Here is a 114,892-nt window from a genome sequence, read left to right as displayed (position 1 = left end):
GTGGGGTCTGGACAGCGCGCTGGGCACGGGCTGCTCGGGGCCGCTGGTGTTTCAGACGAAGGCGCGGATTCAGCCGTGGGAGGACGGGATGTTGGCGCTGGGTGTGGCCGGTGTGGCGCTGACGGACACGCGGCGTGCGGGGGATCCCTTTACTTACGCGATGCTGTGGCATGATTTTCATCTGCTGCGTGTGCATGCGGGCTACGGCTTGCAGACGCATGGGGACAGCTGCCTCTTTGGCGTGGACCGCACGTGGAAGGTCTTTGAGCGGAGTTTGAATCTGAACGCGGACCTGGTGCAGTCGCGCAATCAGCATGGGGTCATCGCGGCGGTGGGGGCGAAGTATGACCTGAGCCGGCACATCGTGCTGGAAACATGGGCGAACTTTCCGGACCGGGACCGTGTGAGTGTGATCGCGAAGATCAACTTTGTGTTCACGTTTTAGTCCGTGAGGCAGCTGATTCACCGAGCGGCTTAAGGCTGCGGGAGGGATGGCTGCACCATTGTGTTTTGAACCGGGACAGGAGGCTCCATGCTGCTCACTTTGACCGGGGTGGAAGCGGGCCGTCTGGCAGAAGGCAGCGGAGGCAAGCGCCGCCCATTGGCGGCGGGTGCGGACAAGTTTTTCGAAGAGGCCATGCGGCTGGCTTCATTAGCAGCCAGCTGGCCGAGATAATTCGTGTCATAGCTGAGCACGGCGGACACCGAACCGCACATGACCTGCACCTGGCATTCACGGCGAGCGCTGGAGAGGTGTACGGACTGGAGGCGAATGCCGCCGGGAGAGGGCTTGTCTTTGCGCAGGAGAATGCGTTCGTTGGTCTTGGTATTGACGACCACGATGGTGGGATTGTCCGCCGCGCCGTAGTGGGCACCGATGGCGAGATCCCTGGCAAAAGAATCCTGGGCGGCGATGGGCGCGACCGTTTTCAGGGTGAAGGGATTTTTGCTCCACCCGGCCTCATACCGAGTCGCGGGATAGGCCTGCGGCGGGGTGAACACGGCTGGCTCCTCTACGAATCGCTCCGAGGTGACTCAGCAGGAGCAGGAGGTGAATTCCGTGTCCGGGCGGCATTGTAGCAAAAGTGACAGATACACCGGCATCAGAGCCTTCCCGACCAAGACTTCAATGTGACATCTTTGTTCCCGAGCGGATTTTGACAGGTCTGCCGGGGCTGTGATGGAGGTAGGTTTCTCTCATGAACCGCCCCTCCCTTCTTCTATTTGCCGCCCTGATGCTGACTGTGTGCGCTGTCTTTGCGGTGGAGGATGTGGATCAGGCGATCCAGGCGGCGACTCTGGTGCAGAAGGGCGGGCCTGCGGCTGATTTCACGTGCGTGGACACCACGGGCAGGGAGCACGCGCTTTCGAAGCTCAAGGGCAAGGTGGTGCTGTTGTACTTTTTTTCGGCAAGCAACCCTGCCTCGCTTGCGGACCTGGGGTATTTGGAGAGCGAGGTTTTTCAGAAGCTGCGTGACAAGGAAGGATTTCAAATGCTTGCCATCGGGCGTGACTATGAGCGTGAGGAACTGGTGAGGCTGAGCGGTGAGCGCAAACTGACGTTTCCGCTGGTGGCTGATCCGGAGCAGAGCCTGTACCGCCGCTACTTCACGAAGTATGTGCCACGCACCGTGGTGGTGCGCGCGGACGGGACGATCGCCTACCAAACGAGCGGGGCGGAGTATGAAAAGATCCTGCAACTGCAGAAGGTGCTGGCGCATGAACTGACGTTCAAGACGCCCTAGTTCTGGCTTGGCTTGTGAAAAGTGCGGGAGGAAGCCGAAAGCTGCTGACCTGACGACGATGAGGATCAAGGGCACGCCGTGGACTGGCACCCACGGATCTTTTTATGCCAGTCCTCCGGGGTCTCGTGAATGGTGCTGCGGGACATGAGGGCTCTGCCATACTCGGCATCCATCTGTACTGCGCCTTCCGAGGGTTTGCAAATGCGGCCAAGGGCGGGGCCTGCCAATGTTACAGAATGTTAACAGCAAAGTTCCACCCTGCGGAGTGGAACTGGCTAAAGCGAGCAGGGTCTTTCCTATGCCTGACTGGTGCGGGGAAGCCTTCACGCTTTGACTTTTTCCTTCTCCATTTTTTGCCGCACCGAGAAATCATTCCTTCGAAGGAGTGAGGGGAGCAGCAGCGGAGGGAGAGCGTGTCCAAATCGTAACCCTACACACATAGATTTCACTCGGCTGTCTGGCTACTGCTCGTCCGCCGGTCAATGGCGATGAGGAGATCCATCCTGGTTCGCTTCATCCACAGTCAACCGACAACAACCCACATCATGCAGATAAAATCCAAACACCTCCTCACCATGTTCGTCATGGTTGGACTCTCGGCTGCGGCGCTTCCCGCCAGTGCAGCCACGTTCGCTCAGGGTGATCTCCTCCTCGCCTTCCGAGCCGACACTGGTAGCAATACCATTCTTACAGTCGATCTTGGACAGGCGCGCAACTTCACCACGACTCAGACCAATTTCCTCGACATTGGTACGATTCTGGACACGACCTACGGCAGCGGCTGGCGGACTGGCGATGCCACGCTGAACTGGGCGATCGCGGGTGACAACAACAGCGCAGCCGTCGGCGGAGACCCTCTCAAAACGACTTACCTGAGCGTGGCCCAGTCCAGCGTCAATCTTGGCACTCAGTCCAGCACTGCCTGGGGTGATCCTTCCGCCATCGGGCCAACCACGCGTGCCACCATTGCCTCCCAGATCGGCAGCGCCCAAACAACCTACGGCAGTGCCACACTGACCTCCGGAGTTGCCCTGATCAGCAACAGCAGCACCACCTGGGACGATAACGTTGTCGGTGGTTTCGGTGCAGGTTCGACGGCAGAAGGCAACTTCGCCAGCGGGGCCGCAGGCACCGCGCTGGACCTCTACCGCATCCTTAACACCAATACTGGTGCGAACCCAACCGGCACCGTCGGTGTGGGCGCCTATCAAGGCACCTTCAGCATCAACAACTCCGGTCAGGTCAGTTTCACCGCCAATACGGCGGCTGTGCCTGAGCCCGGCAAGGCGCTGCTCGGCGGCCTCGGACTGGCCAGCCTGTTCATGCGTCGTCGTCGTCAGGCCAAAGCTGCCTGAGTGACTGACTGATTCACGACTCCAACATTCTCCACTCGTTTCTCCATCCAATTCTATTCCATGAAATCTTTGTATAAAATCGTTTTGGGCGTCTGCGCCCTTTCCTTGGCCCAGCAGGCTTCTGCTGCGAACATCCGCATCACGGGTTCCACGGCTTTCCGTGGTGCTGTGCATGACACCATCGTCGCCATGATGGGCGGCAATCCTGCCTCCAGCATTGCGACCTGCAAGATCGCCGCCACCGTGGCGGCTCCTACGACGGTTAATGACGCCAACAACCGCAGCACGATCAATGGTGCCTCGATTGTGACGTTTGTGGGTGACCTGAGCAGCATCGGCATCAGCGGCACCAGCACGGTGCAGTGCAACTGGACTGGCTCTGCAACCGGCCTGATCGACATTTTCTCTGGTGTCACCTCCCTCACCTACGTGCCGTCCGCCACGGCCGCCGGTGCCACCGCCGGCTATGCTGGCACGGTCTTCTCCGCCTCCGCTTCGGATTCTGGAGCAGCGCTGTTCGCGTTTTCGGACGTGTATCAGTCCTCGGTGACTTCCACTCCTGTGAGCGGTCTGACCAACACCAACGTGGCCATCGTGCCATTCGTGTTCGTTGCCAACAAAGGCTCCAACCTCGGCGGCGGCTTCAGCGGCCCTGTCAATCCTGCCACAGGGATGACTGCGCAGCGCTATCGTGCGCTCTACGCACTCGGAGTGCAGAAGAAGTCCCTCTTCACGGGCAATCCCGCAGACACCTCACTGGTGTTTGCGACAGGACGTGACGGCGGTTCCGGCACACGTATCACGATGCAGGCAGAAACGAAGTATGGCATTGCCAATCTGGTAACGCAGTTCCTGGCCACCACCAGCGGCAGCATCGGCAGCGGCACCGTCACCCAGCTGAAAGTCTGGCCCCTGACCGGCACCGGCGCTGACGCCGCCAATGCCGGCAACGGCGGCTACACCAGCGGTGGCAGCATTCGTGACCTGTGCGGATACACCAGCAGCAGCGGCTTGAGCGTGGTTGACCAAGATGGCAACGAGTACTTGAACCCGTTCACAGGTGCGTCCATCACCGGCGGCGACATCATCGGCTACCTCGGCGCCGGCGACGCATCCACCGCCACCGGAGCCACCAACCAGGGCGTGCGCCTCACCTACGAAGGCGTTTCCTATGACGGCACCGCCACTGACAAAGACAAGGTGTACAACGGCGCCTACACCATGTGGTGCTATGAGCATCTCAACCACAAGGGCGCGCTGGTGAACGGCACGGACGACAAGAAGTTCAACGACGGCATGAAAACCAACATCGTTGCCAACCTTGGCGTCAACGGACTGGATCCAGCCCTCATGAATGTTCAGCGCACCAGCGACGGCGCTGTGGTCGGTCCTTGATCGTGATTTAACGCCCAGTTTCAATCTACACCCTGCTGGTGCTGGCGCGCGTCGTCAGCACCAGCTTTTTCATCTGGACCATGCGATTTCAACTTTTGCTTCGACACACCTCCTGGCCGCTGGCGGGCTCCTTGTTTTTGAATGTGATGCTGGTGGGCGCGCTAAGTGTGGTCTGGCAAAATCACCCGGCGAAGCCGGTGCTGCCGCCCGCAGCGCCGAAGACGGTGACTGCAACGACGAAGGCCCAGCCGGAGGCCTCCAAGAGCGCAGTGGCGACAGCCAAGCCTGAGCCTTTTCACTGGCGGCAGATTGAGGTGCCGGACTTCCCTACCTTTGTGAAGAACCTGCGCGGGATCGGCTGTCCGGAGACAACGATCCGGGACATCATCCAATGCGAGATGAATGAAATTTATGCGATCAAGCGGCAGGAGATCGAGCGAGAAATCGCGGCGGCGCCGCTGCTAGCCAGGAGTGCTTTGCAGGAGCGCCTGCAACAGCTGGGAGCGGAAGAGACCACGATGCTGAGCGCATCACTGAACGGCGACGCGAGTCCGGGAGCAGCAACTGCTGCAGAGCAGACACCTGCGAGCGAGCAGGGAGCGGGCCCAGCACCTGGCGGTGCAACCGGTGCGGCGCAAGCAACCGCAAGCACGATGACACCTGCGGCATTTTTGGTGGGCAATGACCCGAACCAGCCGACTGTGGCCGGCACACTGACAGCGACGCCGACGGACCCGAACATGAATGCTGCCACGAGTGCGGTGATCAGCCAGATTCGCACGGACTTTGCGAGTGCGATGCAAGATGTGAGCGCGGATCCTTCCAGCGCGATGTATCGCCAGCGCTGGCTTTCAGCGCAGCGCGCGAGCGATGAACAATTTTCCTCCCTGTTTGGTGGAGACAATTTTATCCAGACGCAGGCGGAGGCCGTGCGTGCTGCCAATGCAGCGAATGCGAAGCACTGAGGCGTCTTGTGTTTCGAAACTGTCACCTAAACTCGTGATGCCCCACGTGAGAGGGCATAAACGAATGTGGACTGTGACGCATTCGTAACAGCGGCAAGCTTGAGCGAGGGCTGGGTCGAACGAAAAGGGAGGCGTCTTGAATACTGCGTCAATGCCGCCTCCAATCTTTCAACCCAGCTTCAAACTCAGCACCCCACGCCTGAATCTGCGGGGTGCCACGCGTGGGATTTGTGCGCTGGTGTGCGGGGCGGGGCTGAGCTGCCTTGAAGGCCCCAGCGGGGCGGCGACAACGACGGAAGCGGCTGCGGCGCAGGTGCCGCCGACGGCGCTTTCGCAGATCGGTAATCTGTATGTGCGGGAGTACCGCGTGCGGGGGAACAAGATCCTGAAGGCGATCGAGATCGAGGAGGCGGTGTATCCGTTCATGGGTCCGGGGCGCGGGGAGCAGGACATCGAGGGCGCGCGCATGGCGCTGGAGAAGATTTACAAGACGAAGGGCTTCCAGAGCGTGAGCGTGCAGGTGCCGCAGCAGACGGGCGCGCGTGGTGTGATCTATTTGGAAGTGCTGGAAACTCCTGTGGGCCGCCTGCGGGTGAAGGGCGCGCGGTATTTCCTGCCGAGCAAGATCAAGGAGATGGCCCCCTCCATGAAGGAGGGCACGGTGCCGAACTTCAATGAGATCAGCAAGGACATCGTGGCGCTGAACCGCTGGCGTGACCGCAAGATCACACCCGAGCTGCGCGCGGGCGTGGTGCCGGGGACGGTGGACATCGACCTGAATGTGGAGGACAAGCTGCCGCTGCATGGGAGCTGGGAGATCAACAACCAGCACAATGCGAACACGGTGCCGCTGCGGCTGAGCGGGTCGCTGAGCTACAGCAACCTGTGGCAGATGGGACACACGCTGGGAGCGAGCTTTCAAATCGCCCCGGAAAAGATGACGGACAGCGCGGTGTACTCGGCGTTTTACCAGGCGCCGATCCACAGCGTGGAAGGTTTGAGCACGATGCTGACGGGCACGATTCAGGACAGCAACATCGCGGCGCTGGGCGGAACGACGGTGATCGGCAAGGGGCAGATCGTGGGCTTTCGCCTGATGAAGACGCTGCCGGCAAAGCAGGGCTACTTTCACTCCATCAGCTTTGGGATGGACTACAAAAACTTTGTGCAGGATGTGAACGCGGGCGGCGCGCTGATTTCCTCCCCCATCGCGTATTACCCCTTCAACCTGGCCTACAGCGCGAGCCGCGTGACGGACAACACGTTCACGGAATTCAACGCGGCGCTGACGTGGCATGTCAGCGGGATGGGCGGATCGCAGACGCAGTTTGCGGCGCGGCGCTTTGCGGCGACGGACAGCTTCTTCTACTTCCGCGGGGATCTTTCCCACACGCATGATGTGGCGCAGGGCTTCCAGATTTACACCCGCGTGCAGGGGCAGGCGACGCCGGATGCGCTGATCAACACGGAGCAGACTTCGGGCGGCGGATACAACACGGCGCGCGGGTATCTGATCGCGACGCGGCTGGGTGACTCGGGGATCTTTGGCTCGCTGGAGTTTCGCAGTCCGAACTTCCTGGGCACGGCGAAGGACCGTGAGAACCAGTGGCGCGTGTATGCCTTCCTGGAAGGCGGCAAGCTTTACACGAACAAGACGCTGCCTGCGGAAAAGCGCAGCTATGACCTGGCCAGCGCGGGCTTTGGCACACGCGTCCGCTATTTGAACCACATCACCGGATCGGTGGATCTGGCGATGCCGCTGGTCTCGCAGCCGAACGCGCTGGCGCATGACCTCTTCCTCCTCTTCCGCCTCGGAATGGATTTCTAGGCCGACCCCATTTTTCACTCTCAATGCACAGCCCCTCCACACGCTTCATGTCCCGCACTCCACGCATCCTGAACTCTCTGTTGCTTGCCCTGGCGCTCTCGACTTCATTTGTTTCCGCCGCTGAAAACTGGTGGGATGCGAAGTGGCCCACGCGCAAAAAGATCGACATCGACACGACCGGCAAGGGCGTGGCGATTGCGGAACCCATCGGCACCACCGCGGTGCTGGTGCGCCTGCATGAGGGTGTGTTCAGCTTCATGTCCGCGAAGGAGGACGGGAGCGATCTGCGCTTTGTGGCGGAAGATGGCAAGACGGAGCTGAAGCATCACATTGAAAAGTGGGACTCGCTGCTGAATGAGGCCTACGTTTGGGTGCAGGTGCCGGACCTGAAGCCTGCGAGCGCGACGAGCATCTGGCTCTACTACGGCAACACCGAGGCACCCGCGCCTGAGGCGGCGAAGGAAACGTATGATGCGAACACGACGCTGGTGTACCACTTTGCGGATGCGTCGAAGGCGGGCACGGATTCTTCGGCCACGGGTGCGAATGCGGAAGGTGCGCCACCACCGGCAGCGGGATCGCTGATCGGCGGCGGGCTGCGTGTGTTTGGACAGACGGCGATCAAGGCCCCTTCCCCGCCGCTGGGTGAATGGGCTCCGGGTGCGCCGCTGACGGTGTCTGCGTGGGTCAAGCCATCTGCGCTGCAGCCGAATGCGGTGATCCTGAGCCGCCGTGAGGGTGCGAACGCTTTCATCCTGGGTCTGGACAATGGCATTCCCTTTGTGGAGCTGAACAAGCAGCGCAGCAGCGTGGGGGCACCGATTGCAGCGGGTGCATGGCATCATGTGGCGGCGGTGGCGGATGCGGGTACGATCACGGTGTATGTGGATGGCAAATCGTATGGCGCGCTGACGGCGGCGATGCCGCTGCTGAAGGGTCCGGTGGAGATCGACAAGGACACGTCTCCTGCAGCGGCGAGCTTTGTGGGTTACACAGGTGAGATTGATGAAGTGCAGATTTCGAAGACGGCGCGGCCTGCGGGCTTCATCCGCTTTGCGGCGGTGAACCAGGGAACGACGGCGGATGCGGCCAAGCTGATCACCGTGGGTGAGGACGAGGCCTCCGACCATGAGGAGGAGGGCGAGATCATGAAGCATCTCTCGCTGATCACGGACATCTCAAAGGACCTGACGTTTGACGGCTGGGTGGTGATCTTTCTCTGCACGCTGCTGGCCATCGTGGGCTGGATCATTGCAGCGGGCAAGGTGATGTACCTGAACACGATTGAGAAGGCTTCGAAGGAGTTCATGAAGCGCTGGGAGACGATCTCGTCAGACCTGACCGCCATCGACACGGAGGATGATGAGAGCATCAAGAACATCGGCGGGAGCGTGAGCGGCAAGATGCAGAAGCTGATGAAGCAGTCGCCGCTGTATCAGCTCTACCATCTGGGCTCGCAGGAGATCAGCCACCGCATGAAGTCCTTCCGCCAGGTGACCTTCAATCCGCAGGAGAACAAGCAGGCGAAGGTGATGGGACTTTCCGGGCGCTCGATCCAGGCGATCAAGGCGACGCTGCATGGCGGGATGGTGCGCGAGGTGCAGAAACTGAACGGGAAGCTGGTGTTCCTGACGATCGGCATCGCGGGCGGTCCTTACCTGGGGCTGCTGGGAACGGTGATCGGGGTGATGATCACGTTCGCCGTCATTGCGAAATCCGGCGAGGTGGAGGTGAACTCCATCGCACCGGGTATCGCGGGCGCGCTGCTGGCGACGGTGGCGGGTCTGGCGGTGGCGATTCCGGCGCTGTTTATCTACAGCTACCTGAGCTCACGGATCAAGGATGTGGTCTCGAACATGGAGACCTTCATCGACGAGTTCGTCACGAAGATGGCCGAACACTACAAGGAGTAACCGCACACTCTCATGGACGCCGACAACAAATCCTACGATGACATCAACGTCACGCCGATGGTGGACCTCTACCTGGTGCTGCTGCTGATCTTCATCATCATGACGACCGCCGGGGTGCAAGGGGTGAAGGTGAACCTGCCACGCGGCGGGCCTTCCACCTCCAAGCCGATCGAAGGACCGAAGATGCAGGCGGTGACGGTGGACAACCAGGGGAACATCAAGCTGAACGCAACGGCGGTGACGATTGACGAGCTTTCCAGCAAGCTGGAGTCGATCAAGGCATCCATGCCCGACGCACCCATCGTGGTCCGCGGGGACAGCGGCACGCAGTACCAGACCATCATGGATGTGCTGACAGCGGTGGGCCGCGCTGGATTCACGAACATCGGCCTGGCAACGCAGGCGAAGAAGTAAGCAACGTTTTACCTACCATACCATGGCATCCAATCACATCGACGACGACGAGCCCGGATTTTTCCGGCGGTATCTCGTGCTGCTGATTCTGGGCGGGCTGGGGCTCGCAGGCGGCGGCTACCTGTACATGAACCACACGCCTTCGAAGGCGTCGCCGAAGAAGAAGATGGAGATGATTTCGATCTCCATGCCGCCGCCTCCGCCGCCACCCCCACCGCCGCCTCCTAAAAAGGAAGAGCCGCCGCCGGAGGAGAAGGAAGAGGAAAAGATGATCGAGCAGGCGCCCGAAGAGGTCGTGGACAAGCCGGATGACAAACCCAAGGACAAGCCAGCGGATGAGCCGCTGGGCACGGCCATCGGCGGAGGCAACGGCAGCGGGCTGGGCCTTGGCGGCGGTGGTGGTGGCGGCGGCGGGATGATCGGCGGCGGCGGCAGAGGCGGCAGCAAGTGGGGCTCCTATGCCGGGCAGGTGCAGAACCGCCTGGCGGATGCGCTGCGCAACAACGCTGTGACGAAGCGCGCGGGATTTACCAACGTGATCAAAATCTGGGCTGACAACACCGGGCGCATCGTGCGGGTGAAGCTCACGGGCAGCACCGGCGACAGCAAGGTGGACGCCGCGATCGAGAACGAAGTTTTCAACGGACTGGTGCTCAACGAGCCACCGCCGGACGACATGCCGATGCCCATCAACCTGCGACTCACCGCACGCAAACCGAACTGAAGTCCCCTTTCCTTTTTTCTCCCTGCTCCATGCTCACTCCAAAACAAGTCTGGCGAAGAACGTACGCCTGTTTCACCGCATCCCTCCTCGCCGCATTGCAGCCATCGTTGATGTTTGCCGCGGAACCGGCGCTGCCTGCGCCGCTGCCGCTGCTGGCTGAGAATGCGCCGCCTGCGACGGCGGCTTCCACCAGCACGCCTGCGCCGATCCCGGCCAATCCTGCCGAAGCGGTGGCGGTGCTGCCGGATCCGAATGCTGCGGCACCTCAGACGATGACACCGACGCAGAATGTGACGCTGAACCTGATCAACCGGCTGGTACAAAAGGGCATCCTCACGCATGGTGAGGCGTCTGATTTGATCAAGGGTGCTGAAGAAGATGCGGCCTTTGCGAAGGCGCAGGCCCAGGCCCTGGCGGAGACGCAGGCGGCGGTGGCCGCGCAAACCGCGATGCCGCCGGTGCAGCCGGACGCCGAGGAGGTGCGTGTGACTTACATCCCTGAATCTGTGAAGGCGCAGATCCGCGACCAGTTGCGCACGGAAGTGTTTGAGCAGGCGCGGGCGCAGCATTGGGCGGCGCCGGGCTCCGTGCCGGAGTGGACGCAGCGCATCAAGCTGTTTGGGGACATCCGCACGATGTACCAGGGCTTCAGCTTTCCTGACGGCAACAACAACACGGGTGTGTTTCCAAACTTCAACATGATCAACACGGGGCAGCCGTTTGATGTGGCGGGAACGATCTTCTCCCCGCAGCTCAATGTGGACAAACATCGTGACACCTACCTGATGCGGATGCGTCTGGGTTTTGACATTGATCTGGAAGACGGCTTCACAGCGGGCATCCGTTTTGCAACGGGCAGCACGAACACACCGGTGTCCACCAACCAGGCGCTGGCAGCGGCCGGACCTGGAGGACAGGGCGGGAACTTTGCGAAGTATCAGCTGTGGCTGGACCGCGCGTTTGTGAAATACGACGCGTCGCTGTCGCAGGACTCGCACATCGCCTTCTGGCTGGGGCGGTTTGACAACCTGTTCATGACCTCCAGTGAGATCATGTGGGATGAGGACGTGGCGCTGGACGGTGTGGCGTTCAAACTGGACCAGACTTGGAACCCGAACTTCAAAACGTGGGTGAGCGGTGGTGCGTTCACAGTGTTCAACTCCGCGCTTAACTTCCCGGACAACAGCCCGACGAAAGCCGCGAGCTATGACAAGTATCTGTTTGCGGCGCAGTTTGGCGTGCAGTTCAAGCCGGTGGAAGACATCGAGGTGAAGATGGGCTTTGCCTACTATGACTGGAAGAACATCGAAGGCCGCCTGTCGTCCCCGTTTGTGCCGCTGAACAACGTCGACGCGGGCGACACGGACAACAGCCGCCCGCTGTTTGCGCAGAAGGGCAACACGTACCGCCCGATCCGCAACATCACGCCGACGGCGCTGAACGGATTTGGCACGACGAACCAGTTTCAATACTTCGGACTTGCGACGCCGTTCCGGCAGATCGCGTGGAGCGGGCGGATGGATCTGAACTACTGGGAGCCGGTGCAGGTGTCGCTGCTGGGAGAGTTTGTGAAGAACATGGCCTTCAACCGTGCGGCGATCAATTCCGTGGCGGTGAACAACCGCACTGGCGGCGGCAGCGGCAGCTTTACAGGCGGCGACACGGCGTGGTACATGGGCGTGAACGTGGGCAAGCCCTACACGCTTTTCAATGAACGCGGCGACTGGAACATGGGCGTGGGCTACCGCTACGTGGAATCTGACTCCGTGGTGGATGGATTCACTGACTCCAACTTCGGCGGCGGCGGCACGAACATGAAGGGCTACACGCTGAGTGCGGCGATGGCGCTGTCCAAAGCGACGGCTATCCGCCTTTCCTACATGGCCGCCTCCCAGATCGCCGGGCCGACGCTGCGCTCTGACGTCGTGATGTTTGACCTTACCGCGAAATTTTAATTTATGAAGCAACGCATTGCATCCCTCATCGCCTTTGCCGGCCTCATGACCGGCGCCACTCATGCCGCCGAGGAGGCGGACCCCGCCATGGCCGTGCTGAAACGCATGCGCGACCAGCTGCGCAACGTGATGATCCAGCAGCAGAAAACGGAGGCTGAGCGCGCGACGCTGCAGGCTGCGAACGTGGAGCTGGAAGAGAAGGTCAAGAAGCAGGACGCGGAGTTCAAGAAGCTGGCCAAGGACAGCAACGCGCAGAAGGACACCGATGCGAAGACCATCGCGGAACTGAAGGCGAAGGTGATGGCGGATGAGCGCGAGAAGGCGGAGCTGCAGGAGGCGCTGGCCAGCTGGAAGGCCGGGCACGAGAAGCTCAAGCAGGCGGCGATGAAAGTGGATGCGCAGCGTGCGGAGCTGGCGGCGCGGGTGATTTTGCAGGACCGCAAGGTGGCGGACTACCAGCGCAAGAATGACGAGCTGTTCAAGGTGGGCAGCGAGATCCTTTCGAAGTATGAAGGCTTTGGACTGGGCACGGCCATCGCCGCGCGCGAGCCGTTCACACGCAACATGCGGGTGAAGCTGGAGACGCTGGTGCAGGACTACGGCGACAAGCTGGTGGACAACAAAATCAAGCCTGATGAGGCGCCGAAGAGCACGGCGAAGCCGACGCCGAACAATGACCCTGCCCAGGTGCAGTCACCCGCCAAACGCTGAGATGATAATGATGACGATGCGCCCCGACCAATGGTTTTGCGTGCTGCTTTTCTGCGGCTGGAGCAGCCTTGTGATGGCAGCGGAAGGCGACCCGGTGGTGGGGAGCATCGGAGAGATCGAGCTGCACCAGAGCGAGGTGCTGGCAGCACTGGGGACGATGAGCCCGGTGGACAAGGAAGCGCTGGCGCGAGATCCCGGCTCTCTCAATCAACTGGTGCGCTCCCTGCTGGTGCAGCGGGTGGTGCTGCAGGAGGCGCTGGGCAAAAAGTGGGACGAGGAGCCGAGCATCCAGGTGCTGCTGAAAAGTGCGCGGGAGGCGGCGATCAGCGACAGCTATTTGAAAGCGATGAGCCGCCCGCCGGACTCCTACCCGAGCGAGGGTGAGCTGAAGCTGGCGTATGAAAACGGACGTGCGGCGCTGACGGTGCCGCGCTCATTCCGGCTGGCGCAGATTTTTGTGGCTGAAGAAGCAGGGGCTGAGAAGAAGCTGAAGGCGGTGCAGCAGCGGCTGAAGGAGAAGCCGGGCAGTTTTGGACAGGTGGCGCGTGAGATGAGCGAGGAGAAGGAGAGCGCCTCACGCGATGGTGAGATCGGCTGGCTCAAGGAGCAGCAGATCCAGCCTGAAATTTTGGCGCAACTGCCGAAGCTGAACGTAAACACAGTGTCTGCACCGGTGAAGCTGAAGGACGGCTGGCACATACTGAAGGTGCTGGATGTGCGTGAGGCGTTCACGCCGATCTTTGAACAGGTGCGTGTGCAGCTGGCGCAGCGCCTGCGGGCCGAGAAGGCGCGCGCGAACATGCAGTCTCAAGTGTCGGAACTGTTACACGATCGCCCTGTGGCTGTGAACGAGGTCGCACTGTCTAAGCTGCTGCTGGAAGTGCCGACTCAGGCCGCCCCAGCCCAACCCTGAACTCCCTTTTTTTTCATGAAACTCCCCTTCTGCCAAAGGCATTCTTTTTTCCACGTCCTGGTGGTGCATGTGATGGTGCTGCTGCTGCTGACGATGCCCTGCACCCAGGCGGGCGACATCTTGCGCGTGGGCGGCGGCACGGGCGGCGCCACGGGCGGGACCGCCGCACCTTCCGTGGATGCGACCGCCGCGAATGCTGCTGCGGCGACGGCGCAGGCGCATGCGAACGCGCAGGACATGCTGGCGCGCAACACGATGGCGCTGCAGGCGGTGGATGCGATGCAGCAGGCGGCCCAGGCGGCTGCGGCAAATGCGACGAATGCGGGAGCGAACCCGAACTTCCCGGGGCAGACGCTGCCGGATGTACCGAATGGTCTGGGCGTGGGCGGGCTGGACATCCATGGTGCGCCCACGGGTGCGAATGCGCCGACGCAGTCGCTGGAAAATGCGCGCACGATCGTGACGATCCAGCAGACGCAGCAGCAGGCGCTGCTGTACTGGAACACTTTCAACGTGGGCAGCAACACGACGGTGAAGTTTGACCAGAGCGCCGGGGGTGCGGATGCGGGGACGTGGATCGCCTTCAACAAAATCACGGACCCGTCGGGGAATCCGACGCAGATCCTCGGCTCCATCCAGGCGCAGGGCCAGGTGTACCTCATCAACCAGAACGGCATCATCTTTGGCGGAGCGAGCGAGGTGAACACGCATGCGATGGTGGCCTCCGCGCTGCCGATCAATGACAACCTGGTGACGCGGGGATTGCTGAACAATCCGGATTCTGAATTCCTGTTTTCAGCGACGGATTCCTCCGGGGCCTATTCTCCGGGAGGCGCGGCGGTGCTGGCGGGCAAAATCGGCAACGTGACGGTGCAGGCGGGGGCGAGGATCACAGCGCCGACCTCATCCGCGAATGTGGGCGGACGTGTGGCGTTGATCGGGCCGAATGTGACGAACAACGGAACGATCAGCACGCCCGATGGACAGACGATCCTGGCGGCAGGGATGCAGGTGGGCTTTAATGCGCACAGCTCCAATGATCCTTCCCTGCGCGGGCTGGATGTGTATGTGGGCTCGGTGGGAACGTATGGCGGGACAGCGACGAATGCGGGCCTCATCGAGGCGGCGCGCGGGAGCGTGCTAATCACCGGCAGCAACGTGAATCAAAACGGATTCATCAACAGCACGACCTCTGCGGCGCTGAACGGACGGGTGGATCTGCTGGCGAACTACAACGCGATCCCGAACACGAATTACGATTCGTCGAACTCCGCCTTTGGTCCTCCGTTTGTGTACCAGTCCGGGAATTCGACGGGCATCGTGCAGACGGGTGCGGGATCGGTGATCCAAATCCTGCCGGAGTATGCCAGCGACCTGAAGGTGGTGGGCACGGAACTGGCGCTGAAATCCCAGATCAACATGGAAGGACTGGGCGTGCATCTGGGGATGAATTCGGTGGTGTTTGCGCCGAACGCGAATGTGGCGCTGAGCGCGGGCGTGTGGGATTTGATCCTGCGCTCCGGCATCACGACACAGGATTTTGTGGAGGCGGGCGGGCAGGTGTACCTGGATCAAGGCGCGGTGGTGAACGTGGCGGGATCGACCGCAGTCTCCGCGTCGGTTTCGGATTACATTCTCACGGTGGATCTGCGTGCGGCGGAACTGGCGGACTCTGCGCTGCAGCGCAACGGCAGCCTGCGCGGCCAGTCTGTGACGGTGGACCTGCGTGAGCATGGGGTGCGTGCGGATGGGACGACGTGGGTGGGCACGCCGCTGGCGAATCTGACGAGCTACCTGGGAGTGATCCAGCGCAACGTGGGACAGCTCACGGTGGCAGGCGGGACGGTGACGATCAAGGCGGGTGAATCCGTGGTGATGCAACCGGGTGCGGTGGTGGATGTGTCCGGTGGCTACCAGAACTACCCCGAAGCTGACGTGCAAACAACGAGGCTGGTGTACAACGGCACTTTGATCAACATCGCGGATGCGGACCCGGACGTGCTGTATCAGGGGATTTTCAATCCAACGATTTCAAGCACCGATCCGCGCTGGGGATCGACCACGGGTTCGACCTCGCAGTTTGCGGCCGGGGCGCACCTCGAGGATGCCCACAGTTCCGGAGCCAACGGGGGTGCGCTGGCCATTTATGCACCGGCGATGGCGCTGGACGGCAGCTTCAAGGGCAGCACGATCACGGGACCGCAGCAGCTGGAGACAGCGCCGCAGCTGAGCAGCCTGTCACTGGTCTTCCGTGCGCAGCAAACTCTGCGGACGCCGGTGAACCTGCCTTTCAACTCGCCCACGCCGCCAGCGATCACTTTCAGCACGGGTGCGTCTGGACTGCCTGCGGCGAATGCTTTCGCCCTGAATGGCAGCGGTGCGCCGCAGACGCTGCGGCAGGAGCGGCGTGATGCGGTGGTGCTGTCCCCTGACCTGCTGAGCGCGCAGGGATTTGGCTCGCTGCTGGTGGACAACAAGGACGGCGACATCACGGTGCCGCTGGGAATCACGCTGAACGCGGCACCGACGGGAACGATCTCGCTGCTGGGAGCGAATGTGAACATTCAAGGAACACTGCGGGCACCGGGCGGCAGCATCATTCTAACGGCGTATGACATCTCGCCGTATGCGGCGGTGATTCTGGCGAGCCAGGGCAATGCGGCGGTGGTGCCACCGGTGAACCCGAACCGAGGCAAGGTGACGGTGGGAGCCAGCGCCCGCGTGAGCACGGCGGGACTGATCATCAACGACCGTGCGGATGCGCCCGCGCCGCTTTCGCTGGCGCATCAAGTGAGCGTCAAGAATGCGAACGGACAGGTCAGTTACGTGAGCACGATGCAAGGCGGCAGCATCAGCATCAAAGGCTACTCCGCAGATCTGGCGCCGGGCAGTGTGCTGGATGTTTCGGGCGGCTTCTCGGTCTTTGACACGGTGACGTATGACAAGGGCGGTGCGATCAGCATCATCACGGGGCAGGATCTTTCGATCGGTTCGCTGGTGGGCGGGCAGCTCACGCTGGGCAGCACACTGCTGGGATACTCGGGTGTGACCGGAGGCTCTCTGGCGCTGCAAGCCACGACCATCCAGGTGGGAGGAAGCAGCGCGCTGCATGCCGGGGCGCTGGTGCTGCAGCCTGAGTTTTTCAGCACGGGCGGATTTGCCAGCTTCACGCTGACGGGACTGGGGTCAGTCATTGACCCGCAGACCTATGCGCCGGCGGTGGTGATCGCCCCGGGAGCCATCATCCAGCCGGTGGTCAGCTCCCTGCAGGCAAACATCAACGTGCAAAGCGGAACGAGCAGCGTGGAAGTGACAACGCTGGTGAGGCCGGAAGCGTACCGCAGTGCGGCATCGCTCGACTTTGAAGGTCATGGCGTGAACAACTTCACGGACGGGACGCTGCTTATTCGCAGCGAAATCGTGATGGGCGCAGGAGCGCAGATCATCACGGATGCGCTGGGCAATGTGACAATGAACGGCCAGACGGTGGAAATTCTCGGCAGCATCGTGGCGCCGGGAGGCAGCATCACGGTCACAGGAGCGAGCAAGTATGCTGACCAAAACAGCGCTCCGACGCAGGCGTTTGCGACGGTGCATCTGGGCGCGGGCAGCGTGCTTTCGACGGCCGGCAAAACGGTGCTGCTGCAAGACCCCTACGGTCTGCGCACCGGCCATGTGTATGCGGGCGGCACCCTCAGCGTGAGCGGCAACATCGTGGCCGAAGCGGGTGCGGTGCTGGATGTTTCCGGCACAAGCGCGATCCTGGATCTGCAGACTTTGCAAACGGGTGACACGACGGTGTTTACCGCAGGCCTGAACATGGCGGTGCTGTTTCCGGGAACGAGTGTGACCAAGCCTGTGCAGCAGGCGCAGGTGGTGGCGACGCGGGTGGACAGCAACGGCGGCAGCCTGGTGCTCAAGGGCGGTGAATTTCTTTACTCTGCCGCGATACTGCACGGCCAGTCCGGCGGCAGCACGGCGCAAGGCGGCAGCCTGACGGTTGCGTCGAATCGTTTCCGGACCATCACCACGTCGGTCGATGACAAAGACATCACGCTGTTTGTGGCGCAGGACATCACGACGCTGGCGATGCCGGTGTTCAGCGGCGGGCAGGTGATCGGGAAGACACTGGCGGGCGCGGGTGGTGCAGCGATCACGGCGCAGGGATATTTCGGCATCAACTCGTTTCAAAACGGCGGCTTTGATTCACTGACGCTCGCGGGCAATGTGCAGTTCAAAGGAGCGGTGGATGTGACGGCCCATGGCGCGCTGCACATCGCCGATGGCGGTGTGCTGGCGGCGGATGCGCTGGTGAAGCTCACGGCGACGTATGTGGCGCTGGGGCGTCCGCTGCTGGCCCCGATTCGTGATGAGGAACTGCTGAACCCGTACAAGATTTTGAATCCTGGCGTAGACAATCCCCCGAGCTACTTCAGCCCGACGTATGGCACGGGCAAACTGGAGGTGACGGCGGATCTGATCGAGACGGGCTTCCTCTCGCTGCAAAACATCGGAGCGGCGAGTCTGACTGCGAGGCAGGATCTGCGTGGCAACAGCTACTTTGACATCGCGGGAGATCTCACGATCACGGCGGGCCAGGTGTATCCGACGACGGCCTCAACCTTCACGATCACGGCGTACAATTACAGCGTGGGTGGTGTGGCGAAGAACGGCTCGGTGACGATTCTTTCGAGCGGGACGACGCCGGAGTTTCCCTTGTCTGGCGGCGGGCGGCTGAACATCTATGCCTCCACGATCACGCAGGGCGGCACTTTGCGTGCGCCGTTTGGGACCATCACGCTGGGGTGGGACGGCACGGGCACAGCCCCCATTGGACTGGTGACGAATGTCAGCGTGCCGGTGACGCAGCAGATCACGCTGAAAACGGGGAGCGTGACTTCGGTGAGCGCGATCGATCCGCAGACGGGCACGGGCGTGCTGATTCCGTATGGGATCATCAAAGATGGCACGAACTGGATCGACCCGACGGGCTTTGACATCACAGGCGTGGGTGTGCCGGACAAGACGATCAAGGTTTCGGGAGCGAACGTGACGACGGAGACGGGATCGAGCCTGGACATCCGCGGCGGTGGTGAATTGTACGGCTACCGCTGGGTGGAAGGCAACGGAGGGACCAATGACATCCTGGACACGAACGGGAGCTACGCGATTCTGCCGGGCTATGCATCATTCTTTGCGCCGATGGGAGGGTATGCCACCTCGGGTCTGAACCTGGCGAATCTGGGCGGTGACAAGGGCTACACGAACAGCACGCTGAAGGTGGGGGACAGCATCTACCTGAAGGCGGCACCCGGTCTGGCTGAAGGTGTGTATACCCTGCTGCCAGCGCGCTATGCACTGCTGCCGGGCGCGATGCTGGTGACGCCGGACACCACGGGCACGCTGACCTCTGCGCAGGTGAAGCCGACGGGATCCCTGCTGACGAGCGGCTACATGTTCAACAGCCTGAACTCCGGTGTGACGGGAACGATCTACCAGCAGTTTGAGGTTTCTCCGCTGAGCGTGGTGAAGGCGAACGCCGACTACACCGACTACAAGGCCAGCACCTTCATCCCTGCGGCCCAGCAGCGGCTGAACCTGACGGTGACGCCGGACACCTATGACGCCGGCTATGCGCTGCTGAGCGCCTTGCAATCCATGCAGCTGAACGGCGCGCTGGCGGCGGAAGGCTACCAGACGGGACGCGGCGGGCGGGTGGACATCAGCAGTCCGCTGGACATCGTGCTGGCGGCACCGGGTGCTGCGGCGCAACCTGGCAAGCTGGTGCTGAACACCACGCTGCTGAGCGGGTGGAATGCGGAGAGTCTGCTGATCGGTGGTGTGCGCACGGCAGGCACCGGCGTCACCAACGTGACGGTGCGCACGGGCAATCTGACACTGGACAATGCGGGGGCACCGCTGACGGCGAAAGAAATCATCCTGGTGGCGAGTCAAACCATGACTCTGGCAGCCAATGCCAGGATCACGCAGAGCGGGACGCAAAGCACGGCCGACTCACTGGTGGTGAACGGCAACGGGGCGCTGGTGCGTGTGAGCGGTGTGACCACGGCGCAGACTTCACGCACGGGCGTGACGAGTTCAGCCACTCCCGCGCTGAATGTGGGAGCGGGTGTGCAGATCAGCGGACCAAGCATCACACTGGACTCCACGAACGCGACGTCTCTGGACAACAGCACGATCCTGAGCGGGCAGTCGATCAATCTGAACAGCGGACGGGTGAGCCTGCTGCTGGACAATCCGGGCAGCCTGCAGCCGGGCAGTGGTCTGGTGCTTGGCGGCACGGCGCTGGCCAGCCTGCAAAACACGGCGGCGCTGTCTCTGCTGAGCTACTCCTCGCTGGATCTGTACGGCACGGGGACGTTTTCCAACACGGGAACGCTGGCGCTGCATGCCGGTGAGATTCGTGGATTCAACCAAGACGCGGCGGGAGTCGTCAACATCGTGGCGCAATCCATCCTGCTGGACAACAGCGCGAATGGCACGGTGGTGGGCATTGTTCCGGGCACGTATGGCAGTCTGAACCTGACATCGGCGACGATCACAATCGGTCAGAATGCGCTGGTGGTGGATCAGTTTGCGACGGTGACGCTGAATGCGGCGAACGGGCTGCGGATGCAGGGCACGGGATCATTCAGTGCCCAAAATGACCTGAACGCAGTGACGCCGTTCATCAGCGCGGCCAGCAGCGCCACGCAGGCGTTTGCAGCAGGCGGTGTGCTGAGTCTGACACAACCTGCGGGACCGCTGGCCCTGCCAACGAGCCTGGGGCTGGGCGCGCAGATTTCCTTCTCGGGCGCATCCGTTTCAGCGAACACGAACATCCTGCTGCCGAGCGGCCTGATTTCCATGACGGCACTCACGGGCAACCTCACGGTGGGAGGCACGCTGAATGCGGGCGGCACGGCGCAGACCTTTTTTGACACGGTGCGCTACACGAACGCCGGGCAGGTGTCTTTGTCTGCGACACTGGGGAATGTGATCCTCTCCTCCACGAGCGTGGTGAGTGTGGCGGCGGCTTCGGCCGGCGGGGACGCGGGGCAGCTCAATATCTTTGCGGGGTCTGGCGCGCTGAGCTTGAGCGGCACGCTGCTGGGCCAGGCAGGCGCGGGGGGCAAGGGGGGATCGCTGACGATGGATGTGGGCAGCCTTGCTTCTTTCGACACGCTGAACGCGGCGCTGGCGAGCGGTGGCTTCACCAACAGCCTGGGCCTGCGGGTGCGCAGCGGCAGCGTGACGATCGACGGCATGGTGAAGGCAAGCCAGTTTACGCTGGGGGTGGACCAAGGGTCCATCACGGTGAACGGGACGATTGATGCGTCAGGCACCACAGGCGGGAGCATTTTCCTGACGGCCAATGGCAACGTGACGCTGGCGGCGATCAGCGGCACGGGAGAGAGCGTGGCCGGCAGCAGCCGGGTGATCACGGTGGGCAGCACTGCGGGCGTGTCCGTGGGGCAGACGGTGAGCGGAGCGAACTTCGCGGCGGGAACGTATGTGACGGCGATCAACGGGAACCAGATCACGCTGAGCAAGGATGTGACAGCAACGCTGACGAGCGGCACGGCGGTTTCCTTTGGCGCGCATCTGACGGTGGCGGGCAGCAAGTTTGACAACGCAGGCAAAGGCGGCGCCATCTGGCTGGAATCCGGCGCGCAGTATCAGGGTACGGTGGGCACGGGGTATGTGGACATCCAGTCTGGAACGACGCTGGACCTCTCCGTGGCGGCCAAGGTGGCGGGCAATGCGACGACGGTGGGAACGAGCGCCTTCTACGGCCAGTACAGCGGCACGCTGCACATCCGCGCGCCGCAGACGACTTCGCCTGACTTCATCCAGGTGAAGGTGATCAACGGCACGCTCATTGATCCTTCCAGCATCGTGATCGAAGGGTACAAGCTGTATGACAAGTCACAGGCGAACGTGGTGATCCAGGCGGGCACGGGAGCCCTCGCCGGAGGAGCGACGTACACGACGGCGACCTTTGCGACGGATGCCAGCAACTGGTATGGAGCAGGCAATGCGAACTACAACGCCATGTTCAGCCGGCTGGTGTCCGGGAACACGAGCATCATGACGCTGGAGAACACGCTGACGGGCGGCGTGGTGGTGATCGCTCCGGGGATCGAGATCAGCAACCGTGGCGGTAACATCACCCTGGGCTCCGCGACTTCCTCGGCGTATCTGAACGACTGGGATCTCTCGCTGGCGAGCTTTCATCTGGGGCCGAAAGGTGCGGCGGGAATCCTGACGATGCGTGCGTCTGGAAACCTGGTGCTGTACAACACGATCAGCGATGGATTCCAGGTGCCGACGACGGGCAACGCCGCAGAGCGCATGTGGCTGGCGCCGCTGACGGCGCAGAGCAACCTGCGGCCGGTGAATGCGCAATCGTGGTCTTTCCGCCTGGTGGCGGGTGCTGACTTCAGCGCGGCGAACTACGGCGCGGTGAAGTCGCTCACAGCGCTGGCGGCGAACTCGGGATCTGTGCTGCTGGGCAAGAACGCGGTGGATGCGCTGGGTGGCAACACGAACGGAGATCCTTCGACTTACCTGACGCGGCTGGCGATCAATCCCACGGGCGGAGCCGCGACCAGTCTTTCCAACTACTTCCAGGTGATCCGCACCGGCTCCGGAGACATCAACGTTGTGGCCGGGCGTGATGTGCAACTGCTCAACCAGTTTGCGACGATCTACACGGCAGGTGTGCAGGTGGCGAGCAACACGACGGTGTTCAGCACGGGGGACTTCGTGCTGCCGAATGTGACGCTGGCGGCCTCCAGCTCGCCTGACCAGGGCGGCCTGGGAGCGGTGCAGCAGCTCTACCCTGCGCAGTACAGCCGCGCGGGCGGCAATGTGTCGGTGCTGGCGGGCAACGACATCGTGCACTACACGCGTGATCCTTCGGGCAATCTGCTGATGGATTCGCAGCGTGAGCTGCCGAGCAACTGGCTGATGCGGCGCGACTATGTGGATGCCAACGGCAACTACGGCGCGCTGGCGGTGAGGACGGCGACGGACGCGGCGGCGAGCGCCACGTGGTGGGTGAACTTCAGCAACTTCTTTGATGGTGTGGCCACGCTGGGCGGCGGCAATGTGACGATGAAGGCCGGGCATGACGTGCAGAACGTGAGCGCACACGCGGTGACCAATGCACGCGCGGCGCGGGGCGCGGCCACGGCGGCGAACCTGCTGGAACTGGGCGGTGGTGATGTGACGGTGATCGCGGGCCGCAACATCGACGGCGGGATTTACTATGTGGAGCGCGGCATGGGCACGCTGCAGGCGTCCGGGGCGATCACGACGAACTACACGCGGGCGCCCAGCACGGGCAGGCTTTCCGGCGGAACGCTGTCGGATGACGAGGCGCTGACGAACAGCGTCTACCAGAACACGTGGCTTCCCACCACGCTGTTTGTGGGCAAGAGCAGCTTCAACGTGAGCGCACGCGGGGATGTGCTGCTGGGCCCGGTGGCGAACACGATGCTGATGCCGCAGAGCATCACCAACCGGCATTGGTACAAAACGTATTTCTCCACGTACAATGACGCGAGCGCCGTGAACGTGAGCTCCCTGAGCGGCAACATCACCTTCCGCACGGTGGCAACCCTGCCCCAGGCGTTTGCGCCCGAAACGCTGCTGACGCTGTGGATGAACAAGGAGCTGCGGTATGGAGACGGATCTTCCGCCGCGTACCAGCCGTGGCTGCGCCTGGTGGAGACGCAGGTGGCTCCGTTTGGCACCATGAGTTCGGTGATGCCGGGAACCTTGAAGGCGGTGGCCTACTCAGGCGACATCAACCTGGTGGGCAACCTCAACCTTTCGCCATCGCCCACCGGGACGCTGGAACTGCTGGCGGCAGGCGCGGTGAACGGCCTGAGCGCGACGGGGGTTTCCAGCTCACTGATCATCAACAGGATCACGAACTTGTGGGCGTCCTCCACGATCAATCTGTCTGACGCAAGTCCGCTGTCGCTGCCGAGCTATCAGTCTCCCCTTTCCTACTATGCGGTGGTGCTGAGCGACCCGACAAACTCCACGCCGGTGGCGGTGAACAACGCGATGCGTGAAACCAACGACACCTTCCTGAACACGGTCAGCTCGCTCTTTGTGGAGACAGGGTCCACCACGGGCGAGCATGCCTCCACGCAGAGCAAGCAGGCGCTGCATGCCAAGGGCCTGCTGCATGCGAATGACACGAAGCCGGCGCTGATCTATGCCAAAGGCGGCAATCTTTCGGGACTGACCTTTTACTCTGCCAAAGCGGCGGTGGTGCTGGCGCAGCAGGACATCACGGACATCGCGCTCTACATTCAAAACGTGAGGAACAGCGATGTGAGCATCGTTTCCAGCGGACGTGACATCGTGGCGTACAATGCGAACTCGGCACTGAGATCCCAGGCGGTCAGCACGGGCAACTTCACGGCCCTGGGAGAAGTGCCGCTGGCGGGAGACATTCAAATCAGCGGCCCGGGCAGCCTGCAGGTGATCTCCGGCCGGGACATCAATCTGGGCACGGGCTCCAACAACGCCGATGGCACGGGCGTGGGGATCACGAGCATCGGCAACGGACGCAATCCGTATCTGCCGTTTGCAGGGGCGGACATTGTGATGGCGGCGGGAATGGGCAAGGCGATGGCGGGCCTGTCTGGATCGAATGCTGACTTCGCGACGTTCATCACGCAGTTTGCCACCAGCCCCACGGGCAGCCGCTACCTGAATGAGCTGGCGACAGCGCTGGGCGTGCCTTCGATTGATCTGAATGATCCTTCTCTGACGCCAGAGCAGCAGAAAGAGCTGGCGCTGGCGATCTTTTACCTGGTGCTGCGTGATGCGGGCCGAGACCACAACGACCCGAACAGCCCGAACGCCGGCACGTATACGGATGGGTATGCGGCCATCGCCGCGCTTTTTCCGACAACGGGCACCGGCAGCATCCAGACGCAGGCGCGTGATGTGCGCACGAAGAGCGGCGGGAACATCAGCATCCTGGCGCCGGGAGGTGGTCTGCAACTCGCGGCTTCACTCATTGGCGACACCTTGACGCCGCCTGGGATCATCACGGAAGCAGGGGGCGGCATTTCGATCTTCGCGAAAGAGAGCATCAACATCGGCATCTCGCGTATCTTCACGCTGCGTGGGGGGGATATTATGATCTGGTCTTCCACGGGGGACATCGCGGCGGGGACTTCATCGAAGACGGTGCAGTCGGCGCCGCCGACGCGTGTGCTGATTGATCCGCAGAGCGCGAACGTGGCGACGGACCTTGCGGGTCTGGCGACGGGTGGTGGCATCGGCGTGCTGGCGACGGTGGCGGGGATCCGCCCGGGGAACGTGGACTTGATCGCGCCGATCGGTGCGGTGGATGCGGGTGACGCGGGCATCCGTGCGTCTGGGAATCTGAACATCGCGGCGACGATCGTGCTGAACTCGGCGAACATCGCGGTGGGTGGGACGAGCGCGGGGACGCCTGCGGCGCCCGCAGTGGCGGCACCGAGCCTGGGCGGGCTGGCGGCGGCTTCTTCGAGCGCGGCGGCGGGCACTTCGGCGGCGAACAACCAGGTGCCGAAGCAGGACAAGGAGGAGCAGGCGATGGGTCAGGACCAGCCTTCGTTCATCACAGTGCAGGTCATTGGCTACGGTGGCGGTGATGGCGGCGAGGATGAACGCAAGCGCCGCAGTGAACAGCCGGGCGAGTAACGAGAACCGATATAACTTCAACACCATGGCTTTCCGATTTGACTCCGATTCGCAGAAGAAGATCCCTGACCAGATGCCGCCGAGGGAGCGGATCGGGAAGTTTTCGCTGCTGGTGATCGGGGCGTTTGTACTGCTGGTGGTGTGCTTGTTTGCGTGGCACCCGCTGGCGACGGCGGTGCGCGGGGTGCTGGCGCGGCGGAATGCGAAGGAGGCGCTGCAGGCGACGGCGGCGAAGGACTGGGTGAAGGCGCACCAGGCGGTGACGCTGGCGCGGCAGCGCGCGCCGGAGGATGAGGAGGTGATGCTGGCGATGGTGGCGTTTTTGAAGGCGACGAACTCTGACCCTGGCGGACTGGCGCAGTATCTGCAGCGGCTGAAGACGAAGCGACCGCTGACGGCGGAGGAGGAGCTGACGCTGGGGCGCGCGCTGATCAGCAGCGGGAAGACGAAGGATGCGCGTGAGGTTTATGAGAAGCTGCCGCTGAAGCAGAGCACGCAGCAGCCGGGGCTGGAGCTGCTTTCGAGCATTCTGAACGCGGAGGGGCACACGAAGGAGGCGGCGGAGATCGAGCAACGTGCGCTGGTGCTGAGCAAGGCCGAGGCGACGCCTGAGACGCAGATGAAGGCGGCGGTGTCTGACATGGGCAGCCACTATGCGGAGGTGCAAAACCAGGCGCAAAAGCAGCTGTGGCAGCTGGCGGAACTGAGCACGCAGACGGGGATGGATGCGATCCTGCAACTGGCTGGGAGCCGGGGGCTGACGCTGCTGCAGGCAAAGCACCTGCTGGAGATGGAGGAGAAGCACCCGCTGCGGGCGATGGGGACGCGGCTGATGGTGGTGTCTGCGCTGATGCGGCTGCAGCCGGAAAAACGTGCGGAGCTGGCGGAGGCGGAGGTGCGGCGCTTCACGGAGACCAAAAGCGGCCGGCTGGAAGACATGGCGTACTGGCTGATGCGGGAGAAGTTTAATGACCAGGTGCTGAAGCTGGTGCCGAAGGATCTGGCGGCGCAGTCGCGTGAGCTGTACCCGATCCTGGTGCAGACGCTGTCTCAGGCGGAGCGCTGGGAGGAGCTGCAGGGGGTGCTGAAGATGCCGAATCCGCCGGTGCCTGCGACGCTGCTGGATCTGGCGATGGCGGAGGTGCTGAGCCATGTGCAGCCGGACATGCGGGAGTCCCGCCGCATTTTGCAGGGGACGGTGATCAATGCGGCGCAGGCGGGTGATGTGGGGACGCTGCAGGCGGCAGCGCAGCTGGCGGAGAAGCTGAATTTTGCGGATGTGGCGTGCCAGGCGTACAAGGCGGCGGGGATGAGATCTGCGGAGAACAATGCGAGCGAGGCGGCGCTGCAGAACCTGCAAAAGAGCGTGGAGCTGGCGCTGCGTGCGAAGGACACGGAGACGCTGCTGGAGGTGTCACGCCGGCTGCATGTGATGAGCCCGAGCAGCGCGGTGTTTGCGGACCGGTTTGTGTACCTGCGGCTGGTGCTGGGGGTTGAGATGGAGACGGTGGATGTGAAGGAGCTGATGACGGAGACGGAGGCGAAGGCGGCGGTGAGTGTGACGCTGGACCGGATCCCGCCACAGCTGCTGCTGGCGCTTTCGGCGTACCGGCTGGGAGATCGTGAGGGGATGGTGAAGCATCTGGCTTCCCTGCCCCGCGCTGAGAGTCTGAGCCCTGGCCCCCGTGCGGTGGCTGCGGGGCTGCTGTCTCTGGTGGGCAAGGCGGACCGCGCGTTTGTGATGGCGGAGAAGATCCCGGGGGCGCTGCTGCTGGAGGAGGAGAAGGTGTTTTTGATGCGGGCGCTGTGAGGGGCGGGACGCGGAAGCCTTAAGCCTGGCTCAAGGGAGCGGGAAAATGAGTGCGCAGCGGTGGCGGTGCATTGATGATACCCTCAGCAGTTGAAAAGGAGTCTTGATGCTCCCTCAAGCGGAGAGGTTGGGCTGTTTCCAACGATGGTGGCATAATATCACACTTGGAAACCGTCGCGGCAAACGCCCTGCCCTCCTGCCTTGCCAAAGTGCAAGGACGGCGCACTTTTTTGAGCGCCAGCGAAGCTGCAGACCCGAAGCTTCGGACCCGCACAGCGGTTCCCTACCGGCCCTGCGGCACGCGCTGCTCTGGAGGGTGGGGATGAGGTGTGCGCGGCCCTGGACGACTTCGTCCCAGCGTGGGCTTTCTGTCACCTGTCATCTGGATCTGAAAGGATCTGAAAAGTGCCGTAAGCGGTTTCGAGTGCTCCGGCTTCACCGGTTGGGAGACAGACCGGTTTTCAGAGGATCGTGAGATGATTGGTGGCTTGAAAAAGAGTTGGCGCACGCAACCCTTTCGATCTTCACTGCTGAGAGAAGCACGCGCCCTCAAGCGCCTCCAAGACTATGAAATCCTCTTTTGTCATTCTGAGTCTGTTCATCTGCGCCGTCGTTGCAGCGCCGCTGGTTTTGGGTGCGGAGAAAACGGAGGAGAAGCGGCCGACTGCGGATGAGCAGACGGAGGCTGGCTTCAAGCTCATGAAGACGGAACTGCTGGGGAAGCTGGGCTTTGAGATGGAGGCGAGCGAGGTGGTGAAGGCTTATGGGAAGGCCCCCAGCAAAGGTAAGATGGAAAACTGGGAGGGCGTGGGCCTCTATGTGCAGCAGTGGGACTATCCGGAGCTGGGAGTGGAGCTGCAGATGGCGTCTGAGAAGAAGGACGGGGTGCAGACGGTTTACATGATCAAGGCCACGAAGCGGTGCAAGCTGAGCACGACCCATGGGGTCCGCATCGGCAGCAGTGAAGCGGAGGTGGCGAAGGCTTATGGGAAGCTGAGGGGTGATGAGAGCGAGGCGGGGAAAACGTTTATCGCGGGGTCGACCGTGGGTGGGGTGATCTTTGGTTTTGAAGAGGGCAAGGTGGTGTCGATTTTTATTGGCGCGGCGTCGGAGTGAGGGGAACCGTTCATGCCTGACATTCACAGCCATCATTTGCTGAGCAGATAAATGCATTGCGGCTCCAGTGTGGACAGAATATTATTCTGTTAACGTTGGAAAAAATTCCAACCTATTAAAGCCATGATCAAACCAATGGTGACAGCAGTCATGCTCATGTGCGGAATCCTTTGCCGAGCGGATGACCCTCAGGTTTCAGAGATTACGGATCTCATCTTGAAGAACCAGAAGAACCTCCTGAGCGATGAACATTGGCGGGACCACGGACAGAGGTTTGATGAACTGATGGAGGCCATTGGCGAGAAGGAGTTCAAACGGAATGAGAGCGGCCGATTGAATACCGCGGTTTGCGAAGACAGGATCCGGCTGATTGCGCTTTACCGCTTTCAGCACCGCAATCTGTTTGAGGAGATTTACAAAACTTATGTCAAGCATCCCAGCGGAGCGGAGATTGAAAAGATGCGCCAGGCCTTCATCGCTGAGAATCCGCAGACTGAGGAAGCCAAGAAGTTAAACCAGAAGATTTATCCGGCTGGTGTACGTCTCGTTCGGGTGGATCCCAGATTCCCGGCGCCGCATTCCATTAGGGAGGCGCATCTGGCCCCCACATACCGTTTTTGTTTTGAGTACTTTTGGATGGCTCCTGTGCATGAGCAGCCAATGAGTCACTTTGAAAATGCTCTGGAGATGGCTTTGGATCATTTCAAAAAGGAGCCTGGCGGCACTGACATCAGGGAGCTAATCAAACCTAAGACCGAAGACTCCAAGTCACATCCCCCGGCAAAACCGGAACCGGCTAAAGCCGGTACTACAATACGAAGAGAGGGGTGAGCGGAGCGTCTGGGAAACAACGGTCAGCTACCGTCAACCACTGCAAACTCCGGGTGCAGGGCGGCTGAGTGTTGCGGAGCTGAATGATCGAGGACGAACCTGAGACGGGGCAGGAATGCCCCCGATACTTTAGCCGGGCAAGGGTACGCGGATGGTGAACTGCGTGCTGCGGCCGGGGTGGCTTTCGAGGTCGATGGTGCCGCCGTGGACTTCGACGGCGCGTTTGACGATGGAGAGGCCGAGGCCGGTGCCTTTGGACTCCTGGACGCCGCGGTAGAAGCGCTTGAAGGCGTAGGGGACATCTTCGGGGCGGATGCCGATGCCGTCGTCGGTGACGGTAATGATGCACTCGTGCTGGGTCCAGCGGCCGGTGATGGCGATGCGGAGGCCGGTGCGGGGATTTTCTTTGAGGGCGTTTTCGATGAGATTGGAGAAGATCTGATCCCAGTAGAAGCGATCGCCGCTGAGGAGGCCGCCGTCAGGGGGGAAGTCGAGGGTGATGACGGGCTGGCGGATTTCGATGAGGGGGGTGAGATGCTCGATGGCATCGTGCACGCAGGCGCGGACGAGGAAGGTTTCGGTCTTGAGGGGCTCCTCCAAGCCTTCGAGACGGGAGATGGTGAGCATGTCGTCGATGATGCGCATCATGCGGCGGGAGTGCTTTTCCATGACATCGAGGCAGCGCACCAAGGAGGCGGTGTTTTTGATCATGCCGCTTTTGAGCGTCTCGATGTAACCGTGGATGAGGGAGAGCGGGGTGCGGAGCTCGTGCCCGGCGCTGGTGACGAAGTCCTGGCGGGTCTGGGCGATGGTGTCGTGCTCGGTGCGGTCTTCGACCATGACCCAGATGCCGGTGCGGGGGCCTTCGCTCCAGGGGGAGGCGGAGAGGTGGTAGTGGCGCTCATGGCTCCACTCGGCGGCGTAGGAGTGGGGAAGCGGGAGGCGGAGCTCTCCTTCCACGCGGGTGTGGCGGCTGCGGGCGTCTTTGATGATGCGGGTGATGGCCTCCAGGCTGGGGGCGGTGCCGAGGGGGCGGCCTTCCTCCAGGGAATGGGGGAGGAGCATGACGCTCATGGCGAGATTGGCGAAGACGATGGTGTCTGCGTCATCGACGACGAGGATGCCCTGGGGGGCTTCATTGAGGAGGGTGCCGAAGAGGCGGCAGTCATCCTGCATGCACATGGGGGAGGCGGTGTCCGCGCGCGGTGCATTCATTCCTGGCTGAGCCGGGGCGGTCATCACCTCACTGGTCATGCGTCTGCGTCTGCGAGCTCTTGGACGACGCTTTGGAAGAGATAACCCTGGCGGCGCAGGGTGCCGATGTGGCGGCCGTGGTCTCCGAGTTTGTCGCGGAGGCGTTTGATGTGGGTGTCGAGGGTGCGGGAGTGGGTGTCGTCTGCGTAACCCCAGACGGCGCTGAGGAGCTCGCTGCGGGAGTGGATCACGTCCGGATTGGCCATGAGGGTGGTGATGAGCTTGAGCTCGGTGATGGTGAGCTCGACGAGCTTGCCGCTGATGGACAGGGACATGTTCTTGCGGTCGAGCAGGAACTCGCCGATGCGCTGCTCTGCGAGCATGACGACCTTTTGCGAACGGCGGAGGACGGCGCCGATGCGGAGCATGAGCTCGCGGGGGCTGAAGGGCTTGGTGAGGTAGTCGTCTGCGCCGCTCTCAAGTCCGGCGATGCGGTCATTCGTCTGCGCACGGGCGGTGAGCATGATGACGGGGATGTGGCGTGTGCGGGTGTCTGCACGGAGGCGGCGGTGGACCTGGACGCCATCGATGCCTGGGAGCATGATGTCGAGGACGATGAGGTCGGGGGCGGTCTTGACGGCCATGGGGAGAACGGCGAGGCCGTTGCCCACGGAGACGACCTCGTGGCCTTCTCGTTGTAGGTGAAGGCTTACGAGTTCGACAATATCCTTCTCATCATCGACTACCAGGATTCTGCTCATGTTCGGGTGACGAGACTGTGACGGCAGGAATGGAGTGCTGCCAAAGACAAGCATGTTACGATCTCGTCGCAGAGTGTGAGGGTGTGATGATTGTGACGGATTTGTTGCGGAAGGTGGTGAAGGAAAACGTGTGCGTGGAGCGTGGGTGGTGAGGTGTGGGAGTTTGATGGGTGTGGTGGGTTTATGGGGTGGTGGCTTTGGGCGCTACTTTGAATAGGCGTAGAGCTTAATGATGTGCTGGCGGGGACGGATGGTTGTTGGTGGATGGTGGTTGCGCTGGGGTGAGTCATCAGAGGCGGGGCGTTTGGAATGGGGGAGAGCTTGGTGTCGGCAGGTGGTGATGGGAGGAAGGAATCTTTGGACGCGATTCAGCGGGTGCCTGCCAAGCTTGTTTGAGCTGATTGATCACTGCTGATGGCAGGGTGGTAACAGTATTGTGACGAGGTAGTGTTTGAGGCAGAGGGAGCTCGTCTCAATGATGGGGGCATGTTCAAGCCACGACATAACGAACTTCAGTGCTTCCTCCAATGGCGCCGGCAGACGCGCTTTATCCGGCATCATGGCGGGCCGATCATGGCGGTGGGGCTGTTTGTGACGTGCCTGTGGTCGGTGTGGCGGGCGGTTGAGAGCCGGCAGGCGCAGCTGGAGAGTGCGCCGACGGTGGAGACGAAGCGGATGCAGGAGCTGGACCGCACGCTGCAGGCGTCTAAAACGCCGAAGATGTGAGGTGGTGAGGCGGGGGCGGACCTCGTGACGAAAACGTTTTACTTGGTGTGTTTCGCAGCGGGCGGTGAAGGGCGATGTCTGGTGACAAGGTCGTTACTATTCACAGTGGGTCCGCGTGTCTGGCGGAGGTGGATGGTGGCGGCGAAAAACTGACCTCTCCCCTTCCCTTCTTTGCTTTCTATGAAAACGAAACTTCGTATCAAGACGCTGTTCATGTCGGATGTGCATCTGGGCATGGCGGACTCGAAGGCGGTGCAGGCGGCGCATCTGATCCGGCACTGCAAGTGCGAGAAGCTGGTGCTCAATGGGGACATCATCGATGCATGGGCGCTGAGCGGATCGGGGCGCTGGACGCAGGAGCACACGCACTTTGTGCGGACGGTGCTGAAAAAGATGGAGAAGGAGGACACGGAGGTGATCTACCTGCGCGGGAACCATGATGACATCCTGGAGAAGTTTCTGCCGTTCAAGCTGGCGGGTCTGTCTCTGGTGGAGGAGCACATCCATGAGTCGCCGCACGGGCGCTACCTGGTGGTGCACGGGGATGGGTTTGACCATGTGACGACGAACCATGTGTGGCTGGCGAAGGTGGGGGCGGTGGGCTATGAGCTGCTGCTGCGCCTGAACCGGATGTACAACGCGTGGCTGCGGTGGCGGAACAAGGAGGCCTTCTCTCTGAGCCGCTGGGTGAAGATGAAGGTGAAGGGCGCGGTGAGCTTTGTGGGGCGCTACGAGGAGCAGCTGCAGAAGCTGGCGAAGTGGAAGGGCTGCCATGGGATCATCTGCGGGCACATCCATACGCCGGCGGACAAGATGATCGAGGATGTGCACTACCTGAACTCGGGCGACTGGGTGGAGAGCATGACGGTGGTGGTGGAGCATCTGGACCGGACGTTTGAGGTGCTGAGTTATCATGACTTCTGCCGCCTGACGGGACGCGAGCCGAAGGGCGGCGACCTGAGCATGGACGTGAGCGCGATCAGCAACCGGCCGCTGGGGCTGCCTGCGCCGGTGGTGGCGTCTGAGGCGGGTGAGGAGGAGGAAGCGGAGGAGATGGTGGGGGTGTAGGGCTGGATGCTGGATGGCGGATGGGCGGGGGCTGCGTTTGTTTCTCGCTGTGTTATCGCAGTCCAAAGGGGATGTGAGTAGCTGCTGCTTTCGAGCGGCTGGTGGTGGGCGTGGGGTGACGGGGCTCAGAGGGATTGTCGGCTGCCGCATTCGGGTGGTTTGTGGCATGTGGGAGTCACCGAGGACGGCGAAAGCGGTAGCTGCGTTTCCTTCTTCGCTAAAGCTACGAAGGACAGGCTGTTCCTCACTTCGCGACCGCAGTCCATATCTGAGGTGCGGGCTGGCGCGATTCGAAAATGTGTGTTGTGAGGCAGTTGATTTTGTGAGCAAAGGTTTGCTGGAGTTAGTGGGATTGGCTGGCGTAGCTTATGATCGCTTCAGTAAGTACGATTGCTTATCAGCAGATAGGCCACGAGCCTATTTACACCATCCTATTTGCATAACTTTGCTGGTTTTCAGAGGTGTTTCATGCAGTCTAGGACATATACCCATTTAGCTTGGCTTTACTTTAAAAATGGGGTGTCTAGCATCGTGCTCTTATGAGATTTGGGTCCTACTCCGCGGTTGTGAGATTGTTTGAATTCACGGGCACTTGTGAAGATCAGAGGGTGCGGACGGCCATGCGGTTTTTGCAGATGGGAGCGTGCTTGATGGCGGCTTTCACACTGGGCGCGTGCCATTCCAAAAAGAGCGGAAATGCGGCGGTGATGGTGCTGACGCACCCGCTGCAGCAGGACACCACGATCTCGCGTGAGTACGCCTGCCAGATCAACTCGCGCAGGTACGTCAAGGTGCTGGCGCCGGAGCGGGGCTATCTGAAGCTGGGGAACGTGAAGGAAGGCCAGCATGTGAACGCGGGCGATGTGATGTTCAAGATTGTACCGGGGAGCAAGCGGATGGCGATGAACCGTGCGGAGGCTGTGGCGGAGGTGGCGAAGGGGGTCTTTGAAAACACGGAGCGGCGGCTGAAGAACCAGCAGGCCACCGATCAGGAACTGAGCGAGGCGAAGGCCCAATGGGATGAGAAGCTGGAACTGGTGAAGGTGGCACAGGGTGATGAGGGCGTGAACACGATCAAAGCGCCGTTTTCAGGTCTGATGGGCCGCCTGCCGCTGGCGGAAGGGAGCCTGGTGGATCAGGGCGCTGTGCTGACGACGCTGTCTGACAACACCGAGATGCAGGTGGTTTTTAATGTGCCTGAGGCGGAGTCCCGGGAGTATGCGGCGCAGGCGCAGACGGGAGAAAACAAGCAGGTGACGCTGGTGCTGGCGAATGGCAAGATTTTCGACCAGCCCGGGAGGCTGAACGTGACGGAGGGGAAGATCGACGAGAAGAGCGGCCTGACGCCGATGCACGCGGATTTTGCGAATCCAACGGGCCTGCTGAGGAATGGTGAGAGCGGGGTCCTGCGCGTGTGGAAAATGATCAAGCAGGCGGTGCTGGTGCCGCAGAATGCGACGTTTGAAATACGTGACCACCACTATGTGTATGTGGTGGGGAAGGATCAGGTGATGAAGCATCGGGAGATCAAGGTTTCTGCGGAGCTGGAGAATCTGTTTGTGGTGAGCGAGGGTGTGGGCGCGGATGACACGATCGTGTTTGCGGGACTGGGCCTGGCGAAGGACGGGGCGAAGGCGGAGGGGGCGGAGTTTGAGGCGCCGGAGAAGGCGTTCGCGCATTTGAGGATCAAGGGGGAGTAGGGGCGGTGTGTGGGATGGTGAGGATTGTGTGCGGGGCGGTGAGGAGTCGCGGAATGGGTGGGATGTGCGGGGTGTGGATGGACAGGATTCACAGGATGGCGGGATTTCAGGATGGTTGGCGTGGCGGAGCGTTGGATGGTGGTTTGTGCTAGGGTGTGGTATTTGGAGACAGGCGGGGTGGCGGGCATGTTTTTGCTGGCATCGCCACGCGATGCGAGCCGGTGGAATCGGGGATGGCTGCGCCATCGGGAGATGGCGGGGATTTGAGCCCAGGGAAGTGTGCGGAGTGTGAGGCCCCCATCAGGGAGAGACGGTCGTGGAGCGGCTTACTCGGAGTGCACGCCCCCCTTCGGATGGAGGTGGCAGTGTGAGGTGGCGACTTGATGACGCGAGATGTGACTGCGCGGCGGGGTGGCGCGATGATGCGGGATGTGATGACCGCGGGGCGGGGGCCTAGTCTTCGGCGATGAGGGGCACGTCTTTGCTGTCGCGGGCGGACTTGGCTTCGTCGAGTTTTCCTTCTTTGATGAGGCGGGCGATGAGGAGCTCGGCTTTCTGATTGTAGTCCTGCATGAGCGGGAGGGAGGCTTTGGCGCGGGAGGATTTGAGGGCGGTGATGGCGGTGGTGTAGGTGGTGCGCAGGGCGGCCAGGGCGGGGGCTGCGGCGGGAGCGGCGGCGGCGGGGACCCGGCCGGTTTTGGTGACGGTGTCTTTCTCGTTGCGCAGGGCGAGGGCTTCATCGAGCTGGCCTTCGGTCTGGGCGGTTTTGAGGGCTTTGTCGATGGCGGTGAGGTAGCGGGTGTTGAGTGAGGCGACGCCCTGCTCATAGGTTTTCCAGATCTGGGCGCGGAGGGTGCGCTCTGTGGCGATGCGGAGGGCTTTGAACTCGCCGGTGGAGGTGTCGGTGGTTTTGCCGGATTCGACGGTGGCGACGGGTGTGCCCTGCCCCTGCCCTCCTTTCAGCGGGCCTGTTTGCAGCCACCAGTCGGGGGGCAGGCGGCTGGCTTTGGAGGGCTCGCTTTCGAAGATCTTCACGCCGTCGTAGCGGATGATGGTGATGGAGTCTTCGACCTTGGCTTTTTTGTCGCCGGTGATTTTTTCGATCTGTGAGTTGGTCTCGCCAAAGCTGATGTAGAGCTCGGAGGAGCCTTTGCTGTTGAGGACGATGTCCTGGCGGCATCTGAGGACGGTCCATTCTTTGTCGGGGGTGCGGAAGAGCATGCGTGCCTCGGCGCTGAGCTTGCCGACAATGGTGGGTTTGGAGCTGGCGTTGACGACGGGAAGCCGGCCTTTGATGAAGGTGGCGGTGCGGGTGTCTGCGGGGGCGGCGTCCATGGCTCTGAAGCGGAGGCCTTTGACGATGGCCTGGTCTTCGGCGGAGAGGGTGGTCACGTCTGGCTCTGGCTGCTGGGCAAGGGCTGAGGAAAACAACAGACCGACGGACAGGAGGAGCCGAAGGAGGCTGGTGATGGAATTGCTGAGACGCGGCATGGTGGGGCATTTGAATCTTGGGGGGATTTGATTGCAAGCCTTTCTTATGGGGGTGACCGGGGAACGGAGTGGGTGGGATGTGCGGGGTGGATGGACAGGATGGTGGGATTTCAGGATTGTTGGTGGGGCATGCGTGTGTGGTGGAGGTGTGCGGTTATGGTGTGTTGTGGTGGGCGGATGGATGGATGGACAGGATTCACAAGATGGCAGAATTTCAGGATTACTGGTTGGCGTTGTTGCGGGGTGGGTAAATGCGGAGACGCGAATGCGTGGCTGCAATGCGATGAAGTGGAGTGAGTGGTGGGTGCCTTGGAGTGAGATGAGATCCAGCATCTCTGTGGTGCCTGAGTGGCGGGGCATTGGGGGCGTGCGTCCAGAACCGCCTAAAGGCGGGACTAATACATGCGCAGGGTTTGCTACGTCTTGGAGCGATGATACGAGATTGCGGGTGTGTGCTGACATGATGTGGTGCCCGGCACGGCGGGCGGCGGTGGTGAAAAATGAGAGGCGGATTGAGGGGATGGAAGGCATGGTTTTAGGGGGCTATCCATGGTAATAAACTTACTTACTCTTGATTTTTCGAGCATGGGCCTGCCGTGACTTCTCAAAGGCATGCGTGAAGGTGGATTGGAGGCACGTTCACTGGGGAAAGGCTGTTTTACACTATAGGCTTCCAGCCTATTTTTTGCAGCAGGTTATCCTACTTAAAACCGGACTTATCTTTGCCGAAAAGACGGACGTATTGTTTTCGTTTCCATGCATTGCGATGCTTTACTTTGGAGCCTCTGCACCTAGTATCTTCACACCCCCTTATGAGTTACAGAGACCACCCTTTCGTGTTCAGTTCGTTTCACTCTCCTGAGATCAGCAAGGCCCGTGAACTGCGGCCTGGGAGGTGGGCGGCGCTAGTGTGTGCGGGGCTGGCGGCGATGACGCTGAGCAGCTGTGACCATACCGAGGCGCACCATGAGGCTGAGGAAGAAGAGGAGTCTCAGCTGGTGCTGACGAAGCCGATCATCCGGGACACGGTGATCTCGCGTGACTATGTGTGCCAGATCCGGTCCTGCCGGAACATCGAGATCCGTGCGCTGGAGCGCGGCTACCTGGAGGTGGTGAATGTGAAGGAGGGGCAGATGGTGAAGGAGGGTGACCTGATGTTTTCGATCCTGCCGCGGGTGTACAGTGCTGTGGTGAAACGTACGGAGGCGGAGGCGCAGGTGGCGCGGGTGGAGTATGAAAACACGAAGCGGCTGCTGGACACCAACGTGGTGTCTGACAAGGAGCTGACGATGGCGAAGGCGAAGCTGGACCAGAAGCTGGCGGAGGTGAACCTTTCCCAGACGCATCTGGGATTCACGACGATCAAGGCGCCGTTCACAGGACTGATGGACCGCCTGCGGCTGCGAAACGGGAGCCTGGTGGAGGTGGGCGACCTGCTGACGACGCTGTCTGACAACAGCGAGATGTGGATCTACTTCAATGTGCCTGAGGCGGACTACCTGGAGTATGCCTCCACGGTGCAGTCTGAGGAGAGCAAAAAGGTGAGCCTGATCATGGCGAACGGGAAGGTCTTTGACCAGAAGGGGCGGGTGAATGTGATCGAGGCTGAATTCAACAACAAGACGGGCACGATTCCCTTCCGCGCGGACTTCCCGAATCCGAAGGGTCTGCTGCGGCATGGTGAGACGGGGAACATCCGCATGCAGCGGACGGTGAAAGCGGCGCTGCTGGTGCCGCAGAAGTCGACGTTTGAACTGGGGGGGGACTTCTACATCTACACGGTGGGCAAGGACGACGTGATCAAGCAGGTGAAGATCGACGTGGCTGAGGAGCTGGAGGATCTGTTCGTGGTGAACGGCGGACTGACGACCGAGGACAGGATCATTTTTGAGGGTCAGCGGCAGGCTCATGATGGTGAGAAAGCGCATGACTACCGGTTTGAGGAGACGAAGGATGCGTATGCAAACCTGAAGCTCCAGGCGCAGTAACATCCCCCACCAACCATGTTCTCGAAGATCTTACAGCGGCCAGCGCTGGCCATTGTGATCTCGTTGCTGATCCTCTTTCTGGGGACGTTGTCGATCTTCCGGCTGCCGATCTCGCAGTTTCCGAATGTGGCGCCGGTGGTGGTGATGGTGAACATCACCTTCCCCGGGGCGAGCGCGAAGGTGCTGGAGGAGAGCGTGCTGGTGATGCTGGACCAGTCGATCAACGGCGTACAGGACATGAAGTACATGATGTCTGACGCGACGAGCGCGGGCGAGGCGACGATCCAGGTGGTGTTCCATCTGGGAACGGACCCGAACGTGGCGACGGTGAACGTGCTGAACCGGGTGAACCAGGTGAAGAACCAGCTGCCGCCGCTGGTGCAGCGGGAGGGGATCATCGTGAACAACGTGAGCCCGAACATGCTGATGTACGTGAACTTGTACAGCAAGGACAAGAACGCGGACATGCAGTTCCTGTTCAACTATGCGTTTGTGCAGCTGCAGCCTGAGCTGGCGCGGACGCGCGGGGTGGGGCAGGTGCGCATCCTGGGCACGCGCAACTATGCGATGAGGATCTGGCTGAAGCCGGACCGGATGCGGGCCTACAATGTGTCCACGGATGATGTGATGAAGGCGCTCTCTGAGCAGAGCGTGATCGGCACGCCGGGGAGGCTGGGGCGGGCAGATGCACAGCGATCCCAGGCGCTGGAGTATGTGCTGACGTACAAGGGGCGCTACAACAAGCAGGAGGAGTATGAGAAGGTGATCCTGCGGGCGACGGAGAACGGGGAGATCCTGCACCTGGGGGACGTGGCGCGGGTGGAGCTGGGGAGTGAGTTTTACGATTTGTACTCGGACCTGGACGGCAACCCGTCTGCGGCGATCGTGATCAAGCAGAGCTACAACAGCAACGCGAACGAGGTGATCAAGCTGCTGAAGGAACGGCTGGAGCTGATGAAGCGCAAGAGCTTCCCGGCGGGGATGGACTACGAGATCAGCTATGATGTGTCGAAGTTTCTGGATGCCTCGATCGAGAAGGTGCTGCACACGCTGATGGAGGCCTTCATTCTGGTGTCGCTGGTGGTGTTTGTGTTTCTGGGGGACTGGCGCAGCACGCTGATCCCGACGCTGGCGGTGCCGGTGTCTCTGGTGGGGGCGTTTTTCCTGATGCAGATGTGCGGGGTGAGCATCAACCTGATCACGCTGTTTGCGCTGGTGCTGGCGATCGGGATCGTGGTGGACGACCCCATCGTGGTGGTGGAGGCGGTGCATGCGAAGATGCATGGGACGGATCTGACGCCGTTTGAGGCGGTGCAGCGGGTGCTGGTGGAGATCGCGGGGGCGGTGATCGCGATCACGCTGGTGATGACGGCGGTGTTTGTGCCGGTGACGTTCATGTCCGGGCCGGTGGGGGTGTTTTACCGGGAGTTTTCCATCACGATGGCGTCTGCGATCATTCTTTCCGGGATCATGGCGCTGACGCTGACGCCGGTGCTGTGCGCGATGATTTTGCGCAGGCCGGAGGTGCAGCACCAGCACAAGCACAAACACCGCGGGCCGGTGGAGTGGGCGCTGGAGCACTTTAACAGCGCCTTTGAAAAACTGACGAATGTGTACGTGGGGCTGCTGAAGAAGATCGTGCACCGCAAGGCCGTCACGCTGGGGATTCTGGTGCTGGCGGGCGTGGCGATCTATGGGGTGAACCAGACTCTCTCGCCGGGATTCATCCCGGCGGAGGACCAGGGGATGATCTACGCGATCCTGCAGACGCCGCCGGGCTCCACGCTGGAGCGCACGTTTGCGAAGTCGATCGAGCTGGAGAAGATCGCGAAGGAGATCCCGGGCGTGCAGTCCATCTCATCGCTGGCGGGATATGAGGTGCTGACGGAGGGGCGCGGATCGAATGCGGGGACGTGTTTGATCAATCTGAAAAACTGGTCTGAGCGGAAGATGAACTCGCACCAGATCATCGCGGAACTGGAGAAGCGGTGCCATGTGATCTCGGGGGTGAAGCTGGAGTTTTACGAACCGCCGGCGGTGCCGGGGTATGGGGCGGCGGGCGGCTTCTCCCTGCGGCTGCTGGACAAGACGAGCAGCGGGAACTACGAGCGGCTGCAGGTGGTGAATGATGAATTCATGGAGGCGCTGAAAAAGCGCAAGGAGCTGCATGGGCTGTTCAGCTTTTTCAGCGCGAACTATCCGCAGCTGGACATCGAGATCGACAACCAGATGGCGATGCAGAAGGGGGTGTCCATCAAGACGGCGATGGAGAGCCTGGCCATCCTGGTGGCGAGCACGTATGAGCAGGGGTTTGTGAGGTTTGGCCGGTTCTGGAAGCTGTATGTGCAGGCGGACCCGAAGTACCGCGAGATGCCGAAGGACCTGCAGGACCTGTATGTGGGGAATGACAAGGGGGAGATGGTGCCGTTCTCGGAGTTTGTGGTGCTGAAGCGGAAGCAGGGGCTCAATGAGATCACGCGGTACAACGCCTACCCTGCCCCGTCCATCCAGGGTGCGCCGGCGGATGGCTACAGCAGCGGGGATGCGATCCGGGCGGTGCAGGAGGTGGCGGAGAAGGTGCTGCCGCGCGGGTATGACATCGGCTGGGCGGGGCTGGCGTTTGATGAGGTGGGCCGGGGGAATGAGGCGATCTACATTTTCGTGGTGGTGCTGCTGTTTGTGTACCTGGTGCTGGTGGGGCAGTATGAGAGCTTTCTGCTGCCGCTGGCGGTGATCCTTTCCCTGCCGATCGGGGTGATGGGCTCGTTTGTGATGCTGCACACCTTTGGCCTGGACAACGACATCTACGCGCAGGTGGGGCTGATCATGCTGGTGGGGCTGCTGGGGAAGAACGCGATTTTGATCGTTGAATTTGCGACGCAGAAACATCAGCAGGGGCTGCCGATTTTGGATGCGGCCATTGAGGGTGCGCGGGTGCGCTTCCGGCCGATCTTGATGACGTCGTTTGCGTTCATCGCGGGGATGATTCCCCTGCTCCGCGCCTCGGGTGCGGGCGCGATCGCGAACAAGACGATCGGTGCTTCTGCGGCGGGCGGGATGCTGCTGGGGACGGTGGTGGGGCTGCTGGTGATCCCGGGGCTGTACTACCTCTTTGCGACGCTGTCTGACAAACGGAAGCTGCTGCCAGGCGAGCGGAACATGCCGCTGACGGAGGTGAAGAACCAGGGTGGCGATGGTGGGAGCGGGATGGTGGAGCTGTAGGGTTGGCGGAGTTCTTGGTGGAGTGGTGTGGTTTTGCGGGAGTTGTGTGGTGGTCGGGGTAGATAGACAGGATTAACAGGATGGCAGAATTTCAGGATTTGTGGTGTGGTGGGCGTGTGTGGTGGGAGGAATGCGGTAGTGGTGGAGTGGCAGGACCGGGGAGGCATTGAAGACCAACGGCCTTCGCCGGAGGCGGAGCGGGGGGCGGAGCGGGAGGCGTGGAAGAGGAGCGTGTGGCGAGCGGCCATGGTGATGGGGCTTGGGAGATGAGCGGTGCGCTGGAGGGGGGGGGCGACGTGCTGCGGGCTCGGAGGCCGACCTTTTTGGGTGGGGGCGTGTTTGCGACGATTTGTGAGAGCGGTTTGGGTGACTTTTCGTGATTGATAGTGAATGCTGCGCGAGCCGAGTGAATGAACATCCAACCCCTGCTTTCTGCCGTACGTTAAGGCCATGCCGCGAGTGATCATGCATATGGACATGGATGCGTTTTTTGCATCGGTGGAGCAGCGGGACAATCCGGAGTACCGGGGGAAGCCGGTGATCGTGGGATCGCCGCCGGATCAGCGTGGGGTGGTGTGTGCGGCGAGCTATGAGGCGCGGAAGTTCAAGGTGCGGTCGGCGATGCCTTCACGGACGGCGGGGCGGCTGTGCCCGGCGGGGATCTTTGTGCGGCCGCGCATGGAGGTGTATCGGGCGGAGTCGGCGCGGATCATGGAGATTTTGCAGGAGTTTACGCCGCTGATCGAGCAGGTGTCTGTGGATGAGGCGTACCTGGATGTGAGCGCGCATGCGGACCCGGCTTTGGAGGTGGATGCGGCGATCGAGGCGGCACGGCCGATGGCGGCGGCGATCAAGCGGCGCATCCGCGAGGAGCGGGGGCTGACGGCGAGTGTGGGGATCAGCGCGAACAAGTTTCTGGCGAAGCTGGCGAGTGATTTCCAAAAGCCGGACGGACTGACGGTGATTTTGGACAGGGACAAGATCGCGTTTTTACGACCGCTGCCGGTGAGCGCGATCCACGGGGTGGGGCCGGTGACGGCGCAGGGCCTGGAGGCGCTGGGGCTGCGGACGATCGCGGATCTGCAGGACTCGACGCAGGGGCTGGAGGCGGTGGCGGGTTCGTTTGCGGCGAAGCTGCGGCAGCGGGCGCTGGGGAATGATGAACGTGAGCTGGATCTGAGCGAGGAGCGCAAGAGCATCAGCGCGGAGAACACGTTTCTCAATGACACGGACGCGCGGCCGGTGCTGCGGGCGGCGCTGAAGGAGATGGCGCTGGATGTGGCGCAGACGCTGGGGAAGCACGGGGTGGGCGCGATGACGGTGCAGGTGAAGGTACGCTACAGCGACTTCACGACGCTGACGCGGCAGATCCGGCTGGAGGAGCCGGTGACGACGGAGCGGGAGATCTACCGGATGGCGTGTTATTTGCTGGCGCGTGACCGGCTGGTGACGGGGCCGCTGCGGCTGATCGGGATCGGGGTTTCGACGCTGGTGGCGCCGGAGCAGAGGCGGCAGTTGAGGCTGGGGATTTGAGGGGGGGACTGGATGCTGGATGCTGGCGGGAGGTGGTGAGAGGTGGGGGTGTTTGGAAAGGGGGAGAGATTTGGGTGGGAGGTAATTGTGGGAGGAAGGATTCCACGGACGCGACGCAGCGCGTCCCTACCAGATGCTACCAGCGTTGGGACACGGGTGGAGTTACTGGAGTCTTTGGAAAACTACGCGGCTTTGGCCAGTTCGGGAATCACGGTGATGGCGGCGTATTCGGCGGCCTTGGCGGCGCGGGCCAGGCGCATGTCGTAGTCGCGTTGCAGATTGAGCCAGAATTCGGGGCTGACGCCGAGGGCGGCACCGAGGCGGATGGCGGTGTCCGGGGTGATGCCGCGCCGGCCTTTGACCAGGTCATTGATGCGGCTGACGCTGATGGAGGTGGCCTGTGCCAGCCGATACTGACTGACGCCGACGGGCTCCAGGAATTCGAGGAGGAGGATCTCGCCAGGGTGCGCCGGGCGCAGGGCTGCGGGGCTGGCCTTGGTTTTTGCGGTCTTGGTTTTTGCGGTTTTCATTTTGAAGGGATGTTTTGGAATGGGAGCGGGGCGTGGTGAAGAGGATTCAATCAATCAATGATAGTCGGTGAAACATGCATTGCGGATTTCGAGGGGTGGCTCGGTGCAGGTGAAGGTGATGCGCCACTGCTGATTGATACGAATGCTCCAGAGGGGCGGCTGGCCTCTGGGCTGGCCGCCGAGCACTTTGCATTGCAGGGATGGCATGGCCTGGAGTTCGGTGATGCTGGTGGCGGCGTGCATCATCTGGAGCTTGCGCAGCGCATTCTGCTGCAGTTCCAGCGGCACACGTTTGACGGCCCTGCCCTGAAAAATCGCTTCGGTGTTTTTGTCCGCGAAGTGAATGACCATGGCGGCATAATACCCAATAACGGAATGTCGGCCAGATTTTTCGTTCTGTTTTTGCGTATGCTTGTGTGTGGGTGTGGGTGCGGGCGGAGGATGGACAGGATTTACAGGATGGGGGGATTCACAGGATTGGTGTGGGGTGAGGTGGCGTGATGGGCGGGTGGCGGGTGCTGCCTTCTTCGCCAAGGCTTCGAAGCCCAGGGCGGGTTCGGAGACTCGCGCTCCTGGGGCGCTGTGTGAGGCGGGCGGGGATGGAGGAAGCGGACGGGCTGGGGCTTTCGGCACGGCCTTTGGGCGGGCGGGGGGCGATTATTGTGAGAGACAGGCGGGACTTGGGTGGTTATTCTCCGGCTGTTGTTCTGAAATTTTTACCGCTTCGCTTTTTATGAAAACTTCTCTTCTGCTTGTTTGTGCCTCGGTGATGGCCGGTGGGCTGGTGTCTTGCACGGGTGATTTGTACCGGCGCACGGTGCCGGCGCGGACGACGGCGACTTCGGCGAAGGTGGCTCCGCCTGCGTTTGGCTCTCCGGCGTATGTGAGCAGCCTGCGCCCGTATGGAAGGCCGTATGAGCGGAGCGGGTTCTACCCCTACAGTGAATCACGCCCGGGCGGGATGGGGTACTATGATCGTGTGGCTTCGCCGCATGGTTCGTATGAGTACATTTACCACGACCTGGAGGTGCCGCATCCGGCGCCGGGGACGCCGCTGAAGGAGAAGACGGTGCGGTACACCTCGCGCCATCCTTCGTCCTGGGGTGCGCCGATGTGGGTGACGACGTTTAAGCCGGGGATCTTTGCGCGGCGTGGGAATGGTGCGACGCCTGCCGCAGCGCCGGGATCGGGATCTGAGTGAGGATGGACGCGGGCGGCGGGCGGAGTGGTTACTCCTTTTTGGCGGCGGCCGGGAGGCGGAAGCCGAGGTAGGTGCCGTTGGAAATGCCGAGCAGGGCCAGGAGGGTGTCGTCAAACACGGGCAGTGAGCGGGTCTTGGCCACGGTGACGACGAAGACGACGCCGAGGACGAGGGTCCAGATGAGCATCTGGTAGCGGTGGAAGCTGTAGCGGCCTTCCTCCGTCATCCAGTCATCCAGGAGACGCATCAAGGGGCTGGTGCTCATGCGTTCGCACTCGGCCTGCTGCTGCTTGAGTCTGACGAGGTCTTCCAAGTAGCCGGGGGTGTCTGCCTTCTGGGCGAGCTGGAGGATTTTTTGCTTTGTGGTGGCTTCCGACTGGAGCGTGATGAGATCGCTCTGAAGGGTCGTGATCTTTTCTTCAAGCGCGGGCTGTTCTTCGTACAGCTGGCATGTGTGCTGCCGCCGCATTTCCTGGATCTCGCTGCGGAGGGCTTCGCGGTTCGCCTCGGGGGCTTGTTCGAGATCGTATTCCTTGGTCGCGATGTCCTGCTCGAGTTTGATGATGGCCTTGCGCAGGGTGGGAAGCGTGGTGTTTTGCGCGGTGAAGAGGGCGCGTTTGCATTCGCTGATGGACTGTTTCAGGCCGGTGATCTGCTGCAGCAGGGTGTCCTTGTCTGCGGCGAGGGCGTCTTCCTTGAGGTAGATTTCGATGTCGAGTCTCTGGAAGAAGGCGTCCCGGCCTTCTCCTGTGGCGCGTTTGAGAGGCCAGGTATTGAGCCCGCCGCCGGTCTTGCTGCGGTCTTCTGTGATGACGGCGGCGCCGAGGGCGGTGCCTGCGCCGATGCCGATGAGCCAGAGACAGGTGTTGTTGAGCACGGGCACCTTGTTCAGGGAGATGAAGAGGAAGAGAAAGGAGCCGATGACGAGGATGAACCAGAAGGCCATCTGCGAGCGGGAGAGGCTGTAGGGGGGAATGCCGTCTGCGCGGAGATTCCCGAGGGTGTCGCGGATGAGATCTGTCCTGCAGGCGCTGATGAAGAAGAGAGCGAGGCAGAGGACCATGAGGAGGAGTGCGACGGAAAAAAGCAGGCCGTCGATGACGACGAGACGGAGGATGCTCATGCCCTGGAGGGGCTGGGTGTCTGCGCCGACGTATTTGACGGCGGTGGGGAGGAGGAAGGAGCGGTCTGCAAAAGGGCAGTTCAGCGTGAGCTGGACGCTGTCATTCATGAGGATGCGTTTTCGGAGCTGCTGCCACACGGTGGTGTTGTCGTCATTTTCGACGATGGGGAAGCGGTACCAGAAGTAGTCGTCGTAGTCGGTGGCGGGTTTGCGCTCGGCCTGGCTCTGCGCCTCTTCATCGGGGTTGGTGGGAGCGACGCCCTTGAGCTCCAGGTCGTTGATGCGGAGGCGCAGCTCTGCGGCCTTCTTTTTGAGCATCTTTTTGATGAGCTGTGGGACCTCCTGCTGGAGGAGCGTGACCTTCTGCTCCGTGCTGCTGGAGGATAGCAAGGGGAGGAGGTTTTTGAAGCTGGGCAGATCCAGCACGTCTGCGACCACGGCCTCTGCGGTGATTTTCGGCCTGCCGGGAGCGAGGGTGAGGCGGCCGACTTCCCGGGGGTCCGGGGGGCCGACGAGCTGCAGCCTGGCGGCCTGGAGCTGGTCGTTTTTTTCGCGGATTTGTGCGAGCACCCTGGCATCATCCATGGAGAGCGCGCCCTGATTCACGTACTCGGTGACGCGAGTGTCTGTGAGGACGCCGAGTGCGGCCTCGCGGAGGATGAGGTTGGCGTCTGCGGCGCGTTTGAGGTAGCCGTTGAGGATGATGGAGCGGACTTTGTCAGAGGTGCCTTTGGCGAGTTCGTCATCCACGTAGTGGAGATTGTCCGCCTGACCAATGAGCCAGCCGTTGAAGTTTTTGACTTCGACGACGAGGACGTCTCCGAGGGCGAAGCGGTCGCCGTCGCTGCGGGGCTTGTTGCCCATGCCGCTGCCGCGTGAGACCCAGGCGCGGAGCACGCCTGCGTGGAATTTGTCCGGCTCAGGCGGCACGTCCTCGGCCCAGGCGTGGCTGAGGAGGAGACTGAGGACGCAGCCCAGCAAGGCGTGGAGGCGGCGGCTGCGGGAGGGTGGAGAGGAGGTGCTGCGCGAGCATTCTGAGGAAGGCATGGTTTTTACTCCAGTGATATTCGTAAATTAGAAACGCATTGTATTTGGCTGCGGAATGCAAATCCAGCAAGTTCTTCACCTGAGAATATTGCGCATTATTCACTGACCGCTAATGCGGGAGCATGGGCGTGAACGGGGCATGGCGCTGGAAACGGGAGCCGTGAGCGCGGAGGCATGGATGCCCGGTTCTGGTGCATTCTGGCACCCGTACTGACTCAAGGTGGAATGGGCGTGCCTGCATAGGCTGCTGTCGCGGCTTCCAGCAGATTCAGGACTGTGCTGAAGTTTTGATCGCCACGGATGTCATCGGAGAGGGCGCGCAGGTCGGCGAGCATGGAATCAGCGCCCGGATCTCCGGGGGCGATGGTGTCCACCTTGGTGGCGGCGGCTTTTGCGTGATTGACGGCCAGCGCATGGCCTGCATCAGCCAGTGCCTGGAATGTGGCGTCGTGGAGATCCAGCAGGTCGAAGCGTTCTTCCTGACTGATCACGTAGAGTTCGAGGTCCGCAGGCTTGCTGAGAGCCAGACCTTCGCTGGCAGGAGTGTTGAGGGCCAGGTCTTTCTCAATGCTGAGCAGGCAAAGCTGTACGAGGCGCCGCCACAGTTTGGGGTCAGCGTGGAGTGACGGCGAGCCTCCGACAAGGTCCTCCGCCATGGCTTCCGCCGCAGCGGGGGCTGCTGCCACTGCCGCCAGGGCCACGGTCTTTTCCAATCCCACCGTGGGGGCGGGCAAGGGAACGGCAGCGGCAGGAGGGCTGGCTTTGAACTTCAGGTGCAGAACTTGCAGATCCAGAGACTGGATGAGCTTCAACATTTTTGCTGTGCTGGCAGCCGAAGACTTGGGCTTTGTTTTCGCTCCTTTTTTCGCCCCTTTTTTGGGCGCCTTTTTTGCCGTTTTTTTGCTGGTGGAGGCTTTAGCCATAAGCAGGTCTTTCTATGAAGGGTGGAGGGTTTGGAAAAAGGATGCGTGGTGAGCCCAAGGCGGGGATGAGGGTGCCAGCGGTGGAGATCAGGTTTTGGGTTTGGGCTTGGTCTGCTTGGCCTCGTAGAGATCCCGGGCTTCCTTGCCGAAAGAGAGCGCGTCCTTGAGGCGGGCAAAGAAGGACTTTTTCTGTGTGGTCTGAGTCAGGGCCTCGCGTGCGGCGGCGAGGTTGCTCTTGCCGGAGTCGAGCTTGGCCAGATTGGCGGTCACGGCGGCATCCATGAGCTGGCGGCTTTGCACGGCTTTCTCCACCTGCGCGCCGTCATTGACCACGCCATCGCTGACGTAGCCCATGAAGGCGCTGCGGGCTGCGGGTGTGCCCTGGCCGAGAACTTTGTCGATGGCGACCACGGCCTCGCGCTCGCTGGCTGCGGTGATGCGGAGGTAAGGCAAGGAGCTGCGGATGCGGTCCGCCGCAGGGTCCGCAGGTGGGGTGGCGCTGGTCGCGGTGGTGCTGGTCGCGCCGGGGGTGGGTGTGGTTGTGACGGCTGCTGACTCATCCTTGGCAGCGGCCTCATTGAATTCTTTTGCATTGAACGCCGCTGAAGTGGAGGCCGCGACACGTGGGGTCTGCTTTGTGCCCTTGGTGGCGGCGTCCACCTTGGGGAGCACGGAGTAGCCCTGGAGCTCGATGAGCTTGGCCGACTGGGCGCGGTAAAAGCCCTTCTCCGCATTGATTTTGTCCTCCACTGATTTCTCGTAGGCGGCGAGTTCGCTGATGGTGGTGCCTGCGAGATGGTTCGCGGTTTTGGAGGAGGCGCAGGAGGCCAGCAAAGCCGCCGCCAAGCCAGGACCCGCGATGGAGAAGGCGCGCTGAGTGAGGAGGGTCAGAACCGAGGAGTGCATGAGAAATAGGCGGGAAGGTGTGGCGAGCGATGAGAAATCATTTCAAGGCGATGGCTCCAAGAGCCACGACTTGGGCGATCTGGGCGAGATGCTCCGGACGGAAGCCGCTGGAGTGGTACACCTGCAGGCCCTCAATGGCGCGGCTGATCACCGCGCGGCGGCCTGCGTCATTCACATTGGAAAGGGCGATGGAGCGCTGGTGGTCCACGCGTTGCAAGCCCACCTCCAGCAGGGCCTGGGAGCGTGCGAAGGAAGTCTTTGCCACGGCGAGCTTGCGGACGCTGAGAAGGGAGTTGCGCAGCACGCCCAGCTGGGGGTCGATGGGCGTATCCAACTTGCCCTCCTGGGTTTTCTTGTTGTTGTCCAAAATCCCACGGGCAAGGCGTGTCTGCATTTCCATCTGCGTGGGGAAGGTGTTTGGCATCTGGGCAGGTTTTCGTTCCAAGAATTTGAGGCTGTCGCGCGCGAGCTCACGTGCGAGGAGTGCGCGGGTGCAGGCCTCGGCAAGCACGACGCGGGCTTTGTCCAGATAATCGAGCTCTGCGGAGGCGGCATCCCGCTGGACTTCGAGGAGTTTGAGGGAGGCATTGAGCACGATGAGATCGATGCCCGGGGCTTGAGGAAGCAGGCGGCCGCGCGGTGCCTTGCCGTCGCCCTTGAACCACTTGAAGGCGCGCTCACCCACTTTGTAGGCCTCTTCACTCTGGGTCTTCCCATCGGCATCCACATAGGTGATTTTTTTTCCAAGCTCCGACGTCAGGATGGAGACGGTGGACCAGGCATTGTCCAGATTGACGGAGCCGGCCAAGGAGCTGCTCAGGCCGGGGGCGTCGATGATGGCCGTGCGCAGCAGGGCGACGGAACTGTTGTACATGTTGATCTCGTCCTTTTTCTTGTCGATCTCGTCTCCCAGTCTGGCGATGGGATCCTTGGCTGCGGCGATGACGTTTTTTTGCTGCTGGGTGAGGCCGTCCATCCTGCGGATGTGGGCTGGCAGAGTTTCATTGATGAAGACATTGATTTCTCCCTTGGAGCTCTTGCCGTCGTCGATGAGTTCCTTGAGCACCTTTTCGGTGATGGCCACGTCCTTGTAAGCGACGGTGGTCTGGCCCGCGACATCCGCGAACTCGGTCAGCACGCGGTTCTCTTCCTTGGCATAAAGGTCAAGGTTGCTCTGCATGGCGGCGTAGATGCCGGGGGCTGCGGTGTTTTGAGCATCCATGGCGTCCCTGGCTTTTTTCATGGCCTCCTCGTTGGCCTTGCTGTGGAAGTGGGAGGGCACCATGCGGCAGGAGGAAAGGCCCATGCCACCGAGAAAGGAGATCACCAACAGAGGGCGACAAGGTCCGGAAAGGACGCGAAACAGAGGAAGTGACTCAGGCATAAGCAGACGAATATCTTGAATTGTCTTCTTATACAGGGGTCGCCTTTTTCTTTTCAATAACATTTCTATTTAGACCTCGTTCTTATTGTTTGTACGTTTTTTGCATATTTACAGAAAGCGTGGCCTTTAACGAAAGAGACAATGCCCCCCCCTGCCCCGTGTCTTTGCCTCATGGCATGCGGGCCCGGGTGCGGCCTGCGGCATTCCAGCTTTTGCTTGGCTGCGGCTCCCCCGAGGAAGGCTGCGGCGTGGAACGGGCATGCGTCTGAAGGCTGAGCGATGAGGCGGGCCGACAATACCACTCCATCTTATGTGATGGTTTAAACTGCCTGCGCGGAGGCCTCCATGACATGCCCGTGGGGAGAGGCTTTCACGGTGCGCCAGGAGGAGCGGAGGAGGTGGATGCTGAGGCAGATGCCGAGGATGAGTGAGAGGGCGGCGCAGAAGATGTACAAGGATGTGTGAAACCAAAATTCGAAGGGGTTGTCTTTGCGGCGATAGCGTCCGTGGCGATTGGTGATTTCATTGCGAGTCCATGCCCGCCAGGAGACGAAGGTGAAGATGAGGCCGAGGATGAAGCACATGAATATGCCTGCGAGTTCGTTGGACATCATGGGAGGTGTCGTGATGGCGGGTGCTTGTTTTGTGAGGGGTTGCGGCGGTGCGGTGGGAGCGGGGAGGGCGGGTGTGGGACTTGTCTATAGATTTACAGTCCTTCCTGCCTTCAACTTTCTTCCTACTACTTTGGGGACTGGCAGGCCCACCCTGCGTTTTTTTCGTATCCTTGCTTGAAAAATTCCACCTACCGTGTCGTTTGAGCACCATCATGAAAACCAACCAACTCCCGCAGATTCGTCCCCTCGCCTTTGCACTGGGTCTTCTGCTGGCAGGCGGCCTGCACGCGGCGGATGTGGGGCTGAAGAACGGTGACTTCCTGGCGGGCAAGCAGTTCTGGAGTGGCGATGGCAAGGCCATCACGCTGCCGGATGACAACAAGGTGCTGGAACTTTCCTCCAACACCCAGGACACGAACGAGCTCCACCAGGAGCTCAAGCTGGGCGCCCTGCCCACGGTGGAGGTCAAATTCCGCGCGCGCTTCATCGGGGGCAAAGGGAAGATGCGGGCCAGTCTGGTGCGCCCGAGCGGTTACTTCACCTACTTCACCTTCACGCTTCCGCCCGATGGCGCATGGCGCGATGTGACCTTCAAACACACCCGCGAAAGCCTCAAGGAGGACCTGACGCTCTCGCTGGAGACACTGCCGTTTGAGGGCAAGCTGCAGATCGACGATGTGTGGGCGGGCGAGCCGGGGACGCATGTGTCTGTGCGGCCGATGGAGAAGCCGGCCCCGGCGCCGCCGAAGAAGCCGGGCATGCCTGCCGTGGCGGCCGCAGCGCGCCCGAGTGCGGCACTGGACGGTTTTCTGGATGCGCTGCCACCGGAACTGCGCGCGAAACTCAACGCCCCTGCCCTGGCTGCCGCAGACCTGGAGGCGATCAATGCGTGGTTTGCGAAGGTGGCGATCAACAAGCCGGTGCAGCTCACCCTGGTCATCGACACGGCGGAAGTGGTGCCGAACAACCCGAAGAACTACCGCATCCGCGCCGCTGATGGCCTGCTGAGCGGCAAGTATCCGGCGGTGCGTTTTCAGCAGTGCTACGCCTACCTTCCCTCTGAGAAAGCCACGGAGCTGGCGCATGAGCCCATCGGCGCGGCTGTCACGCTCGCGGCCCGGCTGACGCGGTGTGATCTCAAACAGTTTCCCAACGGGGTGCGACTGAATGTGGATGTGGCGGACAGCGTGTGGATCAAAAATGGGCCTGCGAAGTAGCGGGGGGGGTTGGTGGGTGGGAGGGTGCGGAGTGCGGGTGCGCAAGCCTGAAAGGGTGGAGCTGCCGCTTTCGAGGGGTGAGTGGTGGGCGCGGGGTGATGGGCCTAAGAGGATTTGGGAGGCTCCCGCTTTCGGGTGGTTTGTGGTATGTGGTGTCAACCGGCACGACGAAAGCGGTAGCTGCGTTCGTTCCTCACTTCGCGACCGCAGTCCATATCAGAGGCGTCGACGCAGAGAGCTATTTGGCGTGCGGAGGTGAAGGGTGATTTGAGAGACGCGCGGCTTTGGAGAGGCCTGCTGGCTTCAGGCAGGTATTGCCAAAGAGGGCTGGAAGCGGGCTTGAACTGGGTGTGGCGCTGCGCCACGCTGGTGGTCGCGCTTTCTCCGTGCCTGATTCCTTTATGAAAAAATTTGCTGTCATCGTTCATGGTCGAAACTTTCTGATTCAGGATCAGGAGGACAAGTTTCCGGGGCTGAGGGAGTTTTACATCCATGCGTATCCGGAGGCTGAAACGGCCGAGGCGGCGGAGGGCCTGGCGCTGGAGCTGGTGAGGGAGCTCATGAAAACGCGAAAGATGGTGCGGAATACGCCTGAGAACGCGCCGGAGCTTTTGATCGATGAATGCCTGGAGGTGGCGGAGTGGCCGGATTGTTCGCGGCCGCTGAGCGGGTTTGTGTTTATCGAGGCGTCGAAGAAGGGCTGAGGTGGCTGCTACTTGGCGCGCCCCGTTTGCCGGGATGGGATCGGCGGGGCCTGCTGGCAAGGCGGGAAAGCGGGCGGATGAGGCAGCGCGATGTGCGGCTACTTTTTCTGACGGGGATGGCAGCGAGTGCAGACGCCCCAGTTCCAGCCGTAAGCGACCAGTGGATTTTGCGTGGCGATCCGCTGGCCGCACTTCTCACACTTGAGTGTGAAACAGATGATGGTCCCGAGGATGGACCAGGCAATGAGCAGCCAGACCCCATAGGGGAACATCGTGGCGGCGATGAAGCAGGCCAGTCCGGTGAGGACGATGCCAAGATGTACTTTCTGAGCGGTGCTCGCTGCCATGGCCTGGATGCTGGCAAAGCGGAGAGGTTTGTCAACGCGACGGCGCTGGCGGCGTGGCGGTGGACGACGCGAGGAATGGAGGCCGGTCTATTTCGTGAGGTTCCACTTTTGGACGATTTGGTCGACCGTGTCCACGTACTGCACGCGATGCTGCGGGGCGAAGGGTGGGAGTTTTGCGAGGGATTTTTTCACGGCAGAGTCGCTGCCGAGGTAGGCGATGGCGAGGGTGCCGGTGGTCCAGTCACAGGTGACGCGGAGTTCTTCGTCTCCTTCGGTGCCTTCTTCATCTTTGTAACGGCGGCCGCTGAGATAGGAATCGGTCTCGGTGGTGGGCTTGCCGGCTTCGTCATGGCGGACGCGTTTGACGGCGGCTTTGTCATGGGCGCGGTCGATGAGCCACTCGTCGCCTGCGGCGGGGGTGCTGCGGAAGCAGATCCATTCTTCACCGACGGAGCGCATGCCGAGGAGGATGCGGCGGGGATTTTCGGCAAGGCCGCGCTGATGCGGCGCCTCCAAATGAGTGAGGGCCTGGGCGTTTGCGTTTTTGGACGGGCCGCAGGAGATGAGCATGAGGCTGAGGCCGATGAGGGCGGCGAGCAGAGGCTGGGCGTGAAGGGCGATGCGACGTGTGTGTGCGCGCGCGGCGGGCCGGTGATGGCGGTGCCTCGTGGATGTGGGGGTGTGAGGCATGGGGTGCGTGGTGACTCGGCGGTGCTGGCAGGAGCCGATGAGTGCCGTCACTCTTTTGCGCGGGTCTGGGGCAGGAAGCAGATGTGGAGCTCATGCATGCCACAGTTTGGTGGCTTTGCACGAGTTCATTGAGGAGGCCGAGGTGATGAGTTTGACGGAGGGGGGGGCGGTGCTCAGTGCTCAGTGCTCAGTGCTCAGTGCTCAGTGCTCAGTGCTCAGTGCTCGGTGTTGGAGGCTCGTGGGTGGAGGCTCGTGGGTGGATGCAGGATGCGGTCATTCCTTGGCGGACTTGCCGCTCTTTTTTTCGAGGGTGAGGCGTGCCTTCTCAGCGAGCGCTGCGTAGGTGGCCCGCACTTTGTCGAGGTCTTCTTCTTCCATGTCTTCCAGATCGAGGAGCTCGTTTTGTGCGCCGGAGAGGGAGCGGATGAGTTCATCGAGCTTGAGGTGCATGGCTTCCGAGTCGCGGTTCTGGCTGTTCTGAATGAGGAACACCATGAGGAAGGTGACGATGGTGGTGCCGGTGTTGATGACGAGCTGCCAGGTGTCGCTGTAGCCGAACAAGGGCCCCGTGAACGCCCAGACAAGGATGGTGGCTGCGGCCAGGCCAAATGCAGCGGGCCTGCCGGTGGCGTGGGCGATGAATTTGGCGAGGCGTGAAAACCAGGACTGGTGGTGGGGTGTGCTCATGGGGGGGGATTGAGAAGCGCTGGGGGTTGGCGCGCTTCTTTCTGAAAGCTATATCGCAAAGCGATGGCTGAAGAGACGTGACCATATGCGCAGGGGCGGGGCGGCGGGAACGGGCCTCCCCTGCCCCATTCTTTTTCCCTGAGATGCGGGGCTCAGAGGGGGTGGAACTCGTGGGCGATGCGGAAGGTGATGGCGCAGACGATGCCGCCGAGGATGAGTGTACACTGGATGAGGCGGAGGGCGCGCTGCAGGCGAAACCAGCCTTCTTCAAAGGACCACAGCCATTCGCCGAGGGAGGTGATGGACCAAGCCGAGAGACCGAGGAGTGAAAAAGCGATGACGGCTTCCCAATCGGGAGGCTGGGGTGGCATGTCATGGATGCCCACCCGCGCAACTCCGGCCAGAATGACGAGGGTGCCCCATGCGGAGATCCAGGTGCTGAAGAGGCAGATGCCCAGGCCGATGAAGCGTGCGACGAAGGCGGTGCTGCTGTGGTGCATGGGGGCTGGGAGACGAAGTGAGGCACTAGCCTCATCGGCTGCTGTCCTGGGTGGCGGCGATGAAATCTGACTCGGAGATCCAGGTGGCGAGGCCGCTCTCAAAGAGGACGAGGCGGCTGTAGGGATGGTGGGTGAGATCATAGCCGCCGGTGCGCGGGGCGGCGGAGATGATGTGGCCGTGCTCAGGGTGCGGCAGGCAGAGGGTGGGATCAAAGAGAAGCCAGGGGGTGCTCTGGCCGCTGTCGGGATCCACAAAGGGGGCGGGCCTGCCGGTGTCTTTGGCGTCTGCCACGGCGTGGTCGAGATCGGCGAATTTGAGGGGCCAGCGCCCGGCGTTCTGGGTGCGGTACTCGAGGAAGAAGCGATGATTGAACTTGAGCAGGACGGCCTGATGCATCCATGAACTGCTGGGCCCGGCGCCGGTGGAAAAATGAGCGGCGAGAGATAGCAGGAGAGCTCCTAGCAGCAACCCTCCGATGATTCTAATACTTCCCTTATACATGGGCGGCGGAAACGTGGCAGAGCGTGCGCGGAATGGCAACTGCAAGCCCGCTAATTACCGGTGAATTTGTATTTATTCGATGCGGTAAAAATGATTTTTTGAAAGAGCGGAGCGCGTCAGAATTTGCGTGTGTTTTCGAGGTGAACACGCGGGCTTTTTGAGCTGCGGTGTGCGCTTTATTTTTTACCGGGCGCGAACTGGCGGGCGGTGGCGGCGAGGGAGAGGGAGACGTCGAAGTAGAGGTCGGTCTCGGTGCCGTTGGAAAGCCGGACGTGCATTTTGTCGCAGGAGTCCACGAGGGATTGATCGATGAGCTCGGCGTCGATCTCGTTGAGCAGGGCGTACTCTTCGGCGACGGAGATGACTTTCCAGGCGGTCTTGGCAGTCTTGCCATCTCCGGTGGCGGTGATGGAGCGCATGAGGCCGTAGAAGCAGTGGAAGTGGTACATGCTGCCGGGGATGTCTCCGGCCTTCTTGAGAAAATGGCCGCGGAGGTAGTGCAGCTGGGCATCGATGGGGAATTTCTCCAGCCAGGTCTTGGCGAGTGCGGTGGCCTTGGGGTAGTCCTTGCTTTGGATAGCGGCCATCACGGCCTCGCGCTCGGGGTCGAGGTTCCAGAAGCCGTCGAAGTCCGGCCGCGCGGCATAGGCCATGCGCATGGCGGTGACATCCTCCACACTGGGGAAGGCGGGGACTTTGGGCGCAGGTGCCGCCTTGGGCTCTGCGTGGCTGATGCTGATGCTGACGAGGAGCAGGGCGGCGATGCTGGCGGTTTTCATGGTGAGGCGGTGGGGTTGATCAGCGAGCGATGGGGGCCGATGGGCAAGCTAGGCGGGGCGGCGGGGATGCAAGGAGAATGGGGAACGGCTTAAAAGAATCATTGAAGAAGGAACCAAAGCAAATCCGGCTCTTGATCGTGAACCGGACTGGCGTTAATCCCCTGCCATGCACCCAGAGGAACTTGGCAGGAGCTATGATGAGATCGCAGAGCGGTGGCTGGAGCCGCACCTGGAGAGTAATGGTATTTCACAGCATGATCTGGCACTGAGGTTTGCGGCGCATCCGGGCGGCAGGGCGCTGGATGTGGGCTGCGGGTGCCACGGGCGCTTTCTCCGGCTGCTGGAGCTGCGGGGCTATGCGGCGGAGGGGCTGGATGTGTCGGCACGGATGATCGCGCTGGCGCGTGAGCGGATGCCGCACGTCACGTTTCACCATGCGGATGTGTGCGCGTGGGAGCCGGAGGGGCGCTATGATTTTATCTCGGCGTGGGACTGCCTGTGGCATCTGCCGCTGGCGCGGAATGCGGAGGTGCTGACGAAGCTGTGCGGGGCGCTGGCTCCGGGCGGGATTTTTATTTTCACCTTTGGCGGGCTGGATGCGCCGGAGGAGCGGGTGGATGCGAGCATGGGCGTGCCGGTGAACTACAGCACGCTGGGGGTCTCACAGACGCTGCAAACTCTGGCGGCGGCGGGCTGCGTGTGCCGGCACCTGGAGTATGATCAGCACCCGGAGAAGCATGTGTTTGTGGTGGTGCAGCGGGTGTGAGGCTGGATGCTCGATGCTCGATGCTCGATGCTCGATGCTCGATGCTCGATGCTCGATGCTCGATGCTGGATGCTGGATGCTGGATAATGGATCTGGGTGTGCGTTGACGGTGGATATGGCGCGGCCTAGCTTTCTGCACATGACTTCACCTTTGCTCAAACTTCATCTCGGGGCTTTCAATTGTCCGCAGGAGGGGTGGTACAACACGGACATCACCCCGCATATCTGGGTGACGATGATTCCGGGGCTGCCGCAGCTGCTGCGGAAGATGGGGCGCATCACGCAGGCGCGGCTGGAGGAGCATGAGCAGGGTGTGTTTAAAAAGCTGCACTACCTGAATGTGACGAAGCGCTTCCCGCTGGCGGACAACAGCTGCCAGTGTGTGTTCAGCTCGCACATGTTTGAGCACATCTTTGTGTGGGATGTGCCGCTGCTGCTGAGCGAGATCCGGCGCGTGCTGGCTCCGGGCGGGGTGGTGCGGTTTGTGATCCCGAGCCTGGACCACTACGTGAAGCTGTATGATCCGGAGGACCCGACGGCGATGCTGCTGGGCATCCTGGAATACGATGGCACGGGAGTGAAGAACCGGCACCAGTGGATGTACACGGAGTCGTCTCTGTGCAAGCTGCTGGAAAAGCATGGCTTTGTGAACGCGCGGGCCTGCAAGTATCGCGAAGGGAAATGCGCGGATCTGGAGCGGATTGATAACCGGCCGGAGAACAGCATTTATGTGGAGGCGGAGAAGGCGGGGTAATGGAAAAGCTTATGCTTCGGAGACGGCCTGAGTCCTGTGCAGAGCTTCTGATCTTGTTTCGGCCATAAGGGGCAGCTACGCACGGAATCAAAGTCTCAGGAGCGTTTTAATGACCAGACCTTGCAAAAAGCACGACTCAACCTTATCCAATAAGATGATTGAACCTGCCAAAACCCTTGATGAAGCCCGGAAAAACTGCTCGCCGCAGCCGCTGTCAGATGGGGGTATCCGTGATTTTTGGGTCGAAACGGAACAGGCCAGGGATGAACTTACCAATTTCCGTGCGTCCCTTGGCAGCATCCTTAACGATGAGGCGGTGCAGAAAGTCCTCGTCCACGGCCACCGTGGTTGTGGAAAAAGCACAGAGATCAACAAATTCATCTACGGGCTCGGTCGACAATGGCTCGTGGCTTCGCTCAAGTCAGGCGACTTTCTTCAGGTCAGTGGTAATGAGGCGGCGGATGTCCTTCTGGCCGCTTGCACGCGTCTTATCGACGTGGCGAAGGAAAACGACCTTGCGGTCAATGAAGACGCCCTCAAACCCGTCCTTGCTTTTTTCGATCAGACAACGGTTACCGACACCGAATCGCGAGCCTCCAGCCTCGATACTGAAGCTGGAGTCAATGTGGGAGACGGCTTTTTGGACAAATTGATCGGCTTGAAGTTCAAGCTCGTTGCCGCGCTCAAATTCGGGTCACGGACTGAGCAGAGCACTGTGCATCGCATCCGCCAGCGCAAAGGAGAGCTTTGTGCGGCCGTCAATGCTCTTGGCTTAACTGTCGAGAAGGCATGGCAAGTGAAGAGCGACAACCCTGATGCCCGCCTGCTCTTGGTTATTGAGGATCTGGACAAACTCGGCCTGGCCGATGCCCGCAAGATATTCATTCATGATCCGCGTATCCTCAGCGAGGTCAATCTCCGGGCCATCTACACCATTCCCGTCTTCACCTTTCACTCAGCAGACGCTGGAGCTATTCGCAGCTATTTTGAACATGATCTGTCGCTGCCCATGATCAAGGTCAATGACTCCAGCGGCAAGCCTTGCGAGGCTGGCCGCTCGGTGCTGCGTGAGATTGTAAGAAAGCGCGTGGACGCTTCTGTCTTGCCTGATGACGCTCTCGAGCGTCTCATCGAGCGAACAGGAGGAGTGCTGCGCGATATTTTCGACGCCATCCAGACCGCCGTTCACTTCACACCCGTCAAAAAGAGCAAGGTGATCGACCTCACGTCCATTGAAAAAGCTTTGGACCGTATGGTCACTAATATTGGGCTCCAGATAGCCTATCCACCCGAAGACAAAAAAGAGCCCAAGGCTCTGCTGGAAAAGCTTGCTGCCATTGCCAAGGATCAGGCCGCAGGACTTACCACTGCTTCGAAGTCAGATCCAGACATTCAGCTCCTTTTGATGAGTGGCGCGCTGATCGAATACAATGGCGACCGCTGGCTGGGTGTGCATCCGCTGGCCCGGCAATATCTCCAGGATCTGCGTTACGATGTCGGAACACCTTCCACCTAATACCTCAGAGCTGATCTCCTGCCTCAGTGAACCAGTCCCTGGTCTGCTGATGCTGCGCTATCGCTCGGCACTAGTATTGGACACCTTGGTCAGTAGCCTGCGCAGCGCACTGCCATCTCGGCAGGTGGATGAAGTGCGTTTTGATCCACTCAGCAATGGTCCTCAGGGGGCACCCAGTATGCTCTTGGAAAAATGCCGCGTTTTGGCTTCAAAGGAGATTCCCGTACTTATTCTGCGGCCAGAGCCGGGTGCGAAGACTGACATGCCTGAACTCGCAATATTCTGGAAACAACTGAACTCATTGCGGGAAGCCCTCGGAGCATTGACTGCCCAGATCCTTATTTGCTTGGATGAAGCGCATACTGCCGCAGCATTTCACCACGGCAAAGACTTGATCTCCTGGTGCTCTCCCAAATTTGAGTTCCTCGACATTACTCCCGTATCGCTGGACAGAACTGTCAACTTATTGGAAAAGACCGCATCTGCAACAGGTGAGGAATCACCTCTTACTTGGCTGAGCCTATTCCCCCTTTGGCAGAAGGTTTTGTCTTCGGGTCAGGCGCTCACTGCTGACACCACCAGCCGCCTGCTCATTCCTCTTCTGCGAACGGCGGTGCGATTTGGCATGGTTACTGAAGGCAGTACTCTCATCCGTGAAGCTGGCGCAATCGTCTTTCGCGATGAAAATCAACATACCTCCTGGCTGAACCTATGTGGCGACCTTGCAAAGGCACAAGGCCACCTCGTCGAGGCATTGCGCTATTTTACCGAAGCGAAGCTCATCGCTGAACAGCAAGTGGCCAGCACCCCATCTAGTATTACCGGGCAGCAGGCCCTTATCGCTTCCTATGAGCGTCTAGGCGACATCGCACGTGAGCAAGGTGACATCGCTGGTGCAATCAAATACCTTGAAAAGAGCCGCAACGGGTGGGCGAATCTCATCGAGAAGGACCCGGCAAACATGAATCTTCGGCGTGGGATAATCGTGCCGCTCATAATGCTCGGCGACCTAGCGATGGCGCAAGGCAAGCTTAATGAAGCTCTGCGTTATTTCACAGAATACAAAGGGATCTGCGAAAGCCTTACCATCAGCGATTCCACCAATGCCGAGTGGCAGCGCGACCTTATCATTTCCTTAGAGCGCCTTGGTGACATTGCACAAGAACAAGGTGACCTCGCTGGGGCAATTAGCTACTTTGAAAACAGCCGCCTAGGATGGTCGAATCTCATCCAGCATGACCCAACAAACATCAGCCTACAACGGGGCATGGCAGTTCCCCTCAGCAGACTCGGCAACCTTACAATGGCTCAAGGCAATTTTGACGAAGCGCTACGCTATTTCACTGAGGCCAAAGCTATCTCAGAACGCCAGGCAGCTAGAGACCCAGCGAATACCATGTGGCAACGTGACCTTTCCGTCTCTATCCAAAAACTCGGCGACCTCGCACTTGCCCAAAATGATCACGCCCGGGCATTGCATTACTTCACCGAGGCCACAGTGATCGCAGAACGCCTAGCGGCGAGCGATCCCACAAATGCGGAGTGGCAGCGAGATCTTATTATTTCCTTTCAACGCCTTGGTGATCTCGCGCGAGAGCAAGGTGACATAGCTGCCGCTTTGAGACATTTTGAAAAAAGCAAAGATGGTTGGGAAAAACTGATCAAGCAGGACCCCTCAAACGCCATCCTACAACGGGGGCTGGCAGTGCACCTTCGAAAGCTCGGCGACGTTGCAATTGAACAGGGCGACCTTTATGGAGCCGCGCACTATTTCACTACTGCCAGAACCATTTCCGAACGCCTCTGCGTCAGTGATCCAACTAATGCTAAGTGGCAGCGCGACCTCATCGTCTCTCACTTTAAGCTTTCCCAAGTCGCTCAAAAAAATGGTGATACGGCGACGATGACGGCGGAAGCTCAAAAATGCTTCGCTTTACTAAATACTATGAGGCAACGAGGGCTGCAGATCAATCCACAGATGGAACAACTGCATGCAAGCCTATCAAAAATATTTGTCGAAGCGCCGTCAAAGATTTGATCGTCTGTATACTTGCGGGGTGCCCAGAGTAACCGCTGAGTAGACAAGCTTAATGAACCCAAGCTGTTCACTCCCCTTTAGATTTAGATTTACTCACCTCGCCTTAATTACCTGCATTTGGCATCAAGGCGGTATACTTTTGATGTAAAAAGGACGAACCCCCACCCCTACCCTACGCCTTCATCTCGCTGATCTGTTTGGTGGCGATGCCGATGGGGCGATCGAGGGGGACGCCGGCGCAGGAGAGCATGGTGGTGAGGAGGTCGCCTTGGTTGCCTTTGGTGTCTGGTAAGAAGCGGCCGGTTTTGACGGTGCCGCCGGCTTTTCCGGCGAGGATGAAGGGGAGGTTTTCGCGGCTGTGTTTGTTGCCGTCCTCCAGGCCGGAGCCCCAGAGCATGAGGCAGTTGTCGAGGAGGGTGCCGTCGGCTTCGCGGATGCTGTGCATCCTTTTGATCATGTAGGCGAACTGGGCGATGTTGAAGGCGGTGATGGCGGCGACTTTGCTCACCATTTCGGGGCGGTTGTTGTGGTGCGTCTGGGAGTGGTGCTCGTCTTTGAAACCGAGCTCGGGATAGGAGACGCCATTCGGCGTGGAGCCGATGTAGGTGCTCACGCGGGTGGTGTCGGTCTGGAAGGCGAGGACGTTGAGGTCGCACATGACCTGCATGTATTCGCTGCGCTTGTCGCCGACGGGAATTTTGATCTCGATGGGCGGGGTGTCGGTGGCGCGGTGGCGGCTGGGGGCGAGGCCGGCTTTTTCGAGGGCGGCTTCTTTTTGGCGATACTCGATGGCGGCGATGCGGCGCTCGACGGCGCGGACGCTGTCGAGGTATTCATCGAGCTTTTGCTGGTCGTCCTGCGGGAGCTGTTTTCTCAAATCTTTGGCGCCGGTGATGACGAGATCGAGCATGGAGCGGTCGAGCGCCTGGGCCTGGGCGGCGGCGGCGCTGGTGGGGCCTTTGCTGCTGCTGCCGGGGGTGCCGCTTTGATTGAAGAGGCGGTTGAGGACGTTGCGGGGATTGATCTCGGCGGGGACGGCCTGGGTGGCGGAGCGGAAGCTGCAGTGGGAGTAGTAGCCCTCATTGAGCCCTTCCTGATTTTCTTTGTGCGTCTGCGGCATGGTGGCGAGCTCGAGCGACGGGAGGGCGGTGAGCGCGCCGACATAGTTCGCGGCGATCTGATCGGCGGAGATGGCGATGTTGATGCGGTTGCGCTGGCGTGAGTCGGGGAGCTGGGCGGTGAGCCAGGTGGAGAGCTCCAGGGCGTGGGGTGCGCCATTGAAGGGGGCGATGGGGATGCCGCTGATGCCTTTCATGAGGAGGCACTGATCGAGCACGCCGCGCAGGGACTCCAATGCGGGCGGTGGGGTGGTGAGGTAGCTCTCGGGCGTGGCGGGCCAGAACTGATCCATGATGACGCCGTGGGGCATGTACATGAAGCCGAGGCGGACGGGGGGGCGCGCTGCTGCTGCGATGGCACTGGCGCTTTTTTTGGCGGTGTCTGCCCAGCCCATGACTTCGAGCAAGGGGAGCGCGAGGGTGGTGCCGAGGCCGCGCAGGCAGGTGCGGCGGGAGATGAGGGGGCTGCGGGACATGGGGGAAAAGGAAGGTGGGGGAATCGTCCTCGTTATCGTTCTCCTGCTCGTCCTCGATCATGGCGCGACCGCTGGGTGATGAAGGATGGAAGAACTGAAAATTGAGAACTGAGAACTGAGAATTTTAAATTGGCCGGAGCGGTGTAGCGGGGCTGATGGGGGTGAGTCGTTGCACTGTAAGATACTGCGTGATGGGGTGGTTTCTAGCAGGGTGTGAGAGGGAAAGCGGCATCGCTCACGAGGTGCGCGGGGGAGTGGCGCGGTGCGGCGGAGGTGTGGAGGGATCGGGACGATCCCTCTCCGGAAGAGCCGCGAAAAAATCAGGTTGCCATACATTGCACTGCAATGCATGGTTGCGCTATGAAGCTTCAGAAAGAACTTACGGCGGCCTCTTCGGTGCCGCTTGTGCTGTCGATTCTCGCGGAGGGGGACAGCTATGGGTATGCGATCATCCAGCGGGTGAAGGAGCTTTCCGGCGGGGAGATCGAATGGACGGACGGCATGCTGTACCCGGTGCTGCACTGGCTGGAGAACCACGAACTGGTGCGCAGCAAGTGGGTGGACTCGCCGACGGGCCGAAAGCGAAAGTACTACCATTTGAAATCCGAAGGGAAACAGGCCCTGAGGAAGCAGCAGGAACAGTGGACCCTTGTGAACAGCGTACTCAACCAACTCTGGAGCCCCCGCCATGCATAACCTCGATCGATCCATCGCCGAATGGCGCAAAGACATGTCACGCACACGCGGCCTGGGGCCGGACACGCTGGACGAACTGGAGAGCCATCTGCGTGAGACGGTTCACGCGCTGGTGGAATCTGGTATTCCTGAGCCGGAAGCACTGCAACGGGCGATTAAGGTGCTGGGGCCGGCGGGTGAGGTGTCGGCGGAGTTTCAAAAATTAAGCCCGGCCACGTGGCTGCCGGTGAGGATCGTGAGGGTGATCGCAGGAGGGGTTTTTTTGATGATCTTGGCTGACATGGTGCTCTTCTTTCAGCAGCATGTTTGGGATGCCTGGCTGTTCGCGCATGTCTTCACGCAGGCGCTCGGCCACTTGGCGGAAATGATGCTGTGGGTGCTGGGGATTTGTTTTGTGATTCAGCGCAGCTTTGCGGATTTTTCGACGCGTCGTGCGGAGGCCCTCGTGCGGGTGGTGCATGTTCTCACCGCATGGGCCTGTGGTTTCACATTGCTGAGTCTTATTTTCGGCATAGGGTATTCGCAGCGGACATGGGGCCGCCTGTGGAACTGGCATCCCACGGAAATCAGCGGGCTGTGCGTGCTGCTGTGGCGGGCAGGCTTTCTAGCGGTGCAGCAGTACCGGCGGCCCAGCGTGCGCAGCCTGTTTGTGGCGGGCCTTGCGGGCAACAGCATCGTGTTGATGTCGGTGTACGGCCTGGTGCTTTTCGCCCTGCAAGTCCATGTGTATGACCGTGCGATTCTGGCCCACTGGCCCTTTCTGCTGGTGCTCGCGGTGAATGCTGTGCTCATCCTGGTGGGGCTGGCCCCGGCGGGATGGCTGCGGGTGCGGAGAGGCGTGGTGTCGTGAGTGATGAAGTGAAAGCACGTGAAGGGCTGCGGTGATATCCGCCCTTGAATGCGCCACCGCAAAGCCCATCTTTGCCGCAGCCACCGGCCACGCCGCCATGAGACAGAGACTGCTGCTTCTTTCATCCTCCGCCGTCAGAGCCCTCGTGCTCATCATCCTGTGCGCAGGCGTCTGCCAGGCTGCGCCTCGGGCCACCTTGGAGACGATGTGTGATTCAGTGGGCGTTTTGAAGACGAGCTATGCCGCCGCCAGTTTTGATGAGAGCTGCGCCTTGCTGGAAAGCACCCTCCGCCAGGCCCTGATCCATTCTGAGGATGCGCAGGCGGACGCTGTGCGGCGGCGCCTCACGCTGAAGTCCACGGTGTCACCTCCGGGCAGTGTTCCTTTCCGGGTTTCCAGCCCGTCTCTGACCTGCACCATTCGTGAGCTGGTGCGCCAGTTTGCCGCCACATGGAAAGTGGCCGCCACGATCTCAGGTGATCAGATCCTCTTTTCCAAGCTGCCTGCCAAAACATCCAAGACCCCGGACGCAGTACGTGCGCAGTGATGGAAATGGGGTCAGCCAAGAATGGGCAAAATCGCTGCTGATGAGACTGAGGCGGTTTCAGCGGTGAGTTGAGATGAACGCCATGGCCGCAGGCGGTTCGCGCGCTGGATTACTTCCGGATTTTTTCGATGAGCAGTGCGATGCATGTGAGCGCCGCGGGGCCGAGGGTGATGAGTGCTGCGGTCCATGAAAATCCGACGGTAAAGGTCGGATGGCTGGTGTGTAACATCACGCCCAGCGTGAAGAGGATCAGGAGGCTGAGGCCGTTGAGCTTCAGGATGGGCCGCCACCAGTCGGGGCCTTTAAAACAGGCGAAGGGCAGGATGACGAGCCGCACGGAGCTGATGACAAGGAAGATCCAGATGGCCGGGAGCAGGAGGAGAATGCTCAGTGGTGGCATGGCATAGGCCAGGGTTGGGCGGCAGCGGGATCATTCGAAGGGGCTGCTTTTAGGCGGATCGTATTTTTTTGATTTTTTGCATCCTGACCCCATTTTGAGGGGGCGGCGGGGGCGCGGTTTCTTAATGGCCCGCTGAAGGGAGCCTGGCGGGGTCACTTCACGGAGACTTGCTTGTCGAGCTTGTCGGCGGAGGTGCCGAAGAGGCCTTCGCGGCTTTTGGGGAAGCGGAAATACAGGGTCGATGGTTTGTCGTCGCTCCAGCCATCGACGGTGAGCAGGTCGTCGTCTCCCTGGGTCCATTTGAGGGGCCATTCTTTGCCGGAGGCATTGGCCTGGGTGCCGGTGCCGTCTGCTTTGAAGGTGAAATGACTGCCGCTGGCGGTGGCCCATTTTTTTCCGACGAAGGACCGGGTCTGGCGGGAGGGGGCTTCGGAATTGCCGCCGAGTTTTTCGAGCTCGGTCTTGGCGGCGAGGGCGTCTTCGAGCTTTCCGGCCTTGGCGTAGGTGTCCTGCAGTTTCTGCAGTTCGCGGACATAGACGGCGTCGCTTGGCTGCAGGGCTTTGTCGCGCGACTGGACCCAGGACTTGCGGAGGGTGGCGAGCTTGGCGGGTTGTTTGGCAGAGGTGGCGGCGGTGGCGGTGGCTGAAGCGGCGGCGGCGGCGTCTTCGACCACGCTCTGGCTTTCGGCTTTGACTGCCATGGCGTCTTCCAACTGACCGGCCTTGGTGAAGGTGTCGAGCAGCTTCTGCAATTCGCGCAGGTAGCTTTCATCGATGGGCTGTGCGGCACGGGCGCGGGCCTGCTCCCAGGATTTTCTGAGCATGCTGATCTGCGCGGGCTCTGCGGCGAGAGTGGATGCGCAGGTGACGAGGCTTAAGAAGCCGATGAGGACCAGGGCGCTGAATTTTTGAGTGTTCATAGGCGATGCGTTGCCTGCCATTTATAGAGGCCGGGGATCGAGATGGAAGACTTTTCTGCCGCACCCACTGAGAAATGGGCTCTGCGGTGGTGAAGTGAGTTTTTGAACGGGCAGGAAATTGAAGGGATGGCTTAGCTGCTGATAAAGGCGGTGCGGGGATTGTGATGAGCGCCTGGGGGCTGACGCCGGAGCGGGTTGCAAACGGGTGAGGCAAGTGCGGTGCGCCGGAGAGTATGCCATGGGATGCTTTTTTCGTTTGGTTTCTGGTATTCGATGGATGTCCGGCCTGCGGAAAGTGGTAGCTGCGTTCGTTCCTTACTTCGCGACCGCAGTCCATATGGGAGGCGGGGGCAGGCGGTGCTCATTGCAGACGCTGCTGGCACCCGGCCTCGTGTTGAGGTGCTCTGGGTTTGCTGCCCGGATTGGCTTCCTAAACCCAGGGGAGCACTCGCTAAAGCTCGGCACCCCTGGGCTGAATAACGGAAGGCCGTTGGCCTTCAAGACAAGGATGTCAATCTATAGCGGTTCGTAAAACTCATTTCCATTGAGCGGCTGTTTCTTGCTCGACGATCATGGGCTTCGACGGCGGCTGGTTGAGGACAACCAGCCCTACCAGCGCTGGGCATGCGAGCGCCCAGCGCGAGGTAGGGCGGCTTGTCCTCAAGCCGCCGCCGAGCGTCTCCACGCTCGCTTTCCGGAAATCAGTTTCGGAAAATGCTATATCGCGCAAGTCTCAATAGCAGGCGCTACTTCTTTGCGGGGGCGGCACTGGGTGGTGGCGCGGGCTTGGCGGTCGGCGCAGCAGGTTTTACGGCGGGAGCAGGTGTGGCGGAAGTCGCGGCTGCGGGCTTGCTGGTGGCTGGCGCGGCGGGCTTGGCAGCAGCGGGCTTGGGTTTCGCGGCGGGAGCGGCAGCGGCTGGAGCGCTGAGGGTTTCGACGATGCGGCGGTTGAGGAAGGGGTAGCTGGTGATGACGGAGGTGATGAGGGTCTGCATGCGGTGGTTGTCTTTGGCGATGCCCGTCATGAGCTGGTCGATGATGATTTCGTCGTAGCCTTCAAGCTGGCGGCAGAGGGCGTAGGCGAGGAGTTTTTCGGTGAGGTTGCGGGTGAGGTCGTCTTTGCGGGCGGCGATGATGGCTTTGAGCTCGGCGGGGGTGCTGAAGCGCTTGCCGCCGGGGAGCTCGCCGGCGGCGTCGATGGGGCCGCCGGTGTCGTCCTGGGCGCGCCAGCGGCCGATGGCGTCGAAGTTTTCGAGGCCGAAGCCGATGGGGTCGAGGATCTTGTGGCAGTTGGCGCAGACGACGTTGGTGCGGTGGAGCTCGGTGCGCTGGCGGAGGGTGAGGTTGGCGATTTTCTTTTTGTCCTGCTTCTCAAGGGTGGGGACATTCGGCGGTGCGGGGGGAACGTGCTGGCCGAGGATCTGCTCGAGCACCCAGACGCCGCGTTTGACGGGGCTGGTGCGATTGGGGAAGGAGGTGACGGCGAGGATGCCGGGCATGCCGAGGATGCCGCCGCGATTGGGGTCGGGGAGTTTGACGCGGCGGAGGTTTGAGCCGGTGATGGCGTCAGCGGGGGCTGGGGAGTTATTGGATGCCAAGTTTTTGGCAAGGGAATGAGGAGCAATGGAATGGGGAGCCGGAGGGGGGGAGTGAGTAGCCGAGCTACTGGTGGTGGTAGTTGCCGGGGAGGTGGGGGATGGTGACTTGGCAGCTGAGTTAGAGGCTGCTGAGTTGGGAGAGGATGAGGAGGATTTGTTGCCTTCTTCTGCGGTGTTTTTTGCGCCGAGGTTGTAGAGGGCGGCGAGGGGTTCGTTGAGGTAGGTGTAGTCGGCGGTGATGAAGGTGGAGACGGGGGCGTTTTCGCGGATGATGCTGGTGAAGAGGAGGCGGGCTTCGTCGTACATGGCCTGACGGAGCGCGGGGGTCATCTGGGGGAATTTGGTGGTGTCGAAGGTCTTGTCTGCGAGATCGGCGAGGCCGAGCCACTGGGCGCCGAAGCCATCGAAGAGGGCGCGGGAGCGGTCGTCCCGGAGCATGCGGGCGACCTGGGTGCGGAGGACGGCGGGGTCGTGGAGTTTGCCCTGATCGGCGAGGGTGGAGAGCTCGCCGTCTGGCATGGTGGCCCAGAGGAGGTAGGAGAGGCGGGAGGCGAGCATCCAGTCGTCGAGGGGGAGGATCTCGGGTGCGGGTGGGGTCCCCTGCCCTGCGGTGGTGGGGGGTGGGTTCGAGTTCGAGGACGAGGTGGTGGGGGTGCTGGCGGGGGTGATGTAGAGGAACTGGGGGGATACGAGGGTGGCCTTGAGCATGAGCTTCAGGGCGTCTGCGTGGGGGAGTTTGTTCTGGGTGGCGAGGTCGTAGACTTGGAGGAGGACGTCGAGCTCTGCATCGCTGGCGGGGCGGCGGTAGGTGGCACGGGTGAGGGTGCGCGCCACGTTGCGGGCGGCGGTTTTGAGATCGCTGCCGGTGGCGGGTGCGGGGCCGAGGAAGAGGTGCAGGAGCGGGAAGCTTGAACCACGGGAGAAGGCTTGCTCCAGCGCGGCATTGGCGATGCCAAGGTACTGCTCCATTTGTAACGGTGACAGCGTGTTGAGGTAGCCTTCGCCGGGGACTTCGTCGGGGAGTTCTTTGACGATGCTGGGTTCGACGCCGAGGAGATCGTGGAGGGTGTTGCCGTACTCGGTTTTGGTGAGGCGTCGGATGACGAAGGCGCCGGGGTCCTGAGGGCTGAGGTATTTGAGGCGGTCGACCCAGGCCATGAACTCTTCGCGCTCGGCGTCGGTGGGCTGTTTGTCGGCGTCTTCAGGGGGCATGTCGTGCGCGTTGACGGTGGCGAGGCCGAGTTTCCAGCGGCGGGAGTGGGCGGGGTCGGAGGGGTTTTTGAGCGCGGGGGCAAAGTTGACGCCGCCTTTCATGCGGCGGTCGCAGTGGCACTCAACGCAGTAGGTACCCATGAAGGGGGTGATCTTGTCTTTGAAGGTGCGGCGGACTTCGTCGGCGGGGGTGAGGGCGGTGAGTGCGGGGGGATTTAGCGCGGGGGCTTTGGGTGTGGCGGTGGGGGTGTTTTTGGCAAGGGAATGAGGAGCAATGGAATGGGGAGTGGGAACCGGAGGGGCGGTGGGTTTTGTGGGGGCGGCTGGTGGAGCGGGGGCCTTGGCCGCTGGTGTCGCCGAGGGGCTGGCGGCTGCGGAGGATGCAGGTGCTGCGGGGGCTGCGGGGGCTTTGCCGGGAGCTGGCGGTGTGGCTGCAGCGGGGGCTTTGGCCGCAGGTGTCGCGGGGGCGCTGAGGGCTGCAGGCGCCTTGGCTGGCGCGGGTGTTTGTGCGTGCGTGGTGGGCGCGGGCAGCAGGGCGATGAGGGCGCAGCAGAGGACGACGGGCAGGATGACGCGGAGGGCAGGCCGCTGGGAACGTGGGGGCATCGGGGGATTCTTCAATGGGGGTACCGGAGGTTACGGTGCGCGTGGGGTGGGTCTTGCGCGAAGCTACGTAGGACGAACGTGGCGACAGCCCGTCCGTCCATGAGCGTGGGGCGAGGGTTTTGAGCTTCCGAGTTTGGGGCGAGGCGGCCTTGGGCCTTGGGAGTATCGCGGGCGCTGTGGCGTAGGAGCGTCCTCGCAGTCGGGCGGTTTGGCGGAGGTGGCGCTGGAGGATGGGCAGCGCTCGGCGCCAAACACGACCGACCTACGTTCCAGCAAGCCGCATGCGCTTCTCGTGGCGTAGAAGAACATGCATCCCGCATCCAAGGACGTGGCTGATCTGGGTGGGCTGAGACACGAGTTCGGGTTGCAAACTCGGCTGGCTCAGCATCTGCCGCTGGGGAGTTGCGGTGGTTTTGTGTCACCGCTACGCGGTTCCACGGGAGGGCATGGTGGGCGGGGGCGTTTACCGTGGGTTGGCACCCACGGCTACCGTTGTGCCAGCGCTACGCGCTTTCGGAGATGGCGTGGGGCAAGCCGCTGTGCATGAGCTTGCATGGCTCCCGTGCTCATCATTTGGTCTCGCTTTTGGAGATGGCCTGCGGGGCAAGTAATCAGGCGTGAGCTTGCATGGCACCCTTGTCCGTCATTCGGTCTCGCTTTCGGAAATGGCCTGCGGGGCAAGCAATCAGGCGTGGGCTTGCATGACTTCCTTGTCCCTCATTCCGCCTCGCTTTCGGCGCGCTGTTTTTCGAGGCCGCACCACCAGTTCCAGTAGTGCGGGCAGCTTTCCATGCGCAGGATTTCTTCGCTGGTGTGGCCGCTGCGGTGGGGATCGAAGTTCATCGCTTTCATGTGGTCCACGAAGGCGTCGGGGAGGCGGACGTTCCGCTCCACGTAGAGGGCGAGGACTTCGGGCCAGATCCAGACGCCATCGCTGCGCACGAGGGAGCTGAGGGGCGGGCCGTCGTAGTTGAGGCGGAATTTGTGATAAGAGAGCATGCCGCCGCAGGGGACGCCGCCTCTGAGATAACGGATGATCTTTTCTCTGTTTTCCACCTGCCAAGTGGGATCGATCACCAAGGCGGGGTGGATGGAATAATAGTCATCGAGATGCTCGGACCAAGACCCCACGGTCATGACTTTTTTGCGCGCAGACATTCGTGCTGCGAGGATGGAGAAAAAGTGGGGCGGAGTCCAGCGCGGGTTTGGCTGGGGGGGCCCGTTCTTCGCTAAAGCTTCGAAGGGCAGGCTGGATGCTGGATGCTAGATCCTCGTTGAGGCTCCCCTGCCCTGCTGCGGATGCAGGGGGGCTTATTGAAGGACCTGCAGGAGCACGCGGCTCACCAGGAGGAGGATCACGGAGGCGTAGATGACGCCGCAGGCGATGTCTTCTGGCTGCGTGACGCGCCGGGCGGTGCTGGGCGCGGTTTCATTGAAGGTGAAGGGCGGCATGGGAGAGGTCATGGTCGTGGTGGGTGCGGGGTGGATGACGTATCTGGGCCGGAGGGCGTGAGGGCGAAGGAATCCGTGATGGACAGCCCCAGACTAACCTGCCGCGGCGGGAGTGACGATGAGTGAAAGGTTTATAATTTGGGACGTTCGTGTTTAGGGGGATGGGGCGAAGACAGGCGGGCCGGAGGGCGAGCGCAGTGAGGCACTGCCCATCGCACTTCCAAGCAGCGGGGTCGCCTGCAGACTGGGCTGGGCAGTGGATGGCTTTGTGATTGGATGGCTGCGACACTTCGCATGTGTTCACGGCAGGACCTCTGTTCACGTCTCCGTGAACACCCTGATTTTCGTGAACAGACCTCATTCCGATCTGGCCCGGCGGGGCTCCATTCCGTACTGGGAGCGCCGACATGTTGTCGGCTCTGGGAAGCTGCGCGATGGGTGCGGACAGCGCATTTTCAGCGGAGCTTGATTCCCTGTCGATCAGCCAGGGACGCTCGTCCGGAGCCGACCAAATGTCGGCGCTCCCAGCCATGAGCCGCGCCAAGCATCGGGGTCAGTCTTTGACTTTGAGCTCGCTGGCGGTGAGCCGGGGCAGGACGGGGGTGCCGGTGGTGGTCCAGTCCTGCTTGGGGAGATCGATGGCGAAGGTGAGCGTGCCGGTGTGCTGGGCGGTGCCGGAGACGAGGGTGCCGGTGCATTGCTGCGGGGTGCAGCGGACGTTGCGCAACTGGAAGGCGGACGCGGCGGCATCGAGCCCTGCTTTTTGGAAGAGCACCAGCCTCTGCTCGCCGAGCGCGGTGAAGTCGCAGGTGATGGAGCTGCGGTCTGCGAGGCGCAGGATGAGGAGGGAGAAATTGGCCCGGTCCGTCTGGATGGCGAGCGCGAGGTAGGATTCATCATCGCTCCACTGCGGCGTGCAGCGCCCCTCCGGCGCGGTGATGACGAAGGGCGGCCGGCCCTTCTCCTCCAGCACGAGGGTCTGCGTGGCTTCGGCGTCCACCCCTGCCCTTGCCGCGACCGACGCGTCCAGCGTCATGGCACCGGGGAGCGGGGCGGTATCACCCAGGCGCAGGTGGAGCTTACCGCTGGGGGAGGCGAGTTGGGTGGGTGCGGGTGGTGTGTAGGACTCTGCCGCTGCGGCGGCGAGGGGGAGGGCCAAGGCGAGGAGGATGGTGGCTAGAGTCGCTTTCATGGGGATCAAGCGGCGACCAACTGCGGCGCGGTTTGCGGGCGTGCTTCCATGCGGACGTAGCGCTTGAAGAGCTCTTTCGTGAGGTTCTCCGTGTCGGTGGTGAGCAGGGTTCTCACCTCGCCGAAGCGCAAGGTGGATTCCCGGGGGCGCACGGCTTCCTGAAAAGCGAACTGGCAGGTCTTGGGATCGCGAATCATGGCCTTCACGCGCTGCATTTCCTGCTCCATGGCGGCGGCTGCGGCGGCAAAGGCTTGTTCGTTCTGATCGGGAAAAAGCGCCTTCATGCGGGTGGTCATCTTTTCCTCCATGATGAAGTCAAACCAGCAGGGCTGCAGGCAGTTCACCACGACGCCCACGTTCACAAACTCCCCCGTCTCCGGGTAGGGCAGGAAGCGAAGCACAGCGTAGTTGCAGGCGGCTTGGGGTGGGTTCATGGCAATCATGAAATGGCGGATGTGAAATCCAGATTAAAGCGCTGAGCCTCTGTGCAAATAGAACAAACGTTCTTCCACTCCACCGCCACTTCCACGGCCTTTGCCTCATAGTCTGCCGGTGTGGAAATCTTTTCAGCACGCGGACGATTTCTGAGCTGCCCTTTGGGGTTGCGCTGGCATTCAAGTCCTCCGCTCTGCACTAGAGCATCTCCAGGGAACAAGGCCGCCAATACCCAGGATTCCAATGCCTGTGCCGGAGTACACAACACTACATTATGAGGGGTTTCTGTTTCCCCCATCCAGCGCAGCATCACAGATCGAAGCTTATTCGTCGTGGCGGAGCACGGCGGGCAAACTTCAGAGCAAGGCAGGTCACCCGAGGCATCCTCGATGTGACCTTTCTGGTAAGTTGTTCGTGCAACATCAGCATCAATCTGGACCACCAACACGTCATACCTCCTAAAGAGGACATGACCGGACAGCTTCCCATCGTTGTCAGCGACGGCCTGTTTGCACCAGCGGTAAACACCCGGCCATCCCACACCAGTGCTCCCAGGTTGGGCATTGAAAGTTGAATCAAGCAAAGGTTGAAGCTCCGTGATGATCACTTGCCGCCCAGTCAGCAACGAGCCAATCACAGCCTCCAGGATTTTGAAGTCCGTCGTGCCTTCGACCACCAGTCCAATCTTAATAATTTTTGACTTAGACATTGGGCACCCCTCCCAGATGCCCCATGATCCACAGTCGTGACAGAGTCGCACCATCACGCGCAGCCAGCGCACGGAGTTTTTCATCTACGATCACCCGGTTTACCACGGTTTTCCCTGCAAAAGTCCGATCTACAGTGAACAGTCGCACACGCTCATCATTTAAAGGCAGCCCATCCAACGCCATCGGATTATGTGTCGTGAGCAACACCTGTCTGTCTTGGGTTGCCAGCAGATGAGTACATATGTTCTGCATCAACACCTTCACCAGACGTGGATTCATGCCGTGATCCCAATTCTCCACTGCAAAGAAGGCCGGGGCCTTGGGATGCAGACACAGCACCATGATAAAGGCCAAATACAATGCACCTTCGTTGATGTCTCCTGGGCCAAGAAGGCGAAAGTGTCCCGTGTCATTCCGAAAATACTTATCCATAAAGGCCAGCATAGGAGGGGGAGCAGGTTCCGGAGCTTTCTCGCCCTTCAGTTTCATCACACCGAATCCACCGAACCATGACAGAGCTCGTTTAAACTCAGCCATCAATTGGGAACCCGTTTCTTTTTTCTCGGTCAGTTCATCCACGGCCTCTGCCAATCGCCCACCAGAAAGACCAAGAGGTTCTCTGATGCTGCGGTCTTCCACCGCTCCACGCAGAAACGGGGTGTCCGGCTGATAGATCGAAAATGCCGCCAGACTTTTCAAAAATATGGATACCGGCGCTGTCGGAGCGATCTCCGCCAGCCTCAGTGCTGCAAGCCCGGACTCTGGATCGCGACTTGCCGAACCATTCGCCGAGCGACGATCTACAATACTTTTTTTGCCCTCACGCAGCATCTCTTTCTGGTAGTGCCAAGCCCCCAGCCTTCCTTCCTTCGGGCTGCTGAGTTCAACTCGGTAGCTCGCATTGACACCTTCCGCTGAAAGCCTAGCACTAGCATCCAAAGCCGAGTCTTGAAACAATGGACGATAATAGGAGCCTGACCGACATCCGCGCCACATCAGCAGCGACTGATCCACCTTGCCGCCAGCCGCCGCCGCCAAGAGAGCGATTCCCTCCAGTAAATTGCTTTTGCCACTACCGTTCGCCCCGATGATCACATTCACCTGCCCAAGCTCAAGCTCGACTGATTCGATGGATTTAAAGGACTCAATATGCAGACTTTTGATCATAGATTCTGTCATTGATGCTAACTCAGCATGGTTTCATTGGCGAGTACATTGCGTCCCAAACGCTGCTCATCCAACAGCTTACCGGCAGCGACAGCAGAGTGAAGTTGAACGGTGGGGCTTACCGGGTCTTGGCAGCTTTTGAGCTGGGAGCCGACTTGTTTAGGTTCGAGTTTCAGCAGTCTTCGGACAGGCCGGCGAGGGCGGTGAAGGGCATTTATCGGCCTTTCTTGCGCGGGTCGAGAACGCAGCAATTGCAGAGATTAAAGAGACCGGCGCGGGTGGTCTGATTGACGGCGTTGTGGCACTTTTTGGTGGCTGGCGAAGGTGTTGAGCTGCTCGGGGTGCTTGAGATCGTATTGCAAATATGCAACTGAGTACTAAAACGTTTCAAATTAGTAGTTCGTCACTGTCGCCATCGGCAGAACTCAAAGCTGGGAAGATCGGACCTCGTTGCACAGCATTGGGGTAGGTTTCTAGACCAGTTGCGGCGCAACAGGTCTACTTTTTCGACCTCCCGCTCACGGGTTCCCTGCGCCGGGGGGAGGCGGCGCACTGCCAGGCGGTGGCTCAGTCCTCGGCGGCGGCGTATTGCCGGAGGCTTTGTAGACGGCGAGTTTTTTGCGGTATTCGAGGGCGCCTTCGGGGCTGATGGCGCAGATGGGTTCGGGGCCGACGTCGGTGGTGATGACGTAGACGCTGATAATCTTGCCTGAGGTCAGGGGGACGCTGGAGGGGAGGATGCGGAGGGTGGGGCCGAGGGCGAAGGGTTTGCCGGTGGTGGCTTGCTCGGCGTATTCGGGCCTGCCCTGGGGGGTGAGCTTGACGCGATCACTCCGGCCGGTGCGGGAGGGGATCATGACGGGGAGTTTGTCGGTGGCGAGGACGTCGATGAGGAGGGCGTCTTCGGTGTGCTGGACGCGGCTGATGTAGCAGCGGTGGGGCTGGCTGCGGATGCGCTGGAGCTCCTGGGCATCGGCCTCTTCCTGCTGGCGGACGGCGGCGGCTTTGGCTTTTTGATCGGCGTCGGTGATGATGGCCTGGGCGCGCTGGCTCTGCTTGTCTTTGATGACCTGGACTTCGTTTTTGGGGTCGTAGCCGAAGAGGGTCTGGAGCTCGGGCGGGAGCTCGGCGAGGGGGACGGTGGAGATGCCGTTGGCGTGGCTGAAGCGGACTTCGTGGGCGTCAAACCGGGAGACTTTGACGTCGGTGTAGGTGACGCCTTTGGTGGTGGTGAGGGTGGGAAAGGCGAGCGGCTCGGCGTGGAGGGGGAGGCTGAGGGAGAGGCCAAAGCCGAGGATGAGGGTGAAGCTGAGCACGAGGAGGGTGCTGGAGACGCTGCGCTGGCGTGGGGTGCGAATGCGGCGAGGACGCTGCTGCGTGGGCTGAGGGGTGGCGGGCGACATGGGTGGAATGGCGGGTGTGTGCGCGCCGGACGCTTAATGAAGATTCGCGATGGGTGGGAGTGGCGCAAGGGGGAGTTTGTGGCGGCGTGAGTGGTGGAGTGCGGGGCGGTGCAGATGGACAGGATTCACAGGATGGCAGAATTTCAGGATGACTGCGGGGGTGCGCCGAGCGTGGCGGGGTAGACGAGCGAAGTGAGCCCGGAGGGGGAGCGCAGCGAATCAGTGGTGGAGTGGTGGGACGTTCGGTTTTGCCGCAGAGGGGCGGAGAGGCAGAGGGGGCAGAGGCTGGGTGGCTTTTGGGCTGCGATTGGGTGAGGATTTCGGGCGTCTCGGGGTGGGCACGGGGTGGTGGGGCGAAGAAGGATTGCCGGCTGCCGCTTTCGGGTATTTTCTGGTAGGCGTGAGCCACGGAGGACGGCGAAAGCGGTAGCTGCGTTTCCTTCTTCGCTAAAGCTACGAAGGACAGGCTGTTCCTCACTTCGCGACCGCAGTCCATATCGGAGGCGTGGGCATGCGCGTGGATTTGGAAGCGGAGCGAAGCGCAGATAGACAGCCGCAGGCTGCCCCGAAGGGGTGAGCGACAGCGAGCCGAACGAAGTGAACCGGAGCGAAGCGGAGATAGCCGAAGGCAAACAGATGACTGAAAGGAGCCCGAAGGGTGAGCGAAGCGAATCAATCAATGCGGTCGCGCAGATGCACGGCGCAAGCCTGCATCGGAGCTACCGCTTTCGAGCGTCTCGTGGTGGGCGTGGGGTGATGAGGCTTGCGAAAATTCACCGGCTGCCGCCTTCGGGTATTTGCTGGTATGGACGTGTCACCGAGGACGGCGAAAGCGGTGGCTGCGTTTCCTTCTTCGCCAAAGCTACGAAGGACAGGCTGTTCCTCACTCCGCGACCGCAGTCCATATAAGAGCGTGCGCGTGCGGGGCGAATTTGGAAAAAGAGCGAAGCGCAGTCCCTATGGGGGCGACTGTGGCCTGATCCCAGAGGCAGGGTTTCACCCCATAGCCGTTTGGGAGGGTGTTCCCTAGGCTGAGGGCATGTGCGCGGGTGGTGGTGTGAATAATAAACATCCACTTCGCGTTCAACATGCGAACCTCAAGGTGCGGGACGCTTGCTGTGCGGCCCTGCTCGATTCTTTCTCCCCTCCAACCCTTTGCCTTTTTACCCTGCCATGAAACGTTCTTTGATTCTCTTGTTTGCGGTGCTGCTGGCGGCGGTGGCTCCGATGGTGCCGGCGCGGGCGCAGTCGGGCGGTGATGCGCTGCCGATCGAGTTTATGTACGATGCGCTGAGCCCCTACGGGGACTGGATCTACACGCCGACCTACGGGTATGTGTGGCAGCCGCTGGCCTCCCAGCAGCCGGGCTGGGCACCGTATGCGGACGGGAGCTGGGCCTTTACCGATGCGGGCTGGACGTGGATTTCCAACGAGGACTTCGGCTGGCTGACGTATCACTACGGGCGCTGGATCATCCTAGGAAACAGCTGGATGTGGGTGCCGGGCAGCCAGTGGGCGCCGGCGTGGGTTTCGTGGCGGCAGTCGCAGGGGCAGATCGGCTGGGCGCCGCTGCCACCAGAGGCGCTGTGGTCGCAGAACGTGGGCTTTGGCGGGTGGACGGACAGCTACTACGATGTGGGGCCGTCTTACTACAATTTTGTGCCGGTGGGGATGTTTGCCAGCAGTGGATCGATGATGCCCTACATCATGGATCGCAGCCGGAACTACACGTATTATGATCAGTCGGTGAATGTGACGCACACGGTCTACCAGCAGAATGTGCTGAACAACATCTACGTGGGCGGGCCGGATCCGCAGCGGATCAATGGCTTCGGCGGGAATCAGGTGCGGCGCTTCACGCTGCGGCATGATGATGAGGGCTTTCGCCGGAACTGGCTGGACCGCCAAGGCGGCGGGCCGCAGCGTGGCGCGGGCGGGCCGTGGCGCATTGATCGGGATCGCGGCCAGCTGGTGGTGGCGGCGCCGAATTTCCGCAGAGATCCCTCGTCCCATGCGCTGCCTTCGCGGGTGCGCGAGATGATGGAAAAGCCGGTGACGGATCGCGGCTGGCACGGCGGGGGCGATGCGCAGGGCCTGCAGCGCCTGCGCCAGAAGCAGCGCGATGATCTGGAGCGCACGCGCCCGGCCATCCTGCCGGAGAAACGGGTGGAGCCTGCCACCAGCACGGTGCCGCCGCCTGCCACGGGCCGCGTGCTGAACCCTGAAGAGCGCCGCGGCCGGGGTGGCAATGCTGGCGAGACGATGCCGCCGAATGCGGACAGACGCCCGAAGAATGACGAGGAGCGCCGGCCCATGACGCCGAAGAATCCCCTGCCCTCTGGCGGGCCTCCCGGTGTGCCACCACGCACCAAGCCTGCGCCCACGGTGCCCGGAGCTGGCACAGTGCCGCCTGCGGGTCGGCCACGCAATACGGACCGCCCGGACAACGACCTGCCTCCCGGCCAGCGCCCAGGCATGAAGCCGGGTACGCCGCAGGATGAAACGCCGAAGGAACGCCCCGGCATGAGGCCGGGCGAGCGGCCCGTGATTCCACCGGGCAAGCCTCAAGATGATACGCCAAGGCAGCGCCCCGGCATGAAGCCGGACGAGACTCCGGGCCGCAGGCCGGGTGAAAGGAACAATCCCTCCTCCCCTGATGGCGCGGGCCGGGGTGGCAGGCCGGGTTTCATTCCGCAGGTGCCGCAAACGCCGCAGGTTCCAGTGGTGCCGAGGCGTCGCGAGCCGCAGTCTCCGCCGTCAGGCGTGGTGCCGATGCCGGGAGGCCCTCCCGGTGGTGGCATGCAGCCAGGCTTTCCGGGTCGCCGTCCAGGGCAGCCGGGGAATGCACAGCCGCCCCAGCAGCGCCCGCAGCAGCCGCCTTCCATGCCCGTAGTGCCGCCGCAGGGCAGGCCGGTGCCGATGCCCACGCCGCAGATGCCTCCGCAGCTGCGCCCGGTGCAACCCGTTCCCCAGCAGCCGCAGCCGCCTGTGCGCGTACAGCCGCCCCAGCAGCCGCAGCCACCTGCCGTGCCCGGAGCGCCGAATGCGCCGCAGGAGCGGGGCCGGAGAGGGCGGTAGATCTGCGAGCGTGTGATGACGCCGCGTGAGTTCGGTGCCGCCTTGAGTCGGGCGGTTTGGCGGAGAACGCGCCTGAGCATTGCGGCGCACATCTCGCCAAACACACCCAACAACCTACGATGAAGCGCCGCCTCAGTCGTAGGATGGGTATGGCGACAGCGCGCGTGTCCTTCGAAGCACGTAGTGCGAAGAATGGGCCCGTCCATCAGCGTACGGCAAAGCTACAAGGCGTGCGAACGTCCTCGCAGTCGGACGGTTTGGCGGAGGGAGCTGTGGAGTGAAGAAGCGGTTGCGGCGCCAAACACATCCAACCTACGGCCGGAGCGCCACGCTAGCTACCCGTGCCCAAAACCAGACCCGTTTTCTCAATGTCGCGTGGTATCGATCAAGCCACGAAGGACAAGCTGTGCCTCACTGCGCGACCGCAGTCCATAGGGGATGCGCGCTCAGCGTGAAGTGACTTTTACAAACTACGAAGCCAGTCCGGCAGCGGCTCCGCCTTCACGGGGATGCGTGCCCTGTGCCAAGGACTCCGAGCGTCTGCAGATAATTCCAGAGCGCCGCGCGGTCATCGGCGCGGCGCACGCGAAGGCACAGTCCTTTTTTACCGGAGGCGGTGGCGACCACACAGGGGACATCGAAAGCCTGCCGCAGTCCCGTGTTTTCCTCTTGGGAGAGCGCGCGGGAAAGCGGGATGGTGGAGCTGCCCGCCTCAAGCAGCAGCACTGGGGACATCAGGCAGAGGAAAACCACGGCAATCGTGATCCCCTGCCGCCAGCGGGACAGTCGAGTGCCGTAAAGGAGCGCAGGTGTGAAGATGGCAGCGGCCAGCATGAACAAGGGGCTGATTTTGACGACCCCCGCCCCCGCGATGTGCAGGGCTGCCGCTTGGTCGCCGTGAATCGCGGCAAAGTCTCCGGCGGGCATCAGCAGAAAAAGCGGCAGCACGAAATCCCCCGCCTGCCAGGGAGAGGACTCCGGTGCGGGTGCTGGGGCTGGATCTGCCATGGCACAAAGCTACCCGCAGGTCTGGCAGTCGCAAATGAGGATGGAGTTGGATTTTGAAGATTTGCCAGAGATCACCGCGACGATCACCTGGCCTGGTCTGGAGTGGGTTTGCATGAGCACCAGGGGACCGTGGATGGCATCCATGTTTCGCGTCGTCATTTTGTCCATTTTTTGCACACTGACCCCGGTTTGAGGGTGCGACGGCGGCTCAAAATGGGGTCAGTGTGCAAATTCTTGACAGTTTTGTCCTGCGCTCATCCCGGTCTGTTTCCAGAGTTTTTTGCACGTCTCAGGGGTGCCCGAGCCAGCTCATGGCCGGAGATTTAAACGTGGCATATTTTGTCAAGTTTTTGCACACTGACCCCATTTTGAGGTTCGGGGCCTGGCGCGTTTTTGGCGGCTAGGCGGAGCGGGCGCGGGGGCCGTTGAGGAGGCGGCCGAGCCAGGTGGGGCGGACGGCGCGGTCGTAGAGGATGAGGAGGACGATGAGGGTGAGGACCACGTTGAGGGTGAACTTGAGCCCGCAGTGGATGTCCCACGGGAGCATGACTTTCTGCAGCCAGAGGACGAGGGGGTAGTGGGCGAGGTAGAGCCAGTAGGAGGCGTCTGCGAGGTAGCGGACGCGGGGGCTGTGGGCGCCTGCATGGCGCAGGAAACCACCGGTGACGGCGAGGGCGCCGGCCCAGGCGTAGAGCGCGGAGGCGGCGATGATGAGGGCTTTGAGCCAGAGCGGGTGCGCCTGGCCGGGCGTGGTCCAGACGCTGTGGCCGATGCCGAAGACGGGAAAGCTGAGCACGGCGATGAGGAGGTAGCTCTTGCAGCTGCGCGCGAGTTCCGGCAGGCGATGGCTGCGGCGGTGGAGCCACCAGCCGAGGAGGAAAAAAGTGCCGTAGTAGAGGATGGCGCGGAGCGGCGGGGTCAAATCTGCCCCTTTGTCGTGCACGAGGCCGACATCGTGGTGGGCCCACATGAGGAGCATGCTGAGGGGGACAAGCGCGAGGATGCGCGCGGGGCGGGCGAGGAGCCAGTCGAAGCCGGCATCCAGCGCGCGGAGGCTGCGTGTGAAGGGTGCGCGAAGGCCGAGCCAGAGGATGAGGCTGGCGGCGGCGCAGTGGAGCAGGAGCATCTCAAGGAACCACAGGTGACCGGGACGGGCGAAGAGGCCGGGCCAGTGGCCGTCTGCCAGCGGGAGCTGCTGCGTGGCCCACAGGCTGATCCAGCTGGAGAGCGGCACAATGGTGAGCATGCCGAGGAGAAAGGGCAGGCCAATGCGCTGGGCGCGCTGCCGGATGAAGCCCTGCAGCCCGGACCGCTGCCAGAGGAAGCACGAAAAGAAACCGGCGAGGAGGAAGAAGAGATGACTGCGAAAGCCGCCGATGATGCCGACCATCAGCGTGAGGCCAAAGCTGCGGCTGGTATCGGCCATGGGCCAGGTATTCGCGAAGCTGACGTAAGCCAATGCGGCATGCTGGGTGATGACGGTGAGCATGACGACGGCACGCAGATTGTCCAAGGCGTGGAGTCGATGCCGGGGCTGTGCGGCGTGGGGAGCGGTAGGTTCTGGGGGAGGCAAAGGGCGGGCGGGGGTGCGGAAAAAAAGGGAGGCGATGTCTGATGAAGGGTGGTTGAGACAGGGACATCGGACGCTGGAGGGCGGCAGGCTGTATGCGGCTAACCACGAACCGAAAAAAGTTCACGAAGATCCCCTTGCAACACCGGTTTGCGCCCCCCCCCTGCATCTGTGGGGGTTTTCGGGCAAGGAAATGGGCGTGATTGTCAGGCCCTTATGAAATCCACCCTCCTGTCTGTCGTTCTTTTCGCCACCGCGCTGCCAGCCTTCGCGGAGGACTCCAATTCTTCCAAAACTTCCACTGAGGCAGCCGCCTCGCTGTCGAAGGAGTCGGAGGACTCCAAGAAAGAAGAAGAGGCCAGGAAAGCGGAGGGCGCCAAGAGGGCTGAAGCCGCCAAGATAGCAGCGACGAAGGCGGCGGACGACGCCAGGAAGGCGGAAGCCGCGAAGACGGCTGCGACGAAAGCTGCGGATGAAGCCAAGGCTGTGGCAGCGAAAGCGGCCGAAGACTCCAAGAAGGCCGAGGAGGCCAAGACCGCCGCCACGAAGGCTGCGGATGAGGCAAGGAATGTGGCCGCGAAGTCTGCGGATGATGCCAAAAACGCGGCATCGAGGGCGACGGATGACGCCAGGAAGGCCGAAGAGGCCCGGATGGCCGCAGAGAAGGATCCGAGAGACACCAAGAAGGCTGAAGAGGCCAAAATCGCAGCCACGAGGGCGACGGATGATGCCAAGATAGCCGAAGTCGCCAGGGCATCGGCAGCAAAGGCGGCGGATGACTCGAAGCGGGCCGAAGAAACCAGAATCACGGCAACGAGAGCTGCGGATGATGCCAAGACGGCGGCAGCGAAGGCGGCGGACAACGCCAAGACGGCCGAAGACGTGATGTTTGCAGCAACGCGGGCTGCGGATGAGGCCACGAAGACGGCGGACTCGACGATGGCGGATTTCCTGGCGGCTGCGGGCGCAGGCTGGTCCACGGGTGCGGGCACGGCGGCTGACGCGACCCAGGCGACCTCGGCGGTGGGTGCGGCTCCGGGCGCGCCGGCTCCTCCGGTGACGCTGCTGGCGGCTTTTGCCGGTGTGCTGGGCCTGCGCCAGGTGCGCTCACGTCTGCGCAAGGCGGCGTGATTTTGCGGCGGTGAGTTTTTAAGCTGCTGTCACTTTCTACTTTTTTCTACCACATCATGACTTTTCGTTTTTCATCTGCCGGCGTTCGAACGGGCGTGGCGGCCGCGGTGGTGGCGGGTGCGGTGCACCTGGCGCAGTCGCGGGATGTGGTGGTGGACTTCACGCGCCCGCTGGTGCTGGGCACGCTGCGGTGGTTTGGCAATGAGGCGGTGGACTGCGGGGAGGAGCTGCGGGTGGGAAAACTGCTGGTGCCGTGGACGCGGGACTGCGCGGGGATCAATCTGCTCTTCATCCTGCTGGCGCTGGCGGTGTGGGTGAACCGGAAGGAGAGCCGCGCGTGGCGCTTCTGGCTGTGCATGCTGGGCATGGTGCCGGCGGCGGCGGTGGCGAACGTGCTGCGGGTGCTGACGCTGCTGGCGTACCGCACCGTGGCGTATCCGGGCGTGGAGAGTCCGCAGACGCATTACTTCATCGGTTTCATCTGGCTGGTGCCGTTCATCTCGCTGATCACGCCGCGGGACGGTCGCGCGCTGCGGGCGGGCTTGATGGAGACGCTGCATGCGGCGGCGGTGGTGGCGCTGCTGGCGCCGATGGCGGGCACGCCAAACGCGCTGCTGCTGACGCTGGCGGCGGTAGTGGGCCTGGCGCAGTGCCGTGTGCGTGATGATGCGGCGCGCGCGCGTGCGTGGCCGCTGGCGGCATGGGTGACGGCGGGCGCGGGAATCGCGGGGGTGGGCATGGAATCGTTCTGGCTGCCGTGGCTGCTGCTGTGCCCGCTGCTGGTGCAGCCGCGCTGGATTGTGAGCGTGCCGGGCCTGGCCTGCATCGCATGCACGCACTCGCTGGTGGTCATGCAGCCGTGGTCCTGGGCCGTGGCGGCCGCAGGCGTGGCCTGGGTGATGTTTTACGGCGAGGGCGCGGATGAGACTGCGAAGGCGGGTGCGGGTGATAAAGCGGCGGATGGCGATATGAAGGCTGCTGATAAATCTGCTGCCGCAATCGCACATGATATGGCTGCTTTGACGGCGGATGTTAAAGCTGCTGCGCCGCTGCTGCCTGCATGCGTGGGGCCACGGCGCATGGGCTGGGCGGTGCAGATGGCTTTTTATGCCTGCCTCACCTTCCCTTTCCTGGCGTCCACGGTGCTGGCGATCGGGCAGAAAAGCTGGGAACCGCCTGCGGGCGTGATGTCGCGGTGCATCTCGCCGAACTGCTTTGAGGTGCGCCTGCACGGTCAGCCGAAGGAGATCGGGCTGGCGTGCTACAGCTCCGCGAGCCGCGACCGGCACCACACGCTGGAGGTGTGCCTGAAGTATCGGGGCATCGAGCTCACTGCGGTGGAAGGCAGCCCGCAGGTGATGACGGACGGCAGGCACTGGTTCCGCGAATTCTTCATGCAGGACGGCCACATGCTGGCGGACTACCCCGCCTACGTGCGCAGCACCTTCGTCCCATGGCGGGACCCGGGCGTGCACCTGATCTTTGTCTCCGCCAATGACGCTCACAGCGCCGCTGAATTCAACACGGCCTGCGAGGCGCTGGCGCAGCGTTTTTATGAGGAGTGCGTCGGCGCCACGGATGCGCGAGTGGCGGTGGTGAAGGAGTGATACCACAGACATTTGAAAACGAGTCTGAGCATCGTCAAAGGCAGGCGGCTGGTGTCGTAGGACGGTTGTGGCGACAGCCCGCCCGTCTGTGAGCGTACTGCAAACACTCCGGCTTGCGAATGCCCTCGCAGTCGGGCGGTTTGGCGAACAAGGCGGTGGAAGATGGCATGGTTTCGACGCCAAACACACCCAACCTACACCCGGGCGCCGCGCTGCCCGCCTGTTCGAGAACAGGTCTGCTGAGACCGGATGACAAACCTGATTTCAACAGATCATGGCATGAGTAGAGCGGGCGAAGCCAAGTAGTCCAGTTGCGCCGCAACTGGAACGCCGGTGATTTTTTGAAGACTGGCCCCGTTTATTCCAGCCCCAGAATATTCCACCAGATTTTCATCAAGCGTCAGGAATGGCGGCCAGAATTTTCTGCGTGCGCTGCACCTGCTGCTGCCTGCCCAACCGCTGAAACCCGGCCAGCGAGCGTTGCAGAATTTCCCGTCCTTCCTCCCTCTGCCCGGCGGCGCAGAGGAGCTGGCCCAGATCCAGGCCCACATGGCAGATGCCTTCGAGACGGCCAAGCTGCAGATTGATGGCGTAAGACTCGGTCAGCTTCTCATAGGCGGCCTGCCATTGCTGCTGCTGCATTTCAATCTGGGCGATCGACCAAAGAGTTTGGGCTTTGCCATCAAGATCTCCCAATGCCTCGAAGATAACCAGACGTTCCTCGTGCAGTTTGAGGGCGGCGTCCCACTCACCCTTGTCCGCACGAATGCGCGGGATGTCCCCCAGCGTGACCGCGCGCGAGCGCTTGTCGCCCAAGGACTCGTAAACGGCCAGCGCCTCCTCGTGCAGCCTGAGGGCGGCGTCCACCTCCCCCTTGGCCGCGCGAATGCGTGCGATGTCCCCCAGCGTGACCACGCGCGCGCGCTTGTCGCCCAAGGACTCGTAAACGGCCAGCGCCTCCTCGTGCAGCTTGAGGGCGGCGTCCACCTCCCCCTTGGCCGCGCGCATGCGCGCGATTTCCACCAGCGTAACCGCGCGCTCGCGCTTGTCGCCCAAGGACTCGTAAACGGCCAGCTCCTCCTCGTGCAGCTTGAGGGCGGCGTCCACCTCACCCTTGGCCGCGCGAATGAGCGCGATGTCCCCCAGCGTGACCGCGCGCGAGCGCTTGTCGCCCAAGTCTTCGTAAACGGCCAGCTCCTCCTCGTGCAGCTTGAGGGCGGCGTCCACCTCGCCCTTGGCCGCGCGAATGCGCGCGACTTCTCCCAAGACCACCGCGCGCTCGCGTTCTGTTGGGGCGAAGCGGCGGGCCTCGTCAAAGTGGGTCAAGGCTTGCTCAATTTCGCCAAGTTGCCGCAAGGCTCTGGCGTGAGCAAGTGACAGGGCACATCGGTCAAAGTCTGACACGGCAGCCCCCACTCGTAGCAGATCGAAAGCACGCGCGCGGTACTGCGCGGCCAAGGCGACCTCACCCACTTGTTCCACACTCTCAGCCGCCACGTGCAGCAGGTCCACTGAGGCGGGCACGCCTGAAGCATCCAGCTTGGCCAAAATGTCCTGGGCCCAGGCCGCCGCAGTCCGGTATTCAAATTGATTCTCCAAAGATCGCAGCGCATATGCGCCTGAACCCGCCAGCACGCGGGTTTCTGGGGCCAGCAGCGCCAGTCGGACGAGTTCCACGTCCAGGAAAGACCTCCGTCCTACAGCCTCGGCCTCCGCACCCCAGGCTTCAAAGAGGGGCAGGCTGACGGTGGCGGCGTGCTGGCGTTGCTCTTCGGGCGTGAGATCGTCCACAATGGGGCGCACCAAAGCATTGACGGCGAGGGCGCGCTGCTGGGGATCGTGGAGGTCTTCGTAGGCTTCCCAGAGGCCGAGTTCCAGCAGGCGGGCGATGGCGTGGTGATCGGTGCCGATGGCATGTGCGAGGGCGGCCATGACGGCAACGGGCACGGGAAGCTGGAAGAGGGTGGAGGCGCGCAGCAGGGTGCGCACGGGCGGGGTGAGGAGATCCAGCAGGCCGGTGATGGCGAGGTTTTCGAGGAACTGGCGCAGCCGGTCGGCATCGGGCTCGTGGCCGGTGGCGCGGTAGGCGGCCATCTGCGCGAGGCAGGTGTCGCAGGCGGCGGGGTCATCGAGGCAGAGGCTGAAGAGGAGATCCTGCAGGCCGGGATTTCCCTGGGCGGCGGTCATGATGGGGCCGAGACGCTTTTGCAACTCGGGCAGATTTTTGGTGTGCTGCCTGGAAAGGTGGGTCTGCTGGCGCAGGCGGGCGAAGGCCTGCTTGTGCGCCTCGCGGTCGCTCATACCATGAAGTGGTAGATCGAGCAGGCGGTCGGTGAGTTCCCTGCCCTGGCTGTCTGGCAGGGTGAACTGGAAGCGGCTGGTGAAGAGCAGGCGGGAGTCGGTCTCGGCCTGCTGAAAGGCGTGGATGAGGGCGCGGGTGCTGTCCACGAACTCGGGCCTGACCTGGTGCCGTGCATCGGGCTGGGGCAGCAGCGCCTGCTCAAAGTCATCGACAATGAGGAGCACGGGGCGGTGTTTTTTAGCGGAGTCTGGCTGGCTGCAGGGGCCTGTGAGCAGGGCGTGAAGGGCCTGGCCGAGAGCGGTGGGGTCCTGCTCGACTCGGGGCAGGTACTCGGCCACGATGGCGGCGACTTCTGGTGTGCCGATGCGATCGCGCAAGGCGGTGAGGATGGCGGGGGCATCGTAGCGGCCGAAGAGGACGACGACCTCATGGCTGTGCTCCAGGCGACGGGCGACGCGGGCGGCGAGGCTGGATTTTCCCTGGCGGCCCATGCCGTGGATGAGCACGCCAGCCTTGCGGTCGGCGGTCGGCGTGCGGAACTCGCGCAGGATGGTCTGCACCTCCCGGCGGCGGCCGACGAACTCCAGATCTCCGGCCACGGGCACTTGGCTGCCTTTGACATCGAGGAAGGTCTTGGAGGCCTGCCCCTGCCCTGCGAGCCGACGAGGCCCGCCGGCAGTGGCCAGCACGCCGCCGCCCCGGGGGGAGAAGTATAGGCGGGCGAGATGCCAGTGTCGGGCGCGGGGGCTGCCATCGGCGGTTTCTTCCAGGCTGGCGTGCTCCGCCAGCGCGAGGCGTGCGTAGGCGAAGGCCTGGGGCAGTGCCATGCCCTCTGAGAGGTGGCTGAGGAGCAGGGAGCTGAACAAGGTGGCCTCATGGTCCAGCACGGAGGCGGCCCAGCCGAGGAGGGCCTGCGCGCCGGAGCGCACGAGGTCCTGCGCCAGGGAATTGAGCCTGGCATGCGCTTCTGCGGTCTCGCAGGCGGAGAGAAAGAGCAGGCGGGGCTGGTGGACGGCGAGCTTCTGGATGAGCTGGTCGGCGGGGACAAAGGCCAGGTCTCCGACGTCATCCTCCAGCAAGAGGCCGGGGGTGGGCTTCAGGGTGCCGTGGCAGGAGATCTGCACGACGTCGGGCTTTTCACGCGAGACACAGGCGGCAAGGAGATCGAGCGTGCCGCTTTCTTCCACGACGAAGTCCAGGGGCATGGTCTGCGTGGCGGTGAGGATGGCGGTTTCCTCGGCCTCCCAGTTGAGATTGTCGGCGCTGCGCGGGGCGGCGGCCATGAAGACGACGCCGAGACGATGCTGCGAAGGCGGTGGCGGTGGCTGTGCGGGACCGATGCGGCGGATGACGGTGAGCACGACGTCTGCCCGCAAGGCAAGGTGACGATCATGCCCCGGCAGCGCGAGCAGTTCCCAAGGCGCGTCTAGAAAAGCACGGGCGCCGTCCGTCTTGTCCATGCGGCCGATGCAGCACTCCAGAATCAGCGGGACGTGGGCGGCTTCGAGGAGGCGCGTGAAGCCGGAGCTGGCACCATCGAGCCATTTGCCCATTTCCTGTCCCAGAGACAGCAGGGCCGGAGCGGTGGCGTCATCCAACTGGCTGGCGAGCAGCAGGTGCCGGGCGGCCCACTGCTGAAACTGCTGCACATCGGCATCGGTCAGGGTGCGATCTTCGCGGACATTCGCGTCTGTGAACCGCAGCTCCAGCCGGCTGTTGGTGAGCGTGAGGGTGGCAAGACTGGGGGTCAGGGAGGGATTCATGGCCAAAGCGAACCTAAAGGATGCACGTGCTATACCGATGGATCACTAGGAGGCAAACGCTGGCTTTCGGCTCCGCGCCGTGGTGTTTTTTTTGCGACACCTTAAAACAGCAGCGCGGGTGGGTTACAGCCCGCCGAACGAGCTCTCCACCGTTTTTTTTTGGCGAAACCGGCGATGAGAACATGATAAGGCCAAACAGGCCGAGGAAGCTGCGCATCAAAGCATCAGCATCCACCTACTCCGCATCACGCCGGGCGCGCAGCAGGGGGAGGCCGAGGGAGAGGATGAGGAGGGGGATAACGTAGCCGCTTTTGAGGGCGTGGATGGGATCTCCGGGCGTGCCGCGCTGCTCGACGAAGTAGAACGCATACGCGGCGAGCGGCCAGCTGAGCATGAAGAGGATGGCGGAGGCGAGCACGGGAAGCAGTCTGACGCGGACGCCGAAGAGGCGGCAGAGGAGGCTGAAGGTGATCGGCACGAGCACGATGAGGAGGAAACTGACGAGTTTCTCGGTGGCCATCGAATGTTGATCGTTATCGCCAAACGGCATCCAGCGGCCAAAGGCGGTCATGAGGAGGCGTCCCACGATGGCATACGCGGCGGTGGAGTACGCGAGGAGGGTGGCGGCAAAGGCCCGGGGGCGCTGCACGCGGGTGACGCTGAGGACCCAGAGGATGAAGGCGAGGACGCCGGCGGGGATGGCCCAGTGAAACTGCCCGATCCATTTGAGCGAGGCCCAGCCGGTGCGCAGCTCCAGCTCGGCACGCCAGGCGATGCCGGAGAGGAGGGCGATGAGCCAGAGGGTGGTGCGCGGGTGCTTGCTGCGGCTGCGAGGGGGCTGCGGCTCAGGAATGCTGCTGGCGGTGGCGTGGGAGGTCGCTGATGGCGGGAGCTCCTCAGGTGTGTCTGGCTGCATGAGGAAAGTGTTTGAACCGAGAAGGGGCCGCTGGGGCAGGAAGATGTGCGCCCAGCAAGACTCCGAACTTCATGCCTGAGTTTTTGGCGGTGCGGCCTGCCTCTGTGCGTCGCTCACTTGCAGCTTCCAGCCGATTTCGATGGCAAAGAATGGGACGGTGCATTGCTCGCTCTCGCCATAATTGATGTGATCACCCGCGGCAGTCCTTTCACAAAGATGGGGGTTTTCACCTGCCGATTTTTCCAGGAGAAAATAGCGCAGCGGATCTTTGTCAGGCCCGTAGATTCTCTGCGTTATCCCCACGAAGTGGGCTTCCGTGACATTCTGCGGCACGGGCATGGTGAAGATTCGAACGAAGTGGCCGCATTCCACCTCATGGGACTGCTTTATTTTGCCGAAAAGGCCGCTGAGAAGGGCGCAGTTTTCATCTGAGTCTGGCTCACCGGTGATCAAGCCGAGACGTAGGCACTGATGGAGCGCCAGAGAGCCGAAGTGCAGCAGGCACATGGGATCTTTGGTTCTGATGCCCCGGAACAGCATGGGGTGCGCGGAAAACACCGCCTGAGGCAGGACGACGTGCTGCAGCATGTGAACAAGGTGAGCCCGGCTGCTCTCCAAAGGATCTGGATTCATACTGGAGGAAATGTGAAACGGCGCTGCGGCCCATGCAACCGGCTGTTCGGATTCACCGCGGCACCCTGAGCCGAGGCGGGAACCTGCCACGGCCATTCAGCCCCGTTTTTCAAACACCGCCTGGTGTCCCCTGCCCTGGGCTCGTGAAACCTCACAAACCGCCGAACCAGCGCTCGATGGTCTTGTCCTTGGCGAGGGAGGCGGTGAGGACCATGAAGAGGCCAAACACGCCGACGAATATGCGCGGTAATAGATCAAGCTCGATAGGAGTCATTGCTGATCCTAAAGTAAACATGGAACCCATCGCGCCTCCTAAAGTTCGTAGTATAATCACGCCTTTAGAATGAGTCCTGAATTGAAATTTATCAATACAAATTTCTTACAATCTTGAAGAAATGTTAAAACCTTCTCTGGGTGAATGATTTAAGCGTTAACGAGGATTAAGGCGCTGTGGCGGTGGGCGCGATTGGATCCTGATGAAGTGGGCGGATGCTGCGTGTTCGGGTGATCTGGCCGAGGGAAAATTTCAGGCGCTGTGAGGGGCGAGGACTGGCGTTTTCAGCGGGTGCGTGGGCGCTGCTGCTGCTCCGATTATTGAGCGCTGCTTTTCCTGTGGCCGCTGCGGTGGCATTCGCGCTGTGTGCTCGTGCTGCCTCAGAGCAGTCGCGGATCAAACGAGAAGGGCACGGGCTTGCCGATGACGATTTTCTTGAAGTCGGGGTGCGCGGGATTGAGGAGGTAGTTGGACTCGCCGGGGATGATGGCGCTGGGGAGCTCCAGCACGGCGGTGCGGGCTTCTTTGGCCCAGAGATCGCCCAATGCGCGGGTGGCGGGCGGGGCGGGCGAGAGCGCCCAGCCGGGGGGCAGTGCGTTGGCGGTGACTTTCTCCACGAGCGCGGCGTCGAATTCCAGCGGGATGGCGGCGTAGGTGAAGATCACAGGCGGATTGAGATGCACAAGGGACTCCAGCACGGCCAGCGCCTGGGTGCTGCTGGTGTACACGAGGCTGACGCCGGGGGAATTCCACCGGCCGCCGTAGAGCCGCGCGCCTTCGCCGCTGAAGGCGGTGGCGGCGTGCTTTGACTTCACGATGCGCCAGGCCTGCAGCTTCATGAGTAAACGCTGTATTCAATGCGGCCGAGGAGGTCTTCCACTTCACGGGCGCCGACCTCCGTCTCTGCGTACTCCAGCGGCACCGCACCACCGAGGCCGCGCTGCGCGGAGGTAAGCCATGCACGCGCATTCTCCACGGACTCCATGACTTCCACGGCCTTGCCCATGAGCCGGGCGAAACGCACGACGCGGTCTGATTCTGCGGGGTCCAGCCTGCCTGCGGCCATGCGCCGGTGCAGCGTGGCTTTGGAGATGCCGAGCATGGGCACGAGCCTTTCCATGGAGACGTCCAGGCAGCTGCGCAAATCATCCAACTCCTGCACGGGAAGCCCGATCTTGAGGGACTGGATGAGCCGTGCCGTGGTGAACTCAAACGGCGCCCGCCCGCCTGCCGCGCCATGCGCCAGATAAGCCACGATGCCGCCGCCGGCCTTCCGCGCACCCACGCCGCCTTCGGCGCGGGCGTGATACACGGGGGCGATCTCTTGGACGAGGGTGGAGTCTTTTTTCATTTGATACTTATTTATGCGTCATTTGATACAGAAGTCAATCACGTTTTTGGAGGCAGCAGGGGTGTTGCTTTGTGGCGGTGAATGGACGGCAGCATGGCCTCACGGTGGTGGTGCATGTGCAGCCCCTTGGATGAAGTGGGCTCGGGAGCTTGGGGTGAAAAGCGGGGGTTTGAACCGCTGATAAGACGCTGACTTGACGCTGATGCTGAAGCCTGAATTTCTGATCGGCATTTGTCAGCAGTTAGGGAGCTTGATTCGGTGGGTTGATCCTGCATGAGCCATCCACGCTTTGGCTCTGATTCAGGCGCTCTGCTCCCTCTGCCTCTTTGCCTCTCTGCGGCAAAGACGAGCGTCCCTGCCATGCCCGAATGGCAGGCCTGCGTAAAGGATTCCAGCCATGGGAACCACGAACCCACACGGACTGCACACGCATGAGGGCAGCAGCCAAGGCATGCCGCAGCGGGATTCGCAGCAGGTCCCCTGTCCTGCTGCGGGCCGCCGTGTTGTTGCCTGACCCCTATTGCAGCCGGCGAAGTCTGCGAGGCGGCGGTTCATTGTAGGGTTTCACCCCATGGTGAAGGGCGCGGGGGCTTTGTAGCATCCGAGGGTAAGCAACGGGGATCGCCCCCGAAGCCGGCCCTGAATCAGCACTCTCCGCACATGAACACATTCGCCCCCACTCTTGCCAGGAACAACGCAACACAGCAGCCTTTGGCTCCCTCTTTCAGCCCTGAGACCCCGCAGCCACCTGACGAAGAACTCATGGCCGCCATCCAGCGGCGCGACACTGCGGCGCTGGAAACGCTGATCGAGCGCCACCGCCGCATGCTCAAGAGCGCCATCCTGCGCACGGTCACAGATGAGGCGGGTGCAGATGATGTTTTGCAGGAGTGCTTTCTCTGCCTCTGGCGCCAGGCGCACCATTACTCCCCCGACAAAGGCCGCGCGCTGGCCTGGCTGACGACGCTGTGCAAGCGCCGCGCGATCGACCACGTGCGCCGCTCCATGGCCTACTGCCGCGCCGTGGGCCGCATGGAGGTGGAGATCCAGCACACAGAGTCCTACTCCCAGGGCCGCGCGGATGAATGCGTGCAGGCAGATCTGGGCCGCGTGCTGGGAGAGCACCTGACGCTGCTGCCCGTGGCGCAGAAAAAAGTCATCGAGCTGGCCTTCCTCCAGGGCATGAGCCAGCGCGAGGTGGCCCACACCATGCAGACGCCGCTGGGCACCGTGAAAACGCGCATGGAGCTGGGATTGAAACGGCTGCGCCAGGTCTTCCGCACACGCAATGCCATCCACAGCCTGCAGGCCGCGTGATGCGACTGGCGGATGCCTGCCGTCCGCCGCGCTCACGGAGGCCCCTCACCCGCCCGACACCTTCGATCCACCCCATTTTTCCTTCCGCACGGCCAGCCCGTTGCACCCTCATTTTTTCACAGTCACCCCGCACCCAAACACACACACCACTAACTACCATGAAACCTTATCTCCTCCTCGCCCTCGCCCCTTTTCTCCTGATCGCCTGTGACGCACGGGTCAACACCGCCGGCCCCGGTCCGGACAAAGTGATCGAGAAAAACACCACCATCGTCACCCCGGCCGCCGAGAAGACCGTGGAGAAAACCACCGTCGTCACTCCCAACGCCGAGAAGACCACCACGACCACCACTCAAACCAAGTAATCAACCGCCCACCTCCATGAAACACCACGCCCTCTTTTACGGCTGCCTCGCCGCCGCCGCCTTCACGACCCTCTCCAGCTGTGACTCGATGGACGACGATGACCGCCGTCCGCCGCCCACCACGACCACCACCACGGAAGAAACGACGACCCGCCGGATGCCCATGTCCCAGGTCCCCGTGTCCAGCACGACGGAGACCACCACCACCCGCTCTTACTGAGCGTAGCTCACCGCTTGGGCCGGGTTGTCTCCTCTGGAGGCAGTCCGGCCTTTTGCCGGGCGCGTGTCGTGGTATTTGCTGGTAGTGTTAAGCCGGGGCGGAGTGCTGAGGGCAGCGGGAAATGGCTATCATTGACTATTGAATGGATAGGCCATGCGGCAACATCACCCTCGCCGAATGGTGCAGGCCACCGGGAGAGCAAGTGAACCTGTGATCGTGTGACCGGCGGCGCATTTCAATCCGCTCCCGGAGGGAGCACGGAAGGTAGCCGGTGGTGAAGCGAGGCTTGGCGAGCGGGAACCACCGGATCACGCGAACCCTGCCCCCAAGATCAAGGGCGCATGCCGTAGGTATGCGAGAGGCTTGCGTGGACTCCTCGTGGACCGAGGATGATCCAAATAGCGGTTTGAGCGGTCATGGTCGTTTTCTTTTTTTGGGTTGGGGATTTCTTGGCGGCGGTCTCAAGTCAATGGCATCCGGTGCCCATGCTCCACATAGCAATGCGCTTGATTTTGCCGTTCATACCCCATGGGCAGGATGGATGACTGAGCCAGTGCCAAATGCGTGTGCAGAGCAGGAATTTCAAAATGGCTATGGAATGGCTATTAATGGCTATTGAATGGATAGGCCATGCTGCCACCTTATGCTCCAGAGCGTGCAGCAGTCCACCGGAGCAAACCACAACACCCTCAAAGTCAAAATGGCCGAACTGGTGGACAGCGGGCTGATGCTGCGACATGGGCGAGGCCGGAGCGTGTTTTACACACGGGGGGATGGGGAGGGAGCTTGAGTGCGCATTCACTCTCATTCAGCATGCACTCATCATCAAATGACTCTTGAGCTCATTATTGCAGTGTGGTCAAAAGCTCAGAATGGCGCTCGGTAAAGGGCGTGGGTGTCATTCGTTTCGTTGGTCAGCAGCCTGTGCCTGCGGGTGCGCGACAGCGTCTTGGAGTGCGGCGGCAAGCCTGGGCGCGACGCCGCTTTCGCAGGCCGGACGGCATGCTGAGGCCGGAGAATGCGCTCCACCACGCGAAAGCGGTGCCGCCGATGCAGGCTTGCGCCGTGCATCTTTGTCACCGCAGTCCAAGACGCTGTCGCGCTGGCTTCGCTCCTGATCTTTTCGCGGTGTTCGGGGGAAGTGCCGCGCGCATCTCGAAGCGTCAGTTTGCTGTCTTTGGCCCATCTTGACTCACTCGCATTTCCAGCTCCAAACCCACGGTTTATCCCCTTGACCGCGTGCCATTCATGCCAGTTCTTCTTGAGAACATACCAGTTCCTATCATGCATTCCCCACAAGCTTGCAGCCACCCGCTCAAAACAACTCACGGATCGCACGGCCGCCATCGGAGAGGGGCACGGCGACGCCGTTGGGCCTTGCCAGGCGCTGGCTCTCGCTGAAGCCGAGTTTGCGGTAGATCGTTTCGGCGTAGTCGTAGGGCGTGTAGAGCGCATCGGTCACATCGCCGCCTTCGCGGTCGGTGGCGCCGATGACGGCACCGCCGGGGCAGCCGGCTCCGGCAAAGGCGATGGACATCGCGCGCGCCCAGTGATCCCGCCCGCCGTTCTTGTTCATGCGCGGGGTGCGGCCCATCTCGGTGACGAAACATACGAGCGTTTCGGCCAGCAGGCCGCGCTCGTGCATGTCTTCGATCAGCGCGCTGAAGGAGCGGTCCAGGCTGGGCATCATCACCGGATGCGGCAGGCCGTAGCGCTCTTGATTGCTGCTGCCCTGCGGGCCGCCGCAGGGCCCGTTGTTGTAGATGCCTTCGTGATGATCCCAGTTCAGAAACACACCGCCCGGCTGGCCGATGCCGGGGCGCTTCACGTGCTCCGGCGGCTGGATGCAGGTGACGGTGACAAAACGCACGCCGGACTCGATCAAACGCCGCCCCAGCAGGTAGCAGCTGCCGCGATGATCGCGCCCGTAGCGGTCGCGTGTTTTGCTGGACTCGCGTGAAAGATCAAACGCGTGCTTGGCTTCGTCGCTCGTGAGCAGATCCAGCGCATGCTTGGTGTGCCCCTTCATCAACTGCCCTGCGGTCGATTGCGCGACGGCACCGTCATCGAGCGATTCCAGCAGGCGATAGCGCTCGAGCAGCCGCTCGCGCCCCAGCCCTGCCTGCAGCTCCAGGGAGCGCACCTTCCACGCGGGATCGCTGAGGTCTTCGCCGAGCTGTTTGGTGCCGAGCTTCCACGGCGCGCGGCTCGCGGGCAGAAACCCCGTGCTGGTGATGGCATTGGGCATGTTGATGCCCGGGCAAAAGATGTAGCCCGGCATCTCGGGCCGCTCCGTGCCCATGAGCTCCGTCACCACCGCGCCGATGTCGGGAAAGTCGAAGGCGTTGGTGTTGCGGTAGCCTTTGAAAAATTCCTGGCAGCACTCCTTGTGCCCCGCCGTGGGCGCGGAAGTCATCGAGCGCACGACGGCGAGCCGATGCGCCTGCTTCGCCGTGAGCGGCATGAGCTCGGAGAAATGAGTGCCCGGCACGCTCGTCGGGATCGGCTTGAACGGCGACCGGTGATCCAGCAGCGCATCCGGCTTCGGATCAAACGAGTCCATCTGGCTGATGCCGCCCTCTTCATAGATCACCAGCACACGCTTCGCCTGCCCGGGTTGCACGGCGCCGCTCGCATTGCCCGCCCTCGCCTGCAAGGCCAGCCACTCCGGCACTCCCAGCCCGAGGACGCCCGCAGACATCGACTTCAAAAGCCGACGTCGATCAGGACAAAGCGCTGGAGCGCTGCGCTGCTTCAACCAAAGGTTCATGGTGGGAGTTCTACAGCGGCAGAGCTGGGGATGTTTCAAAACGGGGACGGATTCGTACGGCGGTGCCGGAGGCGGCAGGTGGATGACGCGGGGGTGGTGAGGCGCGTGGATCAGGGGGACAGATTTATGGGCAGGAAGAACGAGGCCGGTTATTTTATGCATGGAGTCGAGCTCGCCGCTGGCGGCTGCATTGCTGAGACTGCTGGATGAAGTGGAGCGAATCACACTCGCCGTGGTGATGCTGTCTTCCCGCTCCCGGAGGGAGCACGGAAGGTAGCCGGTGGTGAAGCGAGGCTTGGCGAGCGAGAACCACCGGATCACGCGAACCCGCCCCCATTGATCAAGGGCGCATGCCGGAGGTATGCGAGAGGCGTGCGCGGGCTCCTCGTTGGCGCTGCGCGGCTGTGCGCTTCCCGCCTACCTTCGGCAGGCGTTCCAGAATGTGTATGATGTCATGGCAGGTTCCGGTGGTTCCCGCTGCACCGCTGCGCGGTTTCGCTTCACCACCGGCTAATTTCCGTGCTCCCTCAGGCTCTGTTGGTTTGTTGTCATGTCTTCAGAAGGAGCTGTGGATGAGAAGGTTATCTCGATTTCAGGGCGGTCTTTCTTGATCTCGATTCGTTCGACAATGCCTTCGATGATGCGGCGTTTGTTCTCGTCCGGGAGCTGGGGCCAGTTGTTGTAGAGGGTGTCAGCTTCGACTTGCACGGCATCTGCGCTGACGCTGCGGACTTTGAAGTAATCGAGTTCGGCTTCGAGTTTGGGAAGTTCGGTCTGGAGTTGTGTGAGGCGGTCGGCCAAAGGTTTGTGATAGCCGCCAAAATCGGCAAGGACGATGTGGCCGTCGAGGTAGAGGCGATGCGTTTTCGCCATTTCCTCGCGCACTTGTTCGATCTCCTGGCGCTGCGTGGTGAGCATCTTCTCTTTGTCAGCAAGGTTGCGCTCGGTGGCTGAGATTTGCTCGGCGAGCTTGGCCTTGTTGGAAAACACATCGTGGATTTCACCGACGAACACCTCTTCAAGATCGACCATCGGGATCTTGTTTCGGCAGCCGGTGCAGACATATTTCGGGGTGTTGGGACCGACATACATCTTCTTGCCACACTCGCAGAACACGAGGCCGGCAAAGAGATGCACGGGCTTGGGGCCGGGGCGCTTCTTGGGAGTCGAGCGCCGCTCCTCCAAAAGCTGGTTGGCTTCGTTCCACATCGTCTCGCTGACAAGCGGCTCGCAGGGCACCATACCCCATTCGCTTTCATCCTTGATCTCCCATTTCCACGGGCCGGTGTTGCGTCGCACATTGATCCGGTAGGTTCCCTTGGCCGCCCAGTCTGCAATGCATCTGCCAATGGAAGTGTCGGTCCACTTGGAGTTGGTGCGGGTGCGGTGGCCCATTTCATTCAAGAGCCGGGCGACGGCACCGAGCCGTTTTTCCTTGAGAAACAGTTCATAGATCAGCTTTCTGATGGCGGCCTCTGCGGGCACCTGCTGTAGTTTTTGGTCCTTCCAAATATAACCATAGGGAGTCTTGCCGCTCAGCGGCTTGCCGAGCTTGGCGCGAATGGCTATGGAAGCCTTAACCCGGTCACCAATTTCAGCCCGCTCCCATTCCGCCATGGCGCTGATGATGGTGAAGAACAGCATTCCTGAGGGCGTGCTGGTGTCGAGTGTTTCCTGGAGTGAGACGAGATTGACTCCCTTGGCGCGAAACCTTTCGGCGAGTTCCAAAAGCTCGCGCGTATTGCGTGCAAGGCGCGCGAGCTTGGAGAAGATCAGCGACTTGATGTGCCCGCGTTCGATGTCCCGCAGCATGCGCTTCGCCTCAGGGTGATCGAGGACGGACTTCCCGGACACGCCCGCCAGATCATAGACCTCGCGCACATCCCATCCCTTGGACGCGGCATAGTGCCGCGCACGCGCGAGGTGGTGCTCCGGGCTTTCGCCCTGCGCTTGCTGGTCAGTCGAGACTCGAATCCAGATACCGACTGGGATGCTTTGGTCGCTGGGAGAGAGGGGAGGGTTGGCCGCTTTCATAGTGTTCATTAGCACACATGAAAGCAAAATCAAACTGGTTATTAAAGCGAAACTCTTGTGTTGGGTTATTTCAACTAGGTGGTGGAAGTCTCATCTCCTCGGAAAGCAGCTTGAACGCGGCATTTTCTTTCGTCGTCCGTTCCTCTGGAGTGAGGGCGGTAAAGACTCTTTTGACTCGATAGCCTTTGCGCTGAGTTTCAGTCGGCGTGGGTGCCGTGGGGATGGAAGGTGATTCAACCGGTTGAGGCAGGGCATTGACGAACGCCAGGAACTCCTCCGGCTGAAAATACTTCACACATGCGGCGTCAGCAGCGTCAAGGTACCCTGCAACGGCAGCTTCGATCTGCCTGAGCCGACGTTCATTCGCGGTGATGACCGCGATCAAATCGAATCCTGCGCGAAGGCATTTCCGCACGTTGCCGACCTCGTGATCGACTGTGGTGGTCACGGAGATCTCGCAGGCGATACGCATGTCGCTGCGAACCAAACCCACATCAATGGTTTCGCGTCCGGCTCCGACCGGCATTTCGAGCATTGCCCGGAATCCTCGCTGTTCGCCCACCGCACGAATTCGATCCTGCAAAATGCGATGCTGATAACCACCCTTGCCAGGCTCTGAAGGCAGGGGAGCAGGCGTGGTTGTTGCTTCGGTTGCGACGGGTGCGGCTTCTGGTGTTGGGATGGGAGGCTCAATCTCAGCCATTGGCGGTTCCGCCATGACCGGTTTGGGCTCCGGCGATGCTTGCTGGCGAATGGCCGCCGGTTCCGATTGCCTGACGCGCTTCTCCTTGGGCTGGTTGGCAGCGGCCTCCTCGGCCTCGAATCGTTTCAACAATTCGGCTTCAACCTCTTTGCGTGGAACGGTATAAACTGAGCGAGAAATGTTGATCGCCTCGGCACGACGTTCCGCTGCGGAATCCTCATCAATCTCCTCAGGCAAGGTCACCGAGAGATTGAAATCATGATCGGCAGTTTCAATGCGGCAGATGGCTTGACCGATGGCAAGGGTTTGCAGGTCGCGCGCCTCGAAGTGGGCAAATCCTTCCGCCAGCGTTCGCGCATCGCTGTCACCGACCCGGAACACCACACGCGTGAAGGCGTTCGACAGCACCGAGTTGGCGACATCCTTGTCACGCTCCAGTTGCTTGAGGTCTTGATGGGCGAGCACCAACCCCAGGCCATACTTGCGCGCGCCAGACAGAATCTCAGTCAGCGATGGCGTGATGAAATGCTGGAATTCGTCGATGTAGCAATAGAACGGACGGCGCTGCGCGGCACTCATCCGGGCGCGGCTCATGGCCATCTGCTGCAACTTGGTCATGACGAGACTGCCGAGCAGGTAGGCATTTTCGCGTCCGATCTGCCCTTGCGGCAGCTTGGCGAGAAAGATTTTTCCACTGTCCATCATCGCGCCGAAGTCGATGCGGTTTTCGCGCTGCGACACCATGTAGCGAATCGGCTTGGGAGAGAGAAAAGTTTCAAGCCGCGTGATGATCGGGCCGATGCTGCGGCTGCTGCCGAGCTGGGGGAAAGCGCGCTTCCAATAGTAGCGGACATCGGGGTCACTGACGGTTTGCAGGAATTGGTCGCGCCAGGCCTGGTCAATGAGGAAGCGCCGCAAATCGGCGAGGGTGCCGCCTTCGCTGCTTTCGAGGAACGCGAGCACGGCGTTCTGAAACACCGAGTTCATCTGATCACCCCAGCTCGTACTGAGGCGTTGGAACACGGAGACCAGATCGCTGGCGAGCAGCTGCTTCTCGAAGTCGGAATGCGCCGAGAGGATGTTGAACGGGACGATGAATGACTCGTCCGACGGATCGAACAGCACCACATCGCCAAGACGTTCCGGCGGGATGATGCCAAGCACCCGGTCGATGAGATCACCATGGGGGTCGAGCACGGCGATGCCTGCGCCATTCTCGATGTCCTGCTGGATCATCGAAAACATGAGCGTGCTCTTTCCTGTGCCGGTGCCGCCCAGAATGTGGCAGTGGCGCACCCGCTGCTCGCGGGTCAGCCAGACCTCGGTCTCATCGCCTTCATGGCGATTCATGCCGATGCACACCCGCTCACGATCAGGCCTGGCAACAGGAGCACCTCGCGTGTTGGCGGCGCTGCGAATGAAATGTTTCGACTGCACCGCAGCCGATGGCAGGTGAACCAAGCCGGTCAGTTCGTCCAGATTTAACAACATGCCACAACGACGCGACTGACGCAGCAGCACATCTGCCGCATGCTCAGATGCATCGCAGTCGTCATTGCGCAACGGAACGAATTCATTGCCACCTGGGCGTGTAAAATTTCGCAAGGCTGGTGCCATGCTTCGTACGATCTGCCATGACCGGTCATAGGAGGATGCGGCTGCAGCAAGTCTGACCACCACACCAAACAGCGGCCCTTCGGTCTTTTGCTGGGCACCTTTCACCAGTGCCGCTCCGTCATCAAAGAACGGCTTGCCATCCGCCTTCGTCACCGCCGCAATCGCCTCGCTTGACCACGGTTCAGACAACGGTGTGAAAATGACCTGATATAACCCCGCCTCTTCTTCTGCCAGTGCGGTCAACGCCCCGATCAAGGCCACGAAGGGATCATTTTTCACTGTAGCCAGCGGCAGCATGAACGGTTCACCAAGACCAAACTCAACAGCAACGATTTCAGCAGCCTCGTTGTCCGGCCAGACTTGCGCCAGCCCGTCCGTCAAAACCGAGAGCTTCACCTGCGGGAAGTGCGCCTGCATCTGGCGCTGCAAGTCTGCCGCATCCGTGGCATCCACCACCCATTGCACCCATGTGCCAGCAGAGGTGCCAATGATCTCGAAGACCACCGGATGCTCGGACAACGAGATGCTGGTGAGCAACGGCACCATCGCTTCGCGTGTCACCTGCAAGCCTTCCGGCAGCAGCATCTTCAACTCCACCCAAGCAGCTTCATCCTCGCACCAGTGCGGCTCAATCGTGTCGTTGCTTGAGTCCTCCTCAGCATTGGCTCGGAGCGCGAGCTGTTGTTCTGCCTCGCCACGCACCAACGAACCCAATCGCGCGAGGAAACCACTCACCCTGGTATGGCGCATACTGTCAGCACCCGTGCTGAAGCTCGGCACCCGATGGCCTGGGAACGGTGCAAACGGTGGGCGTGGTGACACTGGGTCAGGAAAAGTCAGCACGCCACGACCACGGATTTCCCAGCGCCCGAAGTTCTCGCACAGCAGTTCGTGTACGGACTTCATCGCATCAGATTTTTGATGCCTTCGCGATATGTTCCACCGCCTGGCCCGCTTTTTCCGCCGCCTTCTCCACCACCATGTCGGCAAAGCTTGTCATGCGGTCGGTGAAGGTGGTGATCTGCTGGATGTCGGAGACTTGATGGAACTGCACATCGTTAACCCCCGCAGCAGCGGCAAATTCCCGCACCTTCTCTCGCACTAGATAGTCCACCACCGAGACATACATCCGCCGGGTGTCGTCACGGTAGTAGCTCTCGGCTCGAAACACGGCCTCGTACAACGCGCCGATCACCGGCAGACGCAGCAGCAGATCGTCGAGGCCGTTCCATGAGCGCGCGGCGACCATCACGGTCAGCAGCATGAGCAGGGTGCTGGCAAGTGCGACGCCACCGATCACCGGGCCGAAGGTGTAGATGTAGCTGGCGGCAAAGGCACCCACCGCCGCCAGAAACACGATGATCTCCCAGCCCCGCAGGGAACGCTGGAGCACCGAGCTGCGGCAGGAAAACCACCACCAGCTTGCGCCGAACTTAGCTGAAACGATGTCGAACACCAGCGACTCGCGCCGCACGCGCAGATACTCCCGGCCCGGCGAGAGAAAGCTGCCGTCCTTGTAAATGATCCGCTCCGTGACCAGTTCCGGCAACTGCCACGCCTTAAACCCCTCCTCGATGGCCTCATAAAACTTCGCCGTGTCGCTGGAGAATTCCAACAGCGGCGTGATCCACTGCGAATACACGTGCGGGCGTTTGCGTTTGAAGAGGCCGAACATGGTCAGGGTTTCTTTTCCGAGTGCTGGAGGATGATGCGCATGCCCTCCGAGGTATGAGTGATCACCATCTTCACCGAGAAAACGCCACCAACGGCTTTGCGCGTTCCCATGTTCTGGGCCTGGAGGCGCAAATCATAGGAAACCGCGTAGCCATCGCCCTGTGTCGAGTGCTTCACTGTCATATCACCGATGACCCGCTCTTCGAACATGAGGTGTGCGTTGTGATAGGTCGCCTCGTCCCGCCAAATCCAATCACGGTCCACCATGCCGTTGGTGAAATAGTCCACCTTGTCGGCGTAGTCGGCCACCATGCCCTGCACGTCGCCTTCGAGGGATTTCTTGTGATGTGCCGTCACAAAGCGGACAACCATGTCCTTGAGCTTGGGCGCGACCTCGTCGGTAAGCGCAGCTTTCTCCGCCGCCTTGCGCTCCGCCTCCATGGCCGCTGTCTTTTCCGCAGCCATGCGCACGGACGCTGCCTCATCCTCCTCCTCACGTTTGCGGCGTTCGGCGGCCTCGCGTGCCACCTGAACGGCGTTCTGCTCACCTTCCCGCTTTTTAACAACCGAAGTTTGTTCGTGGCGCAAGCTCGCCTTCGGAGGCGTGAGGGAGCCGCCGTTCGTTGCAGGCAGGCGCGACCACCAGCGGTGAAGCGTGTTGAGCGTCAGCAGTTCACCTTCCGGCTCATCCGTCAGCGAGCAGACATCGGCGATGATGTCGCCCTCCTTGATGGGGGAACGGCGCTGCCACAGATACACCGTCGCCTCCTTGCCTTTCCATTCCAGGAAGCGCAGGACGCCAAGAGCCTCCTCACGAAGCGGCCCGACCACCTTCTGGTTCAACGGATTGATCATGGGGCGATAAACCAGAGCCGCAAGCTGCCCGGACTCAAGCGCGCGGGTCACATCCTTCCCATGTTCACCGTCCTCCGGCGCATGGGGCATCGCGATTTTCCACACCAGATCAGGGAGCGGCTCCACGTCAAAATAGTAGAGGTGCAGAACGCCATCAAGGGTGCGCAGCACCACCGATCCATCACGGGTGGAGCAAAGCCGCTCGCCCTCCTTCACGTCCAGCGACGGGAAAACGGTCATGCAATCCAGCAGCGGATGACTGATTGCGAGGCAGCGTTCCAACGTGAGAGGCCACTTTGACTGACCGGCGATTTCCGGCAGCTCGCTGCGGCGGATGAACCGGCGCACCTCCCATTGCCACTGCGCCTTGTCCATCAGGGCAGGAACAACCTCGCGTGTGAGCTTCTGCTGGATCAAGGGATCGAGCGCCTTCCATTCCTCGTCCTGTGCCGCGTCATCAATCTCCAGGTTGTCGAGGTTCAGCATGAGGCGGTCCTGATTTTGTACGACCAGCACCTTGGTGTCCTTCCACCAGAACGGAGTGCCGGATGGCACAATGCCTTTGCGCGGCTTGGGCAGCGTCGTCACACGTCCGCCCCGGATGTCAGCCACCCCGTAAAACCTCTCGCCATCCAGGAGCCAGACCGCAAGAAGGCGTTCTCCCGAGGGATTGAAGGAGAAGTGCTCGACCTTGCCCGGCAGGTTCACGTGCCAGACGGCCTCTGTGCGCAAATCGATCACCTGGACGGCCTGTTGCTCGCGGGCGAGACATGCGACATAGCGGTCATCAGGCGATAGTGCGAGCGTGGATGCATCCACGCCGGACACCTCACGCTGTTTGAGAAAGCGCCACTGCATCGCGCTCGCATGTTCAATGTCCGGCGAAGGTGTGAACGCAAACGCAGGCCGGGGTGCTGCTGTCTGCACCGGTCGCTGGAACTGAGGCGTGGGCTGCGGAGCCACAAACCGCAGGGGAGAGGCCGGGGGCAGCACGACTGCCAGCATCAAAAGCAGGGCGATGAGAATCCGAAGACTCCAGATCATCGCCGAGGACGGCGGCGAAGCGGGAGTGGCAGGACTCGTCGGTGCGTCCTGGCGTGCGAGAGTGAGGGCGGCGATTCCTGAGCACACCATGCCATAAAACGTAACCGGCAGCAGCGAAAGCAGGCCTGCGGTGCCCGCCTTGAACACGAAAATCCAGCTCTCCATCAACCTGGAGGACAAGGCAAAGATGGAGGCTGCCACCAAGGCCGCCAGAAAAGCCGTCCATGCTCCAAAGCGAAGCGCAGCAGAAGGATCGTTGCCATGCTGAACAGAAACCCCGCCCCCGGCAAACCCGGCCATGCAGGCAATCACCAGCAAAACGAGCAACAGCCATCCGGGTTCCAACACCATCACCACCCGCCAAGGCAATGCCAGCAACATCATGAGCCCTGTTCCCAGTCCAAGGGCTTCACGACAGCATAGCAATGATGGAAGCGGCTTCATGATCCTTTGAGATTTTTTCTGACTCTTGAAAGAGAGATAGCTTTTTTCTCCCGCGACTCCATACGCTTTTCGGCTCGATTCCATGCCTCTGAGGGCAGTAATCCAAGCGCGAGTGAAAGCTTCGCCAGGGTCTCGGTGGTGGGGTTGCGATCACCTCGTTCGATGAAAGTAATGGCCTGCCGGTTGAGTCCGGAAAGCTCGGCAACCGCTCCCAATGAAAGGCCAGCGGCGAGACGTGCCTCGCGCAGCACGTCACTCAATGCTGCGCACAACAGGCTGCTGATCTTGGAGACATCAAACACGCTACGATTGTAGGAATCGAATTTGACTTTGCCACGCTACAGTTGTAGCGTGTTGGTGAGGTTGATCTAACCCTCTCATTATCATGACCTTCCTTCGTAGAATCGGCCCCGATCCGCACGCCAACGGCCAGAGCACCCCTGCCGCTGACAACTGTCCAGACATCTGGGAGCTGGCAGATGGCGACTTCGCCATCATCGGCATCGACATCACCGATGCCGCCAAATCCCTTCTGCCTACAACCGCAGGCTGCGGCTCGGACGAGCGCATCGTTCGCATGCCGCGCCGCATCCTTGTGGATGCCAGGTCGGACATTCCTGCCAAATCCTGAGGCCACTGGTTTTCAGCGTCGCTCCCATGTTACAATGGGAGCATGATGACCAGCCTTCTATCATGGATAGGACCTCATGTCTTCGACCTGATCTCAGCGGTCGGCATTATCTCCAGCCTTTCCTACACTGCTGTCAGCTTTCGGGACTCGGCTCGTTCACGCCGCATCGACAACCTCCTGAAGCTCACGGAGCAGCATCGAAACATCTGGGAAAAAAGCCAGAACAACCCCGCGCTGGCCCGGGTCCGCGATCCCAAGGCAGACTTGTCCCGCAAGCCGGTGACCGGCGAGGAAGCGCAATTCGTCACCTTTCTCATCCTGCACATCCACTGCTGGTATCGCGCCATGCTCGACCGGGAGGTGATCAGCCTGGACGGCATGAAACGCGACATCAAAGGCATTCTCAGCCGTCCGATTCCCCGGCATGTCTGGGAAGAGCGCAAATCCTTCCTCGATCATGATTTCCAGCGGTTTGTCGATGATCTCCTCAACGAATAAATAGGGGCATCCACAAAAAAGCCCACCTGGACGAAAGTCCAAGGTGGGTGTTTTTTAGTACTCGCTGGGCAGGAGCACCGTGGTGGCAGAGCGATCCCATTCAGTGATGATCCAGAACTTCACGCGTGTGGAGGAACGATAGGAGGAGAAGAGCCTGGTGCCTTCTTTGAGAGCGAGGTTGTTCGCGTCGATGTCCTCCTGGCCAAGATCGCCCCAGTCGCCCATCGCATGACGGGCGAGCGCTGATGAAATGTCCTCGGTGGAAACCTCCGTGAGCACTCCTGGTGTGGCGAGAAGCTGGCCAAATGCAAACCGGGCCGTCTGTGGATAGAGAATGAACATGGTGATGGTCGTCAGTCATGTGTTTTCAATCCAGCAGAGCATGCAGCTCGCCTTCAGTCAGATGATCGGGTTGAGCGCCTTCCTGGGGAAGTGGCACCACCCGGACGAACAGTTTGTTTGCGAGTCTCAGCAGAGCCTTGTCGCGGCCCATGCGTCCCGCCTCGTCCTCGTCGAGCATCAGGATGATGCCGGAGCGTCCTTCGGATGCCGCTACAAGGACTGCCTCCTGTCGTGCCGACAGGGAGCTGCCCATGATGGACACGACGCGATGAAAACCCAGTTGCCAGAGCTTCATCACATCAAAGAACCCTTCGACCACGATCAATGGCAGCCCTTTCTCCTCCTGCGAAGCGCGGTCGAGGTTGAACACCTCGGCGCTCTTCTTGAAGCCGTTGGGCAGTTTATACTTCGGACGATCTTCCGGCGGTTTGCCGGGCCAGCGTCCGCAATACCCGACGAGTTCGCCATCCTTGTTGTGAATTGGAATGACAATGCGACCCGACATGGTTCCTTTGCCACAGAAGCCGAGTCCGAACAACTCCACCGTTTGGGGTGTGAGCCCGCGTTCGGCGAAGTAGGCATGATCCGTCTTGAGGTTCTCCAGCTTGAAGGACAGAGGCACGTTGTCGTCCGCGTCCTCTGGAGGTTCCTCCGCGACTGTTGCTTCAGCCGCCGGTGACGGCAGGCTGCTAGTCCGCGATGGTGGCAATTGCTGACGGCGTTGCAGCGGTTGCTCATGTGTTGGAGGATCTGAGCGAGCAGGCGCGCTATCGCGATGCTGCGGAGCGGACTCCGCTTTGCCAGCCAGACCAAGGTTGAACCACTGGTCGAGCTTGATCGCCGCTTCGTGTGCATTGCAGTTCTCCATCTTCGCGACGAAGTCGAGGTGATTGCCGCCGCACTTGCATTGGCTGTTGTGACAGAACCAGCAGTTCTTCGAAAGGGTCACTTTGAAGATGTCCTGACTGGTGCCTTCATGAATCGGGCAAGGGCCTTCGAGGCCGTCGCCATTGCGAACGCTGCGCATGCTGGTCGTCAGACCGTAATGCTCCAGCACTTGTTGAAACGACACGGCGGCCTTGACTGCCGTGAAGTCGATGAATGCTTTTGCCATGGGATGATAATGAGCTGTCTTGGTGTTTGCGGGATGTCTGCGTCATGCGAACACCTCCACAGCTCATGGTATCAGGCGACTTGAATTGACGGCACTTGACGAGACATCGTTTCCTGTGTTCCAACGCTGACGGGTGGATGAATCACCATGTCGTTGTAGTGCGCCATTTTGAACAGACGCTTCGGCAAACCTGCATCAGCAATGGCTTGGACAATGTTGTTGAGCCTTTGCTCGGAGATTGAAAGCAGCACCACCAAAGTGTTTGGCGGCAGCGAACCCGGCTTCTGGCTGAGCAAGTGGTAGGTGCGCAGCTTTTGCATGACAGAACTCTGTCGTTTGTTGCTGCGCGTGATCGGCATCGTGCCACGGTCTGCTTCGACAAGGTAGTGGGTCCGCACGACACGACCATCAGGCTGCTGCGTCTCAAAGGCGAACACCTTGTCAGGCACGACGGTTGCACTGCGTCCGTTGCATTGTTTGACCGACCAACGGAATGGCTGGTGACTTTCCTCACGGCCTTTCGGCTTCTCAATGTCATCCGCTGAAATGAAGCTCGCCCCTCGCGAACCATGGCAGAGCTGAGTGGCGATGAAGTCACTGACCAGAACGGTGTGCTCCAGGAACAACCGCCCGATGCTGCGGTTTCGCGTCGTCCAGTCCATCCGGTCAAAAGGCATGTTCAAGTCGCGTCGAAGACGACCCGCTCCGCGAGAAGCAAGGCCATAAATAATGCTGTGCGAACCGCCACGGTGATGATAGTCGAGCTGAGCGCGCGGTCGATCCAGATAGTCGTGATGGTATAGCAGACTGAGCCTGCGAAGCACCTGCTGTTCGCTGCCTCCAGCCAGACGAACAATCCATTCGGATCGAATGAAGCGATGTTCGGCGACAATGCTGAGAATGGTCAGATCGCGCCTGGTGAATTGAAATGATCCAGCGGCATCAGGATCACGCGTGAAGCGCGGGAGCCGCTGCTGTTTGCTCTGCATGCCTTCATTGTAACACGAACGAAGCCTCTCCGGGTATGGGAGAGGCTTCTTGATTCAGGTCGTCACACTCGACGTGGTCGAGCTTCCATCGCGGCTCGCCCGGTTCAGTATGAAGTCCGCAGCCTTGCCAGCGTTAGAGGCAGCATTGATGATCCAACGCTTATGTTCCTTCACGCGCAGGACGTCGAGCCAGCTTTGGAGGTAGGCAGCGGACTGCTCATGTGCATCGTGCACAAGGTGCGTCTCCATCCCAAGGAATGCTGCGCCCATCTCGGCAACGAGTTCTTCCTGGGAATACACTTTCCCTCCGAACCCGTCGTGCTTGATGAGGCTCTCGCGGTTCAGTCGGTTTGGATGGCCTGTGCAGTGGATGGCCTCATGATAGAGCGTTAGGTAAAATGCCTCGGCGCTCTCAAAGCTCGCGAAGGCCGGCATGTGGATCGTGTCCGTTGCCAGCCGGTAGCAAGCCACGGTGGTCGATCCTTCCTCAATGACGGGCGGAAGCTGCATCTCAGCGACAACTTGTTCGGCGGCTTGGATGCGTTCATGCGGGCTGAGCAAGGGAATGTTCAGCGCCGCAGGGAACGCGATGCCTTCGATCTGCGTCGCATTGAAGACGGTGTATTCACGAAGGAATAAACGCTTGCGCTGCGGCTCGTCGGATTCTTTGGCATGTTCACGCTCATTTTGTGAAGGTGGAGATTCGCCCACCTTGATCACATGAGCGCCGCGCTCGCCTTTGCGAACATGGCCGCCCAACTCCAGGGCTTGGCGGAAGGTCAGCCAGTAGGGCGATGGCAGGTGGCGCAAACCCAGCAAGAGCACGTTGACGCCCTTGTAGGTTTTGCCGGTGTGGAAGTTTCGAGGCATGCCAACCTCACGTTGCCACGGACAGCGCCAGGGAACGACGCCATTTTCCAAGTGGTTGATGATGATGTCGGTGACAGTCTGATAAGGATCTTTGAACTTTGCAGAGGTGCTCATGGGGCGGTGTTGCTGATGGTCAGATGAAGCCCACCTCGTTGTGAGGCAGGATTCAGACTGACCACCGCGCTTCCTCGGCCCCTGACTGCTCCACTATGAGCATATCAAATACATGCATAGTCTGACAAGATGGCTGACTCAGAACGACTCCTTGAGCCACCGCTCCAGCTTCTCCTCCACCACGACACGCTTCGTTGCGAACCGCTCCCGACTCCTTTTGATCAGTTTCTCACGCCGACCTTGATTTGTTTCGATGGGAGCCATCAATCGAGCGCGTTGGAAATGCATGGAACCGTCGTATGACTGGCTACGGATCAGGGTTTCGTAGCGTGGGAGATCGACGAATTGTCGCGCGTGGAATTCCTCGCCGAATTCGCCGTGCAGGTGCTCGGCATCGGTGAAGCCGACTCGGAAGGCGATGAGCGTGCCGACATTGCCGAAGACGGCATCGCGCACCGTGGGCGAGAGCTGCGTGATGTATTGATGACTCAGTGTGAGGTTGAGCCGATATTTACGGGCTTCAGCGAGGATACTGGTAAAGGACTCAGTGGCAAAGTTTTGGAACTCATCGACAAACAGGTAGAAGTCACGGCGCTCGGACTCGGGTTGTCGGCTGCGGGCCATGGCGGCAAGCTGGAACTGTGTCACGAGCAACGAGCCGAGCAGGTTTGCTTTGTCGTGTCCGATCTGGCCTTTGGCGAGGTTGGCGATGAAAATGCGGCCTTCATCCATCACGAAGGGAATGCTCACCTTGCTACTCACCTGGCCCACGATGTTGCGGATGATAGGGGAGAGCAGCAGTTGACCCACCTTGTTCTGAATCGGCGCGATGGCCTCCCGTTTGAATCGTTCATCGTAGCTCTCGAACTCGTTCATCCAGTAGTCCTTCAAAAACGGATCGCACACCTGACGCACGACCCACTGCCGGTAGGCCTCGTCGGTAAGCATTCGATTCACGCCGAGCAGGGAAGTGTTCGGGCAATGTGAGAGGGCGGCCACGGCATTGTGCAGGATGAACTCCAGTCGTGGCCCCCAGGAATCGTGCCAGAGGTTCTTGAGCGCCCCCACGATGCCGGACGCGATGAGATGCCGATCATCTTCGTGCGTCTGGGAGAACAAGTTCAGTCCGATGGGGAAGTCCGCATCGCCGGGATGGAAATACACGGTCTGCTCCGCGCGTGAGGGCGGGATGTGATCGAGCAATTCCTCCGCGAGGTCGCCATGCGGATCGATCAAGCCAACGCCATGCCCTTGGAGAATGAGCTGCAGGATGAGATTGCGCAGCAGCGTGGTCTTTCCTGAGCCGGTCTTGCCAATGACGTAGGTGTGGAAGCGGGCATCGGCCACATCGAACCCGAACGGCACCTCGCCGCCCCAGACTTCGCGTTTACCGATGTGAAGGAAATGATCGTTCATGCTGCTCAAGCCAGCCGCCGCTCCTTGATTGATGAGCCGGACGAACGCACCCGTCGTGTGGTTGGTGCGTGTCTGGCAAGACACTGAGCAAGCGCGTTGTGGGCGAGCCCTGTGGGTAATCAGCGACTGGCTTCGGCGGCTGAATGATAAGGGTAGTATATCACGAGTCGCGCGAACTAGTTTTCACCGCGTCGTGCGCCGAGTCGTGTGATAGTGAGCAGTCGTGCCCCCACGTGTTTGGGCGAAGGCCGTCCGTCGATAGACCGGCGGGCCGCAGCGCCCGACTTCACGCGGTTGGTCATTGGCCGAGGGCGGGTAGCCCGGTTCCGGCCATGACCTTTATCCACAGGTCGATCAAGTCCTTGTCGCCGAAGGAAACCGCGTGAAGTCGGGCGTTGAGCCCGAACACGTGGGGGCACCCGTGACAAGGCCCTGGCGCGAATCGCCGCTCAGTGAGGCCGTGCAATCGTGGTTCGCGCGTCAGCGCTCCGCCGCGATTTTTCGCGTGCCCCTACATACCATGTAAATAGGGGTGAAGAGAGGGGTTTGACCGTGTCGCCCAATATCTGTTTCGCGACATGACCCCGTAAAAATGGCTTCAATGCTGGTTTTTGACTTGTCGCTGTCCTTGAGCAAATTTGGGTCGCCCGTAGTTGGTTCGACGTGTCCTTGATCGACTCGTGGGAAAATCAAAAGAGCTGCTTCGAAGCAGCCCTGTAAAAAGTCGTGGTCTTGACGGATTCAGCGTTGTGTGGTGTGAATCGCAGTATTGATGGGTGAGTGCCCTACGCTGACGCGAATCAGAACAGTTTTTTCGCCTCACTGACACGGTTGCGCCAGTAGTAGGGGCGGCGTTTGGCATGGGCAATGGCGAGAATGACAACACGTTCCCGCCAGACCATGTAGGCGATGTAGTGTTCGTCAAAGCGCGGAGTGAGATTGGCGCGACGGGTCGGAGGACGGCGGAGATTGTAGATCAGCGGGTTGTCGAGGATGAGGCTCAAATGCCGGTTGAAGGTCGCATCGAAGGCGGCGGCGAGTGGTTGATCCTGCTCATCCAAGGCGGCGTAGTGCCGGATGGTATCATAGAACTCGGTCTGCGCAGCGGGATGAATGTCGAAGTCGATTCTCATGCCAGGCGCTTGATGCCGAGTTCAGCAAACAAGGCATCGGTGCCACGCTGCAACTCTGCGCCTGAGATTAGCGTAACCCGCCCTTCTTCAACATCCTTCACACGCTCGGCAATTTCGGCATCCCATGCCGCTTCAACAACGGAAGCATCCTCTCCGACCAAAGGCATGGAGTATTCACTCTGAAGATCACGCAGCAAGTGATCCACCTCGTTGGGTGCGAGGCTGCGGATTTCCTGTTTGATGTGTTCAATGGTGATTGGCATGGTTGGATTATATCAAATGGTATGGGGTTGTCGAGGGTGTGAATCAACGCAGCGAGTCGTCCTCCCGCACCTGCTTCTCCAGGTGGCGCAACGCTTCGAGCATCGCTTCCCTCGCCTGGGGTTCGCGTTTCGCTCGGAGGGTGGCGGTGCAGCTTCCCTGCCGGTGTTTGAATTGAATGACCGAAGTAGCGCGAGGATTTCGAGACGGGCTGACACCTTGCTGGGCATGATGATTCTCGATTCGGGCACGGATGCTGCGAGTGCTCTCCCCTGTTTTGGCGGCAGTGATCAGCTCCTCCTGAAGCTGGGAATCCCCCACCCTGGCGATGCGTAGGGCCATCTCGTAGCCGATGCCAGGCGTGGTGCGCATTTCCTCCTGCAGTCGAGCAGGCAGTTCCAGGATGCGGAGAATGCCACTCACCCACTGCTCGCTCTTCCCTACCTGGGTGGCAAGTTCACGCTGGGTCGCGACGGAATCGGAATCAAGCAGCGCGCGCAGGGTTTCCGCCAGTTCGACGGCACCAATGTTTTCACGCTGGATGTTGGAAATGAGACTCTTAAAACGACGGGTGATTTCATCATCCGGTTCACGCACGAGCACCTCGACTTCGGCGAGACCAACAGCCTTCGCGGCACGGAAGCGGCGGTGGCCGGTGAGAATGCGATAGCGGTCGCCATCCTGGGTGACTGTGATCGGTTCGATAATGCCGTGACGACGGACAGACTCGATCATGTCGTCCATGTTGTTAAAATTTTTACGTTCGTTGTCGGGGTCTTCCTGGAGCCGTTCAATGGATACGATGAAGCGGCCTCGTTTCGGCAGCCCGCCCATGAGGCCGGCTTTGACGAGATCGAGACGGCTTTTGCCTTCGGGTAGTTTGGTCATGCTGATGCTGAGGCGGCCTCGGCGTGGTGAGGTTCAGCTGATGAACTCACGGCAGCCGCTGCCTCCGGGTGGGCCTGTGGCCCGTTACTGAATAATTCCCGCACCTCTTCGACGAGGGCGGCCATGTCCTGCGCGCCTTTGGACAGCGGGCGGTAGTGGAAAATACTGCCACCATTTTCATCCACCTGTGCCATCCAGCCACAGGAGCGAATCTCGCTGCGAGCGGCGGCGATGCCATCATCACGGAGCAGCGTAAGGACACGCTTCCGTAAACCCGGCAGACGGGTCAAATTGCTCAGCACATGTAGCATGTGAAAGTCACTGCCTGAGCGAAGCTTGACGAGGAGCTTGTAGATGCTGGCGTAGCTCCTCACGGCCTTCGTACTCTCGAACGGGACGATGAAAGCATCGGCGGGAAAGATGGCGTTCTCCATGATTGGCGAAATTTGATTCGGCGAGTCGATGACGATGAAGTCAAAGCGGTCGGCGATGTGCTCCTCGGCGAGCAATTGAGTGAGCATGGACGGATAGCCTTCAGTCTGGCTGATCTCGCGTCCGAGGTCTTCGAGTCCATCGGAACTGGCGACGAACGACAGGCGTTCAAAGCCAGTGGGCTGGATGACTTCACTGAGTGACTGCTGCTGCGTGAGCGCGGAGACGAGGGTGCCCTCCGAGGTGAGGCCGTCCCCTGCGGCGAGCCACTGGGTGACCTGGGCCTGAGGATCGAGATCCATGAGCAGGACGCGATGGCCGTAGCGAGCCAGGCCGCTGGCGAGGTTCATAGCGATGGTGCTCTTGCCACAACCGCCCTTGGCATTGATGACGGTGATGATTTTCATGCGTTGGTTTGAAATGATTGGCTGTTAATGTCGGCATCCCATTGCCAAAAGTCCGGGAGGCCGAAGAATTCGCGGAAGGCGTTTATCTGCGCTGTCTCGGTATCGAAGTGATCGAGCACGCGCTTTGCCCAAGGTTTCGAATCGGCGGCCAATTCGACTCGTTCGCGCTCACGCTTAGCCGTGTAGCGGGCATAGTCGTCCGGGCTGCTGCGTTGCATTTCCGCCTGCTGCTCGTTCAACCAAGCGAGCCATGCTGTGCGATGGGTCTTCTCATGCTGCTCCCGGCGCTCGGTGATCGTCACGAGCTGAGTATGCAGGCGCTGCTTCTCGACTCGGACGAGGTAGCCATCGCCTAGCTGCCGAATCGCGAGCTGGAGCGATGGGAACGGGTTCCGCTGTTCACGCGCCATCTGGCCGATAACGCGCCCCCATTCGGCGGGAGTGTTCTGACCGCCACTGGCTCGGACAAGACGCTCCACGAAGATTTCAGCTACTTGGGCCTCGTGTGGCGAAGGCTCATTCACCGGTTCGCCGCGATTCCCGCCATAGGCGGCGTAGAAACATCGGGCGAACTCCCAACCAGAAGTGCCCAAAACTTGGGTCGCCCGTAGTTTTAACGGTGCAGGCCATCCCTGCTCAATAGCCCGGCGCAAGAGTCCTGCCGGACTCCTTGCCGGAGCCCGAAGCGGCAGCCAGGCGATTTGTTCTTCGATGACTTGTGGGCGGTGCTCCCGGATCAACTTGGCAGCCGTCTTCGCGCTGAACCCGATGGCGATAAGCTTTTGCGCAAGCTGGGTGTCTGCCGCCGGTTGCCTGTTTATAATTTCATTTCCTGGTTTCGTTTCAATACTGGTCTGAATTTCTGACTGATCGACTGGTTCGGAAATCTGACCGTTGCTAGTCTGCTTTTCTGACTGACCAACCGCTGGTGCGATTTTCTGACCGATCAGGGAATCCGACCAGCGCAGGGCATAGGTCGCGCTGCGTCGTTCATCGAAACGATGACTGAACACGCCGTCGGCCACACGGATGATG

The 114,892-nt window shown here is 61.3% G+C and carries 94 protein-coding genes (2 of these 94 cut by a window edge); 42 read left to right on the top strand and 52 right to left on the bottom strand.

The features are described from left to right. Positions 1-445, top strand: partial view of a hypothetical protein gene (locus AC3RLQ_RS04525; RefSeq protein ID WP_493034746.1) — the 3' portion only. Its footprint begins 215 nt before the window's first position; the window shows 445 of its 660 coding nt (coding positions 216-660); its start codon lies off the left edge, out of view; the stop codon is at positions 443-445. A gap of 29 nt (positions 446-474) precedes the next feature. On the opposite strand, the gene AC3RLQ_RS04520 is transcribed toward AC3RLQ_RS04525, so the two are convergent. Continuing rightward, positions 475-1,002: a hypothetical protein gene (locus tag AC3RLQ_RS04520; protein ID WP_493034744.1), complete on the bottom strand. Its 528-nt coding sequence runs from the start codon at positions 1,000-1,002 to the stop codon at positions 475-477. Positions 1,003-1,199: 197 nt separating this feature from the next. Between AC3RLQ_RS04520 and AC3RLQ_RS04515 the strand changes: the two genes are divergently transcribed. From AC3RLQ_RS04515 to AC3RLQ_RS04445, 15 genes are all read left to right on the top strand, one after another. Then, positions 1,200-1,745 (top strand): peroxiredoxin family protein, encoded by a 546-nt coding sequence (locus tag AC3RLQ_RS04515; RefSeq protein ID WP_493034742.1) that lies wholly within the window; start codon positions 1,200-1,202, stop codon positions 1,743-1,745. A gap of 545 nt (positions 1,746-2,290) precedes the next feature. Beyond that, positions 2,291-3,100, top strand: coding sequence for a hypothetical protein (locus AC3RLQ_RS04510; protein WP_493034740.1), 810 nt, complete (start codon positions 2,291-2,293; stop codon positions 3,098-3,100). Between the two features lie 60 nt (positions 3,101-3,160). Beyond that, complete coding sequence (locus AC3RLQ_RS04505) at positions 3,161-4,495, top strand: hypothetical protein (protein ID WP_493034738.1); 1,335 nt, start codon at positions 3,161-3,163, stop codon at positions 4,493-4,495. Between the two features lie 80 nt (positions 4,496-4,575). Then, positions 4,576-5,460 carry a hypothetical protein gene (locus AC3RLQ_RS04500; RefSeq protein WP_493034736.1) on the top strand — a complete coding sequence of 295 codons (885 nt, stop codon included), beginning with the start codon at positions 4,576-4,578 and terminating at the stop codon, positions 5,458-5,460. Positions 5,461-5,611: 151 nt separating this feature from the next. After that, a complete protein-coding gene (locus tag AC3RLQ_RS04495) occupies positions 5,612-7,288 on the top strand; it encodes a ShlB/FhaC/HecB family hemolysin secretion/activation protein (RefSeq protein WP_493034734.1) in 1,677 nt (558 codons plus the stop codon). Between the two features lie 47 nt (positions 7,289-7,335). Beyond that, positions 7,336-9,201 carry a DUF2341 domain-containing protein gene (locus tag AC3RLQ_RS04490; RefSeq protein WP_493034732.1) on the top strand — a complete coding sequence of 622 codons (1,866 nt, stop codon included), beginning with the start codon at positions 7,336-7,338 and terminating at the stop codon, positions 9,199-9,201. 12 nt (positions 9,202-9,213) lie between these two features. Further along, positions 9,214-9,615, top strand: coding sequence for an ExbD/TolR family protein (locus AC3RLQ_RS04485; RefSeq protein WP_422320637.1), 402 nt, complete (start codon positions 9,214-9,216; stop codon positions 9,613-9,615). A 22-nt stretch (positions 9,616-9,637) separates the two neighbouring features. Then, positions 9,638-10,339 carry a TonB C-terminal domain-containing protein gene (locus tag AC3RLQ_RS04480; protein ID WP_493034730.1) on the top strand — a complete coding sequence of 234 codons (702 nt, stop codon included), beginning with the start codon at positions 9,638-9,640 and terminating at the stop codon, positions 10,337-10,339. Positions 10,340-10,368: 29 nt separating this feature from the next. Beyond that, positions 10,369-12,294, top strand: a complete 1,926-nt coding sequence (locus AC3RLQ_RS04475; RefSeq protein ID WP_493034728.1) for a putative porin — start codon at positions 10,369-10,371, stop codon at positions 12,292-12,294. 3 nt (positions 12,295-12,297) lie between these two features. Then, a complete protein-coding gene (locus AC3RLQ_RS04470) occupies positions 12,298-13,005 on the top strand; it encodes a hypothetical protein (protein WP_493034726.1) in 708 nt (235 codons plus the stop codon). Between the two features lie 16 nt (positions 13,006-13,021). Continuing rightward, a complete protein-coding gene (locus tag AC3RLQ_RS04465) occupies positions 13,022-13,918 on the top strand; it encodes a peptidylprolyl isomerase (RefSeq protein WP_493034724.1) in 897 nt (298 codons plus the stop codon). 15 nt (positions 13,919-13,933) lie between these two features. Further along, positions 13,934-25,636, top strand: a complete 11,703-nt coding sequence (locus AC3RLQ_RS04460; RefSeq protein ID WP_493034722.1) for a filamentous hemagglutinin family protein — start codon at positions 13,934-13,936, stop codon at positions 25,634-25,636. A 25-nt stretch (positions 25,637-25,661) separates the two neighbouring features. Continuing rightward, positions 25,662-27,446: a tetratricopeptide repeat protein gene (locus tag AC3RLQ_RS04455; RefSeq protein ID WP_493034720.1), complete on the top strand. Its 1,785-nt coding sequence runs from the start codon at positions 25,662-25,664 to the stop codon at positions 27,444-27,446. Between the two features lie 567 nt (positions 27,447-28,013). Next, positions 28,014-28,562: a hypothetical protein gene (locus AC3RLQ_RS04450; protein ID WP_493034718.1), complete on the top strand. Its 549-nt coding sequence runs from the start codon at positions 28,014-28,016 to the stop codon at positions 28,560-28,562. Positions 28,563-28,685: 123 nt separating this feature from the next. Then, positions 28,686-29,393 carry a hypothetical protein gene (locus AC3RLQ_RS04445; protein WP_493034716.1) on the top strand — a complete coding sequence of 236 codons (708 nt, stop codon included), beginning with the start codon at positions 28,686-28,688 and terminating at the stop codon, positions 29,391-29,393. A 129-nt stretch (positions 29,394-29,522) separates the two neighbouring features. Here AC3RLQ_RS04445 and AC3RLQ_RS04440 read toward each other — a convergent pair whose 3' ends face one another. Together AC3RLQ_RS04440 and AC3RLQ_RS04435 are read right to left on the bottom strand one after the other, a co-directional pair. Beyond that, positions 29,523-30,608, bottom strand: a complete 1,086-nt coding sequence (locus tag AC3RLQ_RS04440; RefSeq protein WP_493034714.1) for a sensor histidine kinase — start codon at positions 30,606-30,608, stop codon at positions 29,523-29,525. 35 nt (positions 30,609-30,643) lie between these two features. Beyond that, positions 30,644-31,348 (bottom strand): response regulator transcription factor, encoded by a 705-nt coding sequence (locus AC3RLQ_RS04435; protein ID WP_461526352.1) that lies wholly within the window; start codon positions 31,346-31,348, stop codon positions 30,644-30,646. Positions 31,349-31,834: 486 nt separating this feature from the next. On the opposite strand from AC3RLQ_RS04435, the gene AC3RLQ_RS04430 reads away from it, so the two are divergent. The 3 genes from AC3RLQ_RS04430 to AC3RLQ_RS04420 all read left to right on the top strand — a co-directional run bounded on the left by AC3RLQ_RS04430 (position 31,835) and on the right by AC3RLQ_RS04420 (position 34,842). Further along, positions 31,835-32,074, top strand: a complete 240-nt coding sequence (locus tag AC3RLQ_RS04430) for a hypothetical protein (protein WP_493034712.1) — start codon at positions 31,835-31,837, stop codon at positions 32,072-32,074. A gap of 180 nt (positions 32,075-32,254) precedes the next feature. Next, positions 32,255-33,142, top strand: coding sequence for a UDP-2,3-diacylglucosamine diphosphatase (locus AC3RLQ_RS04425; protein ID WP_422320548.1), 888 nt, complete (start codon positions 32,255-32,257; stop codon positions 33,140-33,142). Between the two features lie 650 nt (positions 33,143-33,792). Beyond that, positions 33,793-34,842, top strand: coding sequence for an efflux RND transporter periplasmic adaptor subunit (locus tag AC3RLQ_RS04420; RefSeq protein WP_493034710.1), 1,050 nt, complete (start codon positions 33,793-33,795; stop codon positions 34,840-34,842). A 453-nt stretch (positions 34,843-35,295) separates the two neighbouring features. Here the strand turns inward: AC3RLQ_RS04420 and AC3RLQ_RS04415 are convergent, their stop codons facing one another. Continuing rightward, positions 35,296-36,333 carry a hypothetical protein gene (locus AC3RLQ_RS04415; protein ID WP_493034708.1) on the bottom strand — a complete coding sequence of 346 codons (1,038 nt, stop codon included), beginning with the start codon at positions 36,331-36,333 and terminating at the stop codon, positions 35,296-35,298. A gap of 812 nt (positions 36,334-37,145) precedes the next feature. Here AC3RLQ_RS04415 and AC3RLQ_RS04410 point away from each other — a divergent pair. From AC3RLQ_RS04410 to dinB, 3 genes are all read left to right on the top strand, one after another. Then, positions 37,146-38,321 carry an efflux RND transporter periplasmic adaptor subunit gene (locus AC3RLQ_RS04410; RefSeq protein ID WP_493034706.1) on the top strand — a complete coding sequence of 392 codons (1,176 nt, stop codon included), beginning with the start codon at positions 37,146-37,148 and terminating at the stop codon, positions 38,319-38,321. 15 nt (positions 38,322-38,336) lie between these two features. Further along, positions 38,337-41,543, top strand: coding sequence for an efflux RND transporter permease subunit (locus AC3RLQ_RS04405; protein WP_493034704.1), 3,207 nt, complete (start codon positions 38,337-38,339; stop codon positions 41,541-41,543). Positions 41,544-41,993: 450 nt separating this feature from the next. After that, positions 41,994-43,076, top strand: a complete 1,083-nt coding sequence (dinB, locus tag AC3RLQ_RS04400) for a DNA polymerase IV (RefSeq protein ID WP_493034702.1) — start codon at positions 41,994-41,996, stop codon at positions 43,074-43,076. A gap of 182 nt (positions 43,077-43,258) precedes the next feature. Here the strand turns inward: dinB and AC3RLQ_RS04395 are convergent, their stop codons facing one another. Then, positions 43,259-43,606 (bottom strand): HigA family addiction module antitoxin, encoded by a 348-nt coding sequence (locus AC3RLQ_RS04395; protein ID WP_493034700.1) that lies wholly within the window; start codon positions 43,604-43,606, stop codon positions 43,259-43,261. Positions 43,607-43,660: 54 nt separating this feature from the next. Beyond that, positions 43,661-43,957, bottom strand: coding sequence for a type II toxin-antitoxin system RelE/ParE family toxin (locus tag AC3RLQ_RS04390; protein WP_493034698.1), 297 nt, complete (start codon positions 43,955-43,957; stop codon positions 43,661-43,663). Between the two features lie 382 nt (positions 43,958-44,339). Between AC3RLQ_RS04390 and AC3RLQ_RS04385 the strand changes: the two genes are divergently transcribed. Further along, the gene (locus AC3RLQ_RS04385; RefSeq protein WP_493034696.1) at positions 44,340-44,807 is read left to right on the top strand and encodes a hypothetical protein; all 468 of its coding nucleotides are present in this window, start codon (positions 44,340-44,342) and stop codon (positions 44,805-44,807) included. A 28-nt stretch (positions 44,808-44,835) separates the two neighbouring features. Here AC3RLQ_RS04385 and AC3RLQ_RS04380 read toward each other — a convergent pair whose 3' ends face one another. Together AC3RLQ_RS04380 and AC3RLQ_RS04375 are read right to left on the bottom strand one after the other, a co-directional pair. Beyond that, complete coding sequence (locus AC3RLQ_RS04380) at positions 44,836-46,977, bottom strand: hypothetical protein (RefSeq protein ID WP_493034694.1); 2,142 nt, start codon at positions 46,975-46,977, stop codon at positions 44,836-44,838. A 215-nt stretch (positions 46,978-47,192) separates the two neighbouring features. Further along, the gene (locus tag AC3RLQ_RS04375) at positions 47,193-47,792 is read right to left on the bottom strand and encodes a hypothetical protein (protein WP_493034692.1); all 600 of its coding nucleotides are present in this window, start codon (positions 47,790-47,792) and stop codon (positions 47,193-47,195) included. On the opposite strand from AC3RLQ_RS04375, the gene AC3RLQ_RS04370 reads away from it, so the two are divergent. After that, complete coding sequence (locus AC3RLQ_RS04370; RefSeq protein WP_493034690.1) at positions 47,779-47,952, top strand: hypothetical protein; 174 nt, start codon at positions 47,779-47,781, stop codon at positions 47,950-47,952. The genes AC3RLQ_RS04375 and AC3RLQ_RS04370 overlap by 14 nt on opposite strands. A gap of 35 nt (positions 47,953-47,987) precedes the next feature. Here AC3RLQ_RS04370 and AC3RLQ_RS04365 read toward each other — a convergent pair whose 3' ends face one another. From AC3RLQ_RS04365 to AC3RLQ_RS04355, 3 genes are all read right to left on the bottom strand, one after another. Further along, on the bottom strand, positions 47,988-48,806 hold the full coding sequence (locus AC3RLQ_RS04365; protein ID WP_493034688.1) for a hypothetical protein: 819 nt from the start codon (positions 48,804-48,806) through the stop codon (positions 47,988-47,990). Positions 48,807-48,843: 37 nt separating this feature from the next. Next, positions 48,844-50,112, bottom strand: coding sequence for a hypothetical protein (locus tag AC3RLQ_RS04360; protein WP_493034687.1), 1,269 nt, complete (start codon positions 50,110-50,112; stop codon positions 48,844-48,846). 398 nt (positions 50,113-50,510) lie between these two features. Then, entirely contained in the window at positions 50,511-50,804 is a 294-nt protein-coding gene (locus AC3RLQ_RS04355; RefSeq protein ID WP_493034685.1) for a hypothetical protein, read from the bottom strand. 212 nt (positions 50,805-51,016) lie between these two features. On the opposite strand from AC3RLQ_RS04355, the gene AC3RLQ_RS04350 reads away from it, so the two are divergent. Beyond that, a complete protein-coding gene (locus AC3RLQ_RS04350; protein ID WP_493034683.1) occupies positions 51,017-52,021 on the top strand; it encodes a hypothetical protein in 1,005 nt (334 codons plus the stop codon). A 401-nt stretch (positions 52,022-52,422) separates the two neighbouring features. Further along, positions 52,423-52,725, top strand: a complete 303-nt coding sequence (locus AC3RLQ_RS04345; protein ID WP_487684743.1) for a hypothetical protein — start codon at positions 52,423-52,425, stop codon at positions 52,723-52,725. A 98-nt stretch (positions 52,726-52,823) separates the two neighbouring features. Here AC3RLQ_RS04345 and AC3RLQ_RS04340 read toward each other — a convergent pair whose 3' ends face one another. The 6 genes from AC3RLQ_RS04340 to AC3RLQ_RS04315 form a co-directional block, all read right to left on the bottom strand. Continuing rightward, entirely contained in the window at positions 52,824-53,072 is a 249-nt protein-coding gene (locus AC3RLQ_RS04340; RefSeq protein WP_493034681.1) for a hypothetical protein, read from the bottom strand. Positions 53,073-53,159: 87 nt separating this feature from the next. Continuing rightward, entirely contained in the window at positions 53,160-53,762 is a 603-nt protein-coding gene (locus tag AC3RLQ_RS04335; protein ID WP_493034679.1) for a hypothetical protein, read from the bottom strand. Between the two features lie 273 nt (positions 53,763-54,035). After that, positions 54,036-54,449, bottom strand: a complete 414-nt coding sequence (locus AC3RLQ_RS04330; RefSeq protein ID WP_493034677.1) for a low affinity iron permease family protein — start codon at positions 54,447-54,449, stop codon at positions 54,036-54,038. Between the two features lie 152 nt (positions 54,450-54,601). Further along, positions 54,602-54,949 (bottom strand): hypothetical protein, encoded by a 348-nt coding sequence (locus AC3RLQ_RS04325; RefSeq protein ID WP_493034675.1) that lies wholly within the window; start codon positions 54,947-54,949, stop codon positions 54,602-54,604. 31 nt (positions 54,950-54,980) lie between these two features. Then, positions 54,981-55,346, bottom strand: coding sequence for a hypothetical protein (locus AC3RLQ_RS04320; protein ID WP_493034673.1), 366 nt, complete (start codon positions 55,344-55,346; stop codon positions 54,981-54,983). Between the two features lie 281 nt (positions 55,347-55,627). Further along, entirely contained in the window at positions 55,628-56,230 is a 603-nt protein-coding gene (locus AC3RLQ_RS04315; protein WP_493034671.1) for a DUF4919 domain-containing protein, read from the bottom strand. A gap of 166 nt (positions 56,231-56,396) precedes the next feature. Between AC3RLQ_RS04315 and AC3RLQ_RS04310 the strand changes: the two genes are divergently transcribed. The 4 genes from AC3RLQ_RS04310 to AC3RLQ_RS04295 all read left to right on the top strand — a co-directional run bounded on the left by AC3RLQ_RS04310 (position 56,397) and on the right by AC3RLQ_RS04295 (position 61,304). Beyond that, positions 56,397-56,996, top strand: a complete 600-nt coding sequence (locus tag AC3RLQ_RS04310; protein ID WP_493034669.1) for a class I SAM-dependent methyltransferase — start codon at positions 56,397-56,399, stop codon at positions 56,994-56,996. Positions 56,997-57,135: 139 nt separating this feature from the next. Then, on the top strand, positions 57,136-57,750 hold the full coding sequence (locus AC3RLQ_RS04305; RefSeq protein ID WP_493034667.1) for a class I SAM-dependent methyltransferase: 615 nt from the start codon (positions 57,136-57,138) through the stop codon (positions 57,748-57,750). Positions 57,751-57,904: 154 nt separating this feature from the next. Next, positions 57,905-59,266, top strand: coding sequence for a hypothetical protein (locus tag AC3RLQ_RS04300; RefSeq protein WP_493034665.1), 1,362 nt, complete (start codon positions 57,905-57,907; stop codon positions 59,264-59,266). A 49-nt stretch (positions 59,267-59,315) separates the two neighbouring features. Continuing rightward, complete coding sequence (locus tag AC3RLQ_RS04295; protein WP_493034663.1) at positions 59,316-61,304, top strand: tetratricopeptide repeat protein; 1,989 nt, start codon at positions 59,316-59,318, stop codon at positions 61,302-61,304. A gap of 172 nt (positions 61,305-61,476) precedes the next feature. On the opposite strand, the gene AC3RLQ_RS04290 is transcribed toward AC3RLQ_RS04295, so the two are convergent. Further along, entirely contained in the window at positions 61,477-62,898 is a 1,422-nt protein-coding gene (locus AC3RLQ_RS04290) for a DUF1552 domain-containing protein (protein ID WP_493034661.1), read from the bottom strand. A 360-nt stretch (positions 62,899-63,258) separates the two neighbouring features. Here AC3RLQ_RS04290 and AC3RLQ_RS04285 point away from each other — a divergent pair, with 360 nt between their 5' ends. From AC3RLQ_RS04285 to AC3RLQ_RS04275, 3 genes are read left to right on the top strand one after another with little or no spacing between them, the layout of a single operon-like run. Beyond that, the gene (locus AC3RLQ_RS04285; RefSeq protein WP_493034659.1) at positions 63,259-63,594 is read left to right on the top strand and encodes a PadR family transcriptional regulator; all 336 of its coding nucleotides are present in this window, start codon (positions 63,259-63,261) and stop codon (positions 63,592-63,594) included. Then, the gene (locus tag AC3RLQ_RS04280; RefSeq protein ID WP_493034657.1) at positions 63,587-64,444 is read left to right on the top strand and encodes a permease prefix domain 1-containing protein; all 858 of its coding nucleotides are present in this window, start codon (positions 63,587-63,589) and stop codon (positions 64,442-64,444) included. The genes AC3RLQ_RS04285 and AC3RLQ_RS04280 overlap by 8 nt, the downstream gene beginning before the upstream one ends. Before the next feature lie 31 nt (positions 64,445-64,475). Continuing rightward, entirely contained in the window at positions 64,476-64,991 is a 516-nt protein-coding gene (locus AC3RLQ_RS04275) for a hypothetical protein (protein WP_493034655.1), read from the top strand. 109 nt (positions 64,992-65,100) lie between these two features. Here AC3RLQ_RS04275 and AC3RLQ_RS04270 read toward each other — a convergent pair whose 3' ends face one another. The 10 genes from AC3RLQ_RS04270 to AC3RLQ_RS04225 form a co-directional block, all read right to left on the bottom strand. Beyond that, positions 65,101-65,391, bottom strand: coding sequence for a hypothetical protein (locus AC3RLQ_RS04270; RefSeq protein WP_493034646.1), 291 nt, complete (start codon positions 65,389-65,391; stop codon positions 65,101-65,103). A 152-nt stretch (positions 65,392-65,543) separates the two neighbouring features. After that, positions 65,544-66,311 (bottom strand): hypothetical protein, encoded by a 768-nt coding sequence (locus AC3RLQ_RS04265; protein WP_493034642.1) that lies wholly within the window; start codon positions 66,309-66,311, stop codon positions 65,544-65,546. 746 nt (positions 66,312-67,057) lie between these two features. Next, positions 67,058-69,727, bottom strand: coding sequence for a DUF1592 domain-containing protein (locus AC3RLQ_RS04260; RefSeq protein ID WP_493034641.1), 2,670 nt, complete (start codon positions 69,725-69,727; stop codon positions 67,058-67,060). 717 nt (positions 69,728-70,444) lie between these two features. Next, positions 70,445-70,885 (bottom strand): hypothetical protein, encoded by a 441-nt coding sequence (locus tag AC3RLQ_RS04255; protein ID WP_493034639.1) that lies wholly within the window; start codon positions 70,883-70,885, stop codon positions 70,445-70,447. A gap of 153 nt (positions 70,886-71,038) precedes the next feature. Next, positions 71,039-71,191 carry a hypothetical protein gene (locus AC3RLQ_RS04250; RefSeq protein WP_493034637.1) on the bottom strand — a complete coding sequence of 51 codons (153 nt, stop codon included), beginning with the start codon at positions 71,189-71,191 and terminating at the stop codon, positions 71,039-71,041. 541 nt (positions 71,192-71,732) lie between these two features. Continuing rightward, entirely contained in the window at positions 71,733-72,371 is a 639-nt protein-coding gene (locus tag AC3RLQ_RS04245) for a hypothetical protein (RefSeq protein WP_493034635.1), read from the bottom strand. A gap of 5 nt (positions 72,372-72,376) precedes the next feature. Then, a complete protein-coding gene (locus AC3RLQ_RS04240) occupies positions 72,377-72,805 on the bottom strand; it encodes a DUF3037 domain-containing protein (RefSeq protein ID WP_487690116.1) in 429 nt (142 codons plus the stop codon). 5 nt (positions 72,806-72,810) lie between these two features. Continuing rightward, a complete protein-coding gene (locus AC3RLQ_RS04235; RefSeq protein ID WP_493034632.1) occupies positions 72,811-73,515 on the bottom strand; it encodes a hypothetical protein in 705 nt (234 codons plus the stop codon). Further along, positions 73,508-74,683 (bottom strand): AAA family ATPase, encoded by a 1,176-nt coding sequence (locus AC3RLQ_RS04230; RefSeq protein ID WP_493034630.1) that lies wholly within the window; start codon positions 74,681-74,683, stop codon positions 73,508-73,510. Before AC3RLQ_RS04230 ends, AC3RLQ_RS04235 begins: the two co-directional genes overlap by 8 nt. Positions 74,684-75,201: 518 nt before the next feature. Beyond that, the gene (locus AC3RLQ_RS04225) at positions 75,202-76,086 is read right to left on the bottom strand and encodes a hypothetical protein (RefSeq protein WP_493034628.1); all 885 of its coding nucleotides are present in this window, start codon (positions 76,084-76,086) and stop codon (positions 75,202-75,204) included. Positions 76,087-77,259: 1,173 nt separating this feature from the next. Here AC3RLQ_RS04225 and AC3RLQ_RS04220 point away from each other — a divergent pair. Further along, positions 77,260-79,164, top strand: coding sequence for a DUF6600 domain-containing protein (locus AC3RLQ_RS04220; protein WP_493034626.1), 1,905 nt, complete (start codon positions 77,260-77,262; stop codon positions 79,162-79,164). A 501-nt stretch (positions 79,165-79,665) separates the two neighbouring features. Here AC3RLQ_RS04220 and AC3RLQ_RS04215 read toward each other — a convergent pair. Then, entirely contained in the window at positions 79,666-80,172 is a 507-nt protein-coding gene (locus tag AC3RLQ_RS04215; protein WP_493034624.1) for a hypothetical protein, read from the bottom strand. A 400-nt stretch (positions 80,173-80,572) separates the two neighbouring features. Further along, a complete protein-coding gene (locus AC3RLQ_RS04210; protein WP_493034622.1) occupies positions 80,573-81,685 on the bottom strand; it encodes an acyltransferase family protein in 1,113 nt (370 codons plus the stop codon). A gap of 273 nt (positions 81,686-81,958) precedes the next feature. Between AC3RLQ_RS04210 and AC3RLQ_RS04205 the strand changes: the two genes are divergently transcribed. Then, the gene (locus AC3RLQ_RS04205) at positions 81,959-82,873 is read left to right on the top strand and encodes a PGAP-CTERM sorting domain-containing protein (protein WP_493034620.1); all 915 of its coding nucleotides are present in this window, start codon (positions 81,959-81,961) and stop codon (positions 82,871-82,873) included. Between the two features lie 56 nt (positions 82,874-82,929). After that, a complete protein-coding gene (gene xrtZ / locus AC3RLQ_RS04200; RefSeq protein ID WP_493034618.1) occupies positions 82,930-84,480 on the top strand; it encodes an exosortase Z in 1,551 nt (516 codons plus the stop codon). 393 nt (positions 84,481-84,873) lie between these two features. Here xrtZ and AC3RLQ_RS04195 read toward each other — a convergent pair whose 3' ends face one another. From AC3RLQ_RS04195 to AC3RLQ_RS04170, 6 genes are all read right to left on the bottom strand, one after another. Then, positions 84,874-88,545, bottom strand: coding sequence for a tetratricopeptide repeat protein (locus tag AC3RLQ_RS04195; protein ID WP_493034616.1), 3,672 nt, complete (start codon positions 88,543-88,545; stop codon positions 84,874-84,876). A gap of 235 nt (positions 88,546-88,780) precedes the next feature. Beyond that, on the bottom strand, positions 88,781-89,461 hold the full coding sequence (locus AC3RLQ_RS04190; protein WP_493034614.1) for a hypothetical protein: 681 nt from the start codon (positions 89,459-89,461) through the stop codon (positions 88,781-88,783). Positions 89,462-89,530: 69 nt separating this feature from the next. Continuing rightward, positions 89,531-90,094: a hypothetical protein gene (locus AC3RLQ_RS04185; RefSeq protein WP_493034612.1), complete on the bottom strand. Its 564-nt coding sequence runs from the start codon at positions 90,092-90,094 to the stop codon at positions 89,531-89,533. 151 nt (positions 90,095-90,245) lie between these two features. After that, a complete protein-coding gene (locus tag AC3RLQ_RS04180; RefSeq protein WP_493034610.1) occupies positions 90,246-90,368 on the bottom strand; it encodes a hypothetical protein in 123 nt (40 codons plus the stop codon). Positions 90,369-90,748: 380 nt separating this feature from the next. Then, entirely contained in the window at positions 90,749-91,207 is a 459-nt protein-coding gene (locus AC3RLQ_RS04175; RefSeq protein ID WP_493034608.1) for an RES family NAD+ phosphorylase, read from the bottom strand. After that, positions 91,204-91,719 (bottom strand): Xre family toxin-antitoxin system antitoxin, encoded by a 516-nt coding sequence (locus AC3RLQ_RS04170; RefSeq protein WP_493034606.1) that lies wholly within the window; start codon positions 91,717-91,719, stop codon positions 91,204-91,206. Before AC3RLQ_RS04170 ends, AC3RLQ_RS04175 begins: the two co-directional genes overlap by 4 nt. A 660-nt stretch (positions 91,720-92,379) precedes the next feature. Here AC3RLQ_RS04170 and AC3RLQ_RS04165 point away from each other — a divergent pair. From AC3RLQ_RS04165 to AC3RLQ_RS04150, 4 genes are all read left to right on the top strand, one after another. Then, positions 92,380-93,036, top strand: a complete 657-nt coding sequence (locus tag AC3RLQ_RS04165) for an RNA polymerase sigma factor (RefSeq protein ID WP_493034604.1) — start codon at positions 92,380-92,382, stop codon at positions 93,034-93,036. 158 nt (positions 93,037-93,194) lie between these two features. Next, positions 93,195-93,401, top strand: coding sequence for a hypothetical protein (locus tag AC3RLQ_RS04160; RefSeq protein WP_493034602.1), 207 nt, complete (start codon positions 93,195-93,197; stop codon positions 93,399-93,401). Between the two features lie 16 nt (positions 93,402-93,417). Further along, complete coding sequence (locus tag AC3RLQ_RS04155) at positions 93,418-93,621, top strand: hypothetical protein (RefSeq protein WP_493034600.1); 204 nt, start codon at positions 93,418-93,420, stop codon at positions 93,619-93,621. Between the two features lie 367 nt (positions 93,622-93,988). After that, positions 93,989-94,240, top strand: coding sequence for a hypothetical protein (locus tag AC3RLQ_RS04150; RefSeq protein ID WP_493034599.1), 252 nt, complete (start codon positions 93,989-93,991; stop codon positions 94,238-94,240). A gap of 696 nt (positions 94,241-94,936) precedes the next feature. On the opposite strand, the gene AC3RLQ_RS04145 is transcribed toward AC3RLQ_RS04150, so the two are convergent. The 6 genes from AC3RLQ_RS04145 to AC3RLQ_RS04120 form a co-directional block, all read right to left on the bottom strand. Continuing rightward, positions 94,937-96,391 carry a DUF1501 domain-containing protein gene (locus AC3RLQ_RS04145; RefSeq protein ID WP_493034597.1) on the bottom strand — a complete coding sequence of 485 codons (1,455 nt, stop codon included), beginning with the start codon at positions 96,389-96,391 and terminating at the stop codon, positions 94,937-94,939. Between the two features lie 510 nt (positions 96,392-96,901). After that, complete coding sequence (locus AC3RLQ_RS04140) at positions 96,902-98,434, bottom strand: recombinase family protein (RefSeq protein WP_461523735.1); 1,533 nt, start codon at positions 98,432-98,434, stop codon at positions 96,902-96,904. Between the two features lie 61 nt (positions 98,435-98,495). Then, a complete protein-coding gene (locus tag AC3RLQ_RS04135) occupies positions 98,496-101,651 on the bottom strand; it encodes a type IV secretion system DNA-binding domain-containing protein (protein WP_422323746.1) in 3,156 nt (1,051 codons plus the stop codon). 4 nt (positions 101,652-101,655) lie between these two features. Beyond that, on the bottom strand, positions 101,656-102,420 hold the full coding sequence (locus AC3RLQ_RS04130; RefSeq protein ID WP_422323748.1) for a hypothetical protein: 765 nt from the start codon (positions 102,418-102,420) through the stop codon (positions 101,656-101,658). A 2-nt stretch (positions 102,421-102,422) separates the two neighbouring features. Then, complete coding sequence (locus tag AC3RLQ_RS04125; protein ID WP_422323750.1) at positions 102,423-104,762, bottom strand: hypothetical protein; 2,340 nt, start codon at positions 104,760-104,762, stop codon at positions 102,423-102,425. Continuing rightward, positions 104,759-105,064 carry a helix-turn-helix domain-containing protein gene (locus AC3RLQ_RS04120; RefSeq protein ID WP_461523733.1) on the bottom strand — a complete coding sequence of 102 codons (306 nt, stop codon included), beginning with the start codon at positions 105,062-105,064 and terminating at the stop codon, positions 104,759-104,761. Before AC3RLQ_RS04120 ends, AC3RLQ_RS04125 begins: the two co-directional genes overlap by 4 nt. A gap of 83 nt (positions 105,065-105,147) precedes the next feature. Between AC3RLQ_RS04120 and AC3RLQ_RS04115 the strand changes: the two genes are divergently transcribed. Both AC3RLQ_RS04115 and AC3RLQ_RS04110 read left to right on the top strand, forming a co-directional pair. Next, entirely contained in the window at positions 105,148-105,393 is a 246-nt protein-coding gene (locus AC3RLQ_RS04115; protein ID WP_422323754.1) for a hypothetical protein, read from the top strand. Positions 105,394-105,435: 42 nt separating this feature from the next. Further along, positions 105,436-105,891: a hypothetical protein gene (locus AC3RLQ_RS04110; RefSeq protein WP_422323756.1), complete on the top strand. Its 456-nt coding sequence runs from the start codon at positions 105,436-105,438 to the stop codon at positions 105,889-105,891. A 54-nt stretch (positions 105,892-105,945) separates the two neighbouring features. Here AC3RLQ_RS04110 and AC3RLQ_RS04105 read toward each other — a convergent pair whose 3' ends face one another. The 10 genes from AC3RLQ_RS04105 to AC3RLQ_RS04060 form a co-directional block, all read right to left on the bottom strand. Next, a complete protein-coding gene (locus AC3RLQ_RS04105; protein WP_422323757.1) occupies positions 105,946-106,233 on the bottom strand; it encodes a hypothetical protein in 288 nt (95 codons plus the stop codon). A 25-nt stretch (positions 106,234-106,258) separates the two neighbouring features. After that, positions 106,259-107,347 carry a toprim domain-containing protein gene (locus tag AC3RLQ_RS04100; RefSeq protein WP_422323759.1) on the bottom strand — a complete coding sequence of 363 codons (1,089 nt, stop codon included), beginning with the start codon at positions 107,345-107,347 and terminating at the stop codon, positions 106,259-106,261. 71 nt (positions 107,348-107,418) lie between these two features. After that, positions 107,419-108,336, bottom strand: coding sequence for a replication-relaxation family protein (locus tag AC3RLQ_RS04095; RefSeq protein WP_422323761.1), 918 nt, complete (start codon positions 108,334-108,336; stop codon positions 107,419-107,421). A 54-nt stretch (positions 108,337-108,390) separates the two neighbouring features. Continuing rightward, positions 108,391-109,320, bottom strand: coding sequence for an ArdC family protein (locus AC3RLQ_RS04090; RefSeq protein WP_493034591.1), 930 nt, complete (start codon positions 109,318-109,320; stop codon positions 108,391-108,393). A 138-nt stretch (positions 109,321-109,458) separates the two neighbouring features. Continuing rightward, positions 109,459-110,736 (bottom strand): type IV secretory system conjugative DNA transfer family protein, encoded by a 1,278-nt coding sequence (locus AC3RLQ_RS04085; protein WP_493034589.1) that lies wholly within the window; start codon positions 110,734-110,736, stop codon positions 109,459-109,461. Positions 110,737-111,536: 800 nt separating this feature from the next. Further along, positions 111,537-111,869, bottom strand: a complete 333-nt coding sequence (locus AC3RLQ_RS04080; RefSeq protein ID WP_422323767.1) for a type II toxin-antitoxin system RelE/ParE family toxin — start codon at positions 111,867-111,869, stop codon at positions 111,537-111,539. Continuing rightward, the gene (locus AC3RLQ_RS04075; protein ID WP_422323769.1) at positions 111,866-112,132 is read right to left on the bottom strand and encodes an addiction module protein; all 267 of its coding nucleotides are present in this window, start codon (positions 112,130-112,132) and stop codon (positions 111,866-111,868) included. Before AC3RLQ_RS04075 ends, AC3RLQ_RS04080 begins: the two co-directional genes overlap by 4 nt. 43 nt (positions 112,133-112,175) lie before the next feature. After that, positions 112,176-113,018, bottom strand: coding sequence for a ParB/RepB/Spo0J family partition protein (locus AC3RLQ_RS04070; RefSeq protein WP_422323771.1), 843 nt, complete (start codon positions 113,016-113,018; stop codon positions 112,176-112,178). Then, positions 113,015-113,857 carry a ParA family protein gene (locus AC3RLQ_RS04065; protein ID WP_422323773.1) on the bottom strand — a complete coding sequence of 281 codons (843 nt, stop codon included), beginning with the start codon at positions 113,855-113,857 and terminating at the stop codon, positions 113,015-113,017. The genes AC3RLQ_RS04070 and AC3RLQ_RS04065 overlap by 4 nt, the downstream gene beginning before the upstream one ends. Then, on the bottom strand, positions 113,854-114,892 hold the 3' portion of the coding sequence (locus tag AC3RLQ_RS04060) for a hypothetical protein (RefSeq protein WP_493034586.1). The gene runs 695 nt beyond the window's last position; 1,039 of the gene's 1,734 nt are visible here — the last part of the coding sequence; its start codon lies off the right edge, out of view; the stop codon is at positions 113,854-113,856. The genes AC3RLQ_RS04065 and AC3RLQ_RS04060 overlap by 4 nt, the downstream gene beginning before the upstream one ends.

Source organism: Prosthecobacter sp. GW821-HT29F12 (genome assembly GCF_058803405.1).
This window is presented reverse-complemented; position numbering and strand designations above follow the sequence as displayed.

What these genes read in the sequence shown, in the direction of transcription:
- AC3RLQ_RS04515 (WP_493034742.1), top strand. Translation starts at nt 1,200, where the DNA reads ATGAACCGCCCCTCCCTTCTTCTATTTGCCGCCCTGATGCTGACTGTG.
- AC3RLQ_RS04510 (WP_493034740.1), top strand. Translation starts at nt 2,291, where the DNA reads ATGCAGATAAAATCCAAACACCTCCTCACCATGTTCGTCATGGTTGGA.
- AC3RLQ_RS04505 (WP_493034738.1), top strand. Translation starts at nt 3,161, where the DNA reads ATGAAATCTTTGTATAAAATCGTTTTGGGCGTCTGCGCCCTTTCCTTG.
- AC3RLQ_RS04500 (WP_493034736.1), top strand. Translation starts at nt 4,576, where the DNA reads ATGCGATTTCAACTTTTGCTTCGACACACCTCCTGGCCGCTGGCGGGC.
- AC3RLQ_RS04495 (WP_493034734.1), top strand. Translation starts at nt 5,612, where the DNA reads ATGCCGCCTCCAATCTTTCAACCCAGCTTCAAACTCAGCACCCCACGC.
- AC3RLQ_RS04490 (WP_493034732.1), top strand. Translation starts at nt 7,336, where the DNA reads ATGTCCCGCACTCCACGCATCCTGAACTCTCTGTTGCTTGCCCTGGCG.
- AC3RLQ_RS04485 (WP_422320637.1), top strand. Translation starts at nt 9,214, where the DNA reads ATGGACGCCGACAACAAATCCTACGATGACATCAACGTCACGCCGATG.
- AC3RLQ_RS04480 (WP_493034730.1), top strand. Translation starts at nt 9,638, where the DNA reads ATGGCATCCAATCACATCGACGACGACGAGCCCGGATTTTTCCGGCGG.
- AC3RLQ_RS04475 (WP_493034728.1), top strand. Translation starts at nt 10,369, where the DNA reads ATGCTCACTCCAAAACAAGTCTGGCGAAGAACGTACGCCTGTTTCACC.
- AC3RLQ_RS04470 (WP_493034726.1), top strand. Translation starts at nt 12,298, where the DNA reads ATGAAGCAACGCATTGCATCCCTCATCGCCTTTGCCGGCCTCATGACC.
- AC3RLQ_RS04465 (WP_493034724.1), top strand. Translation starts at nt 13,022, where the DNA reads ATGCGCCCCGACCAATGGTTTTGCGTGCTGCTTTTCTGCGGCTGGAGC.
- AC3RLQ_RS04460 (WP_493034722.1), top strand. Translation starts at nt 13,934, where the DNA reads ATGAAACTCCCCTTCTGCCAAAGGCATTCTTTTTTCCACGTCCTGGTG.
- AC3RLQ_RS04455 (WP_493034720.1), top strand. Translation starts at nt 25,662, where the DNA reads ATGGCTTTCCGATTTGACTCCGATTCGCAGAAGAAGATCCCTGACCAG.
- AC3RLQ_RS04450 (WP_493034718.1), top strand. Translation starts at nt 28,014, where the DNA reads ATGAAATCCTCTTTTGTCATTCTGAGTCTGTTCATCTGCGCCGTCGTT.
- AC3RLQ_RS04445 (WP_493034716.1), top strand. Translation starts at nt 28,686, where the DNA reads ATGATCAAACCAATGGTGACAGCAGTCATGCTCATGTGCGGAATCCTT.
- AC3RLQ_RS04440 (WP_493034714.1), bottom strand. Translation starts at nt 30,608, where the DNA reads ATGAATGCACCGCGCGCGGACACCGCCTCCCCCATGTGCATGCAGGAT.
- AC3RLQ_RS04435 (WP_461526352.1), bottom strand. Translation starts at nt 31,348, where the DNA reads ATGAGCAGAATCCTGGTAGTCGATGATGAGAAGGATATTGTCGAACTC.
- AC3RLQ_RS04430 (WP_493034712.1), top strand. Translation starts at nt 31,835, where the DNA reads ATGTTCAAGCCACGACATAACGAACTTCAGTGCTTCCTCCAATGGCGC.
- AC3RLQ_RS04425 (WP_422320548.1), top strand. Translation starts at nt 32,255, where the DNA reads ATGAAAACGAAACTTCGTATCAAGACGCTGTTCATGTCGGATGTGCAT.
- AC3RLQ_RS04420 (WP_493034710.1), top strand. Translation starts at nt 33,793, where the DNA reads ATGGCGGCTTTCACACTGGGCGCGTGCCATTCCAAAAAGAGCGGAAAT.
- AC3RLQ_RS04415 (WP_493034708.1), bottom strand. Translation starts at nt 36,333, where the DNA reads ATGCCGCGTCTCAGCAATTCCATCACCAGCCTCCTTCGGCTCCTCCTG.
- AC3RLQ_RS04410 (WP_493034706.1), top strand. Translation starts at nt 37,146, where the DNA reads ATGAGTTACAGAGACCACCCTTTCGTGTTCAGTTCGTTTCACTCTCCT.
- AC3RLQ_RS04405 (WP_493034704.1), top strand. Translation starts at nt 38,337, where the DNA reads ATGTTCTCGAAGATCTTACAGCGGCCAGCGCTGGCCATTGTGATCTCG.
- dinB (WP_493034702.1), top strand. Translation starts at nt 41,994, where the DNA reads ATGCCGCGAGTGATCATGCATATGGACATGGATGCGTTTTTTGCATCG.
- AC3RLQ_RS04395 (WP_493034700.1), bottom strand. Translation starts at nt 43,606, where the DNA reads ATGAAAACCGCAAAAACCAAGACCGCAAAAACCAAGGCCAGCCCCGCA.
- AC3RLQ_RS04390 (WP_493034698.1), bottom strand. Translation starts at nt 43,957, where the DNA reads ATGGTCATTCACTTCGCGGACAAAAACACCGAAGCGATTTTTCAGGGC.
- AC3RLQ_RS04385 (WP_493034696.1), top strand. Translation starts at nt 44,340, where the DNA reads ATGAAAACTTCTCTTCTGCTTGTTTGTGCCTCGGTGATGGCCGGTGGG.
- AC3RLQ_RS04380 (WP_493034694.1), bottom strand. Translation starts at nt 46,977, where the DNA reads ATGCCTTCCTCAGAATGCTCGCGCAGCACCTCCTCTCCACCCTCCCGC.
- AC3RLQ_RS04370 (WP_493034690.1), top strand. Translation starts at nt 47,779, where the DNA reads ATGAGCTTCAACATTTTTGCTGTGCTGGCAGCCGAAGACTTGGGCTTT.
- AC3RLQ_RS04375 (WP_493034692.1), bottom strand. Translation starts at nt 47,792, where the DNA reads ATGTTGAAGCTCATCCAGTCTCTGGATCTGCAAGTTCTGCACCTGAAG.
- AC3RLQ_RS04365 (WP_493034688.1), bottom strand. Translation starts at nt 48,806, where the DNA reads ATGCACTCCTCGGTTCTGACCCTCCTCACTCAGCGCGCCTTCTCCATC.
- AC3RLQ_RS04360 (WP_493034687.1), bottom strand. Translation starts at nt 50,112, where the DNA reads ATGGGCCTTTCCTCCTGCCGCATGGTGCCCTCCCACTTCCACAGCAAG.
- AC3RLQ_RS04355 (WP_493034685.1), bottom strand. Translation starts at nt 50,804, where the DNA reads ATGATGTCCAACGAACTCGCAGGCATATTCATGTGCTTCATCCTCGGC.
- AC3RLQ_RS04350 (WP_493034683.1), top strand. Translation starts at nt 51,017, where the DNA reads ATGAAAACCAACCAACTCCCGCAGATTCGTCCCCTCGCCTTTGCACTG.
- AC3RLQ_RS04345 (WP_487684743.1), top strand. Translation starts at nt 52,423, where the DNA reads ATGAAAAAATTTGCTGTCATCGTTCATGGTCGAAACTTTCTGATTCAG.
- AC3RLQ_RS04340 (WP_493034681.1), bottom strand. Translation starts at nt 53,072, where the DNA reads ATGGCAGCGAGCACCGCTCAGAAAGTACATCTTGGCATCGTCCTCACC.
- AC3RLQ_RS04335 (WP_493034679.1), bottom strand. Translation starts at nt 53,762, where the DNA reads ATGCCTCACACCCCCACATCCACGAGGCACCGCCATCACCGGCCCGCC.
- AC3RLQ_RS04330 (WP_493034677.1), bottom strand. Translation starts at nt 54,449, where the DNA reads ATGAGCACACCCCACCACCAGTCCTGGTTTTCACGCCTCGCCAAATTC.
- AC3RLQ_RS04325 (WP_493034675.1), bottom strand. Translation starts at nt 54,949, where the DNA reads ATGCACCACAGCAGCACCGCCTTCGTCGCACGCTTCATCGGCCTGGGC.
- AC3RLQ_RS04320 (WP_493034673.1), bottom strand. Translation starts at nt 55,346, where the DNA reads ATGCATCAGGCCGTCCTGCTCAAGTTCAATCATCGCTTCTTCCTCGAG.
- AC3RLQ_RS04315 (WP_493034671.1), bottom strand. Translation starts at nt 56,230, where the DNA reads ATGAAAACCGCCAGCATCGCCGCCCTGCTCCTCGTCAGCATCAGCATC.
- AC3RLQ_RS04310 (WP_493034669.1), top strand. Translation starts at nt 56,397, where the DNA reads ATGCACCCAGAGGAACTTGGCAGGAGCTATGATGAGATCGCAGAGCGG.
- AC3RLQ_RS04305 (WP_493034667.1), top strand. Translation starts at nt 57,136, where the DNA reads ATGACTTCACCTTTGCTCAAACTTCATCTCGGGGCTTTCAATTGTCCG.
- AC3RLQ_RS04300 (WP_493034665.1), top strand. Translation starts at nt 57,905, where the DNA reads ATGATTGAACCTGCCAAAACCCTTGATGAAGCCCGGAAAAACTGCTCG.
- AC3RLQ_RS04295 (WP_493034663.1), top strand. Translation starts at nt 59,316, where the DNA reads ATGCTGCGCTATCGCTCGGCACTAGTATTGGACACCTTGGTCAGTAGC.
- AC3RLQ_RS04290 (WP_493034661.1), bottom strand. Translation starts at nt 62,898, where the DNA reads ATGTCCCGCAGCCCCCTCATCTCCCGCCGCACCTGCCTGCGCGGCCTC.
- AC3RLQ_RS04285 (WP_493034659.1), top strand. Translation starts at nt 63,259, where the DNA reads ATGAAGCTTCAGAAAGAACTTACGGCGGCCTCTTCGGTGCCGCTTGTG.
- AC3RLQ_RS04280 (WP_493034657.1), top strand. Translation starts at nt 63,587, where the DNA reads ATGCATAACCTCGATCGATCCATCGCCGAATGGCGCAAAGACATGTCA.
- AC3RLQ_RS04270 (WP_493034646.1), bottom strand. Translation starts at nt 65,391, where the DNA reads ATGCCACCACTGAGCATTCTCCTCCTGCTCCCGGCCATCTGGATCTTC.
- AC3RLQ_RS04265 (WP_493034642.1), bottom strand. Translation starts at nt 66,311, where the DNA reads ATGAACACTCAAAAATTCAGCGCCCTGGTCCTCATCGGCTTCTTAAGC.
- AC3RLQ_RS04260 (WP_493034641.1), bottom strand. Translation starts at nt 69,727, where the DNA reads ATGCCCCCACGTTCCCAGCGGCCTGCCCTCCGCGTCATCCTGCCCGTC.
- AC3RLQ_RS04255 (WP_493034639.1), bottom strand. Translation starts at nt 70,885, where the DNA reads ATGTCTGCGCGCAAAAAAGTCATGACCGTGGGGTCTTGGTCCGAGCAT.
- AC3RLQ_RS04250 (WP_493034637.1), bottom strand. Translation starts at nt 71,191, where the DNA reads ATGACCTCTCCCATGCCGCCCTTCACCTTCAATGAAACCGCGCCCAGC.
- AC3RLQ_RS04245 (WP_493034635.1), bottom strand. Translation starts at nt 72,371, where the DNA reads ATGAAAGCGACTCTAGCCACCATCCTCCTCGCCTTGGCCCTCCCCCTC.
- AC3RLQ_RS04240 (WP_487690116.1), bottom strand. Translation starts at nt 72,805, where the DNA reads ATGAACCCACCCCAAGCCGCCTGCAACTACGCTGTGCTTCGCTTCCTG.
- AC3RLQ_RS04235 (WP_493034632.1), bottom strand. Translation starts at nt 73,515, where the DNA reads ATGTCTAAGTCAAAAATTATTAAGATTGGACTGGTGGTCGAAGGCACG.
- AC3RLQ_RS04230 (WP_493034630.1), bottom strand. Translation starts at nt 74,683, where the DNA reads ATGATCAAAAGTCTGCATATTGAGTCCTTTAAATCCATCGAATCAGTC.
- AC3RLQ_RS04225 (WP_493034628.1), bottom strand. Translation starts at nt 76,086, where the DNA reads ATGTCGCCCGCCACCCCTCAGCCCACGCAGCAGCGTCCTCGCCGCATT.
- AC3RLQ_RS04220 (WP_493034626.1), top strand. Translation starts at nt 77,260, where the DNA reads ATGAAACGTTCTTTGATTCTCTTGTTTGCGGTGCTGCTGGCGGCGGTG.
- AC3RLQ_RS04215 (WP_493034624.1), bottom strand. Translation starts at nt 80,172, where the DNA reads ATGGCAGATCCAGCCCCAGCACCCGCACCGGAGTCCTCTCCCTGGCAG.
- AC3RLQ_RS04205 (WP_493034620.1), top strand. Translation starts at nt 81,959, where the DNA reads ATGAAATCCACCCTCCTGTCTGTCGTTCTTTTCGCCACCGCGCTGCCA.
- xrtZ (WP_493034618.1), top strand. Translation starts at nt 82,930, where the DNA reads ATGACTTTTCGTTTTTCATCTGCCGGCGTTCGAACGGGCGTGGCGGCC.
- AC3RLQ_RS04195 (WP_493034616.1), bottom strand. Translation starts at nt 88,545, where the DNA reads ATGAATCCCTCCCTGACCCCCAGTCTTGCCACCCTCACGCTCACCAAC.
- AC3RLQ_RS04190 (WP_493034614.1), bottom strand. Translation starts at nt 89,461, where the DNA reads ATGCAGCCAGACACACCTGAGGAGCTCCCGCCATCAGCGACCTCCCAC.
- AC3RLQ_RS04185 (WP_493034612.1), bottom strand. Translation starts at nt 90,094, where the DNA reads ATGAATCCAGATCCTTTGGAGAGCAGCCGGGCTCACCTTGTTCACATG.
- AC3RLQ_RS04180 (WP_493034610.1), bottom strand. Translation starts at nt 90,368, where the DNA reads ATGACTCCTATCGAGCTTGATCTATTACCGCGCATATTCGTCGGCGTG.
- AC3RLQ_RS04175 (WP_493034608.1), bottom strand. Translation starts at nt 91,207, where the DNA reads ATGAAGCTGCAGGCCTGGCGCATCGTGAAGTCAAAGCACGCCGCCACC.
- AC3RLQ_RS04170 (WP_493034606.1), bottom strand. Translation starts at nt 91,719, where the DNA reads ATGAAAAAAGACTCCACCCTCGTCCAAGAGATCGCCCCCGTGTATCAC.
- AC3RLQ_RS04165 (WP_493034604.1), top strand. Translation starts at nt 92,380, where the DNA reads ATGAACACATTCGCCCCCACTCTTGCCAGGAACAACGCAACACAGCAG.
- AC3RLQ_RS04160 (WP_493034602.1), top strand. Translation starts at nt 93,195, where the DNA reads ATGAAACCTTATCTCCTCCTCGCCCTCGCCCCTTTTCTCCTGATCGCC.
- AC3RLQ_RS04155 (WP_493034600.1), top strand. Translation starts at nt 93,418, where the DNA reads ATGAAACACCACGCCCTCTTTTACGGCTGCCTCGCCGCCGCCGCCTTC.
- AC3RLQ_RS04145 (WP_493034597.1), bottom strand. Translation starts at nt 96,391, where the DNA reads ATGAACCTTTGGTTGAAGCAGCGCAGCGCTCCAGCGCTTTGTCCTGAT.
- AC3RLQ_RS04140 (WP_461523735.1), bottom strand. Translation starts at nt 98,434, where the DNA reads ATGAACACTATGAAAGCGGCCAACCCTCCCCTCTCTCCCAGCGACCAA.
- AC3RLQ_RS04135 (WP_422323746.1), bottom strand. Translation starts at nt 101,651, where the DNA reads ATGAAGTCCGTACACGAACTGCTGTGCGAGAACTTCGGGCGCTGGGAA.
- AC3RLQ_RS04130 (WP_422323748.1), bottom strand. Translation starts at nt 102,420, where the DNA reads ATGTTCGGCCTCTTCAAACGCAAACGCCCGCACGTGTATTCGCAGTGG.
- AC3RLQ_RS04125 (WP_422323750.1), bottom strand. Translation starts at nt 104,762, where the DNA reads ATGAAGCCGCTTCCATCATTGCTATGCTGTCGTGAAGCCCTTGGACTG.
- AC3RLQ_RS04115 (WP_422323754.1), top strand. Translation starts at nt 105,148, where the DNA reads ATGACCTTCCTTCGTAGAATCGGCCCCGATCCGCACGCCAACGGCCAG.
- AC3RLQ_RS04110 (WP_422323756.1), top strand. Translation starts at nt 105,436, where the DNA reads ATGATGACCAGCCTTCTATCATGGATAGGACCTCATGTCTTCGACCTG.
- AC3RLQ_RS04105 (WP_422323757.1), bottom strand. Translation starts at nt 106,233, where the DNA reads ATGTTCATTCTCTATCCACAGACGGCCCGGTTTGCATTTGGCCAGCTT.
- AC3RLQ_RS04100 (WP_422323759.1), bottom strand. Translation starts at nt 107,347, where the DNA reads ATGGCAAAAGCATTCATCGACTTCACGGCAGTCAAGGCCGCCGTGTCG.
- AC3RLQ_RS04095 (WP_422323761.1), bottom strand. Translation starts at nt 108,336, where the DNA reads ATGCAGAGCAAACAGCAGCGGCTCCCGCGCTTCACGCGTGATCCTGAT.
- AC3RLQ_RS04090 (WP_493034591.1), bottom strand. Translation starts at nt 109,320, where the DNA reads ATGAGCACCTCTGCAAAGTTCAAAGATCCTTATCAGACTGTCACCGAC.
- AC3RLQ_RS04085 (WP_493034589.1), bottom strand. Translation starts at nt 110,736, where the DNA reads ATGAACGATCATTTCCTTCACATCGGTAAACGCGAAGTCTGGGGCGGC.
- AC3RLQ_RS04080 (WP_422323767.1), bottom strand. Translation starts at nt 111,869, where the DNA reads ATGAGAATCGACTTCGACATTCATCCCGCTGCGCAGACCGAGTTCTAT.
- AC3RLQ_RS04075 (WP_422323769.1), bottom strand. Translation starts at nt 112,132, where the DNA reads ATGCCAATCACCATTGAACACATCAAACAGGAAATCCGCAGCCTCGCA.
- AC3RLQ_RS04070 (WP_422323771.1), bottom strand. Translation starts at nt 113,018, where the DNA reads ATGACCAAACTACCCGAAGGCAAAAGCCGTCTCGATCTCGTCAAAGCC.
- AC3RLQ_RS04065 (WP_422323773.1), bottom strand. Translation starts at nt 113,857, where the DNA reads ATGAAAATCATCACCGTCATCAATGCCAAGGGCGGTTGTGGCAAGAGC.